At 66.3% G+C, this 112,281-nt stretch carries 107 protein-coding genes (1 of these 107 only partly in view); 64 read left to right on the forward strand and 43 right to left on the reverse strand.

Features of this window, described 5'->3' with window-relative positions; translation table 11 throughout:
- Positions 1-165: 165 nt before the first annotated feature.
- A protein-coding gene (locus AC3A6R_RS21085) for an IS3 family transposase (RefSeq protein WP_487865463.1) occupies positions 166-1,514 on the reverse strand; the annotation gives its coding sequence in 2 pieces (ribosomal slippage) (positions 166-1,014 and positions 1,017-1,514; 1,347 coding nt in all).
- Between the two features lie 94 nt (positions 1,515-1,608).
- On the opposite strand from AC3A6R_RS21085, the gene AC3A6R_RS21090 reads away from it, so the two are divergent.
- The gene (locus AC3A6R_RS21090; protein ID WP_487865464.1) at positions 1,609-2,274 is read left to right on the forward strand and encodes a hypothetical protein; all 666 of its coding nucleotides are present in this window, start codon (positions 1,609-1,611) and stop codon (positions 2,272-2,274) included.
- Between the two features lie 147 nt (positions 2,275-2,421).
- On the opposite strand, the gene AC3A6R_RS21095 is transcribed toward AC3A6R_RS21090, so the two are convergent.
- Complete coding sequence (locus tag AC3A6R_RS21095) at positions 2,422-3,420, reverse strand: BRCT domain-containing protein (RefSeq protein WP_487865465.1); 999 nt, start codon at positions 3,418-3,420, stop codon at positions 2,422-2,424.
- A gap of 103 nt (positions 3,421-3,523) precedes the next feature.
- Positions 3,524-3,964 carry a helix-turn-helix domain-containing protein gene (locus AC3A6R_RS21100; RefSeq protein ID WP_487865466.1) on the reverse strand — a complete coding sequence of 147 codons (441 nt, stop codon included), beginning with the start codon at positions 3,962-3,964 and terminating at the stop codon, positions 3,524-3,526.
- Positions 3,965-4,984: 1,020 nt separating this feature from the next.
- On the opposite strand from AC3A6R_RS21100, the gene AC3A6R_RS21105 reads away from it, so the two are divergent.
- The 6 genes from AC3A6R_RS21105 (at position 4,985) to AC3A6R_RS21130 (ending at position 10,151) form a co-directional block, all read left to right on the forward strand.
- Positions 4,985-5,902, forward strand: a complete 918-nt coding sequence (locus tag AC3A6R_RS21105) for an MBL fold metallo-hydrolase (protein ID WP_487865467.1) — start codon at positions 4,985-4,987, stop codon at positions 5,900-5,902.
- A 125-nt stretch (positions 5,903-6,027) separates the two neighbouring features.
- Complete coding sequence (locus AC3A6R_RS21110; protein WP_487865468.1) at positions 6,028-6,507, forward strand: carboxymuconolactone decarboxylase family protein; 480 nt, start codon at positions 6,028-6,030, stop codon at positions 6,505-6,507.
- A gap of 435 nt (positions 6,508-6,942) precedes the next feature.
- Complete coding sequence (locus AC3A6R_RS21115) at positions 6,943-7,176, forward strand: hypothetical protein (protein WP_487865469.1); 234 nt, start codon at positions 6,943-6,945, stop codon at positions 7,174-7,176.
- A gap of 74 nt (positions 7,177-7,250) precedes the next feature.
- Positions 7,251-8,000, forward strand: a complete 750-nt coding sequence (locus tag AC3A6R_RS21120) for a gluconate 2-dehydrogenase subunit 3 family protein (RefSeq protein WP_487865470.1) — start codon at positions 7,251-7,253, stop codon at positions 7,998-8,000.
- Positions 8,001-8,013: 13 nt separating this feature from the next.
- A complete protein-coding gene (locus AC3A6R_RS21125; RefSeq protein WP_487865471.1) occupies positions 8,014-9,774 on the forward strand; it encodes a GMC family oxidoreductase in 1,761 nt (586 codons plus the stop codon).
- 11 nt (positions 9,775-9,785) lie between these two features.
- On the forward strand, positions 9,786-10,151 hold the full coding sequence (locus AC3A6R_RS21130) for a c-type cytochrome (RefSeq protein ID WP_487865472.1): 366 nt from the start codon (positions 9,786-9,788) through the stop codon (positions 10,149-10,151).
- Positions 10,152-10,947: 796 nt separating this feature from the next.
- Here AC3A6R_RS21130 and AC3A6R_RS21135 read toward each other — a convergent pair.
- Positions 10,948-11,766 carry an alpha/beta fold hydrolase gene (locus AC3A6R_RS21135; RefSeq protein WP_487865473.1) on the reverse strand — a complete coding sequence of 273 codons (819 nt, stop codon included), beginning with the start codon at positions 11,764-11,766 and terminating at the stop codon, positions 10,948-10,950.
- A 119-nt stretch (positions 11,767-11,885) separates the two neighbouring features.
- Entirely contained in the window at positions 11,886-12,098 is a 213-nt protein-coding gene (locus AC3A6R_RS21140) for a hypothetical protein (RefSeq protein WP_487865474.1), read from the reverse strand.
- 420 nt (positions 12,099-12,518) lie between these two features.
- On the opposite strand from AC3A6R_RS21140, the gene AC3A6R_RS21145 reads away from it, so the two are divergent.
- Positions 12,519-13,346, forward strand: a complete 828-nt coding sequence (locus AC3A6R_RS21145) for an alpha/beta fold hydrolase (RefSeq protein ID WP_487865475.1) — start codon at positions 12,519-12,521, stop codon at positions 13,344-13,346.
- A 54-nt stretch (positions 13,347-13,400) separates the two neighbouring features.
- On the opposite strand, the gene AC3A6R_RS21150 is transcribed toward AC3A6R_RS21145, so the two are convergent.
- A complete protein-coding gene (locus AC3A6R_RS21150) occupies positions 13,401-14,333 on the reverse strand; it encodes an RNA polymerase sigma-70 factor (RefSeq protein WP_487865476.1) in 933 nt (310 codons plus the stop codon).
- A gap of 321 nt (positions 14,334-14,654) precedes the next feature.
- Here AC3A6R_RS21150 and AC3A6R_RS21155 point away from each other — a divergent pair, with 321 nt between their 5' ends.
- The 8 genes from AC3A6R_RS21155 (at position 14,655) to AC3A6R_RS21190 (ending at position 22,356) form a co-directional block, all read left to right on the forward strand.
- Complete coding sequence (locus tag AC3A6R_RS21155; protein ID WP_487865477.1) at positions 14,655-15,290, forward strand: glutathione binding-like protein; 636 nt, start codon at positions 14,655-14,657, stop codon at positions 15,288-15,290.
- Positions 15,291-15,297: 7 nt separating this feature from the next.
- On the forward strand, positions 15,298-15,657 hold the full coding sequence (locus tag AC3A6R_RS21160) for a hypothetical protein (RefSeq protein WP_487865478.1): 360 nt from the start codon (positions 15,298-15,300) through the stop codon (positions 15,655-15,657).
- A gap of 83 nt (positions 15,658-15,740) precedes the next feature.
- The gene (gene wrbA, locus AC3A6R_RS21165) at positions 15,741-16,343 is read left to right on the forward strand and encodes an NAD(P)H:quinone oxidoreductase (protein ID WP_487865479.1); all 603 of its coding nucleotides are present in this window, start codon (positions 15,741-15,743) and stop codon (positions 16,341-16,343) included.
- Between the two features lie 36 nt (positions 16,344-16,379).
- Positions 16,380-17,573 carry a bifunctional alpha/beta hydrolase/OsmC family protein gene (locus AC3A6R_RS21170; RefSeq protein ID WP_487865480.1) on the forward strand — a complete coding sequence of 398 codons (1,194 nt, stop codon included), beginning with the start codon at positions 16,380-16,382 and terminating at the stop codon, positions 17,571-17,573.
- Positions 17,574-17,732: 159 nt separating this feature from the next.
- Positions 17,733-19,001, forward strand: coding sequence for an NADH:flavin oxidoreductase/NADH oxidase family protein (locus tag AC3A6R_RS21175; RefSeq protein WP_487865481.1), 1,269 nt, complete (start codon positions 17,733-17,735; stop codon positions 18,999-19,001).
- A gap of 148 nt (positions 19,002-19,149) precedes the next feature.
- Positions 19,150-19,569 (forward strand): cupin domain-containing protein, encoded by a 420-nt coding sequence (locus AC3A6R_RS21180; RefSeq protein WP_487865482.1) that lies wholly within the window; start codon positions 19,150-19,152, stop codon positions 19,567-19,569.
- A 202-nt stretch (positions 19,570-19,771) separates the two neighbouring features.
- Positions 19,772-20,671: a glutathione S-transferase N-terminal domain-containing protein gene (locus AC3A6R_RS21185; RefSeq protein ID WP_487865483.1), complete on the forward strand. Its 900-nt coding sequence runs from the start codon at positions 19,772-19,774 to the stop codon at positions 20,669-20,671.
- Positions 20,672-20,682: 11 nt separating this feature from the next.
- Complete coding sequence (locus AC3A6R_RS21190; protein ID WP_487865484.1) at positions 20,683-22,356, forward strand: electron transfer flavoprotein-ubiquinone oxidoreductase; 1,674 nt, start codon at positions 20,683-20,685, stop codon at positions 22,354-22,356.
- 193 nt (positions 22,357-22,549) lie between these two features.
- Here AC3A6R_RS21190 and AC3A6R_RS21195 read toward each other — a convergent pair whose 3' ends face one another.
- The 6 genes from AC3A6R_RS21195 to AC3A6R_RS21220 form a co-directional block, all read right to left on the reverse strand.
- Complete coding sequence (locus tag AC3A6R_RS21195; RefSeq protein ID WP_487865485.1) at positions 22,550-22,807, reverse strand: ubiquitin carboxyl-terminal hydrolase 14; 258 nt, start codon at positions 22,805-22,807, stop codon at positions 22,550-22,552.
- Between the two features lie 99 nt (positions 22,808-22,906).
- Positions 22,907-23,344, reverse strand: coding sequence for a cupin domain-containing protein (locus tag AC3A6R_RS21200; RefSeq protein ID WP_487865486.1), 438 nt, complete (start codon positions 23,342-23,344; stop codon positions 22,907-22,909).
- A 13-nt stretch (positions 23,345-23,357) separates the two neighbouring features.
- Positions 23,358-23,684 carry an NIPSNAP family protein gene (locus tag AC3A6R_RS21205; protein WP_487865487.1) on the reverse strand — a complete coding sequence of 109 codons (327 nt, stop codon included), beginning with the start codon at positions 23,682-23,684 and terminating at the stop codon, positions 23,358-23,360.
- A gap of 19 nt (positions 23,685-23,703) precedes the next feature.
- Positions 23,704-24,687 (reverse strand): quinone oxidoreductase family protein, encoded by a 984-nt coding sequence (locus AC3A6R_RS21210; protein WP_487865488.1) that lies wholly within the window; start codon positions 24,685-24,687, stop codon positions 23,704-23,706.
- Between the two features lie 40 nt (positions 24,688-24,727).
- The gene (locus AC3A6R_RS21215) at positions 24,728-25,483 is read right to left on the reverse strand and encodes an SDR family oxidoreductase (protein WP_487865489.1); all 756 of its coding nucleotides are present in this window, start codon (positions 25,481-25,483) and stop codon (positions 24,728-24,730) included.
- Between the two features lie 28 nt (positions 25,484-25,511).
- Complete coding sequence (locus AC3A6R_RS21220) at positions 25,512-26,456, reverse strand: catalase family peroxidase (protein ID WP_487865490.1); 945 nt, start codon at positions 26,454-26,456, stop codon at positions 25,512-25,514.
- A 101-nt stretch (positions 26,457-26,557) separates the two neighbouring features.
- On the opposite strand from AC3A6R_RS21220, the gene AC3A6R_RS21225 reads away from it, so the two are divergent.
- Complete coding sequence (locus AC3A6R_RS21225; protein WP_487865491.1) at positions 26,558-27,373, forward strand: DsbA family oxidoreductase; 816 nt, start codon at positions 26,558-26,560, stop codon at positions 27,371-27,373.
- A 42-nt stretch (positions 27,374-27,415) separates the two neighbouring features.
- Here the strand turns inward: AC3A6R_RS21225 and AC3A6R_RS21230 are convergent, their stop codons facing one another.
- The gene (locus AC3A6R_RS21230) at positions 27,416-28,114 is read right to left on the reverse strand and encodes a response regulator transcription factor (RefSeq protein WP_487865492.1); all 699 of its coding nucleotides are present in this window, start codon (positions 28,112-28,114) and stop codon (positions 27,416-27,418) included.
- A gap of 263 nt (positions 28,115-28,377) precedes the next feature.
- Here AC3A6R_RS21230 and AC3A6R_RS21235 point away from each other — a divergent pair, with 263 nt between their 5' ends.
- Both AC3A6R_RS21235 and AC3A6R_RS21240 read left to right on the forward strand, forming a co-directional pair.
- Positions 28,378-28,824 (forward strand): nuclear transport factor 2 family protein, encoded by a 447-nt coding sequence (locus tag AC3A6R_RS21235; protein ID WP_487865493.1) that lies wholly within the window; start codon positions 28,378-28,380, stop codon positions 28,822-28,824.
- Positions 28,825-28,925: 101 nt separating this feature from the next.
- Positions 28,926-31,718 carry an ATP-binding protein gene (locus AC3A6R_RS21240; RefSeq protein ID WP_487865494.1) on the forward strand — a complete coding sequence of 931 codons (2,793 nt, stop codon included), beginning with the start codon at positions 28,926-28,928 and terminating at the stop codon, positions 31,716-31,718.
- A gap of 14 nt (positions 31,719-31,732) precedes the next feature.
- Here the strand turns inward: AC3A6R_RS21240 and AC3A6R_RS21245 are convergent, their stop codons facing one another.
- Positions 31,733-32,713 carry a LysR family transcriptional regulator gene (locus tag AC3A6R_RS21245; RefSeq protein ID WP_487865495.1) on the reverse strand — a complete coding sequence of 327 codons (981 nt, stop codon included), beginning with the start codon at positions 32,711-32,713 and terminating at the stop codon, positions 31,733-31,735.
- 269 nt (positions 32,714-32,982) lie between these two features.
- Here AC3A6R_RS21245 and AC3A6R_RS21250 point away from each other — a divergent pair, with 269 nt between their 5' ends.
- Complete coding sequence (locus tag AC3A6R_RS21250; protein ID WP_487865496.1) at positions 32,983-33,606, forward strand: peroxiredoxin-like family protein; 624 nt, start codon at positions 32,983-32,985, stop codon at positions 33,604-33,606.
- Between the two features lie 222 nt (positions 33,607-33,828).
- Entirely contained in the window at positions 33,829-34,842 is a 1,014-nt protein-coding gene (locus tag AC3A6R_RS21255) for a LysR family transcriptional regulator (protein WP_487865561.1), read from the forward strand.
- Between the two features lie 584 nt (positions 34,843-35,426).
- On the opposite strand, the gene AC3A6R_RS21260 is transcribed toward AC3A6R_RS21255, so the two are convergent.
- Positions 35,427-35,720 (reverse strand): hypothetical protein, encoded by a 294-nt coding sequence (locus AC3A6R_RS21260; protein WP_487865497.1) that lies wholly within the window; start codon positions 35,718-35,720, stop codon positions 35,427-35,429.
- A 288-nt stretch (positions 35,721-36,008) separates the two neighbouring features.
- Between AC3A6R_RS21260 and AC3A6R_RS21265 the strand changes: the two genes are divergently transcribed.
- From AC3A6R_RS21265 to AC3A6R_RS21285, 5 genes are all read left to right on the forward strand, one after another.
- On the forward strand, positions 36,009-36,488 hold the full coding sequence (locus AC3A6R_RS21265) for a carboxymuconolactone decarboxylase family protein (RefSeq protein WP_487865498.1): 480 nt from the start codon (positions 36,009-36,011) through the stop codon (positions 36,486-36,488).
- Between the two features lie 49 nt (positions 36,489-36,537).
- Positions 36,538-37,293 carry an SDR family oxidoreductase gene (locus AC3A6R_RS21270; protein ID WP_487865499.1) on the forward strand — a complete coding sequence of 252 codons (756 nt, stop codon included), beginning with the start codon at positions 36,538-36,540 and terminating at the stop codon, positions 37,291-37,293.
- Between the two features lie 142 nt (positions 37,294-37,435).
- On the forward strand, positions 37,436-38,011 hold the full coding sequence (locus tag AC3A6R_RS21275) for a YceI family protein (protein ID WP_487865500.1): 576 nt from the start codon (positions 37,436-37,438) through the stop codon (positions 38,009-38,011).
- A gap of 43 nt (positions 38,012-38,054) precedes the next feature.
- Positions 38,055-39,575: an amidase gene (locus AC3A6R_RS21280; protein ID WP_487865501.1), complete on the forward strand. Its 1,521-nt coding sequence runs from the start codon at positions 38,055-38,057 to the stop codon at positions 39,573-39,575.
- Between the two features lie 93 nt (positions 39,576-39,668).
- Positions 39,669-40,163 (forward strand): Ohr family peroxiredoxin, encoded by a 495-nt coding sequence (locus AC3A6R_RS21285; protein WP_487865502.1) that lies wholly within the window; start codon positions 39,669-39,671, stop codon positions 40,161-40,163.
- 257 nt (positions 40,164-40,420) lie between these two features.
- On the opposite strand, the gene AC3A6R_RS21290 is transcribed toward AC3A6R_RS21285, so the two are convergent.
- Positions 40,421-41,401 (reverse strand): oxidoreductase, encoded by a 981-nt coding sequence (locus tag AC3A6R_RS21290; RefSeq protein ID WP_487865503.1) that lies wholly within the window; start codon positions 41,399-41,401, stop codon positions 40,421-40,423.
- 119 nt (positions 41,402-41,520) lie between these two features.
- Here AC3A6R_RS21290 and AC3A6R_RS21295 point away from each other — a divergent pair, with 119 nt between their 5' ends.
- Positions 41,521-42,441 (forward strand): AraC family transcriptional regulator, encoded by a 921-nt coding sequence (locus AC3A6R_RS21295; protein WP_487865504.1) that lies wholly within the window; start codon positions 41,521-41,523, stop codon positions 42,439-42,441.
- 1 nt (position 42,442) lies between these two features.
- Here the strand turns inward: AC3A6R_RS21295 and AC3A6R_RS21300 are convergent, their stop codons facing one another.
- On the reverse strand, positions 42,443-43,432 hold the full coding sequence (locus AC3A6R_RS21300; protein ID WP_487865505.1) for a LysR family transcriptional regulator: 990 nt from the start codon (positions 43,430-43,432) through the stop codon (positions 42,443-42,445).
- A gap of 350 nt (positions 43,433-43,782) precedes the next feature.
- Between AC3A6R_RS21300 and AC3A6R_RS21305 the strand changes: the two genes are divergently transcribed.
- Positions 43,783-44,160, forward strand: coding sequence for a response regulator transcription factor (locus AC3A6R_RS21305; protein WP_487865506.1), 378 nt, complete (start codon positions 43,783-43,785; stop codon positions 44,158-44,160).
- Between the two features lie 50 nt (positions 44,161-44,210).
- On the forward strand, positions 44,211-44,909 hold the full coding sequence (locus tag AC3A6R_RS21310; RefSeq protein ID WP_487865507.1) for a response regulator transcription factor: 699 nt from the start codon (positions 44,211-44,213) through the stop codon (positions 44,907-44,909).
- Here AC3A6R_RS21310 and AC3A6R_RS21315 read toward each other — a convergent pair.
- Positions 44,875-50,286: an AAA family ATPase gene (locus AC3A6R_RS21315; protein WP_487865508.1), complete on the reverse strand. Its 5,412-nt coding sequence runs from the start codon at positions 50,284-50,286 to the stop codon at positions 44,875-44,877. The two genes, AC3A6R_RS21310 and AC3A6R_RS21315, sit on opposite strands and share 35 nt — an antisense overlap.
- A gap of 505 nt (positions 50,287-50,791) precedes the next feature.
- Complete coding sequence (locus AC3A6R_RS21320; RefSeq protein WP_487865509.1) at positions 50,792-51,604, reverse strand: helix-turn-helix transcriptional regulator; 813 nt, start codon at positions 51,602-51,604, stop codon at positions 50,792-50,794.
- 194 nt (positions 51,605-51,798) lie between these two features.
- On the opposite strand from AC3A6R_RS21320, the gene AC3A6R_RS21325 reads away from it, so the two are divergent.
- The gene (locus AC3A6R_RS21325) at positions 51,799-53,262 is read left to right on the forward strand and encodes an MFS transporter (RefSeq protein ID WP_487865510.1); all 1,464 of its coding nucleotides are present in this window, start codon (positions 51,799-51,801) and stop codon (positions 53,260-53,262) included.
- A 68-nt stretch (positions 53,263-53,330) separates the two neighbouring features.
- Here the strand turns inward: AC3A6R_RS21325 and AC3A6R_RS21330 are convergent, their stop codons facing one another.
- Positions 53,331-54,704, reverse strand: a complete 1,374-nt coding sequence (locus AC3A6R_RS21330; protein WP_487865511.1) for a RepB family plasmid replication initiator protein — start codon at positions 54,702-54,704, stop codon at positions 53,331-53,333.
- A gap of 640 nt (positions 54,705-55,344) precedes the next feature.
- On the opposite strand from AC3A6R_RS21330, the gene AC3A6R_RS21335 reads away from it, so the two are divergent.
- From AC3A6R_RS21335 to AC3A6R_RS21355, 5 genes are all read left to right on the forward strand, one after another.
- Positions 55,345-56,499 (forward strand): AAA family ATPase, encoded by a 1,155-nt coding sequence (locus AC3A6R_RS21335; protein ID WP_487860158.1) that lies wholly within the window; start codon positions 55,345-55,347, stop codon positions 56,497-56,499.
- Positions 56,500-56,697: 198 nt separating this feature from the next.
- On the forward strand, positions 56,698-57,780 hold the full coding sequence (locus tag AC3A6R_RS21340; RefSeq protein ID WP_487865512.1) for a ParB/RepB/Spo0J family partition protein: 1,083 nt from the start codon (positions 56,698-56,700) through the stop codon (positions 57,778-57,780).
- 593 nt (positions 57,781-58,373) lie between these two features.
- Entirely contained in the window at positions 58,374-58,634 is a 261-nt protein-coding gene (locus AC3A6R_RS21345) for a hypothetical protein (RefSeq protein ID WP_487860156.1), read from the forward strand.
- The gene (locus AC3A6R_RS21350; RefSeq protein ID WP_487860155.1) at positions 58,631-60,505 is read left to right on the forward strand and encodes a site-specific integrase; all 1,875 of its coding nucleotides are present in this window, start codon (positions 58,631-58,633) and stop codon (positions 60,503-60,505) included. The genes AC3A6R_RS21345 and AC3A6R_RS21350 overlap by 4 nt, the downstream gene beginning before the upstream one ends.
- A 195-nt stretch (positions 60,506-60,700) precedes the next feature.
- Positions 60,701-66,436 (forward strand): autotransporter-associated beta strand repeat-containing protein, encoded by a 5,736-nt coding sequence (locus AC3A6R_RS21355; protein ID WP_487865513.1) that lies wholly within the window; start codon positions 60,701-60,703, stop codon positions 66,434-66,436.
- 30 nt (positions 66,437-66,466) lie between these two features.
- Here AC3A6R_RS21355 and AC3A6R_RS21360 read toward each other — a convergent pair whose 3' ends face one another.
- The 4 genes from AC3A6R_RS21360 to AC3A6R_RS21375 are packed head-to-tail and all read right to left on the reverse strand — an operon-like array spanning position 66,467 to position 71,245.
- Positions 66,467-67,609: an ABC transporter permease gene (locus tag AC3A6R_RS21360; protein ID WP_487865514.1), complete on the reverse strand. Its 1,143-nt coding sequence runs from the start codon at positions 67,607-67,609 to the stop codon at positions 66,467-66,469.
- Complete coding sequence (locus tag AC3A6R_RS21365; RefSeq protein WP_487865515.1) at positions 67,609-68,787, reverse strand: ABC transporter permease; 1,179 nt, start codon at positions 68,785-68,787, stop codon at positions 67,609-67,611. Before AC3A6R_RS21365 ends, AC3A6R_RS21360 begins: the two co-directional genes overlap by 1 nt.
- A gap of 14 nt (positions 68,788-68,801) precedes the next feature.
- On the reverse strand, positions 68,802-69,791 hold the full coding sequence (locus tag AC3A6R_RS21370; protein WP_487865516.1) for an HlyD family secretion protein: 990 nt from the start codon (positions 69,789-69,791) through the stop codon (positions 68,802-68,804).
- Positions 69,788-71,245: a TolC family protein gene (locus AC3A6R_RS21375; protein ID WP_487860150.1), complete on the reverse strand. Its 1,458-nt coding sequence runs from the start codon at positions 71,243-71,245 to the stop codon at positions 69,788-69,790. Before AC3A6R_RS21375 ends, AC3A6R_RS21370 begins: the two co-directional genes overlap by 4 nt.
- Positions 71,246-71,295: 50 nt before the next feature.
- Between AC3A6R_RS21375 and AC3A6R_RS21380 the strand changes: the two genes are divergently transcribed.
- From AC3A6R_RS21380 to AC3A6R_RS21400, 5 genes are all read left to right on the forward strand, one after another.
- A complete protein-coding gene (locus AC3A6R_RS21380; RefSeq protein WP_487860149.1) occupies positions 71,296-71,649 on the forward strand; it encodes a hypothetical protein in 354 nt (117 codons plus the stop codon).
- 103 nt (positions 71,650-71,752) lie between these two features.
- Positions 71,753-72,802 (forward strand): acyl-CoA dehydrogenase, encoded by a 1,050-nt coding sequence (locus tag AC3A6R_RS21385; protein ID WP_487860148.1) that lies wholly within the window; start codon positions 71,753-71,755, stop codon positions 72,800-72,802.
- Positions 72,790-73,551 (forward strand): PIG-L deacetylase family protein, encoded by a 762-nt coding sequence (locus AC3A6R_RS21390; protein WP_487860147.1) that lies wholly within the window; start codon positions 72,790-72,792, stop codon positions 73,549-73,551. The genes AC3A6R_RS21385 and AC3A6R_RS21390 overlap by 13 nt, the downstream gene beginning before the upstream one ends.
- Positions 73,548-74,159 carry a methyltransferase gene (locus tag AC3A6R_RS21395; protein WP_487860146.1) on the forward strand — a complete coding sequence of 204 codons (612 nt, stop codon included), beginning with the start codon at positions 73,548-73,550 and terminating at the stop codon, positions 74,157-74,159. Before AC3A6R_RS21390 ends, AC3A6R_RS21395 begins: the two co-directional genes overlap by 4 nt.
- A complete protein-coding gene (locus AC3A6R_RS21400; RefSeq protein ID WP_487860145.1) occupies positions 74,156-74,848 on the forward strand; it encodes a glycosyltransferase family 2 protein in 693 nt (230 codons plus the stop codon). Before AC3A6R_RS21395 ends, AC3A6R_RS21400 begins: the two co-directional genes overlap by 4 nt.
- Here AC3A6R_RS21400 and AC3A6R_RS21405 read toward each other — a convergent pair.
- The 5 genes from AC3A6R_RS21405 to AC3A6R_RS21425 form a co-directional block, all read right to left on the reverse strand.
- Positions 74,845-75,816, reverse strand: a complete 972-nt coding sequence (locus AC3A6R_RS21405; RefSeq protein WP_487865517.1) for a Bug family tripartite tricarboxylate transporter substrate binding protein — start codon at positions 75,814-75,816, stop codon at positions 74,845-74,847. The genes AC3A6R_RS21400 and AC3A6R_RS21405 overlap by 4 nt on opposite strands.
- A 76-nt stretch (positions 75,817-75,892) precedes the next feature.
- Positions 75,893-76,864, reverse strand: coding sequence for a Bug family tripartite tricarboxylate transporter substrate binding protein (locus AC3A6R_RS21410; RefSeq protein ID WP_487860143.1), 972 nt, complete (start codon positions 76,862-76,864; stop codon positions 75,893-75,895).
- Complete coding sequence (locus AC3A6R_RS21415; protein WP_487865518.1) at positions 76,861-77,667, reverse strand: citryl-CoA lyase; 807 nt, start codon at positions 77,665-77,667, stop codon at positions 76,861-76,863. The genes AC3A6R_RS21410 and AC3A6R_RS21415 overlap by 4 nt, the downstream gene beginning before the upstream one ends.
- An 11-nt stretch (positions 77,668-77,678) precedes the next feature.
- Positions 77,679-78,584: a dioxygenase family protein gene (locus tag AC3A6R_RS21420; RefSeq protein WP_487865519.1), complete on the reverse strand. Its 906-nt coding sequence runs from the start codon at positions 78,582-78,584 to the stop codon at positions 77,679-77,681.
- 29 nt (positions 78,585-78,613) lie between these two features.
- A complete protein-coding gene (locus tag AC3A6R_RS21425; RefSeq protein ID WP_487865520.1) occupies positions 78,614-79,777 on the reverse strand; it encodes a CaiB/BaiF CoA transferase family protein in 1,164 nt (387 codons plus the stop codon).
- 121 nt (positions 79,778-79,898) lie between these two features.
- Here AC3A6R_RS21425 and AC3A6R_RS21430 point away from each other — a divergent pair, with 121 nt between their 5' ends.
- The gene (locus tag AC3A6R_RS21430) at positions 79,899-80,810 is read left to right on the forward strand and encodes a LysR substrate-binding domain-containing protein (RefSeq protein WP_487860139.1); all 912 of its coding nucleotides are present in this window, start codon (positions 79,899-79,901) and stop codon (positions 80,808-80,810) included.
- A gap of 13 nt (positions 80,811-80,823) precedes the next feature.
- Here AC3A6R_RS21430 and AC3A6R_RS21435 read toward each other — a convergent pair whose 3' ends face one another.
- Entirely contained in the window at positions 80,824-81,678 is an 855-nt protein-coding gene (locus tag AC3A6R_RS21435) for an AraC family transcriptional regulator (RefSeq protein WP_487860138.1), read from the reverse strand.
- A 106-nt stretch (positions 81,679-81,784) separates the two neighbouring features.
- On the opposite strand from AC3A6R_RS21435, the gene AC3A6R_RS21440 reads away from it, so the two are divergent.
- The 5 genes from AC3A6R_RS21440 (at position 81,785) to AC3A6R_RS21460 (ending at position 84,252) form a co-directional block, all read left to right on the forward strand.
- Entirely contained in the window at positions 81,785-82,333 is a 549-nt protein-coding gene (locus tag AC3A6R_RS21440; RefSeq protein WP_487860137.1) for a carboxymuconolactone decarboxylase family protein, read from the forward strand.
- Between the two features lie 28 nt (positions 82,334-82,361).
- Positions 82,362-82,898 carry a redoxin domain-containing protein gene (locus AC3A6R_RS21445; protein WP_487860136.1) on the forward strand — a complete coding sequence of 179 codons (537 nt, stop codon included), beginning with the start codon at positions 82,362-82,364 and terminating at the stop codon, positions 82,896-82,898.
- Entirely contained in the window at positions 82,895-83,587 is a 693-nt protein-coding gene (locus tag AC3A6R_RS21450) for an MOSC domain-containing protein (RefSeq protein WP_487860135.1), read from the forward strand. The genes AC3A6R_RS21445 and AC3A6R_RS21450 overlap by 4 nt, the downstream gene beginning before the upstream one ends.
- Before the next feature lie 74 nt (positions 83,588-83,661).
- The gene (locus tag AC3A6R_RS21455) at positions 83,662-83,994 is read left to right on the forward strand and encodes a hypothetical protein (RefSeq protein WP_487865521.1); all 333 of its coding nucleotides are present in this window, start codon (positions 83,662-83,664) and stop codon (positions 83,992-83,994) included.
- Between the two features lie 3 nt (positions 83,995-83,997).
- Positions 83,998-84,252, forward strand: coding sequence for a hypothetical protein (locus AC3A6R_RS21460; RefSeq protein WP_487860133.1), 255 nt, complete (start codon positions 83,998-84,000; stop codon positions 84,250-84,252).
- Positions 84,253-84,259: 7 nt separating this feature from the next.
- Here AC3A6R_RS21460 and AC3A6R_RS21465 read toward each other — a convergent pair whose 3' ends face one another.
- From AC3A6R_RS21465 to AC3A6R_RS21510, 10 genes are all read right to left on the reverse strand, one after another.
- On the reverse strand, positions 84,260-85,156 hold the full coding sequence (locus AC3A6R_RS21465; RefSeq protein ID WP_487865522.1) for a beta-1,6-N-acetylglucosaminyltransferase: 897 nt from the start codon (positions 85,154-85,156) through the stop codon (positions 84,260-84,262).
- A gap of 223 nt (positions 85,157-85,379) precedes the next feature.
- Positions 85,380-86,090 (reverse strand): NADPH-dependent F420 reductase, encoded by a 711-nt coding sequence (locus AC3A6R_RS21470; RefSeq protein ID WP_487860600.1) that lies wholly within the window; start codon positions 86,088-86,090, stop codon positions 85,380-85,382.
- 194 nt (positions 86,091-86,284) lie between these two features.
- Positions 86,285-87,448, reverse strand: coding sequence for a serine hydrolase domain-containing protein (locus tag AC3A6R_RS21475; RefSeq protein WP_487865523.1), 1,164 nt, complete (start codon positions 87,446-87,448; stop codon positions 86,285-86,287).
- Between the two features lie 344 nt (positions 87,449-87,792).
- Positions 87,793-88,716 carry a non-homologous end joining protein Ku gene (gene ku, locus AC3A6R_RS21480; protein ID WP_487860129.1) on the reverse strand — a complete coding sequence of 308 codons (924 nt, stop codon included), beginning with the start codon at positions 88,714-88,716 and terminating at the stop codon, positions 87,793-87,795.
- Between the two features lie 84 nt (positions 88,717-88,800).
- Entirely contained in the window at positions 88,801-89,649 is an 849-nt protein-coding gene (locus AC3A6R_RS21485; RefSeq protein ID WP_487860128.1) for a tetratricopeptide repeat protein, read from the reverse strand.
- On the reverse strand, positions 89,646-90,542 hold the full coding sequence (gene ku / locus AC3A6R_RS21490; protein ID WP_487860127.1) for a non-homologous end joining protein Ku: 897 nt from the start codon (positions 90,540-90,542) through the stop codon (positions 89,646-89,648). The genes AC3A6R_RS21485 and ku (AC3A6R_RS21490) overlap by 4 nt, the downstream gene beginning before the upstream one ends.
- 45 nt (positions 90,543-90,587) lie before the next feature.
- Positions 90,588-90,920 carry a hypothetical protein gene (locus AC3A6R_RS21495; RefSeq protein ID WP_487860126.1) on the reverse strand — a complete coding sequence of 111 codons (333 nt, stop codon included), beginning with the start codon at positions 90,918-90,920 and terminating at the stop codon, positions 90,588-90,590.
- 114 nt (positions 90,921-91,034) lie between these two features.
- Positions 91,035-91,481 (reverse strand): SRPBCC family protein, encoded by a 447-nt coding sequence (locus AC3A6R_RS21500; RefSeq protein WP_487860125.1) that lies wholly within the window; start codon positions 91,479-91,481, stop codon positions 91,035-91,037.
- 85 nt (positions 91,482-91,566) lie between these two features.
- A complete protein-coding gene (locus tag AC3A6R_RS21505; protein WP_487860124.1) occupies positions 91,567-91,842 on the reverse strand; it encodes a hypothetical protein in 276 nt (91 codons plus the stop codon).
- 191 nt (positions 91,843-92,033) lie between these two features.
- Positions 92,034-92,453: a GreA/GreB family elongation factor gene (locus AC3A6R_RS21510; RefSeq protein WP_487860123.1), complete on the reverse strand. Its 420-nt coding sequence runs from the start codon at positions 92,451-92,453 to the stop codon at positions 92,034-92,036.
- 348 nt (positions 92,454-92,801) lie between these two features.
- On the opposite strand from AC3A6R_RS21510, the gene AC3A6R_RS21515 reads away from it, so the two are divergent.
- Together AC3A6R_RS21515 and AC3A6R_RS21520 are read left to right on the forward strand one after the other, a co-directional pair.
- The gene (locus tag AC3A6R_RS21515) at positions 92,802-93,617 is read left to right on the forward strand and encodes an AraC family transcriptional regulator (protein WP_487860122.1); all 816 of its coding nucleotides are present in this window, start codon (positions 92,802-92,804) and stop codon (positions 93,615-93,617) included.
- 80 nt (positions 93,618-93,697) lie between these two features.
- Entirely contained in the window at positions 93,698-94,105 is a 408-nt protein-coding gene (locus tag AC3A6R_RS21520) for a DUF2000 family protein (RefSeq protein WP_487860599.1), read from the forward strand.
- On the opposite strand, the gene AC3A6R_RS21525 is transcribed toward AC3A6R_RS21520, so the two are convergent.
- Positions 94,102-94,923 (reverse strand): class I SAM-dependent methyltransferase, encoded by an 822-nt coding sequence (locus tag AC3A6R_RS21525; protein WP_487860121.1) that lies wholly within the window; start codon positions 94,921-94,923, stop codon positions 94,102-94,104. The genes AC3A6R_RS21520 and AC3A6R_RS21525 overlap by 4 nt on opposite strands.
- Before the next feature lie 233 nt (positions 94,924-95,156).
- On the opposite strand from AC3A6R_RS21525, the gene AC3A6R_RS21530 reads away from it, so the two are divergent.
- Both AC3A6R_RS21530 and AC3A6R_RS21535 read left to right on the forward strand, forming a co-directional pair.
- Positions 95,157-95,696: an OsmC family protein gene (locus tag AC3A6R_RS21530; protein WP_487865524.1), complete on the forward strand. Its 540-nt coding sequence runs from the start codon at positions 95,157-95,159 to the stop codon at positions 95,694-95,696.
- Positions 95,696-96,691, forward strand: a complete 996-nt coding sequence (locus AC3A6R_RS21535; RefSeq protein ID WP_487865525.1) for an AraC family transcriptional regulator — start codon at positions 95,696-95,698, stop codon at positions 96,689-96,691. The genes AC3A6R_RS21530 and AC3A6R_RS21535 overlap by 1 nt, the downstream gene beginning before the upstream one ends.
- A gap of 29 nt (positions 96,692-96,720) precedes the next feature.
- Here the strand turns inward: AC3A6R_RS21535 and AC3A6R_RS21540 are convergent, their stop codons facing one another.
- Positions 96,721-98,286: a methyl-accepting chemotaxis protein gene (locus AC3A6R_RS21540; protein ID WP_487865526.1), complete on the reverse strand. Its 1,566-nt coding sequence runs from the start codon at positions 98,284-98,286 to the stop codon at positions 96,721-96,723.
- Between the two features lie 160 nt (positions 98,287-98,446).
- Between AC3A6R_RS21540 and AC3A6R_RS21545 the strand changes: the two genes are divergently transcribed.
- The 5 genes from AC3A6R_RS21545 to AC3A6R_RS21565 all read left to right on the forward strand — a co-directional run bounded on the left by AC3A6R_RS21545 (position 98,447) and on the right by AC3A6R_RS21565 (position 103,642).
- Positions 98,447-99,187: an NUDIX hydrolase gene (locus AC3A6R_RS21545; RefSeq protein WP_487865527.1), complete on the forward strand. Its 741-nt coding sequence runs from the start codon at positions 98,447-98,449 to the stop codon at positions 99,185-99,187.
- A 68-nt stretch (positions 99,188-99,255) separates the two neighbouring features.
- Positions 99,256-100,116, forward strand: coding sequence for a cysteine hydrolase family protein (locus AC3A6R_RS21550; protein WP_487865528.1), 861 nt, complete (start codon positions 99,256-99,258; stop codon positions 100,114-100,116).
- Between the two features lie 25 nt (positions 100,117-100,141).
- Complete coding sequence (gene pncB / locus AC3A6R_RS21555) at positions 100,142-101,329, forward strand: nicotinate phosphoribosyltransferase (RefSeq protein ID WP_487865529.1); 1,188 nt, start codon at positions 100,142-100,144, stop codon at positions 101,327-101,329.
- Positions 101,330-101,372: 43 nt separating this feature from the next.
- On the forward strand, positions 101,373-102,443 hold the full coding sequence (locus AC3A6R_RS21560; RefSeq protein WP_487865530.1) for a bifunctional nicotinamide-nucleotide adenylyltransferase/Nudix hydroxylase: 1,071 nt from the start codon (positions 101,373-101,375) through the stop codon (positions 102,441-102,443).
- Between the two features lie 62 nt (positions 102,444-102,505).
- Complete coding sequence (locus AC3A6R_RS21565; RefSeq protein WP_487865531.1) at positions 102,506-103,642, forward strand: AAA family ATPase; 1,137 nt, start codon at positions 102,506-102,508, stop codon at positions 103,640-103,642.
- Here AC3A6R_RS21565 and AC3A6R_RS21570 read toward each other — a convergent pair.
- Positions 103,639-104,541 (reverse strand): LysR substrate-binding domain-containing protein, encoded by a 903-nt coding sequence (locus tag AC3A6R_RS21570; protein WP_487865532.1) that lies wholly within the window; start codon positions 104,539-104,541, stop codon positions 103,639-103,641. The genes AC3A6R_RS21565 and AC3A6R_RS21570 overlap by 4 nt on opposite strands.
- Positions 104,542-104,644: 103 nt before the next feature.
- On the opposite strand from AC3A6R_RS21570, the gene AC3A6R_RS21575 reads away from it, so the two are divergent.
- The 9 genes from AC3A6R_RS21575 to AC3A6R_RS21615 all read left to right on the forward strand — a co-directional run.
- Complete coding sequence (locus AC3A6R_RS21575) at positions 104,645-105,562, forward strand: dihydrodipicolinate synthase family protein (RefSeq protein ID WP_487860111.1); 918 nt, start codon at positions 104,645-104,647, stop codon at positions 105,560-105,562.
- 77 nt (positions 105,563-105,639) lie between these two features.
- Positions 105,640-106,599 carry a Bug family tripartite tricarboxylate transporter substrate binding protein gene (locus tag AC3A6R_RS21580; RefSeq protein WP_487865533.1) on the forward strand — a complete coding sequence of 320 codons (960 nt, stop codon included), beginning with the start codon at positions 105,640-105,642 and terminating at the stop codon, positions 106,597-106,599.
- Positions 106,600-106,780: 181 nt separating this feature from the next.
- Positions 106,781-107,824 (forward strand): LacI family DNA-binding transcriptional regulator, encoded by a 1,044-nt coding sequence (locus AC3A6R_RS21585; RefSeq protein ID WP_487865534.1) that lies wholly within the window; start codon positions 106,781-106,783, stop codon positions 107,822-107,824.
- Positions 107,825-107,845: 21 nt separating this feature from the next.
- Positions 107,846-108,709 (forward strand): transketolase, encoded by an 864-nt coding sequence (locus tag AC3A6R_RS21590; protein WP_487860108.1) that lies wholly within the window; start codon positions 107,846-107,848, stop codon positions 108,707-108,709.
- Complete coding sequence (locus AC3A6R_RS21595; RefSeq protein ID WP_487865535.1) at positions 108,706-109,698, forward strand: transketolase family protein; 993 nt, start codon at positions 108,706-108,708, stop codon at positions 109,696-109,698. The genes AC3A6R_RS21590 and AC3A6R_RS21595 overlap by 4 nt, the downstream gene beginning before the upstream one ends.
- Positions 109,698-110,615 (forward strand): NAD(P)-dependent oxidoreductase, encoded by a 918-nt coding sequence (locus AC3A6R_RS21600; RefSeq protein WP_487865536.1) that lies wholly within the window; start codon positions 109,698-109,700, stop codon positions 110,613-110,615. The genes AC3A6R_RS21595 and AC3A6R_RS21600 overlap by 1 nt, the downstream gene beginning before the upstream one ends.
- Positions 110,616-110,640: 25 nt before the next feature.
- Positions 110,641-111,660 carry a TRAP transporter substrate-binding protein gene (locus tag AC3A6R_RS21605; protein ID WP_487865537.1) on the forward strand — a complete coding sequence of 340 codons (1,020 nt, stop codon included), beginning with the start codon at positions 110,641-110,643 and terminating at the stop codon, positions 111,658-111,660.
- Position 111,661: 1 nt separating this feature from the next.
- On the forward strand, positions 111,662-112,222 hold the full coding sequence (locus tag AC3A6R_RS21610; protein WP_487860104.1) for a TRAP transporter small permease: 561 nt from the start codon (positions 111,662-111,664) through the stop codon (positions 112,220-112,222).
- Positions 112,223-112,247: 25 nt separating this feature from the next.
- Positions 112,248-112,281, forward strand: partial view of a TRAP transporter large permease gene (locus AC3A6R_RS21615; protein WP_487860103.1) — the 5' end (the start) only. Its footprint extends 1,265 nt past the window's final position; only the first 34 of its 1,299 coding nucleotides appear in the window; it begins with the start codon at positions 112,248-112,250; the stop codon falls past the right edge of the window.

A 112,281-nucleotide genomic window follows, 5' to 3' on the forward strand; every position in this document is an offset into this window, starting at 1 on the left:
TCGTCGAGCCGTAGACCTCTGCGCGCGCATCGATTCCGGCGCCGCGGGCAAGGGCGTGGTTTATTGACCGCTTACGAAGCCTTCGCAAGCTGCGTTATCAGGTGAGCATGAAGCGCCCCGGCTTTGAACTGACCCCCAGAAGTTGGACGGTCACGATCCCGCCGATCAGGCGGTGCTTCTCAGCCGGTAATCGACCCCCTGCAGTCCAAGCTTTATGCGCTTGTGGTTGTAGTAGTGGATGTAATCATGCACGCCCGCTTCGAGCGCATCGATGCTATCGGGCGCTGCAAGATGGAAATACTCGGCCTTCAACGTGCCGAAGAAGCTTTCAATCGCCGCGTTGTCGAAGCAATTGCCCTTACGGCTCATGCTTTGCTTGACCCCCCGCCTCGCGAGCATCGATCGGTAGGGCTTCATCTTGTAGTGCCAGCCCTGGTCCGAGTGAACTATAAGTTCGGCGGTGCACCTGATCCGCGATAGTGCTGTCTGAAGTGTGCTGCAAACCAGATCGAAGACGGGGCGTCTTGCCATGCGGTGCGCGATGATCTCGCCGTTGTAGAGGTCCATACAGGCCGACAGATAGAGCTTCTGGCCATTCACACTGAACTCGGTGACGTCCGTCGCCCATTTCCGGTTCGGAGCGGTTGCGCAAAAGTCGCGTTGCAGAACGTTGGGCACGTGCTCATCGCTTATGCCCAGGACTTGTCGGAAGCGCTTCTTCGCCCGGATCAGCGCGCGCAGTCCCATCTTCTGCATCAGACGCTGCGCGCACTTGTGGTTGACCGGTTTTTCGAGCGAATTGCACAGCGCAGCCGTGATCCGTCTGTAGCCGTAGCGGCCCTTGTGCTCGTCGTAGACAGCGCGTATCTTGGTCTTCAGAATGCTTTGCTGGTCGGCGCGCTGGATCGCCTGACACTGGTAGTAGAACGTGCTGCGTGCCATGCCTGCAGCTTGCAGCAGATCCGCCAATTTGTGGTGATGCCTCAACCCGGTAATCAGACGCGCCTTGTCGGCGCAGCTGATCTCTTCGACCGGATCAAGGCTTGTAATTTTTTTATGTACGCGACCTCCGCGCGCAGTCGCTCATTCTCTTCACGCAGAGCCTGCGTCGAATCGGTGGAAGCCGGGTTTGCCGGCGGTGGACAGCGTCGTTCCGGCTTCATGCTGGGACGCCCTTGTTTTCTGCCATCGAGGGCCTGCACGCCACCTTGGTCAAGATTGCGTCGCCAGACCACCACTTGATTGGGATTGCGGATGTCATAGACCGCCGCCACTTGGCGGCTCGAAAGCTGTTCACGATCCTGATGAGCCAGCACCTGCAACTTGAACTGCGCACTGTACGCGCTGCGCTTGGGGCGCAACCCGTCAATGCCGTGGAGGCGATAGTGGCTCACCCAGGTGCGGATCTTTTCCTCGGACAGCGACCAACGCCGGGCCAGCAACTTCGCTCCGCCCTCGCCAGCCAAAAAGCTCTCAACGACCTTGAGCTTGAACTTCGCTTTGTACTTCTTCATGAACCCCTTGAAGTTTGCCCAACTTCTGGGGGTCAGTTCAAATCCGGGGCGCTTCACTGGCAGCGAACGAGGTCTCATATGAAAATAACCTCCTATGATGCCCATGCAGTACCTGCTTCTATCTCTGACGGATCACCAATCGGCGCCGCTGGAAGCTGCACGGCACGGCGGATCGCAAAGCCGCTATGTACGCTGCCTGAACATAGCCGGACGTTGGGCGGTTCATGGCACCACTCATTCACCACTACTCGTGTGGCGTCCCGAGCAGGCTAGCGAAGCTCGTGCGGCCGCTGACCGTTCGGCAGCGGCCCGCCGCCGGCCGGTTGAGCTGGTGTCGCGCGGCGATTCCGGATGGGTAGAAGGGCGCGAAATCCAGGTGTTCAGTGATGCCTTCGAGCCCGCGCTCCAAGGTCACGCGGCACCCAGCGAAGCCAAGGCTCGTCGCTTGCGTGTTGAAGCCGACAAGCTCGAGGCGTTCTGCCTGGTAATGCGGCAGGCTGCGGCCGCAACGACCCATGAGGAGTTCGTCGCGGTCAGCCGGGCGGCTGGAAAGGCGCTCCACGCGAAGTTCGGGGGTGGATCCATCCCAGCGGCATCTGCCTGGCTGGCAGGTCGCAAAGGCCGAGAGGCGCTACAGAGCGTGCTCGCAGGAGAGGCGGAACTAACGGGACCGCTCACGATACGGGAGATCGTCGAGACTGCGGCGCTCGCGGAAGAGACGGAACGCTTACAAGCTGAGACTCCGAGCGCAGGCAAGTGAGCGCCTTTGTAGCGACTATGCGAAGCTACCCGAAGCCGGCATATGACGTGGTGCAGGCGCACCCAGTGCCGCCGCCAGGCGCTCCCGGTTTGGGGCTGGACCGGCCCTGTCTCCCGCGACCGCGGGACTGACTTCTGAATAAAGCTGTCAGCCGCGCAGTGAAGCGGCCCAAGTGTCTTCATGCACGATGAACAGCGGCACGCCTGCTTCCTTGTGCTGAATGGCTTTCTCGATCTTGGTGCCGAAAGTACCGTGTTTCCATTCTGCGCTCCCAAGGCCACCGACCACTAGATAGTGCAGCTTCTTGCTGACCCCCGAGATAGTCCCCCCGCGCGTTTCGATCGCTTTCTCACAGGTCTTGCGAGGTCCGAAAACGAAGTCGCCGGTAAAGCAAAAAAGCCTGTTGGGAATCTCGATTTCTTCAAGGCGATCGATTGGCAGCTCGCTCACGAAACCTGCGTCGGCTATCTCGTCCAACCTGCCGCCGACGAGCTGACGCAAGGTTTCGGCGAGGTGGCTGCGCTCCTCCTCGGTGACAAGCCCATCCGCCAGAATGCTTTCGACCTGGGCTTTGATCACTGTGCCGGGCCACGTCAGGGCCACCGTTTCGGCGCCGGTAAGCCATGACCTGAGGAAGCCGATCTCGGCATCGTTGAGATGCCCATCAGACATGATGCCTTGGACGATGCCAACCAGCGCCGCACACGAGGTGCGCATCTCGTTTCGGAAAGCCGTCGCCTGGCGCTGGTAGATGTTGATCACGCGGCACCCCCCCTGTTCGCCTGCCGCTTTCCAGATGGCAGAGGTATCGCCCGTGAATGTGACCGCCATGCCGGTCAGGGTGCATGTGCGCGTGGCGCCAGCAACAATGTCGATGAACAGGTCCTCCCCGCGCAACCCTTGCCACATGGCCAGATAGTGCAGCGCTCCTACACGTTTTCCCGCTTTGATGGCTTTTCCTCCGCCGACCCATGGCAGGCTCGGCAATTCACCGCGCAAAGCCTGCGCGGCCAGTTCGGGGGATTCCTTCGCCTTCTCGATTCCCCTGAGCCAAGAGCAAACGAGGCCTTTATCGGGTCCGCCCCAACGTTCTACCCACGATTCGCCCTGAGGTGAGGCGGAGCTGAAACTGCATTCAACGATCACGGCGGCTCCATTCGAGGGACATGCAACAAGGATCCAGGCGCATCCTATCGCCCGGTTTATACGCAAGCTTGCGCGTGAACCCGCAGATCGTTGCGGCGCTGCGCTATAGCCTGGCTAGCCGCTCCGTAGCTTCGCGTGCACCGAGGTCCCTCACGGCCGCGAGGCTTTCAAGCTGTGCTGCCCGCGGACGTGCCTTACCTTGTTCCCAGTGGTAAACCGTCTGCCCGGAGACGCCGACCAGTTGGCCGTAGCTCGCCGCAGACAAACCGAGCTTTGCGCGATGTGCTGCCAACCTCATCGCGCTGAATCGCCGCTTCGTGCCTGATGCCGCGTCAGAGTCCGAGAGGCTTGCAGCGGTCGGACGAGCCGGTCCCTTTGCCACATAACGAAGCTCTCTTTCGATCGCATTCACCTGGCGACGCAGTTCTGCAGTCATGCCGCGGTGCGCGACTGATGCCTTCTTGAGTGATTCGATCTCGGCGCGCACTTCTTTGCGAGCAATGCGGGAGATCTCGGCTTTGAGAATCGATGCAATGTTTGGCATCTTCGCATTGTGCCGCTACGGCAATCTGGCCTCCCCAACGGTCCACAAATCGGTCGGAATGTCGTCTTCCATGCCGCATCCTGCTGATCGCGACCGAAGAACGTCGGGTCGAGCACCAGTTCGCGCATTGGCCTGAGCTTCGGTCGAGTCTCGTCAGCATGCCGCTTGAACCGTCTGCTGGCCCGCGATCATGTCGTCAAAAGCTGATCTGTCGAACTCACACGCCGTTCGCCGTTATTTCTTTGCATTTCCGGATGGTGCCCTCCGAAACTATTTCCGACGCTGCGCTGATCACGTGCAGTTGCTAACGGTTTTGATACCGATCTTTTCGCTGCCTTTGCCGGTTGCGAGCGGGATCATAGGACAGCCCCACCCCACCGCTTCGACTGCATGTAAGCAACGCCGATATACGGCGAGTGGACTGAGATGCGATTTAGCCGAAGTGCTTACGGAGTGCGCGGCTTCGATCCGGCCGTCTCCCTCCTCCCGAGGGTGTTGCGCTGGCGTGAGCTACCTTGACAGCGAGTTCGCGGCCGCGCACTGCTGCCGCCAGACGTGCCGACGCAGAAGAAGCCGTTCCTGCAGTGTCAGCCGCGCCTCAACTCAGCGCGGATCTTAGGTAGAACGCGCCACTTGAGGAGCCCACCCGATACCAAGGTGGTTGCCATGGGGACCGTTGTGGACTGCTCTCAGCGCCACGGGAGGAATAGCAGACATTGGGCTCATCTCGACAAGTGCTACTCGCGAACAGCTCTGAGCGTAGTGCCGCGCACTCAGTTGCACAACTCGCAGGTCGCTTCCGGGGACCCACTCTTGTCTACGCGTTTGGTGCGTACCAGGCACCAGTGTGCGTCCGTCCACGAGCCTACCGGCGCGATCCCGGTCTACCTACGATCAATAGCAGACGGCCCTGTGCCGTGATCCGTGCCCGACGACCCTTGGGAGTTGAACGGCAACTTGCTGCCAGTCGCCTGGCAAGTTTGGCCCGCGCAATCGGGCCGCCCTTTTGGAGATTCCGCCATGTCCCCCACAGATGACACCTTGCAACCCACAAGCGAGAAGCCTAAAGATCTGGTGCCCTCCCGTTACGCACTGCGCATCGGCGATATCGACGCCCTGGTAGTCAGCGACGGCGTGCTGCCGCTGCCCACGTCGACGATGGCCACCAACGTCGCCCCGGCGGAGCTGGCAAGCTGGCTGGACCAGATGTTCATGCCGCCCGACAAGTACGACTGGCCGCTGAACGTGATGGTGGCCCGCACCGGCGACCAGACGATCCTCATCGACGCTGGTCTGGGTGGCCAGTTCCCAGGCTTCCCCCGCGCCGGGCAATTCCCACAGCGCCTGGCTGCGGCCGGCATCGAGCTCGAGTCCGTCACCGACATCATCGTCACACACATGCACATGGACCATGTGGGCGGGCTACTCGTCCCGGGCATCAAGGAACGACTGCGCCCAGACGTGCGCATCCACATTGCCAAGGCCGAGGTCGACTTTTGGATGACGCCCAACTTCGCCCACACGGTGATGCCGAGGCCAGTACCGGACGTCCTGCGTTCGACCGCCAAGAGCTTCTACAACGAATACCGCGACCGGCTGCAGACGTTCGAGGAACGGCAAGAGGTAGCTCCGGGTGTGGTGGTGCGCCGCACCGGAGGCCACACCCCTGGGCACAGCGTGGTCGACCTGGTGTCGGGCGGAGAGCGCCTGATGTTCGCCGGCGACGCCATGTTCCCGGTCGCATTCGACCACCCTGATTGGCAAAACGGCTTCGAGCACGATCCCGAGGAAGCGACCCGCGTTCGCATCGGCCTTTTCCGCGAGTTGGCGCAGACCCGCGGACTGCTGGTGGCCGCTCACCTGCCGTTTCCCTCGCTCGGCCGGGTCGCGGTCGACGGCGACGTCTTTCGCTGGGTTCCGATCATCTGGGACTACTGATCGCAGGTTTTGCGGCGCACGAACAGGCCACGAGCTTGCAGCGCCGCAGCGTCAGTTGTCAGGACATTTTCTCTCTCGCGGTCTTCGCGAACGGGCACCTCAGCCGCACTGAGGCCGGAGTACACATGACCAATCGTCTCAACTACATCAAGCAATCGCCCGAGCTTTTCAAGAAGCTGATCGAGTTCAGCACGCTCGTGGACAGCGGCGCCATCGAGCAAACGATTCGGGACCTCGTCGCGATCCGCGCGTCACAGCTCAATGGCTGTGCGTTCTGCCTCGACATGCACATCAAAGAGGCCAAGATCCATGGTGAGCGCGAACTGCGTATTCACCATCTTGCCGCATGGCGTGAATCGACGCTGTTCGTTCCGCGCGAGCGCGCGGCTCTTGCCTGGACCGAGGTGCTGACCAAGCTGCCCGAACACGGCGTCCCCGACGACGTCTACGAGCGCGTACGCACGCAGCTGTCGGAAAAGGAACTCTCCGACCTCACCTTCAGCGTCATGGCCATCAATGCATGGAACCGCGTGAACGTCGCGTTCCAGACCGTGCCCGGATCGTCCGACAAGGCCTTCGGCCTAGACAAGGCGAACCTCTCCTGAGTCGCCCGAGCAAGCGCCGCCTCCTCTGGCGGTGGCGCTTGCTGGTGTATTGATGCGTGGCGACGTTCTTCTCGCCCACGTTCGATGGCGATCTGTGAGCGCAGCCTCCCTCGCCACCGGTTCCTGCGCCTCGCAGACCAGCGCTATTTCCTCCCGTGTTTCAAGTACTTTCTCGCGATGCCGCGGCACCGTTTCCGAAGGCACAACCTTGCGCCTCAGGTCGAAACGAAGCGAGATCACGTCCTCATTGATTCCTTTGGCTCACTGCGCCGTTTCGCTCGAACGACCTACCGCATCGACGTGTCCAAACCTAGAGTGGAGCGCGGCAGATGCATAACGAGCGAGGCAGCTTTCCTCGTCGCATGCATTGACTTTTCATCCGCCTCCGACGGACTTTCCGCTCGAGGAATCACTCAACTTATTCAGGAGTATTCGATGACGAAACGGACCTTCTTTGCGGCACTGCTGGTCAGTCTAACGACCTCGATCTTGATCTACGCGCTTCAGCCGGGCAGTGCTGTCGCCGTTCCCCTCGCAACAGTCGATGGCTCGATCTCAAGCCAGCTCCCCTCGATCGAAGTTTCTTATCCGGCGCCTCAGGAGCCGTTGGACCTTACGCCGATTACGCCGACCGAAACGGTGGGCGCCGCGAAGTTCGAGCCCTTCTGATCAATGCCCTGAAGCGCAAGCTTCCGTCGCCGAAACCACCTTGCGTGATTCCTGCCCTTTAAAGAAGGATCCCCATGTCACTCAATGACCGAGAGCTGCCCGCGCGGCGCCTCTTCCTGCGCCAGATCGGCGGCGCTTCCGGTGCTGCAGCGCTTGCAGCCCCGACACTGCTAGGCGGCCTCGCCAGCCCGCTCGCTTCGGCGCAGGAGGCCGCAGCGCGCCCCGCCGACCCTGCCGGCCCGCCGGGCTACTTGTCGCTGAGCCCGCAGGAGGCAGCCTGCATCGAGGCGCTCGTCAACATGATGTGCCCGGCCGATGCGCTGACACCGAACGGCGTCGCATGCGGCTTGCACCTGTACATCGATCGTCAGCTAGCCGGCGCCTGGGGGCGTGGTGATCAACTCTATCGACAGGGCCCTTGGCGTCCTGGCAAACCGCAACACGGCTACCAGTCGCCCCTTGCACCCGAGCAGCATTTCAAGGCTGGCCTCGCAAAGCTGCGCCGCGAGGCTCAGCAACGCACCGGCAAGGCCATCGAGCAGCTCGAGGCCGATCCGCTCGACGCCCTGCTACAGGAGGCCGCTGCCGGCCGGATGGACGACGAGCGCTATGCGCTCGGCGCGTGGTTCAACGACTTTTTCTATCCGCTGTTCGTTCAGGCCTGCTTCGCCGATCCGATGTACGGCGGCAACCGGAACAAGACGTTCTGGCGCGCAGTGGGCTTCCCTGGCCTGCCCGCGTTCCACGGACGCAATGTCGTCCTGTTCCGCGGCCGCCCCTTTCCGGGTGCGTCGAAACCCCAGTCGATCGAAGACTTCAGCTGAAAGCTCACTCCCCATGACTCACAAGCTTCCCAAACGATCCGTCGTATTTGTCGGCGGAGGGCTCACAGCAGGCCTGGCCGCGCGGCAAATGATGAACTCAGGTATCGACGTGTTGGTGCTCGAGCGCGGCGGCGATCTTGCAGGCAGCGCCGCTGCGACGTTGCCCAACCAGCGTGACGAGTTGCGATGGGGCGTCCGCAACGGCCTGGTTCAGAACTGGGCGAACGAGACCTACACCTTGCGTCATGCCATGCACGAAAGCGCCCTTCCCGTCCGTCGCATGGAGGCGTTCCTTCCCGGCGAAGGCATGGGCGGTGCGGCTAACCACTGGAACGGCCAGACTTGGCGTTGGGCCGAGTACGACCCTGCCCTGCGCACGCGCCTCGAGTCTCGCTATGGCAAAGCCGCAATCCCGCCCGAGATGACCGTGCAGGATTGGGGCATCAGCTACGCCGAGATGGAGCCCTACCATGATCTGTTTGAACAGCTCTTCGGAATCGCGGGGCAGGCGGGCAACATCGGCGGAAAGCTGGTAGATGGCGGAAACCCATTTGAGGCACCCCGGGAGCGCGACTTCCCACAGCGCCCGCTAGAGATCCTGGAGTCTGGCCAGATATTCAAGACAGCGGCGCAAAGCCTTGGCTACAAGCCATTCCCCATGCCTGCCGCCAACTCCCCCCGGGCCTACACCAACCCCGATGGAGCGAGCCTTGCGCCCTGCCAGTACTGCGGCCACTGCGAGCGATTCTTTTGCGAAGCGAACGCCAAGGCCAGCCCCGCCCTGTTGCTGTACCCGATGCTGCTGAGACAGAGCAACTTCGAGATCCGACTGCACTCGCAGGTGACGGGCCTCGTCTACGACCGGCGCGCAAGGCGGGTGACCGCCGTGAAGTTCATCGACCTGCAGACCGCGCAGGAATACGAGCAGCCGGCCGATGTGGTCGTCCTGTCCGGCTTTACCATGACGAACACCAAGCTGCTGCTCACCAGCGGCATCGGACGCCCCTACGACCCGAAGACTGGCAAGGGCACGGTTGGCAAGAACTTCTGCTATCAGGTGATGTCCTCGGTGCCAGTGTTCTTCAAGGACCGCTTCATCAACCCCTTCATGGCTTCAGGCGCCTCGCAGATGGTGGTCGACGAGTTCAACGGCGACAACTTCGACCACGCAGGGCTCGGCTTCTTCGGGGGCGGCTACATCTATTCGAACGTGACGAACGGTCGCCCGATCTACGGCCGGCTCCATCCGGCTGGAACACCTCGATGGGGGTCGGCCTGGAAGCAGGCCAATGCCGACTGGTACTCGCACGCCTTTAACGTCTCCGTGCACGGCAGCAACTACCCGCATCGGGAGAACTACCTCGATCTCGATCCGACATACCGCGACGCCTACGGGTCCCCCCTACTGCGCATGACCTTCAACTTCCGCGACAACGATCACCAGATGAGCGAGTACGTCACGAACAAGGCGGCAGCAATTGCGCGCGCCATGGGCGCCACGACCGTCGGCGCGCCGCAACCGCGGCGTGGTGACTTCGATGCACGCCAATACCAAACCACGCATACGACGGGCGGAACGATCATGGGCTCCGATCCTTTCACCAGCGTGGTTTCACCGCGGCTTCAGCATTGGGATGCGCAGAACCTCTTCGTGGTTGGTGCGTCGGTCTATGCGCACAACGCGGGGTACAACCCCACCGGCCCCCTCGCGGCCATGGCGCTGCGTCTGGGCGACGATCTCGTGCGCTATGCCAGACAGCCACGCATGCTTTGAAGAGGCCCAAGATGCGAACCCTCCTTTTTGCGGTCTCTGCCGCATTTTCCGCGGCCTTCGTGAGCTTGGCGCACGGTCAACAGACCGTGCAGCCGCCCAAGTCTTGGACGACGTGCGCAGCGTGTCACTCGGCGCGGGGCGGCGCCGCTATCGGGCCGCCGCTGGGCGGCGTGCTCGGCCGTAGAGCCGGGTCGGCTCCGGGCTTTAGCTACAGCCGCGCGATGAAAAGCGCGGGCATCACCTGGGACGACAAATCGCTGACAGCCTTCATAGCCGACCCACAAGAAGCGGTGCCGGGCAATCGAATGCCGTTTGCCGGAATTCCCGATCCGGGCGAAGTGGCCGAACTAGTCGAGTACCTGAAGACCCTGCAGTAACTGCCTGGCGAATACGCCGCTAGAAGCAAGCCTCCTCGGCGAAGCGACTGAGCGGCTCCTCGTCGGGTCCTCAGGCTTTTCCCGAGTCACTTTCACGTGGGCTCTGGGGACGTTCGTAAACTGCCCACGTGAATGCCGACGTGCTTGGTGGTGAGGCCCTGGGCAATGGGCCGCACCGTTGGGGTCGCGCGACGTCGGCGCGGCGGCCAGCAAGCTGTCCAGAAGACGGTCGGCAGCCGAACAGGCCAGACAGCTGCGCCTTCGGCAATGCAGTGCGCGCACCTGGCAACTCGACGGCCGAACAATCATGCGGAAGGTACCCACGAATGGCCTGCGTCCACGGTTTGACATGTCTGCCATCCGCTGTCCGGGACTATCAACAAAACAAACCAGGCCGCCGTCCCTTGGGGAACGCGGCGTGAGAGTCTTCGACTCGTAGATCATGGCGGCATGATCCGTGCCGACTGCGTCGGCGCCGGCATCCGCCTAAGAGGAGATCCTGATGGCACGACAAAGTCCGGCGGGGAGCGCGGCAACGATACGATCCCTGCAGACACGTGCAGGACGCGGTGCGCGACCGCCACATGAATCTGCCAGAGTCACCGGTGAATGGCGGCGCAACATCAGAACTTACCTCAGAGCACCGCATTGGCGCTCCAGGCCTGCCCTGCAGCGCTTCGGATTTCCGCAAGCACAGAGGCTGCGTTGAGCGACGCCATCCCGAAACTCAGGCCGAGAGATATTGAGCCAGTGCAGCAAGATGCCGAGTTCCACGTCGAGCAAGCGCGACACTCCGTCAGGGCTGCGTCGTCTTTGCGCTTGCAGCTTCCATGATGAGCCGCATCACGACCTTCGGCCTGGAAATCATGACCACATGCGATGCACCCCTGACCAAGACCGTCTTCATCGATTTCGCGCGTCCGGCCATGAATGCCTGCGCGGCAGGTGGGATGTTCATGTCAGCGTCTCCATAGATGAACCAAGACGGCAAGGTCGTCCAGGCTGCGGCCGCCGCAGCTTCACCCAACGCGCCTTCGGTGACAGGACGCTGCGAGACCGCCATCAACCGAGCTACCGCCGGCGGCAGGTCGGCTGCGAATTGCTTGGGGAACTTGTCCTGGAGGATGTAGAGGTCCTTCGCGCCGCCCGGCAACAACACCGGAGCCGATAATGCAGGTCCAAGCGTGCTACCGGGAAATTTGCCCGACAGACCGAGGGCCGACTCGCCCACGTCGGGCGCGAATGCCGCAACGAAGACCAGCGCCTTGACATTGGACCTTCCCACGGCGGCCTGGGAGATTACAGCACCGCCGTATGAATGCCCGACGAGCACGACCGGCCCTGGGATGCCGGCTACGATTGCCCCCACATAGTTCGCATCGTGCGTCAGCCCTCGCAACGGATTGGCGGCCGCGATGACCGGGAAGCTCCGTGCGCGCAGCCCGCTCGCCACCTCATTCCAGCTTGCCGATTCTGCGAACGCACCATGGACCAACACTACGGTGGGGCGCGCCGTCGGTGCCGACGGCACAGCGGCGACGGCCGGGGTCGCAAATTGCAGCGTCATGAGGCCGGCGGCACCGAACGCAAATGCGAGACTGGAGAATTTCTTCATATCGAGTTCCTTGAAGCGACTGGTCTGACTTGAAAAATCCTGCGCATCACGCAGGGAGCCGGAAGCAGAGGCGCAGACACATCCCTCCGCTTTGCTGTGAGTCGATGCGCCCGAGGTCCTCAGCACGCAACGAAGTTTTCGTTCCCGGATCCACCGGGATTCGCGCACGCCTGTTTCAACACACCGGCTTGCGGCTCGAGGTTCGTCGAGCAGATGTCTTGCGGCACCGATGCCCCACCCGCGAAGGCAGTGGACAAGCGGAGCTCGGCGCTGCCGGTCTCGCCGCTTGCGATTGCGGCGGCGGCCGCGATCGCAAGGAGCGAGACGGCCATGTACCCGAGGCGCCAGACGCGGTCGACCGATGGCGGATTGGCAGTGGCAGCCTGTACCGCCAAGCCATCAGTCCTGAGCGTGCGACGTGGTGCGCGCGGTGGCGCTGAAGATTGGATGCTCTGCCTCATGATGGTCCCCAACAGGCCTATAGGCCCTGCCCCAGGACGGCTGGGGCTCCGTCCCACAGGTATCGCGAGACGGATCGGATGCTAGGTTCCGCATCTTGGCTGCGGTAGCCCTGCAGGAGGTACCGCCGTGTTGCACGCGGGGCATCAATTTAGACGCAAAGACCTGACACCCAGTATTGGTGCGCGCTCTGAAACAGCGTGATCCCCTCGGCGTACCTACCCTCGCGATGGTGCTGACCCTAGGATTCGAGTTGCCCATCAATGATCGACCGAACTTCATCGGAGCCCTGAATGACCAGTGACACCATCACCACCAAAGACGGCACCCGCATCTACTACAAGGACTGGGGCGACGGCCCAGTGGTCACCTTTTCCCACGGCTGGCCTCTCAACGCCGATGCGTGGGATGGCCAGATGCACTTTCTGGCCCGCAACGGCTTCCGGGTTATCGCGCACGACCGGCGCGGGCATGGTCGATCGACCCAGTCGTCGTCGGGCAACCACATGAACGGGTACGCCGACGATCTCGCGGCGCTCTTCGAAGCGCTCGACCTGAACAAGATCACGATGGTCGGCCACTCGACCGGTGGCGGCGAGGTGGCGCGCTACATCGGGCGTCACGGCACCATGCGCGTGGCCAAGGCGGTGCTCATCGGCGCAGTGCCGCCTGTCATGCTGAAGTCAGCGGCCAACCCCGATGGCCTCCCGATTGAAGTGTTCGATGGAATTCGCGCTGGGGTTGCCGGCGACCGCTCGCAGTTCTACAAAGATCTAGCCCTCCCTTTCTATGGCGCCAACCGCCCGGACGCTAAAGTGTCGCAGGGCGTACTGGACCAGTTCTGGCTCTGGAGCATGCAGAGCGGCCAGAAGAATGCCTACGAATGCGTCGAGGCCTTCTCCGAAACCGACTTCACCGAGGACTTGAAGAAATTCGATGTGCCGACATTGATCATGCACGGCGAGGACGACCAGATCGTTCCCGTGCACGATTCCGCCAAAAAGTCGGCGATGCTGATCGAAGGAGCAAAGGCGATCTACTATCCCGGCGCACCGCACGGACTCACCACCACGATGCAGGACCGGGTCAACGCAGACCTGCTGGCGTTTCTGCAAAGCTGAAGCACGGCGGGCTTAGTCAACACCGCGTGTCTTCCATAGCCTTGCCTTGAGGAGTCAGCCGCCCGCGGCGGGCGTATCGGACCAGAAGTTCGCTGGCTCCCGCCAAGGGCTCGTCTGCAGCGCCGAGTTCAACCGCGAGAGCTTATCGGGATTTCGCTGCACGTGGATCCGGCTGATCTGCACTCCATCGGTCTCGAACGACTGCGCAGACTCCAGCTCGCCGTGCACGAAACGAACCAGGCCCCACTGACCGTTGAACATCAGGGGTTCGACCCGGATGGCACGCCCGAAGCGACGGTACGTCGCGTAGAACAGTTGCGCGATCCGCTGCGCGCCGATCAAGGGCTTGCCAAGACTCGGCACATGGCCGCCACCGTCGCCCATGAACTCCGCATCGTCGGTGAGCATCGCCACCAACAACGCAAAATTACCGAGCGCCAGTGCTTCGGCAAATCTGCGCAGAAGCTGCAGGTGCAGTTCGGAGGAGACCACACGTCGCTGGCGCCCTTCGCTCATCTGCACCTTGGCCCGATGCACGATCTGGCGGCAGGCGCCTTCGCTCTTGCCGAGTGTCTCCGCAACCAGCTCGTAGTCCGCGTCGAACACCTCCCTCAACAGAAACGCCGCTCGCGCCTCGGGGTCCAACCGCTCAAGCAAGATGAGGAAGGCAGTCGAAAGGTCATTTGCTCTCTCGAGCAGTTGCTCAGGCGTTGGAGGCGATTGGTCCTGTGCTGGCTCCGGGAGCCAGAGGCCGACGTAGCTCTCACGTTGAAACCGAGCCGCGCGAAGCCTGTCGATCGATAGGCGTGTCGTCACGGTGACCAGCCACGCCTCCGTGCTCTTGAACGCTTCCGTCGATTCGCTCAAGCGCAGCCAGACGTCCTGCACCACGTCCTCGGCGTCGGCCAATGAACCCAACATGCGATAGGCAATGCCCTGCAGCCGCGCGCGCTGCTCGTTGAATACGCCCGCACGTTCGTCTTCCATAAAACCCATGAGGATGCCCCAACCGCTCGTAGCGTAAGCAGGCATTATTTTTTAACTGGCACGGTGGGTGGGCCCACTCTGTGCCTGTGCCGGATTCCCTGGACGCTGTCCAGCGTACCAGTAAAGCGAACGGCTAGGACCAAATCCCATCCCGCGACAACTCGATTGGTGCGCTCATGGCAACACGATGCTCCGCGGCAGGTGCCTACCGCTTGGGATCGATGCTCCCTAGCATCGATTCGTTCGCAAGCTACATCTCACAACGCGAAGCCATCGGTCCTGGCGAACCTGGATTGATTTGCTTCAGAAACCGGATTTCATATGAAGCTCTACTACATGCCCGGCGCGTGCTCTCTCGCCGACCTGATCGTTCTCCAGTGGATCGGCGCGGACCATGAGCCGGTACGCATGAGCCTGGAAAGCATCAAGTCGCCGGACTATCTTGCCATCAACGCCGGGGGCACGGTGCCGCTGCTGGCGCACGGCGACCTGTCGCTCACCGAAAACGTCGCCATCCTCGGCTACCTCGCGGACCTGCATCCCGAGGCGCGGCTGCTGGGCGATGGATCGCCGCGCGATCGAGCCGAGGTGATGCGCTGGCTCGGCTTTCTAAATTCGGACGTCCACAAGGCGTTCAAGCCGATATTCACGCCGCAGCGCTTCCTGGCGGACGCGTCCCAGGCGCCCGCACTCGCGGAGACCGCCCGGCGCCGTGTACGCGAGTACCTGGAGCGGCTGGATGAAAGACTCGAGGGACGCGACTGGCTCACCGGCGAGCGTTCGGTCGCCGACCCCTACCTCTTCGTCCTCTCGAGATGGTCCGCGGCCAAGAAGGTCGACATGCAAGGCTTGGACAACATCGCGCGCTTCGTCCGGCATATGGATGCCGATATCGGTGTGCGCGCTGCACTTTCCGCAGAGACGGGAGCGCATCCGCGAGCGGCGGCCGCCCGGTGAGCATCTCATGAGAATCTCTCTGGACCTTTCCCTTGATGCGCGCGAGCACGCCTGCGCCACTTCGAGCACCCTCGCCCAGTGGTACGACGAGCACGCCGCCGTTCGGCGCCTTTGGGCCATACGGCCGGACGACGACACCGCGCTACGTGTCATCGTGATGCTGGAGCCCTCGCTGGACGGCAACGAGATCAGCCCCGCCTGGATGGCGCACGGCAGCCGGTGGGCGCGCGATCTGCGCAAGCGGCTGGATGCGGCCGTGCAGCTCGAACGCATTGACGGGCCACTACCCGACGAGTTCGAGATCGATGGCGAGGGCGTCGTTCTTTCGGCGCTGTGCTGGCGCGACTCGACCTCGCTCGCCTCCTGAGCAATCGAACGACTCATCCGCTTTGCTTTCGTCGCCTCATCTTTCCCAGTCTCTATTCTTTTTCTCCACCTAGGACCACCATCATGAGCAAAGTTCTCGTTCTCTACTACAGTATGTACGGCCACCTCGAAGCGATGGCCAACGCGGTTGCCGAAGGCGCGCGATCAGTCGCGGGATGCGAAGTCGCGCTCAAGCGCGTGGCCGAAACCATGCCGCCCGACGCGCTCCGCCAAGCAGGTGGCAAGGCCGACCAGGCCGCGCCGCTCGCCACGGTGGCCGAACTGGCGGAATACGACGCCATCATCTTTGGCACGCCCACGCGCTTCGGAAACATGGCCGGGCAGATGCGCACGTTCCTCGACCAAACCGGGGGCCTCTGGGCGAACGGCGCGCTAGTCGACAAGATCGGCAGCGTCTTCACTTCGACGGCCACGCAGCACGGCGGGCAAGAGACCACCATTACCTCATTCCACACCACGCTCCTGCACCACGGCATGCTGATCGCAGGCGTGCCGTACACGTGTGCAGGCCTCACGAACATGGGGGAGATCACCGGGGGCTCTCCCTATGGCGCCGGCACGCTCGCCGGCTCGGACGGCAAGCGCGCGCCGACGGACAACGAGCTGTCAATCGCTCGCTTCCAGGGCGCACACGTCGCACGGCTCGCGACTCGGCTGACGCGCTGAAACTGATTTTCGTCGGCGATTCAGCGAAAGCATACCGTGCCCACCCGCTCTTTCGAATTCGTCAATCAGGAAGGGCATCGCCTGTCGGGCAGCCTCGAGATGCCCGAAGGCATCGAGCGGGGCTGGGCGCTTTTTGCGCACTGCTTCACCTGCGGCAAGAGCAACCTTGCGGCCGTTCGCATCGCGCGAAGCTTGGCGGGCGTGGGCATCGGCGTGCTGCGCTTCGACTTCACAGGACTGGGTGAGAGCGAGGGCAGCTTTGCCGACTCGAGCTTTACATTGAACGTGAACGACCTGGTGCTGGCCGCGAACTCAATGGAGGCTGCCGGAATGGCGCCGCACCTGCTGATCGGGCACAGCTTGGGCGGCGCGGCCATGCTCGCCGCCGGCAGTCGGATCGCTTGCGCGCGCGCGGTTGCGACTATTGCCGCACCTTTTGACGTTGCGCATGTCCTGCACCTGCTCGACCCCGCGGGCCTTGCGTGCCTTGCGTCGCAAGATCAGTCGACGGTCCAAGTGGTCGGCCGGCCGCTGGCGGTCGGCAAGGCGTTTGTTGAGAACCTCGCCGCCCATGACCAGGGATCTCGCATCGCTGCCCTGCAGCGACCCCTGCTACTGCTTCACGCACCGCACGACAGCACAGTCAATATCGAGAACGCTACGCAGATCTTCGTCGCCGCGCGACATCCCAAGAGCTTCGTTTCGCTCGATGAAGCCGACCACCTGCTGTCGAACCGAAAGGATGCAGAGTACGTCGCGCAGTTGATTGCGGTATGGGCGTCGCGCTACCTGCCCGAGCGATCAGCCGCCCGGCCGGCCACTGCGGACGCCGAGGCCGAGGAAACAGGCCTAGGCAAGTTCCAGCTGGCGCTACGCTCGGGCGGCTCGCGCTGGCTCGCGGACGAGCCGACGACTGCAGGTGGGTTGGGCTCCGGGCCATCTCCTTACGACCTCTTGTCGGCGGCCCTGGCTGCATGCACGACGATGACGCTGCGTCAGTACGCCGACAGCAAGGGATGGCCAGTCAGGCGCATACGCACCGCCGTAAATCACCGCAAAGACAAGGCGTTGTCACCCTCCGACATCTTCAGCCGGCGGGTAGCGATCGACGGCGCGATCGATCCGACGCAACGCGCGCAGCTGGCCGAGATCGCACAGAGATGCCCGGTTCATCGGACGCTAGAGCAAGGCGCGCGCATCGATTCCGCGCGAGACGAGCCAACACCTTGAGCGCCCTCTCGCGCCTTCGGCGCGCCACCTATTGACGCCCAACGTTTCCAGGCGCACTCGAAAGCGCACTCAGACGGACGCCCATGCCCTGAAACTTCGAGTGTTGGCGCTTGTTCATCACCGCACTTCCGATCATTCGCATTGTTTTAGGACCTTCACATGACTACCGCACTCGCACGCCCCATCGAACTTCCCTGTGGCGCATTTCTGAGGAACCGTATTGCAAAGGCAGCAATGAGCGAGGGCATGGCAGATCCCGCGAACCACGCCACCTTACGACTGGACACCTTGTATGCGCGATGGGCGCGATCGGGTGCAGGCCTCCTCCTCAGCGGCAACATTCAGGTCGATCGCCTGCATTTGGAGCGCCCGCTGAACATCGTCATCGACGACGACAGCGGCCGTCAACAACTGGCAAGGCTCGCGTCGGCCGGCACCTCCGGAGGCGCGCATTTCTGGGCTCAGCTGTCCCACCCCGGCCGGCAGGTCGAGATCGCCTTCAACGCCGCACCTCTCGCGCCGTCGGCCGTCGCACTCGACGTGCTCCGCGGCCTTGGCGAATTCGCCATGCCGCGCGCCATGACCGAAGCGCAGATCGCGCAAGCCATCGGGCAGTTCGCATTCGCGGCGCTGGAGGCACGTGATGCCGGCTTCACCGGGGTCTCCCTGCATGCGGCCCATGGGTATCTGATTTCGCAGTTCCTAAGCAAGCTTTCGAACAAACGCGACGATCGCTGGGGTGGAAGCCTGGCCAACCGCGCCCGCTTTCTGCTTTCCGTGCTACAGGCGGTGCGCGACGCCGTTGGGCCAATTTTTCCGGTCGCGATCAAGTTGAATTCGTCTGACTTCCAACGGGGCGGGTTCAACCACGAGGAATGCATCGCGCTCGTGAAGATGCTCAACGGCACCACCCTCGATCTGCTGGAGCTCTCCGGCGGCTCGCTCGAACAGCCGAAGGTCATGGGCATCTCGCTCAAGGACGAAGGTGAAGACGGGCCGCGCCAGAGCACGGTGCAACGAGAAGCCTACTTTCTCAACTTCGCCAAGGATGTGCGCGACGTCGCGCGCATGCCGGTTATGGTCGTCGGCGGCTTCAGGTCTGCCGGCGTGATGGCCGGCGCCATCGACAACGGCGAACTCGACGTGGTGGGACTTGGACGCCCCATGATTTCCGACCCTGACCTGCCCACGCGCCTGCTGTTCGATACAGCCGCCGTCGCGCCGCGCACCGAGGACGGGCTCGAAATCTTCCACGTGATGCCGTGGCACATCATGCAGCTTGAGCGCATGGCGGACGGCTTGGAACCGGACTTGACCATGAGCGGCTCGCAGGCCGCAGAGATGTTCGGCGCGCTTGAGGCGCGCAACGCATCGGCGCTGCTGCGTCATCGTCATTCGGCATCCGATTCGCCGGCACGCCATTGGTGATTGCCGGACAACATCGTGATCCATCTCACGTGGCTACCGCGGTACTGCAACTGATCCTACGATTCATCCATAGCGAATTTCTTTTGCGAACGGAACCACAGCCGCACTGTGGTGCGCTCGAGATCTCGAGCATCGACGAAGGCAACTCATGACCAAGTTTGCAGCGAGCATCGGGCTCGCACTGCTGTTCACCACAGGCTGCGCGATGGCGCAGCATACCGCGTCGCACGGCTCAGTACCCGAGCCAAAAGTGACGCCGCTCCTGCTCAAGGAACTGGCGGACATCCCTGGCAAGGAGGTGCTAATGATCACGGTGGACTATCCCCCCGGCGGCGCAGACCCCGTGCATCGCCATGATGCGCACGGCTTCATCTACGTCTTGCAGGGCTCGATCGTGATGGGCGTCAAAGGCGGCAAAGAAGTGACGCTCAAACCTGGCGAAACCTTCTATGAAGGCCCCACCGACATCCACACCGTGGGACGCAACGCGAGCAAGACGAAGCCCGCACGATTCGTAGTGATGCTCGTGAAGAACAAGGGCGCGGAAGCCGTGCTTCCGGTTAACTAGCCCGCTGTCTGCCTTCCACCCGTCGCAACGAAGATGACGGATGCCAGATCGCCGAGGCGGCTGTAATGAGGCGTGCACTTTCCATCCGTTCGTGCACGGGACGAACTCACGTCGGCGCGGCATTCCCGCGTAAATCCGACCAGCAACACGGCGACGCGACGGGTGGAAGGCAACCCTCATTCCCCCCACAAGAAGCAATGCGATGAAACTCTTCTATATGCGCGGCGCCAGCTCGCTGGCCGACCACATCGTGCTCGAATGGTCAGGCCAAACCTATGAGGCGATCCGCATGGATCATCGGGGCATCAAGACCCCGGAGTACCTGGCGCTCAACCCCGCTGGCGTCGTGCCCCTGCTGGTGCACGGCGACTTCGCTCTGACCGAAAACGTGGCCATCCTTGGCTACCTTGCGGACCTTCATCCGCATCTGTTGCTGGGGGGCGATGGGTCGCCGCGTTCACGGGCGGAAGTGATGCGCTGGCTCGGTTACCTGAACTCCGATGTCCACAAGGCGTTCAGGCCGATCTTCTACCCCGGGCGGTACTTGCCTGACGACACCCTCGCAACTCAGCTCGCCGCCACAGCGCGGGGCCACGTGGGGGAGCACCTCCGGCGGCTCGATGCGCAGCTCAAAGGCCACGAATGGCTCACAGGCACGCGCTCGATCGCTGATGCCTACTTGTTCGTGATGCTGCGCTGGGCCATCGGCACAAAGGTCGGCCTACACGGTTTCGGCAATCTTGCGGACTTCGTGCACCGCATGCACGCCGACGAAGGCGTGCATGCCGCGCTCGTGGCTGAAGAAGGGCTCGCTCCCCGCGGGGGCCGTGCGCGCGGCGCGCAGGACCAGCTGATGCGCCTGAACGAACGCATCCGCGACAACCTGGCCACTACGCTGCAGGCCGAAGTAGTCGGAACGGTCGAATACCGCGAGGGCGATGGCGCCGCGCATGAGGTGCGGCGCGGCCGCGTCGAGATCGAAGTCTCGCGTCTGGACACCGTCTTCAGCTGGCATGACGAAAACTACAGCGCACAGGCTGCCATTCCTTTTCAGAATTTCGCCCGCTATGTCAGCGATGGCGCGGTTTGGCTCGACCTTTAGGCACCGGGGCGATGACCGACCCGCTCTCCCCGCGTGCGCCCGGATCGCGTGACTCGATGAACTTCGACGTCGTCGTCGTGGGCGGTGGTCCTGCAGGACTGGCGACCGCTATCCGTATCAAGCAGATCAATGCCAGCATCTCGGTCGCGGTACTCGAAAAGGGCAGCGAACTCGGCGCGCACACGCTTTCAGGCGCGGTAATGGACCCACGGGCCCTGGACGAACTGCTGCCTGACTGGAAAACCTTGGGCGCGCCGGTCGCCCAGCGTGTCACGCGGGACGAGTTCCTGTTCCTCGGCAAGCACCGCTCTCTTCGCACGCCGGCCTTTCTAATACCCCGGTGCTTCCGCAATGAGGGCAACTACGTCGTCCGGCTGGGAGAACTTGTCAAGTGGCTGGGCGTGCATGCGGAGAGCATGGGCGTCGAGATCTTTGCGGGCTTCGCTGCTAGCGAGGTTCTTCATGACGCACAAAGGCGTGTTGTGGGCGTAGCGACGGGCGACATGGGTGTTGGCCGCGATGGCAAGCGCACCGCGGCCTTTCAGCCCGGTGTCGAGCTGCGCAGCCACTACACGATCTTTGCGGAGGGCGCACGCGGACAGCTAGGGCGGCAACTGATCGAACGCTTCGGCCTAGCCGAAGGCCGCGATGCGACGAGCTACGCCATCGGGCTGAAGGAACTCTGGGAGGTCAATCCCGCCCAGTCCAAGCCGGGGCTGGTCGTTCACACCGCCGGCTGGCCGATGGACAACCGGACGTTCGGCGGCGGGTTTCTCTATCACCTCGACAATAGCCAAGTCGCTCTCGGCTATGTCATCGGGCTCGACTACAGCAATCCCTGGTTGAGCCCGTTTGATGAATTCCAACGCTGGAAGACCCACCCCGCGATTCGACGGCACATCGAGGGCGGCAAGCGCCTCGGCTACGGTGCACGGGCCATCAACAACGGCTTCCCGCAGAGCTTGCCGCGCACCGTGTTTCCCGGCGGGGCACTGGTCGGTTGCGACGCGGGCTACCTGAATGCCGCCCGCATCAAGGGCAGCCACGCCGCGATCAAGACCGGCATGCTGGCGGCGGAGGCGGCATGCGCAGCGCTGCACGAAGGCCGCTCGGGAGACGAACTAGCGGCGTACCCGCACGCGTTCGAGGGCAGTTGGCTGCGAGAAGAACTGAACCAGTCGCGCAACTTCAAGCTGTGGTTCAAAAAAGGCGCGCTCGTCGGCACGCTGATGACCGGCATCGAGCAATGGCTCCTGCCTAGGCTTGGCATTGCGGCGCCGCCTTGGACGCTGCACGGCAGCCAGCCCGATCACCAGAGCCTGCGCCCGGCCGATGAGTGCCCACGCATCGCCTATCCGAAGCCTGACGGGGTGCTGACCTTCGATCGGCCGAGTTCTGTGCACCTGAGCAACACCCACCACTCTGGGGACCAGCCGGTTCACCTGACGCTGCGCGATGCAGCAGTTCCGGTCGACGTCAACCTGCACGTGTACGCCGGCCCGGAGAGCCGCTACTGCCCCGCCGGCGTCTATGAGTTCCTCAAGGACGATTTAGGCCGCGACAGGCTCCAGATCAACGCTGAGAACTGCATCCATTGCAAGACTTGCGACATCAAGGACCCGACCCAGAACATCGTGTGGGTGGCCCCCGAAGGGGGCGGTGGCCCGACCTACACGTCGATGTAGGCCGGAGTGCACACCTCTTGCGCGGAATGAACAACTCCGGAACAGTGAGCGAGCCGTAAGCTTCCTCACGCCAGACCGCCGCAAACGCGTGTGGGCCTGTATCCGGCAGAGCTTCGAATCCCGCTTACCGACATCGAACGCGCGGCGGGGATGCCCGTCGAAGACGGCGCCTTGTTGCTGAGCCGCACGCGGCTCAGATCATCTTCTGGTCCACATAGCACCAACGCCATGATTCGCCTGGCTCGGCCGACTGCATGACCGGATGGCCAGTTTCGTGGAAGTGAATGGTTGCGTGCTTGCCGTCGGACGAGTCGCAGCATCCGACGTGCCCGCAGACCAGACAGATACGCAGATGAACCCAGCGCCCTCCAAGGCGCAGGCATTCTTCGCAGCCGTCGGTGTTCGGAACGACTGGACGAATCTGATCCCGATGCGTGCAGAGGGTGTTCATGTTTTTCCTTGAGGTCGGGCAGAGACCGGGAGGGTGCGGATTCCACAGCACGCATGTGGAAGGCGCGCGAGCGCCTCTTCCACAACGATCCTGGCGGCGCTAGCGTGGATCCGCCGTGGTCAGCGTCTTCTCGCCGGTGTCGACGACGAACACGGCGAGCACACGCGCGGGCTTTGTCGCACTGGCATTGGCGCTCACGCCATGGTGGTCGCCGGGCATTTCGTAGAAGTTCTCGCCGGCCTTGAGTACCTGCTCGGGCTGGCTGTTGATCTGGCTCCGCACCTCTCCTTCGAGAACGGTCGCGTAGATGAACGCGGAAGGCGGGTGAGTGTGCGACGGCGAGCTCGCGCCCGGCGCGTAGTCGACCAGCACGCCCCGCATGCTTTTACCAGGCACGTTGGGAATGGGCCTGTCGAAGACAAGCGACACCTTCGCCGCGGACTCGGCCAGAGCGCTCGTCATCGACAGCGCCGCCAAGGCGGCGCAAAACACCAGTGGTTTAATCATTCGGTTTCTCCGGAAAAGGTCAAGGGTCATGAAGGAAATGGATTCAGCGCAGATTTGAATATGCAGTGGGTGAGAGCAGACGGTTCTCCCAATGTGAGAGCAGCGGACCGTCCACCTCGCTCCTGGTCAAGCCCTCGAGCCACTCGGGATCGCTTGTCATGGCGTTCCAGCACCGCTCGCGCTGCTGGACATCGGCGAACCTGACAAGCCAGGTAACTGTGTGGTTGCTAGGACCGATCTCGTCGGTCCAGAAGCCCAATGCATCAATTCCATGCCTGGCGAGCAGCCCGACCACCAAGTCGGAGAAGCGGCGATGCAACGCCACCATCTTTCCTGGCATTGCGTGATAAGTGCGAAGTTCGTAGATCATGATCTGCGGCCTGCAAGCCTCAAAGCTTCAACACTGCCGAGCCCACGGTGCGCCGCTCTTCGAGCTCGCGATGGGCCTGGACCAGTTGCTCAAAGGGGTAAACGCGAGCGGGTGTTGCATCCACGACGCCGGAAGCGACCGCATCGAACAGGTCCGCCGCAGCGGTGACCAGTTGCTCGCGCGTGGCGACGTAGTGCGGCAGGACCGGCCAAGCCAATTGAAGCGCCCTCGGCGCAAGTTCGAAAGGGTTGATGTCCGGCAGATCACCCGAAGCCTTGCCAAAGACGACAAGCATTCCGCGAGTCGCCAACACCTGCAGCGAGCCTTTGAAAGTGTCTTTGCCGACAGAGTCGAACACAGCACGAACGCCGCGGCCTGCAGTGATTTCCATGACGCGATCGACGAAATTTTCCGTGCGGTAGTTGATGACTTCGCTGCAGCCGGACGCCCGCGCTACCGCGGCCTTGGCATCGTTCGATACCGTCCCGATGACCTTCAACCCCATGGCCTTGCCCCACCGCGCCACGATCTGGCCGACGCCGCCCGCAGCCGCGTGATACAGAACGGTGTCACCTGCTTTCAACGGCAACATTTCCTTGAGCAGGTACCGCGCCGTCAGGCCCTTGAGCAACACGGATGCGGCCTGCTCGTCGGTCACATCAACCGGTATGGCGACCAGCCGGTCGGCGGCATAGAGACGCGCCGTCGCATAGGAGCCGTTGATGTCGTCGGAATAGGCTACGCGATCGCCAACGGCGACCGAGGTTACTCCGGGGCCAATGGCCTCCACGACGCCCGCGCCTTCGTTGCCGAGGATGGCAGGAAGTGCCGCGACGGGGAAGCTGCCCCTTCGGTAGTACACATCCACGAAATTCAGGCCGAGCACCTTGTTCCTGACCACAACCTGCCCGGGGCCGGGTTCACCTAGTTCGACGTCTTCGAACTTCAGGACGTCCGGACCGCCGTATTCGTGGATGCGGGCCGCTTTAACTTTTTGATTCATGTCGATGATCTTTCGCGTTGTGGTTGTTTGTTCTGAGGGCTCAGCCGGCTGCGACGGAGTTGCGCAGCCAGTCGGAAAACGTCGTCTCGGCTACTCGTGCGTTTTTGCCCGCCACCAGGGACTCCGCGGCCAGCACGGCACCGAAGTACGGGGCCTGTGGATCGCGCACCACCTCGCGCGGATCGCCTTGAGCCACGAGCCACTGAGCGACGGCATCGGCCATGGGGATGTGCTGCGGGCCGCCGATTTCGATCAATGCGTTGCGAGCCTTCCCGACGACGGTGTCGGCGAGCAGGGCGACCACTTCGTCCGCGGCTACAGGTTGCATGAGCGCGGGTGTCAGCCGAAGGCTGCCGTCCTTTGCGTCCGTCTGCGCAAGCCCGCCGATGAATTCGAAGAACTGCGTCGCCCGCACGATGGTGAAGGGCACGGCCGAAGCGCGCACCAGAGCTTCCTGCGCCACCTTGGCGCGGAAGTAGCCGTTGTCCGGCAGGCCTTCAATGCCGACGATGGAGAGCACCACGTGATGCTTAACGCGTGCCGCCACCTCTGCTTCGAGCAGATGGCGCGTAGAAGTCTCAAAGAACTTCAGGACGGCCGCTGGTTCGAACGACGGAGCATTCAGCACGTCAACAACCGCATCCACGCCCTGCAGGGCTGCGTTGAGCCCCGCACCGGTGATCACATCGACCCCGCTTGCCAGCGACGCGGCCACCACCTCGTGCCCTCGCTCCCGAAGCACGCTCACCAGCTTGCCGCCGATAAAGCCTGTGCCTCCCATAACTGAAATCTTCATAGTTTCTCCTTGGGTTGATGTCGGCGCGTCAGCTAAGCCGCTTCGACAGTGAAATGGCGTAGGCCGTGTGCCGCGCCACAAAAATCGGATCCTGCGGATGACCAATGCCGACGGCCAGTTCCGCAGGGTTGAACGCGGCTCGGTCGCAAGACGCGTTGTCGTCCAACGCGGTGATCGTGAGGGTTCCGAGGCGAACGAATTCGCGCTGATCCTCGTCCGGCCAACGGCGTGTCACGTCCATGGTTGGGTCATCGGGGTGGCCCAGCAGCGCAAGCAGATCGAAGCGCACTGCGTGCGCAGCGATGCGCGCTTCCAAATCCTGGATCAGGAAGTCCGCGGGCGCGGCGTGGGCCTCGTCCTCGGTCAATGTGGTTTCGCCGTCGACCGGGACGAGCTTGAACTTGACGAATCGGACCTGCCCCTTCGCGTCAGTCGCCGGGAACGAATGCACACCCCAGTAGGTCACGCCCGCAAAGCTCGCCGGCAAGGGCTTTGAGGCCACAAAGCGGGCCTGGTTGAGAGTTTCCGGGTTCGCGTCGGAGAAAGCCTTCAACCGCTCTGGATCTGGTTTGCCGTCGGGGCCCGGTGCACGAACTTTCAGGAATGTCAGCATCTGGTCCAGGCTCCTGGCAAAGTGCACCGGCGCGCTCTCCATCACCAGCGTGGACCTCTCGCCTTCGTTGCCGAGCCTGAACGCAAATCCCCGCAGCACCGCTCGATTGTTGTCGGCGACCTTGGGATTGCCACTACCTACCGAGAAACGGGCAACGACGGCGGACGCCCGGTTGAAGCTCGGGGAGCTGGTAATTTGCACGGCATCTTCCGATGGCATGTAAGTGCCACGAACGCATTGGCCTTTGGCGAACGTGGCACGCACTTTCGGAGGCTCGCCAGCGACTGCCTTCAGCGCACTAACGATCTCAGCCGGCGTGGCGCTACCGAAGATGCTCGCGTCAGCGTGTAGGGTGTTCATCTGCTCTCCTCATCGGAATCGCGGGCCATGCGGACTCGTTCGTAGCCACACAGCGCGGCGTCCGGAAATCGTAGGCAAGGGGTGTCGGCCGCGGAAGCCACGTGCAGCTCGCCACCGTGTTGAACGTTGCGCACCAATCCACGGGTGCGTTTTTCCATTGGTGTTTGTTGCGCAACATCCCGGTTCGCCAAGCGGGGCTACTAAGCGTTTACGCCGCTGCCTACGATGTCCGGCAGCCCTCTTCTTTCACCGACGCAACAGGTAAGCACATGAGCCAGACCATGAAGATCGACTTTATTTCCGATGTTTCCTGCCCCTGGTGCGCCATCGGCCTGCACAGCCTAGAAACAGCGCTCGGACGCACTCGCGATGTCGTGGACGCCACGATCGATTTCCACCCCTACGAGCTGAATCCCACGATGCCGCCGCAGGGCCAAAACATCGTTGAACACGTCGCCCAGAAGTACGGGTCTACCCGCTCGCAGTCCGAGGCGAACCGCGACATTCTTCGGGCACGTGCCGCGGAGGTAGGCTTCACCATGCTGGTGTCCGAGCACAGCCGCATCTACAACACGCGCGATGCCCATCGGCTGCTTCACTGGGCCGCCGGCAAGGGCCGACAGTCCGAGTTCAAGCACCGTCTGTTCGACGCAAATTTCACTGAGAACCTCAATGTGTCGGACCCAGTGGTGCTGACGGATGCAGCGGAGAGGGCGGGTTTGGACCGCGCGGAGGCCCAGGCGGTGCTGGCGTCCGATCGCTATGGCGAGGAGGTACGCGATGCAGAACGCATGTGGCGCTCGCGTGGGATCCATTCCGTCCCAGCCATACTGATCGACGGTAAGCACCTGATTTCGGGAGGCCAGACCCCCGCGATTTTCGAGCAGGCGATCCGGGAAATAGCCGCACAGGCTTGAGATGGGCTAGTGGTCCTGGCCCGCATTTGGCGGCCTCCGGTTTCACCCATAGGCGGCACGCGAGGCGCCACCGTCACGGCGGCGCACCGTCTCCTGAGCGTGTCGTCGCGTTGCACGACTTCCGAGCAGGCCCCTGCGATCGGCTAGGCTGATCGCTTCAGTGCGGCTCGTGGCGGACAGCTTCCGCAGGATCGCCTGCACGTGCGACTTGACAGTGCTGCTCGAAATCTCGAGCTCACGCGCGATGGTCTTGTTGCACTGCCCCACCGCCAGCAGCCTGAGCACGTCCGTCTCACGGGTGGTGAGCGGTTGTCGAGTCAGGCTTTCGGCCATGCACTGCGCGACCGACTGCGTCATGTAGCGGCCGCCCTGCGCCATTGTTCTTACACAGCGCACCAGCTCCTCCAGCGCGCAGCCCTGCAGCAGGTAGCCTTCCACATCCTGTTCGAGCGCCAAGCGGATCTCGTGCTCGCGGTCGAAATCGGTCACGATCAGCAGCTTGGCCTGTTTAAAGATCCAGCCGCCGTCCGCCTCGGCCGTAGCTGCACGCAATGCCATGGCATTCCTGAAGTCGGTCACCAGAATGTCCGCGGCATAGATCAGATCCTGGCCTTGCTCCACCGAATCGCGGGTCACCTTTATGCCGGGATGTCCTTCTAGCGCAGTCACCAGCCCTGCGGCAATTAGCGGCTCCGGGTGCGTTACGACAACGGCAACTGCAGGTGGTTCGAAAGCGTTCATGGTGTGTATTCCTCGTCGTTCTGGATCGATACGGTGCGAGAGCCTCTGCTCCTGCTCCCACTGCGGTCATCGTGGCCGGATCAGCGCAGGGAAGCGAGTTATCGGTTGCAAGTCGTTGCTAGCGCCCCTCGCCAACACATTTCGAACACCTGCCCGATGTGCAGCTCGCCTGCAAGCGCCGTGCAGGGCCATCTGTGCCACCCGCTAACAACGCCTAACAACAGCTGCCATCCGGGCCGCGCGGCATGGCTGATGATGGCGTCATGTCACCTGCCGTCCCTTCACAAGCGCTCGTCGCACGGGCCGCACTTCAAGAGTGCGATTTTCCGCCGCCTGTGGCTGCCTTCGTTCGCGCCGTCAACGCCATGGACCATCCCGCCTTGGTCGCGCTGTTCGCAAAGGAGGCGCTGGTTAACGACCAACTGCGCGATTTCTGGGGACTGGCGGCCATTTCTGCATGGCTCGATACGGAGGTCGTCGGCGCCAGGCTGCAGCTGACGTTACGGGCCGTGGTTCGGCACTTCGAGGACACCGTGGTGACGGCCGAAATTACCGGCGACTTCGACAAGACCGGCCTTCCAACTCCGTTGATCCTGGACTTTCACTTCTCCATTGACAACGGGCTGATCTGCCGCCTGATCATCTTGAGCAAGCTCCAGGCCGACGCCGCTCCGGAAATCCGGGTCTGGCCGCCAGATCCAAGGCCGTGACCTCGACCCACGCGCTACCTGCAGCAAAAGGACTTGCTACACGCAGGATTTGAGAGCTCAAGTAGTATCCGCTGCGTGTTGTATCCACCTGTCAAGACATTGTGAGCGCAGGCCCTCCTGCCCTTGCGCGGACGATCACGTCCGCGACGGAGCGACTTTCGTTCGGCCCCTTCAATCTTTTTCCTGCCGAGCGTCGCCTGGAGCGCGATGGTGCGCCGGTGCGACTCGGCGGCCGCGCACTGGACCTGCTGGTCGTGCTGGCTGAAGCCGCGGGTGAAGTGGTCAGCAAGAAGACGCTGCTCGCCCGGGTGTGGCCAGACACCGTCGTCGAAGAGGGAAGCCTGCGTTTTCACCTTGTCGCTCTCAGGAAAGCCCTGACCGACGGCGGCTCGGGCAGCACCTACATCACCAACATTGCAGGTCGAGGCTACTCCTTCGTGTTTCCTGTGGTCCGCAGCAAGGGTGGCTCCCCTCCCACGAGCGGCCGCGGCGCGGCGCTAGCGTCTTTTTCGCGCACCCTGCCGGCCAGCGCCGCTTCGGTTGTCGGTCGCAGCGATGCCATTTCGGTGGTGGTGGAACAATTGCGTCAGCGCCGGTTCGTCACCATCGTCGGACCCGGCGGGATCGGCAAGACGACCGTTGCCATCGCCGCGGCCAATGCGCTGGTCGACTCTTTCGGCGGCGACGTCGTGTTCGCGGACCTGTCGCTGATCAACGAACCCGCGCTGGTATCCCCCACCCTCGCTGCCGCAATGGGACTGACGCTGCACGCTAACGACAGTGCCGCAGGCATCGCTGATCATCTCGCGCACCGCACGACGCTGATCGTGCTCGATTGCTGCGAACACGTGATCGACAGCGTCGCCGCGCTGACTGAGCGGCTAGTGCGCGATGCGCCACTGGTGCACGTGCTCGTCACCAGCCGCGAGGCCCTCCGGGTGGATGGCGAGTACGTACATCGTCTAGCGCCACTGGACTACCCCGCGGCCACCGGCGAGCTTAGCGCGACACAGGCGCTTTCCTTCTCCGCTGTCCGCCTGTTCGTGGATCGCGCTGCCTCGAGTGGATCGGATTTCGTCCTGAGCGACGCCGACGCACCTCTGGTCGCCAAGTTGTGCCGAGAGCTCGACGGGATCGCACTGGCCATTGAATTGGCCGCCGGCCGGCTCGAAGCCTATGGCCTGCGCGGCATCGTGGACCTGCTGGACCGCCGCATCAAGCTCATGTGGCATGGCCGGCGCACCGCTGTGCCGCGGCAGCAGACGCTAGGCGCCACTCTCGACTGGAGCCACAACTTGCTGACGGACACCGAACGCGCGGCGCTGCGACGAGTTTCAGTGTTCGTCGGCGGTTTTTCCCTCGAAGCCGCTGCGTTCGTTGTGGCGGGCAAGGACATCGCCATTGCCGACGCCTCCGAGGCGATCGGAAACCTCGTGAGTAAATCACTGCTGAACGTGGATGCGGGCGGCACCACATTGCGCTACGTACTGCTGGACACCACCCGCGAGTACGCCTCCGGTAAGCTGCTCGACAGCGGCGAGACAGGTGAAACCACGCTGCGCCATGCCGCGTATTTTGCACAGTGGCTCCGGGAGCGCAACGCGGTTGGCGGCTCCGACCGCGAGACCGAGGCCGTTGAAGTGGGCAACCTGCGCGTCGCGCTCAGCACCTGCCTGACCGCCGGCAGAGATCCTGCGCTGGGTTGCGAATTGGTCACTGAGTCGGCTCGCATCTTCCTTGCGCTCTCGCTTCTGGTGGAATGCGCGGCCTGGGTGTCGTTGGCTCTGCGCAACCTTCCCGACGATTCGCGCGGAACGCTGCGCGAACTCGACCTGGAGACTGTGCTCGGCCAAGCCCTGACGTTCACGGGTGGCGATCGGCACGAGATCGAGCGCGCCTTCGCGCGCGCACTGGAGATCTCCCAGGCTTTGCATGACACCGACAGCCAGTTCCGCATCTTGAACAGCTTGGCGATGGCCCGGCACCGCGCCGGTGACTTCCGAGGTGCCCTTGAAACGGCGCGCGAAGCGGAGATCGTTGTGGCAGCCACGCACGACGTCGACACAGTGGCGATCTCCGACTCGATGCTTGGCGTTGCGCTGCACATGGTCGGGGAGCTTGCGGAGGCAGACCACCGGTGGCAACGCGTAATCGCATCCGGCGCCAGCACTGATCGATTTTCAACGGCCACCCATTTCGGGTTCGACCATCATGTGCGCGCGCTCTGCGGACGAGCGCGCACTTTTTGGCTGCAGGGTAAAACCGCGCAAGCAATGGCCGAGGCATCTCGGGCGATCGACGAAGCTGTGCGCCTGGACCATCCTGCCACACTGTGCATTGCATTGATCTGGGCCGGTGCAGTGTTCGTATGGCAAGGAGACTCGGTGCGCATGGCCGAGGTACTCGAAAAGCTGTCGACTCAGGCAAAACTGCACTCGCTCGGCCCATACCTCGCGGTTGCGCAGGGCCTCCAAGGTCAGATGCTGATTCGAGCTGGCCGACCCGATGCGGCCGTTCCGCTGTTGAGGGAATGCCTGCGCGAGCTCAAGTCCAACCATTACGAAATGCTCTCGACTACGTTCGTGATCGCCTTGGCAGAAGCATTGTCGGGTGCTGGCCTGGACGAAGAAGCCCTTGCAGCGAGCAACGAGGCAATTCGTCGCATCGATAGCGGCGGCGACCACCTCCACCGTCCAGAGGCGCTGCGGACGAACGGCAGTGTCTTGGCCAAGCGCGGCGAATGGAATCAAGCAGCTACCCTGCTCGCTCAGGCTGCCGCGCTGGCCGCATCGCAAGGCGCCAAGGCCTGGGAGCTTCGCGCACTTGCCACGCTGGCGGAGGTTCGCAGCCGACAGGACGGCCTCGACGAACTCAGCCCATCCGGGACCGGCTGAGCTGGCGGCCAGCCTCAACAGTCTCCGCCGCACTGCAGGTCGAGCGTGCGCGTGCTCACCGTCATATAGTCTACAAAAGCGCGAATGCGTTGCGGTAAGTGCTGGCGACTCTGGTAGCAAAGATAGTGGCCGCGATCATCGGGTGCGTGCTGCGCGAGACAGGAGACTAGCTCGCCCGAGCGCAGAGAATCGCACACCTGGTAAGCGGCCATCTGCGCGATGCCCTGGCCGTCGAGCACGGCCTGCAGGACCAGGTCTGCGTCGTTGAAGCTGTGCGAGGCACGCGGCAGCAGTTTTTGCGTCTTTCCGGCCACCTTGAACTCCCATTCGAAGATTCGTCCTGAGGCCAACCGGAAGTTAATGCACCGGTGCTGCGCGATGTCGTCGACGCTTGCCGGCAGGCCGTGCGCCTGAACATAGGCCGGCGAGGCGCAGAGCAGCATCTGCATCGGGATCAATTGCTTGGCAATGATCTGGCTGTCCTCCAGCCGACCGCTGCGAAAGGAGAGGTCCACGCCTTCGGCTGCGAAGTCGCTCAAACTGTCGTCGAGCAGCAGGTCCAGGGTAACGTCCGGGTGCGCGGCACGGAAGCCCTTGAGCAGGGGCGCCACCACCTTGCGGCCGAAGCCGACGGTGGAGCTGATGCGCAGGTGCCCGCGCGGCGGACCCTCGCGCAGTTCGCGCATTTCGCTGAGTGCCTGCACAAGGTGCTCCACGCCGGGACGACAGTTTGCATAGAACAGCTCACCCTCACGCGTGAGCGTCGTGGACCGTGTCGTCCGGTGGAAAAGACGTGTGCCCAGGTTCGCCTCCAGCTTCTGCACGCTCCGACTGACTGCCGAGCGGCCGACGCCCAGGCGGTCGCTCGCTCGCGCGAAGCTTCCCTCGGCCGCGACCATGATGAATGTGACTACACCTGCGTAGCTTGTGGCAAAGCTCGAGGCGAGCGTGTCGCCGCCGCTGTTCGGAGAAAGACCGTGGGAAACGGAAAGCATGGTGACTCCTTCGATTGGAAAAAGGGCGCCTTGGCGCGCTCTCATGCATTGCAGTTTGAACGGGGCGACCGCCATGTGAAATCCGCCACATGGCGGAGACGCCGTGCACTGCGCAGCGTGGATTGGTGCGCTGAGCGCAACACAGCAGACACCCCGGCCGCCCTACCGCCAAGGCGCGCCCCCGCCTACGCTCCACTTCGCGGTATTGGCCCGAGCAGGCCGCGTCACTCACTGCCCTATTCCGTCACGGAGTTCCCATGAGCCCAAACTTGTTGACTTTCGAACACAATGACATCGCTGATGCCGTCTTCGACGCCACGGGCGTCGCTGCCCGGGCCAAGCGCGCTGGCGATCTAGCGCCCGACGTGACCTTGCCCGACGCAGGGGGGCATCGTGTGCGACTTTCCGACGTGTGGCAAAAGGGGCCACTCGTTCTGGTCTTCTTCCGCGGCGGCTGGTGCGCCTATTGCGATCTCCAACTCCGCGCCTGGCAACGGCAAGCAGGCGAACTCGCGCGGCTGGGCGCCACACTCCTGGCCATCTCTCCACAGACACCGGACCACTCCCTGGAGACAGCGCAGGACAACAATCTCACGTTCACCGTGCTCAGCGATTCGGACCTAGAGGCCGCCAACGGCTTCGACCTCGCATTCACACTGCCTCCCGAACTCGTCAGTTTCTATGGGTCGGTCGGCACCGACATTCCGGTGCTGAACGGAAACGGCCTTTGGGTACTGCCGGTTCCCGCGACCTACGTGATCGACGAGCAAGGCCGCATTCGGTTCGCACACATCGAGGAAGACATCCGGCAGAGGGCCGAGCCGGGCGACGTGATCGGTGTCATCGCTCAATTGGTGGGGGACCGCGAGCGCGCACCGGACATCGGCACCTAGCGCGGCCGCCGCGAGGACCTAAAAGCCAGCGGCTTGTCACAGGAAGGACCGGTCAAACGTCTTAAGAACATGGACAACACCAGCCAGAACTGTATGAATGGCGCCTTACCCGCCATTCCGGGCGCGAACGACCCTGCTGTCAAACCGACGCCCTCTCTATGGGACGCCCTGAAAGCCGATGCCCCCAGAGGGTCCGCAATACGCACCGACGTGGTGCGCCGCATGAGCGACGGTGCTGACCCCGCATCAGCGGCGACGAGGGGCGATTCTCTTGCAACGAGTTTCACGACAAGCTACGCCGGGGTAGTCGCATTCATGGCCGTGGTGGCGGAAGGCAGTTTCGCGAAGGCCGCAGACCGGCTCGGCGTCGGCCGATCTGCAATCAGCCGAAGCGTGCAGAAGCTGGAAGAACAGTTGGACGCGCGGCTCTTCAGCCGTACCACTCGAAGCACCACATTGACCATCGAGGGCGAGCGCTTCTATGCCAACTGTCACCCGGGTGTGGAGCACATCGTCAACGCGTTGGAGGACATGCGCGAAATGCGTCAAGGACCGCCAAGTGGGCAGCTGAGAATTTGCTCTACCGTGGGCTTCGGCCGCAAGGTCGTGGCGCCGCTGCTCAAGGGCTTTCATGCAGCCTATCCGAACATTGCGCTGGAGCTGGTGCTCAACGACACATTCGCCGACTTCACTTCGGACCGCGTCGACGTGTCGTTTTGCGCTGGGCGCATGGAAGACAGCCAGGTCGTCGCCAAGCAACTGATTCCGATGCAGATGCTGTTGTGCGCCTCGCCGGCCTATGCGAAGGCGCACGGCCTGCCGGCAAGCGTCGAGGAAATTGCGAGCCATTCGTGCATCAATTTCCGGCTCGCTTCGGGGCGGGTCTGCGAATGGGAATTCAAGGTCGCGGGCATCACGCAGAAGATGCTGCCGCGCGCAACGAGTAGTTTCAACGACGAAGAGCTTGTGCTCGACGCCGTACTGCAGGGCCGAGGTCTTGCTCAGATGGCAGCTTACCAAGTGTGCGAGCTTGTACGGCAGGGCCACCTGGTTACCTGCCTTGCGCAGTATGCACCGGACGACCGCGGCCATTACATCTGCTACCTGAGCCGCCAGCAGCTGCCGTCACGCATCCGCGTGTTCATCGACCACATGACGGCAGCGACGCGGGCACTCAACTTCGACTGCTCGTCAGAGGCCTCGGAGTTGGGCGCCGTGGAAGGTCTGAGGGCCTAGCGGTAATGTTCCAAGCGGTTGTTTCGAGGAATCGAGAGAAGCGCGACTGGTGTCGCCAGGCTGATGCCATGGTGCCGTCGATGCCAGCTTGGATGTAGGTTCACAGCTGCGAGGCTTGGCGTCGCTGGTCTGGTTTCGCGTCAGTGCGGTCGCACTCCCACTCGCGCAGCGCAGGCCGTATGAAAACGCTCGAGCTCGCCCGCGCTTGCGGTCGATAGGCCCTGATGAACATCGGCCGGTGCCAGGTTCGAGGCATGCCTTACCGAACACCCGCAGCGGAACGACATGCCGTCCTCGGCCAACACCCGCTAGAGGACTGTCCGGCAGGCCTGCCCCGCCATTGGCCAATTAGAAGCCCACCAATCTCGGGTGGACCGCACTGACACCATGCGTCTCGGCGGCTTCTGATGCATCGGCACCAAGTTAAGTAATGTCGACAAGCATCGAAGAGGGCGTAGGTACCTCAGTTTGGGTTCTCATCGATTTGGAGTTTGAATCGATTGAGCATTTGGCGAACTCTAGTCTTTCGAAACTTCTCCGAGCAAACACCCTGAATAACCGCTTGTGCCTTCACGGGTGGCGAATCACTCAGGCGTTCCGCCGGGCACAGGCTTACGGCGGTTGGGCTTGCGAGTGTCGCGCGACGCATGACGTTTCTCCCCGGCAACGGCAGCCGTGTCGGTACCGATAGCGCCTCCCTCCGGTGTCTTTGCGATATCCCCCGCGGGTGCTGCCACCTTGCCTGCCGGCTTGGCCGCTACTTTGGCCTGAGCGCGCATCTGTGGCTTGCTGTCGGTGATTGGCTGACGTTCTGAAGACTGAGCGAAGGCGCTGGTCACCAACATGGCGGCGGTCATGACTGCGAGGTACTTAAACATTTGAAATCCTTGAAGTTAAGGGAATGCACCTCGCGACAGCAGAGGGCCAAAAAATTCTATGCTGCCCTGTCGTGCAACTGGACGCGTGATTGATGCCTTTGCGGAAACACTCCGCGCCCGCGTTAGCACTCGCGATTGGTGCGCACCGGACAACACTGTGAGGCCTCGTGCATGGCTACCGCTCGCTCGGCCTCAAACCTACGCTAGCTCCTGTTTCCGCGGTTCCCGCAAACGGGTAGCTCAGCCGCTCTGAGCCTCACGGCATCCGCCCTCTCCAAGGAGTCGTTCATGACCCAACGCGTCAACTACATCCAGCAGTCTCCGGAGCCTTTTAAGAGGTTCGTCGAATTCCTCAACGCCATCAAGGAAGGGGACATCGAAGAGCCAATACGCAACCTTGTGTCGATCCGCACGGCGCAGCTCAACGGCTGCACCTTTTGCCTGGACATGCACGTCAAGCAGGCCAAGATCCAGGGCGAGCGCGAGTTGCGTCTGATGCATCTGGCGACCTGGCGCGATTCCACGCTGTTCATTCCGCGGGAGCGCGCTGCATTGGCCTGGACCGAAGTCCTGACAAAGCTGCCTGAGCAAGGTGTTTCCGACGACATCTTTGACCGCGTGCGCACGCAATTGTCGGAAAAGGAAATCTCCGACCTCACGTTCCTGGTGATGTCTACCAATGCATGGAGTCGACTGAACATCGCCTTCCGGACCGTGCCAGGCTCCTCCGACGAGGTCTTCGGCCTCGGCAAGGCAAACCTCGGCTGATTCCCCATCGTCATTCATCCGGCCCATGCGAGGCCAAAAGGAACCCATCATGAAGATCGTTGTCATCGGCGGCTCAGGCCTCATCGGCTCCAAGGTCGTCAACAGGCTACGTGAAGGCGGCCACGAGGTCGTCGCCGCGTCGCCTGCATCGGGCGTCAACACCATCACCGGTGAAGGCTTGGCCGAAGTGCTCGAAGGCACACAGGTCGTCCTGGACGTGGCGAATTCGCCATCGTTCGAGGACAAAGCCGTGCTCGAGTTCTTCGAGACCTCGGGGCGCAACCTGCTTGCGGCCGAAGCCGCAGCCGGTGTCGAGCACCACGTCGCGCTGTCGGTCGTCGGAACCGACCGACTCTCCGAAAGCGGCTACTTTCGCGGCAAGATCGCGCAGGAAAAACTTATCCGCGCATCGAAGATCCCGTACACGATCGTCCACTCGACGCAATTTCTAGAGTTCCTCGGCGGCATAGCGCAATCGGGCACAGACGGCAACACGGTGCGCCTCTCGCCCGCCTTCGTGCAGCCAATCGCTTCGGACGACGTGGCAATCGCGGTGGCGGACTACACCATTGGCACACCGGTCAACAACGTGGTCGAGATTGCAGGTCCCGAGCGCGCTCGCCTGTCTGACCTCGTGCAACGCTATCTCATCGCCATCGAGGATCCTCGATCGGTTGTCCAGGACGTGCATGCACGCTACTTCGGTGCCGAACTGGACGACGACACGCTGTTACCCAGCGCCAATGCGCGCATCGGCACATTGAGTTTCGAATCTTGGTTCGCGCTGCCCAAGGCGGCGCACTGAGAAACTCGCCTCCACCAGTTCCGACTGTGCGCACCTGCTGACCCCCGGGCGTCCCCTGGGCAGGCGCGTGCCGTGCGGCGGAGGCGGAGGCGGCCGTTTTTCACGAGCGGTCCGTTCCACACAACTTTTTTCCGGTGACCACATGGCCCCAAACTCCGAACCTCAAGCCCTTGTCGAAACGAGCCTGGCGGCTATACGCGGCGGGCAATACGTCGTCGATCCCGCGCACACTCGGGTGTTGTTCAGCGTTTCGCACTTTGGCTTCTCCACCTACTTCGGCGAATTCACCGGGCCGCAGGGCACGCTGGACATTCCGCGGTCGGCGAACAACGCTATCGCGCGGCTCGCGGTGTCGGTACCGGTGGCCAATGTGTCGACCTCCAACCGTACGCTCGATGACGAATTGCGCAGTGGCGACTGGCTGGATGCAAAGCGCTTTCCGCTGATTGCCTTCGAGGCGATATCTCCTGTCTCTCTGGCGGTCAACACGCTACAGGTGATCGGTACGCTCTCATTGCATGGCGTCAAGCGCGAAGTCGCCTTCGATGCGAATTTCGTTGGGGCCGGCATCAATCCGAAGAAGCAGGTCTACACGATCGGCTTCGACATCCGTGGACGCATCCGCCGCAGCGATTACGGCGTGACCGCCGCGCTCCCGGTGATCGGCGACGAACTGAACCTGATCATCAGTGCGGCCTTCGAGCTCAAAACCGAATAGGTTCGCTGCTGCCCTCCTTTCCTCATCAAACAGGGACCCCCGGATGACCTCTTACAACGACATCAACGCGCTCTCGGCGGCGGAAACCGCTCGGCTGGTCCGAGCTCGACGGCTCACCCCGTCGGAAGCGCTCGAAGCGGCCGTCCATCGCATCGAGGAGCGCAACCCGGCGCTCAACGCATTCGTACACCTCGGGCTGGACGATGCGCGCAAAAGCGCGCGTCGGCTGGAGAAGCGCCTGTTCGACGGCGAAGACGTGGGTGTGCTCGCTGGCGTGCCAACGGCCTTTAAGGACCTGTTCGGCCAATACCCCGGGTGGCCCGCAACGATCGGTGGCATCCCCGCGCTCAAAAACAGCCGAGCAGTCGCACCAAGCCTCTTCCCAGACAGGATGCAGCGCGCAGGAGCCATCATCGTGGGTGCCACGAATAGCCCGGTCCTGGGCTTTCGCGGCACCTGCGACAACGAACTCTTCGGGCCCACGCGCAACCCATACGATCTCTCGCGTAACAGTGGCGGATCTTCGGGCGGCAGCGCGGCCGCGGTTGCCGACGGCATGCTGGCGCTGGCCGGTGCCAACGATGGCGGTGGTTCGATCCGCATTCCCGCCTCCTGGTGCGGCGTATTCGGCTTCCAGCCCTCGCAAGGCGTCGTTCCGCAGGCGCCTCGTCCCAACGGCTTCGACCACTTGGCGCCCTACGTCTACGACGGCCCGGTCGCGCGCACCGTGGAGGACGCAGCCCTTGCACTTTCGGCGCTGGCGACCTACGACTCCTTCGACCCGACAAGCGTCGCGACGCCGATCGACTGGATGGAACCGCTTCGCCGCTCCGTCGCCGGAATGCGCATAGGCCTGTCGCTCGACTTGGGCGGATTCGCGGTGGAGCCACGAGTTGCGGATGCCATCGGGCGCGCGGCGCTCGTGTTCGAGCGGCTCGGGGCCAAAGTGTCGCTGATCGATTTTCCTTTGCGCCATTCGCAGCAGTCGCTCAGTGCTCTTTGGTGCCGCCTGGTCGGCACACGCATGCTCGCCAGTCTCGAGGCCGTCAAGGGAGGTGGTTTGGACCTGATGACGACGGCCCAGGTGCCGCAGGAGGTACTGGACTGCATCGAAGATGCACGCGGCATGACCCTCACGCAGATCCATGCTGCACAGGAGACGCGCACTTCGGTATACGACAGCTTCGAGGCGACATTCAAGAAGGTCGACCTGCTGTTGACGCCGACCGTGGGCTGTCTCGCCGTAAAGAACATGGCGCGCGGCCAGACCATCGGGCCGAGCCGCATAGGAGACGTTGCCGTTGATCCGCTGATCGGTTGGGCTCTGACCTACCTGACGAACTTCACGGGCCATCCTGCCGCATCCGTTCCCGCGGGCCTCGTGGACGGGTTGCCGGTCGGCCTGCAGATAATCGGCCGGCGCCGAGCGGACGCAGACGTGCTGGCCGCGAGCGCGGAATTCGAGCGCGCCCAACCTTGGGTGCACAGTTACCCTTTCGCACTGGAACGGGCGAAGGATGCAGGTGGCGTACACAATCCCGCGCTCGCTGCGGGAACTGTCTGAGCGCTTCACGGCGTTTGGCGGATTCGTGTGGATACTGCAAACACGCTCGCGCTCCGTCCGCGCTCCAACAGCAGAACAAACAACATCTTCACCATGCCCCCGTTGCAACCCCCTCCCGTCACGCTGCTCGACAAATATCGCGGGCAGTGCTTCGAATCGATCTACAAGACGACCGTCACAGTCAGCGGCGGAGAAGCCAAGCATGGGCGAGCCTCTGGTGTCGCGCGTTCCGACGACGGTGCCCTGGACGTGGTGCTGCGGCTGCCGACGGAGTCGGGCGGGGACGGCGCTGGAACCAATCCGGAGCAGCTGTTCGCGGCAGCCTATGCGGCGTGCTTCCATGGCGCCTTGAATCTTCTGGCGGTGAAGAAGAAGATCGCGATACAGGAAGCGAGCGTCCAGGTGTCTGTGGCCTTTGGCCGTGATCCGGTAGACGGGCTTTTTATGCTCACGGCCGACGTCAGGGTTCATCTTCCCGGCATCCAGAAGAACGTGGCAGAAGAGCTGGTGCGCAACACCGAAAGAATCTGCCCCTACGCGAAGATGGCCAGAAACGGCATTTCCAGCATCGTGGCCTTGGCGGCATAGGATGACCGTCACACCGCCAGCATGACATCCGAAAAAGTTCGCCAGCTGCGGCCCGGTAACCTGCTTGCCGAGCACTGGTCCGATATCCGGGCCAGTCGCCCCATGACAGCAGCGGAGATTCTGGTAGCAGCGAAGAGCCTGAACCAGCTGACACAGTCGAGCGGGTGACCCATCACAAGAAGCCGCGCGGATCCGCGATGCGGCGCCGCCATCACCGAAGGCACATCGCCTCGCTGCGGGGGTGTCGCGGCGCGGCTTCACGGCGCTTCGTTCAGGCGTGCGCCCGTAAGTGCTTCGCTCAACCGCCACAGCTGATCGGCCAGTTCTGGAGCCGCGGCCCAGGGCCTGACACCGCCGCGTTCGCCGTTGCCGGCGACATTGATGCGCGCGATGTCGCAGTTTTCGCAATAGACCCCACCTCGGCCGTCGAGCTGCGCGCTGGTGGCGCACCAGATCGCAGTTGCCGCCCCTTGCTGCGGATTTTTCAGATCCCGCTCCGGTGCCACGATCACGTCCCCCTGGTCGTCGTGAACGCCGAAGGCTGCGATTTCTTCCGGAGTCAGATGACGTGCGAGAGGCCCGAGCACCGATCCGGGATGCACCGAGAACGCACGTATGCCTTCGGATGCGCCGAGGGCATCAAGGCCGACGGCAAACAGCGCGTTGGCCGTCTTGGACTGGCCATATGCCACCCATTTGTCGTATGCGCGGCGTTCGAAGTTGACGTCGCGGAAGCAAATGCCGGCGATCTGATGACCTCCCGACGACATCGACACAACGCGCGCGCCATCTGCTTTCAGCAACGCCGTCCAGAGTCTAGTGGTTAGCTGAAAGTGACCCAGGTGGTTCGTCGAGAACTGAGATTCGTAGCCGCGCCCATCTCGCGCCAGCGGGGTCGCCATGATGCCGGCGCTGTTGATGAGGATGTCCAGCGCGCGGCCGGATGCGAGGAATCGCCCGGCGAACGCATCGATGGACCCCGGCTGCGAAAGTTCGAGCGCTTCCTGCTCAACGTTTTTCATGCCCGCCAGCGCAGCCCTGGCGCGCTCGGGCGAACGGGCCGGAACAATCACCTGGGCGCCAGCGCGTGCGAGAACGCGAACCATCTCCAGACCCAAGCCGGAATAGCCACCAGTGACGATGGCGGTCCTGCCACGGAGGTCGGTCATGCCGATGACTTGTTCGGCGGTGGTACTCGCGTCGAAGCCGGTACCGATGGGCACTTGATTGGATTCCATGGCGTAGCGCTCTCTTTCATCAAAAAAGTTTGGTCCTTGCAGTGCTCGACTGTGCCCCGTGCTGCCGCGCATATCTATGCTGCATATGCCCTCCTTCTGTTGCGAAAGTCCAGACCTCTATGCCCGATCCGCTCACTGACGTGCTGACGCTGCTCGATGGACGCAGCGTGATTTCCACAGGCTTGCGCGCAGGCGGACAGTGGTCGATTCACGTTGCGGCGTACGAGGGTTTGAAGTTCAATGCGGTGATCGAGGGCAAGGCCTGGCTGCAAATCGAGAACGGCTCGCCTCCCGTCCTGCTGCACGCCGGGGACTGCTTCATGCTTGCAAGAGGCAGGCCATTCGTCCTGGCGACAGACCTTGCGCTCATTCCTATAGACGCAGCTGAAATCTTCGCCAATGCCTCGAACGGCATTGCAACCTACGGCTTGCGCGATGACTTCTTCGTTGTGGGCGGAATGATGATGCTCGACCCAGCGATGGCACCGCTGTTGACCGACGCACTGCCAGACGTCATTCATCTGCGCGCGAACTCTGGGCGTGCAGGAACCGTGCGGTGGCTGCTTTCTCATCTGATGAAAGAAGCCGGCGGAACCGAGCCCGGCAGAGATGCACAGGCAAGGCTTGCGATGCAGATGCTTTTCATCGAACTGATCCGCGCCTACCTGGACGCCATGGAGCAGCCGCACCCAGGCTGGCTCGGCGCCCTGGGCGATCGACGTCTCGGGCAGGCCTTGCAGGCCATGCACGACGAACCTGTTCATCCGTGGCGCCTCTCGGAACTTGCGCAACGGGCAAGCATGTCGCGATCCAGTTTTGCGGCAAAGTTCAAGCTGGCGGTGGGCGTCTCTGCACTCGACTATCTGATCCGATGGCGCATGCACCTGGCGTGTCGTGCGTTGCGAAAGCCTGGGGCAACCGTGGCTCACGTCGCCGGTTCCTTTGGGTACTCGTCGGAAAGTGCCTTCGGAACCGCGTTCAAGCGAGTGTTCGGACAGGCACCACGGAGATATCTCGCGAGCGATCGGACGGCCCATTAGATCATCTGCGTGAAGCGAAGCAATCTGCTGCGCAGGACAAGTCGCGGGCGCGAATGCCGGCTGCAATGTAGTCGATGAAGACGCGCATTCTTTCGGGCAGGTGCTGTCGGCTCTGATAGCAGAGAAAATGCGTACGATCGTCGGGCGCGTATTGCTTGAGACAAGCGACCAGTTCTCCGCTGCGCAGCAGGTCGCATACTTGGTAGGCCGCCATCTGGGCGATGCCTCGCCCGTCAAGCACTGCCTGCAGCACCAGGTCCGCATCGTTGAAGGTGTACAGCGCGCCGGGCCGCAGTTTGTGCGGCAGACCACCGACCTTGAACTCCCATTCGTACATGCGCCCGGATGCGAGCCGAAAGTTGATACATCGATGGTCCACGACTTCCTCGACACTTTCGGGCAAGCCGTGCGCCAGAGCATAGACAGGCGACGCACACACCAGCATTTGCATCGGGATCAACTGCTTGGCAACTATCTGGCTGTCCTCCAGGCGCCCGGCGCGAAAGAACAAGTCAATACCATCCTGCATAAAATCGATCGGACTGTCGTCCAGAACGAGATCGATATTTATATCGGGATAGCTTTCCCTGAAGCCCATGAGCAAAGGCGCGACCACCTTACGCCCAAAGCCGATCGTCGAACCGATTCGAAGTCGGCCGCGCGGCGGGCCTTCTCTCAGTTCGCGCATGTTGTCCAAGGCCTGGGACAGCTGCTCGACCCCAGGACGGCAGCTGGCATAGAACAGTTCGCCTTCGGCGGTGAGCGAGGTCGCGCGCGTGGTGCGATGAAACAGCCGCGTGCCAAGGCTGGTCTCCAGTTTCTGCACGCTGCGGCTGACGGCCGAGCGGCCGACACCCAGACGATCGCTCGCCCGCGCGAAACTGCCCTCGGTGGCCACCGCAATGAACGTGACGACGCCCGCATAGCTCGAAGTGAAGTTCGATGCCGACGAATCGCTGCCGACCGAGAGGCTTGCTTGAAGTGGGGGCATGGTGGCTCTCTGAAGAGGGTTCGGTTTGGAAGCCGCCCCGAATCGACGTCTTCCGCACTACCCCGATCAGAAAGCCGGACGCGCGCCACCGCCATTGCACGTTGGTGTCGGCGACACCAAGGTACTACCTGCCTCCGCCGATAGCCGATCTCCCGAAGGGCCAACATCGCAAAACCAACACCAAGGTGTGATGGACGTCCGCAGCCGCCTGGCGCATCCTCCTTGCTTGGCGACTGTGATGAAAGGGCCTGAATGGACAAAGACCACAGGCAAGCGGAGGCAGGATTTACGGCGGGCATGCTAAGGCGAAAGCACCGAGCCGGTGTCTCGGCCCATGCGATGAGGCGTTCATGATGGCGGTGGTTCGCTCACTCATTTCCGTCGTCGACGACGATCAGTCGGTGCGCGAGTCGTTGCCGGACCTGCTCAAGGAATTTGGCTTTGCTGTCGAAACCTTTGAGTCGGCTGAAGAGTTCCTGGCGTCCGGTCTCGTCAGCAAGACCGACTGCTTGGTCCTGGACGTGACGATGCCGGGCATCTCGGGCCTCGAATTGCAGCGCGAGTTGCGGGTGCGGGGCCATGCGGTGCCCATCGTCTTTATCACCGCACACGCCGACGAATCCATCCGCCCGCTGGTGATCGAGCTAGGCGCGGTGGACTGCCTGTTCAAGCCTTTCAGCGAAAGCGCACTGCTGCACGTTCTCAACACCGCCCTTGGGAGGGACTAGGCGGTTTGCCTGACCGGATCTATGCGACCATGACCCAAAGCGCACAAGCCATGATCAGCACCACGCCCCTTGTATTTATCGTGGACGACGATGTCTCCGTTCGCGAGTCGCTGGAGTCGCTAGTTGAGTGCGCAGGTTGGGCGCCGGAGAGCTTCTCGTCGGCCCGCGAATTCCTTGCCCGCGAACGCGCTTGCACGCCGTGCTGCCTGGTGCTAGACGTGGGCCTTCCCGACCTCAACGGACTCGATCTGCAAGCGCAAATCGGCGTCGACCGCTCGGACATGCCGATCATTTTCATTACCGGTTACGGCAGCGTGCCGATGACAGTGAAGGCGATGAAGGCCGGAGCGGTCGAGTTCCTCACCAAACCGTTCGACGATGAAGTCCTCATCACCGCCATCGCGCATGCAATCGAAGCCAGCCGGATCGCGCTTGCACGAGAAGAGGGTATGCGAACGCTGCGCGAATCCTATGCTTCGCTGAGCCGTCGCGAGCGAGAGGTCATGGCGCTGGTCGTCTCAGGGCTACTGAACAAGCAGGTCGGCAGCGAACTGAACATCAGCGAGATAACAGTGAAGGCGCACCGCGGCAGGGCCATGCAGAAGATGAACGCAGGTTCGCTGGCCGATCTTGTAAACATGGCAGCGCGACTGGGGGTGGCTGCCCGCCTCAACGAGCCGCTAAGGGGTGACCCGCCGCGTCTGGGGCTTTCCGTCAGAGGCCAAGTACCGCGGTTTCCTCGGGCATAGACCCACCCCGTGGAACGGAAAATGCAAAGGTGGCGCCCGGGCCGTCGTTTGACGACGCCCACAGGTGCCCGTGATGGCTCTCGATAATCGAGCGGCTGACGGAAAGACCCATTCCCATGCCGCCAGCTTTGGTCGTGTAGAACGCTTCAAACAGGCGATCCATGGCCTCGGCCGCCAGGCCAATTCCGGTGTCGCGCACGGTCAGACGTACTTGGTCGTGTTCGTCGAGTCCAGTGGTGATTGCCAGCTGGCGCGTGCGGTCATGCACGTCGATCATGGCATCCGATGCATTCAGCAACAGGTTCAGCATGACCTGCTGGAGCTGCACCCGGTCTCCTCGCACCGGCGGCAGGTCGGCCGCCAAGTCAATCTGCAGCGCGACCCTGCTGCGCTGGAGCTCAATGGACGAAAGCGAAAGTACCTCGCGCGCGGCCTCATTCAGATCGACCATCTCGGTGATAGTGCCCTTCTGCCCAAAAAGTGCCCGCAATCGCTTGATCACATCCGCAGCGCGATGCCCGTCCCGTATCGAGCGCTGCGCTGTCTTGCGCGCGCCCTCGATGTTCGGCGGATCGGCGGCCAGCATGCGCAGACACGTGCTTGCATTGGTGACGATGCCCAGCAAAGGCTGGTTAACCTCGTGCGCAATCGACGCGGTCAGGACGCCCAGCGTCGTGATCCGCGCTACGTGAGCGAGCTCGGACCGAGCCCTGCCGAGCGCCTCTTCGGCCAGGTAGCGCTGCGTAACGTCCTGAACCGCCCCGATGTATTCGACTTCACCGTCCTTGCTTCGCGTGGCGTGCGCCACCAAGTGGAAATGCTTGACTGACTGGTCCGGCATCAGCATGCGCAACCTGTAGTCGAGATCGGTCGCGGGGCCGCGCGCGATGGCGATCATCTCTTCCAGCAGCGGAAGGTCCTCGGGGTGATAGCGGGCGGCAATCAAGGCCGGTGTGATCGGCTCGGTCGGGTCAAGTTCGTACAGCCTGTAGGTCTGTGCCGAGAAAGCGATTGCATCGGTGCCCACGTTCCAGTAGAAACTCCCTGTCGCGCTGAGATATTGCGCCTCCCGAAGCCAGGTTTCGCTGCGCTGCAGCTCGGAATAGAGGCGTGCATTCTCCAGCCAGATCGCGGCTTGGGAAGCGAGAAAGTCCAGCACGGCCACCCGATCCGAGGTAAAGGCACGCGTGGTGAGGTTGTTCTCGAGATAGAGCACGCCAATGACGTCGTCCTCCCTAAAGATCGGTAGACACAGCACCGACCTAGGCCGGTTGCTGCGAACGTATTCGTCCTGCGAATGCATGCCCGCGACCGAGGCATCGTCTAGCACGATGCGCTCGCCCGTACGCAGCACGTAGTAGAGCATCGAGTGCGGCAGGTCCGAAGGCATCACACGCGCACTCTGGACCACTACCTCGACGCTCCCATACCCGGTTAGCGCCTTCGCCTCGACATGCGGCTCCCCGGCGTGGACCAGTATCAGCAGGCCGCGCTCGGCGCCCGCATGTTCGACGGCAAGCCGCATGAGCTTTTCGAGAAGGCTTGGCAGAATCATCACGCTCGACAGCGTCTTGGAAGCCTTGCCGACGGTCTCGACGTCCAGTTGCGCAACGGCCTTATCAATGGTCGCGACGCCAGAGGCGGATGTCACGCGCTCGCACAAGTGCGGGTACTGCGCATCGAGCTGCTTCAACTTGGCGTCCGCGCCCCATTCCTCATAGCAGACCCGTGCGTTGCGCAAGTAAGCGTCGGCAGCCGTATCCAAAGCGCAAGCGGCATGGAAGCGGCCCGCGAGTTCGCTGGCAATGCCTTCGTTCTGCAAGAAGCCGTGGCGACGCGCGAGTTGCACCGCTTGCTCGTAGAGTACTTGCGCTTGGAAACGGCGGCCCTCGAGCCGGGCAATCTCTGCGCCTATCAGTGCCTTTCGATTCGCGAAGTTCTCGGGGCAGTTCTCCGACCAACCGGCGATTCGGTCGTAGTGCACACGAAGGGCATGCAGGCGCTGTTCTCGCTGTTCCCGGGGACCGTTGTCGGCAGCGGCCGCGCAAGAAAGCGCGGCGTAGAAGTCGTACTCGGCCTCTTCGATGGAAGAGCGCATCGCCCAGCGGATGCCCTCCACGTGCTCGGCAGCAGCCAGCGCCGCGTCAAAGTCTTCTGCGAAGAAGCGCTCCTGCAGCCGGAACACCCAGTAATAGCAGACCATCATGGCCAGTCCGGGATGCGGCTCCACGTCCTGGCAGGCCCAGGCTTCGTCGTCGGGGCGAGGGTCAGCCGGGATGCCGCGAAGCTTTTTTACGAGATCAAGCTGCCCTATGAAGCGATCGGTGGGTAGGCCTAACTCGACGCCGCTAGCGAAAGCGATGACCTGTTCAGTTTCGTGCTGCACCTGAAGCAGCGGAACGCCTGACACTAACAGGTGTGTGATCAGGTTCCTCGAATTGTAGGCGGCGAAAGCCTTGTCGCCCATCGCACTTCCGACATTGAAGGCGTGCGTCATGAGCGGCTCGCATAGCGGCAGGTGCTTGATCCAAGGCATCGCAAAGGCTGCGAAGCACGAGTACACGCGCGCTTTGTAACGATCCATGCCTCGGTGGTCCACCAGGTCGCAAGCAAGCTGTCCGAGCGTGTATGCCGTGGTGTAGTCGCCGAACTGTGGGCCCAGCACCATGTTCAGCGCTGAATAGGCGACGCTCGAGCTCTCGCAGTTGCCGTTCTGCAGGCTCAGGTTCGTCATGCGCAGCAGCACGAGCCCCAATAGGTGCCGGTCGACGGCGTAGGCCGCGGGAAACAGCTCCGTCAGGATAGCCATTGTGGCGATGCAGATCGGATCGTCCATGACAGGCATGTCGATCAGTGCCTGCCCACGTCGGCCCGCCAAGCGCTCGTGCATCTCGACGTATTCGCGGCGAACCTCCGCTTCGGTGGGACGCGACGTCCACGTGATGCCGATCCGCGGAAGGATCGCCAGAGCCGCTTCGACTGCGCGCTCGTTCCTGCCCGTCGTGAAATACAGCAGAACGGAAAGACATGCGACCTCGATCTGCGGGATCGTGCCTCGCGCCCGAAGGGCGAGCTCGGCTAGCCGGCCTTCGGCCCCAGCCATGTCGCCACACACGATCTCGCATTCGGCGCAATGGCGCTGCAGTTCGAACGCAAGCGCGTGCTGATTCGTCCAACCGCCGTCCCCCAGCAAGACTAGACCGGATGCGAAGTAGGCTCTTGCAGAGGCATACGCACTCGACGCCTTCGCGCGCTTGCCGGCGGTTAGATACAACGCCGCGGTCGATTCGCGCTCTGCCAGCGATTTGATGGCCGACGCGCCATGCTCGAATTGGTTGACCACTTCGAAGATTCTCTCTTCGAGCTCGGCTGCGGTCGTCAGCGACAACAGCACCTTCCCGATCCGCAGATGCTCTTCGGCGCGAGTGGTCGGCGGGATCAATGCATAGCCCGCCTCCTGTACGCGGTCGTGCGCGAAGTTGAATGCGCCACCGCCATAAGAGACCAAGCCTGCGTCGACCGCATCTTGCAGTGCTGTCTGCACTTGGGCCTCGGTGCTTTCGCGGACGAGGGCCAACGTGCGGATCGTAGCTCCATTGCCCAGGCAGGCGAGCTGCCCCAATGCCTCCTGCGTGCCGAAAGGCAGACGCCCGAGCTTGGCCGACATAAGGTCAGCCACGTTCTCCGTGATGCCTAGTGTGCGCATCCCTGCGATGTCCCACTGCCAAGCGGCATTGCCGGCATCGAAGACGAGCAAGCCTTCGTCCGCCAGCGCGGTGATGAACTGCACAGCAAAAAACGGGTTGCCCGCAGTTTTCTCGCATACCAATTCCGCAAGCGGGCGGGCGCGCACGATGTCCGTGCCGAGGGCATCCGCGCAGAGCTGCGCCAGGTGGTCGACCTGCATGGGACCGAGCGCGATTTCGCATACCGCGCCGCCGTCGCTGCGGATCGCTGCCAACGTGCGGGCCAGCGGGTGATTGTCGCCAACTTCGTCGCTGCGGTACGCGCCAATGAAGACGAGATAGCGTGCCTCCTTGCGCGTCACCAAGCGCTCGAGCAGCTCCAGCGTTGCCGCGTCCAGCCATTGCAGGTCGTCGATGAACAGGACCAACGGGTGCTCCGGCTTAGCGAAGACACCGAGTAGGCTGCAAAACACCCGGTAAAAGCGCGCCTGCGCCGACGGGGCGTCTAACTGCACCACCGGCAGCTGTTCGCCGATGACCAGCGCCAGCTCCGGAACCAGGTTCACCATGAGCTGCCCATCCGATCCCAACGCCGCGATCAGTTCGTGGCGCCAGTGCGCGAGATCGACGTCGCTTTTGTTGAGCAGCTCGCGCACCAGAGCCTGAAATGCTTGAGCCAGCGTCGCGTAGGGAATATCGCGCTTGTACTGGTCGAACTTGCCGGACGCGAAAAGGCCAGAGCGAGGAACCAGGGCCTTGTGCAGTTCGTTGATGAGAGACGACTTTCCAATGCCGGAGTAGCCAGACAACAGCACGATCTCGCTGCTGCCCTCGACGATCACCCGGTCGAAGGCCGCGAGCAAGGCATCAATCTCCGCATCACGGCCATAGAGCTTTTCGGGAACGAGCACCGAATCGCCGAGGTCATGCTCACCCATCACGAATGCCTGGCCAGCGCCATGCGAGGACCCAATGGCGAGGCATTTGCGAAGGTCGGCCTCTAAGCCCTTTGCGGTGCGATAGCGGTCTTCGGGATTCTTGGCCAGGAGCTTCAGGAGGATGCCGTCGATCGCCGGCGGGAAACCGTCGGTGTGCGCGCTCGGCGGCAAGGGCTGCCTGGCGATGTGGCAGTGAATCCACTCCATCGGATCGGTGGCATTGAACGGCATGGCGCCCGTGAACAGTTCGTACAAGGTGATGCCCAGCGAATACAGGTCGCTGCGGGCGTCCATTGACCGGTTCATGCGACCTGTTTGTTCCGGGGCCATGTAGGCGAAGGTGCCTGTTATGACGGCGGGCGGCGGCGCCTGGCGCTCAGTGCGTTGGCGAGACGCGATGCCGAAGCCTGTCAGGCGAACTCGCCCCGCTCCGTCAACCAACACGTTCGCCGGCTTGATGTCCTTGTGAATCAGCCCCTGCCTGTGGATGTGCCCAATCGCCTGGGTTATCTCTATTGCCAGTTGCAGTTGTTGCACCGGGTCGATTCGTTCGTTGCGCGACTCGGCTAGGATCACATCCAGTGGCAGGCCGCCGGCGTCCTCGAGCAGGAGCATCTGCCGACCTTCGTGCCGCGTCAGGGCGAGCGGACGTGCGGCCCAGGATGCATCCAGTTCATCCGCCAAGGAGTTCTCGTGCACCAGTCGCCCGATACTGCGTGAGGACGAAGGCGGCGTGGCGGCGAGCGCAAGCACCGACGGCTTGCCTGGCGCCCTGCGCCTGTACAGGGTGAACTCTGCTCCGGGCCTGAGAACTTCGAATGAATATCCGCTCTCTGGCATCGGGTCCCTAGGACATAGTTGTTTCCCGATCATGAGGGGTACAGCGTGCAACGTCCAGCCCTACTTTGGTATCGACCCTATCGAAGGAGACACCGTGTCCTGCGTCCATCAGACCGACGCACTGCCCGGGCGGGGCACGCACAGCGGTAGCTATCAGAATAGGTAACCTCCAGGAGAGTCGACCTTCGCGCGTGCTTGGCGCACAAGAGGCGAACGTCAGCTAAAGATCCTGCGCCTTACAGCCTCAATGATCTCTTCTAATCCAAGTATCCGCGAGTATGCCGGCGGAATTGACGCCAAGTCGATGGCGCGCGTCCATCGCCTGTTGATCGGGGTGCGGATAAAAACTTGGACTGGTTTTACGCCGCAAGCCCAAGGCTCACCCGGTATTCGATAGGGCTGAGAGAGCCAAGAGAACTCATGGCCGCCCGTGTTCCGCCGGCTCGGCGAAGTGCACCACCATCCGGAGGTGGCGGTGCTCATCCACCACCAAGGTCTCGTGCTGGAAATCCTCGCGCTCTCCGCAGCTCGCGATGACCGAACCGATGCCCCGGCACGCTGGCGCGCTCTCCGGCGTCTCCCACCAGCGCCGGAAGTCCGCCGACAACGCCTTCAGGTCCTCGACCAGCGCCACCATGGATGGGTCGTCCGGTGCCACGGCAAGGTCGTAGCGGAACTGCGCGAGCAGCCTGGGCGCATCGTCGTGCCAAGCAGGCAGGCGCCGGCGCATGTCGGGATCGGCAAACACCAGGCGCAGGATGTTGCGCAGCCCATGCGTGCGGGCGCCGAAGCCGAACAGATCGTCGGCCGCCGTGTTCCAGGCAATGACATCCCAGCGCAAATTGGCGACATAGGCAGGCCTTGTCGCCAGTTCGTCCATCAGTGCCTGGATGTGCGGCGTGACGCAGGCACCCTGGTGCGCCTCGGGCGGTGGCGGGCGGTTGTGGGCCAGAAGAAAGAGATGGCTGCATTCGGCGTCGTCGAGCCTGAGCGCGTGGGCCACGCCGAGCAGGAATTTCTCGGACACGCGGATGTCCCGGCCCTGCTCGAACCAGGTGTACCAGGTCAGGCCCACGCCGGCGAGCGCCGCGACTTCTTCCCGTCGCAGGCCCGGCGTGCGGCGGCGGCCCCGCGAGGGCAGCGCGACATCGGCCGGGGTCAGCTTCAGGCGATGCCGGGTGAGAAACGCCGACAACTCGTTCCTGATGCGGCTGAGGCTTCGCTCGCCCATGGCTGTCACTCTTGGCAATAGGATAAATACTTAAATTGTAATAGTGCCACGGGCCGCTGAAGATGCGCTGGCTGACTCAACCCAACGCGAATCGGAGGCGATTTTTGACCGCAATTTGTGATTTGTCTCTTGTGTCCGGACGCCGCGCGGGAGGCCGGGAGTGGACGGGGCTGGCCCTGCTTTCGCTGCCCACCATGTTGCTCGGGCTCGACTTGACGCTGCTGCACCTTGCACTGCCCGCGCTCGCGATGGACCTGCGCCCGACGAGCGCGCAGGCACTCTGGATCGTCGACGCCTATGGCTTCATGATCGCTGGCTTTCTCATCACGATGGGAACGCTGGGTGACCGCATCGGGCGGCGCAAGCTCCTGATGTTCGGCGCGGCCGCTTTCGGGCTTGCCTCCGCCTTGGCGGCCTGTTCGACCAGCGCCGCCATGCTGATCGCGGCGCGCGCCCTGCTCGGCGTGGCGGGCGCGACGCTGATGCCTTCGACGCTGGCGCTGATCAGCAACATGTTCGTCCACCCCCACCAGCGCGCGCTGGCGATCGGGGTGTGGGCGACCATGTTTGCGCTCGGCATGGCGGCCGGGCCGGTGGTCGGCGGCCTGCTGCTGGAGCGCTACGGATGGGGCGCCGCATTCCTCGTGGCGCTCCCGGTCGTCGCGCTCCTGCTCATGGCCGCCCCGCTTCTTCTGCCGGAGTACCGTGCGCCGCAGCAAGGGCGGTTGGATCTGCCCAGCGTCGCGCTCTCGCTGCTGGCCTTGCTGCCGGTCGTCTACGGCGTGAAGCAGATGGCCAACGAAGGGATCGTGGCCGGTGCCATGCTGGCCATCGCGGCAGGCGCGGCCTTCATGCTGGTGTTCGTGCGGCGGCAACGTCGGCTGCGCAGTCCGCTGGTCGACATCGAGCTGTTCTCCAACCGGGCATTCAGCGTCGCCCTGGGGGTGCTGCTGGTGGGCCTGGTCGGTGTCGGCGGGACGATGCTGCTGGTGACCCAGTACCTCCAGCTGGTGGTGGGGCTGTCGCCGCTGGCGGCGGGACGCTGGATGGGGCCGCCTGCCCTCGCGATGCTGATGGCGGGCATCACGGCGCCCCTGCTTGCCAGGCGGATCCGGCCGGGCCACGTGATCGCGGCCGCGCTGGCGCTGTCCGCACTGGGTTATCTGATGTTGAGCCAGCTCGACCGCGGACCGGATGGCCTGGCCCAGGTGACGGCATCGTTCTCCCTGGTGTATCTCGGCCTGGGCACGATCGCGGCGCTCGGGACGGATCTGGTGGTGGGCGCGGCACCGCCCGAGAAGGCGGGGTCGGCGTCGGCCATGTCGGAGACGGTGCAGGAGCTTGGCCTGGCGCTCGGCATTGCAACGCTGGGCAGCCTGACCACTGCGGTCTACCGGACCCGGATGGCCGATCGCGAGGGTGCGCCGCTGGCGCAGGACATCGAACGGGCCGTCTCGGACAGCCTTGCCGGCGCCAGGTCGGTCGCGCAGCTCCTGCCGGACGGCTTGCTGGAACAGGCACAGGCCGCCTTCGTCGCGGGCCTCAACTTGGCGGCTGCGGTCAGCGGCATCGGGATCGCCGTCTTGGCGGGGCTGGCGGCGATCACGCTGCGGCATATCGGCGTCAGCGGCGACACCGGCGAGGGAACGGCTCGATAACGTGGAGCATCAGTCGAAGGTGAGCACACACTCAACACACCGATTGAGAGATCAACTCGCCTCCGTGCTCACATTCCCGCCACGCCCTGCGCCAGCGCAAAGTCCAGCAGCACCCGGTCGGAGGGTTCCTCGGGCCAGGTGGCCTGCGCGAGCCAGCGGTGGAAGGTCGTGGCCGCGATGCGGCTGGCCGGTCCGTCGCGGCGCCAGGCGCGCGCGATCGGTGCGGCGATGGCTGGCAGGCGCTCGGCCTCGAAGCGCGTGCGCATCTCGGCCTGCATGGCCTCGGGCATCTCCTGGTAGAGCCCCCTCGCCTTCTGCATGCGGTCGTTGTCCCAGAGTTCGCGGATCCGGTGCATGCGGTCCTGGCTGTCGAGCACGGGCGCGGGAGGCGCCGCGGCCGGGCCGCCTGGACCGCCTGACGCGGCGGGCTCGGGCTCGCCCTTGACGCCGGCATAGCCCTTCTTGAGGGCGTCCTTGAAATAGGCCGCGGGCGACTTGAGCGTCGGCAGCGCCTGGCTGCGCAGCCGCTGTTCCACATGCTCGAGCGTGGCGCGCAACTGGCCTTCGTCGGTGGTCGCGTAGAGGTCCTGCGCCTCCTCCTGCTTCAGGCCGAGCGCGATGAGCTTGCCGACCAGTTCAAGGTCGAAGACGTTTCGGCTCGGGTCGTCGGCCGTGCCGAGGCGCTGCTGCAGCTTCGGCACGACCCTGAACTGGATCTCCTCGATGCGCCGGCCGCGCTTGTGCTCGATCAGCTCGAGGCTGAAATCTTCGCAGAGCGCCTCGATCTCGGCCAGCGCCTTGCTGATCACGTCGCGCTTGAGGAAGCGGTAGTCGACCTCGGTGATGTCGCTGCGGCCGGTGAGCACGGCGGCCCACCAGAGCACGTCCTCGCGCATCGACAGGCGGCTCGGCGAGGTGAGATAGCGCGCGCCGATCTCGTACAGCACGGCCGCGGGGTAGCTGCGCATCTGGGCGCTGATCTCGAGCAGTACGCGGGTGTACTGGTGCGGCTTGACAAGGCGTTCGCGGATCTCCTCGGGATAACGCCAGGTGATGGTGCAGGGCCGGCCCCTGCCCTGCTCTTCGATCGACACGGTGCCGAGCAGCTGCGAGGAAACCCAGCGCTTCAGGCCTGCGCCGCTGGTCGACCATTCGATGGTCGTGGCCTGCATGTCGCGCAGGTGCGACTTCAGGAGTTCGGTGTTGTTGGAGTTGAAGCGGGCATCGCCGATCAGCTCGCTGAGCGCCAGCTTGTAGACGGGCTCGTCGACGCCCTGTTTCTGCGAGTGGTACAGCAGCGCGTTGTAGATGCGCCGCGACAGCAGCGTGAGCCGGCCCCGCTTCGGGCGGATGGCGATGGCCTCGTTGGCCTTGGCCACGCTCTGCTCGTCGGTGACGGCAGGCGGTTTCGGCGGCGGCCGTGGCGCTTCGCCCTCTTCCATGGGTTTTTCCGGGAGATCGTTTATTTCACATCATGCCGCGGATTTGTGAATGGGTCAATTCACAGGTTCATGCAGCGGTGCCTTGAGACTTTGAAGAAGAACACTTGGGATATTGAAGAGTTGACGGTCCTGTTTCTTCAATGGCGACAGCCACTTGCAAGCGGAACTGTGAGTAGCGCTGGGAATGAGTGTGAGAACGGATGGGATTGAATGTGAGAACGAAAGGGATTTGGCGCCCGCTGATGTGGGAACGGATGGGATTTGATGTGAGTGGACAAGGGGCGCGGCAGGCCCGCAGGGCGCTTGCACACGCGTTGCAGGCGCTGGCGCACCCGCTGGCGTCGCTGGGCGGGTCCCGGGGCACCTCGATCGGGGTTCCGGGGTGCCCTGCGGCAACCGCCCGAGGTCGGAATCCCAATCCTCCTCACCTTGGTCCCCAATCGCTCTCACACTTGGATCGGCGATATGCACGATGTTTATCGCAGATCTTGTTCATTCGACGGATTCTCATAGAATGGCCGGATTCCGTCTAATAAGGCTATTCTCTATGGCGTCGCCCACACCGGCTGCTGGTGGAAACCAGGTTTCCACGGCCCCCCTTCCCGTCGCGCTTGCCTCTCCGCCGCGCGCGCGCATCGACATGGCGCGCATCGCAGCCCTGGCCGCGCGAGCCGGCTCGATGGTCGAGCAGATTCGCGGCCGGCTCCTCGCGCCCGAGGCGCGCAAGATCCCGCCCGTCTACTCTACCGCGCAGCTGGCGGCATTGTGCGGCGTTGACAAGGCGCATGTGGCCTACCGCATCACCAAGGACGATCTGCCGAGCGGGCGCCTCACGCCGGCTGGCGGTAAGCGCAACTTCGAGCTCAGCGAACTGCGCACCTGGACCCGCACCTACCGTGCCGACAAGATGCGTCCCGCGGGCAAGAAGGCCTTCACCATCGCGGTCGGCAACTTCAAGGGCGGCGTCGCCAAGACGACCACCGCGATGGTGCTGGCACAGGGCCTGAGCCTGCGCGGCCACCGCGTGCTGGCCATCGACACCGATCCCCAGGGATCGCTGACCACCCTGCACGGCCTGCTGCCCGAGGCGGAGATCAGCGAGGACATGACGATCGCGCCGCTGTGCGACGGCAGCCAGTCCGACATCCGCTATGCGATCCGCTCCACCTACTGGGACGGCCTCGATCTGGTGGCCGCCGCACCGTTCCTGTTCTCGGCCGAGTTCGCGCTCCCAGCGCGCCAGATGCAGGAGCCGGGTGCGCGGTTCTGGGACGTGCTCAATGCCGGACTCGAGAGCGTGCGCGATCTCTACGACGTGATCGTCATCGATACGCCGCCGTCGCTGTCTTATGTGACCATCAACGGCCTCTGGGCCGCCAACGGGATCATCGTACCGGTGCCGCCGTCGGGCCTCGACTTCGCATCGTCGGCCCAGTTCTGGTCGCTGCTCGCCGACCTGGGCGGCAACCTCGATGCGCAGAGCGGCGAGCGCGCGGGCAAGGCCTTCGACTTCCTGCACGTGCTGCTCAGCCGGGTCGACCCGAGCGACCCGGCCACGCCGGCGGTCCGGCAGTGGATCCAGGCGACCTATGGCGAGTACACGCTGCCCGTCGAGATTCCCAAGACAAGCGTGACGAGCAACAAGGCGGCCGAGTTCGCGACCGTCTACGACGTACAGAAATACGAGGGTGCCGCCAAGACCTACAAGCGCGCGGCCGATGCCTACGACTCTTTCGTCGACCTGGTCGAGCAGTCTGTGGTGAGCAGCTGGGCCGACAAGGGGGAGATGCAATGAGTGCGTCGGCCGATCTCGTGAGCGGCCGGTGTGCCGCCGCACGCGGCGCGTGGAAACCTGGTTTCCACCTGATTCGGGGCGCGGCCGTGGAAACCTGGTTTCCACGCCGGCCCGGAGCGGACGCGGGTCCGCATGCATCGTTCAGTCGCACCACGCGCTCGGCGTGGAAACCAGGTTTCCACTGCAATGGAGGTCCCAATGGCCAGCACGCGTAAACGTCTCGAAGCGCTCACAGCGGGACTCTCGCTTCCGGAGCCCGCTCCGGCCCCCAGCCCGGCTGCAGCGTTTCCGGCTGCCGCGCCGATCCCGCCGGCCATGCCCGGTGCCGCCGTGGAAACCAGGTTTCCACCGGCACAGCCGGGCCAGTTCGCGCCGCGCACCGGTCCGGGCCAGATGCTCGCGTTCCGCGGCCAGATGCAGGCGGTGGAGGGCGAGCTGGCGACCCTTCGGGAGCGGCTTCGGCACTACGACGACTCGACGCCCACGCGCAAGCTCGACCCGTCGAGCATCCGCGCCTCGCGCTGGGCCAACCGGCATCCGGCCTCGTTCGAGAACGCCGAGTTCGCAGGGCTCAAGGCCGACATCGAGCAGGCCGGCGGCAATGTGCAGCCGATCCTCGTGCGGGCGCTGCCGGACCAGCCCGACCGCTACGAGCTGGTCTTCGGCCATCGCCGGCACCGGGCCTGCCTGGAGCTTGGCATTCCGGTGCTGGCGGCGATCTGGGTCGACGAGCTCGGCGACGCCGAACTGTTCGCGGCCATGGACCGCGAGAACCGCGAGCGCGCCGATCTCTCGCCGTACGAACAGGGCGTGATGTACCAGCGTGCGCTCGAGGAGCAGCTGTTCCCGACACAGCGCCAGATGGCCGAGAAGCTCGGCGTCAGCCACACCTGGGTGCGCAAGGCGTTGATCGTGGCGCAGCTACCGTCGGCCGTCGTCGAATGCTTCCGCAGCCCGCTCGAGATCCAGTACCGCCATGCGGAACAACTCAACGCGGCGCTCGACAAGGACCGCCGCAGCGTGCTCAAGCGGGCAGAGAAGGTGCGCGGACAGAAGCTGTTGCCGGCCGTCGTCGTGGCGCGGCTGCTGGGCAACGAGCCCGGCGCGAAGCCGCAGAAGATCGCAATCCAGAGCGAGGGCAAGACCGTGGGCTCATGCGTGCGGGGCACCGATGGTGCGGTGACGCTCACGCTGCTGCCGAGCGTGGCGGCCCAGCCGCCGACGGAGGCGCTCATCAAGGCGATCTCGGAGGTGCTGCAGAAGGTGCAGATGCTTGGCTGAACAAGGGTAGGACCTCGTAATGTGAGTGCCGTTGGGAATTGCCGGCAGTTGCTCGCAGCCCGCAGGTGCGCCGGAGCGGAGGAGGGCAGAGGAGGCGCGATCCGCGGCATGGCGGGGGCTGGGCCTGTCAACCGCGGGCTTTCATGCGCGCGTCGACAAGCCGTCATGGGAATCGAGACGAGCGGCATATGAATGTGTGCGCTAACATCCTTCATTCGCCTTGCCTCCATCCTCCGATCTCCTGCCGTGCCGCGCACTTGGCGCCGGCAATGCAACCAGTCTCTCCGAAACCGGATGCAAGCGGCGCCTCCAGCGCCGGGCCGAAGCAAAAAGAGCCATGCAGATCAACGACTTAGCGCATTTCCCGACATTCGATTCTCGAATCTAGGCCGCAAAGCACCTAGAATAGAGATTGATGATTATGCGATTGCACAATGTCGCCAAAAAGGCGCGGCGCATGCGCCGTGCCCTCCTTTGGCACCGATAGCATTCCCACCCAATGGCTACACCCAACGACAATTTCAGATGACCTTGACGCGGACCTACGATCTGCGCCCGATGCCGGCCCCGGCCGGCGCCCGCCGGGAGCGCCCATGAACCAACCGGCCATGCCCACCCAGGAAGAGCTGCAAAGCCTCGATGACGCCGAACTCGAGCAGCTGGCCGTGGAGTGGCGAGCGCGTGCGTCGCGCGGCGAGCGCGATGCGTACGGCGTGGCTCACGCCCTCGAAGTCGAGCTGCGCCAGCGTGTGCGCGCCAGCAACCTCCAGCAATTGCCACCCGAAGCACCGGTTCCGCCGCGGCCCTGGTGGAAGTTCTGGCAGGCACCGGCCGATTCCAACACCCCCACGTGAAGAAGACCGCGCCGCGCAAACTCCATCGCGGCCATTTCGCGTTCATGCGGGCGCTGGCCCAGGGGGTCGACGAGCGCGCGAGCTGGGAGCGCTACTTGCGCCTCGAGGGCGAGCATGTCGACCTGCGCACGGTGCGGCGCACCATCGCCTGGATCCGAGACGCCTTCGCGGCCGCGGCGCGGCGCGAGCACAAGCCGGGCACCGCGCGGCTGATCCTGCTCGATCCCGAGCGATTCACCGCGTCGCCCGCGCTGCCGAGCCTCGCCGAGTTCGCCGAAGCCCAGGGCCTTGCCGATTTCTCCGAAGCCGAGCAGGTCGAGGCCTACGAGGCCGCCTTTCCGCAGGCGCGGGGCGGCGCAGGGCAGGGCAGTGCGCAGCCCTCGCGCCGCGCGCGCGTCATCGCGCGCCAGCTCGAGGCGCTGCGCTGGCTCGAAGACCTGGTCGCGCAGGACCCGCGGCCCGGCGACAGCGCGGCGGCGTGGCTGCATCCGGCACTCGCCGCACGGCTCGAGCGCGCCGGCCTGCCGACGCTCGAGGCGCTGGTGGCGCGCATCAACCTCGCGGGCGCGCGCTGGTGGGTGCAGGTGCCCGGCGTGGGCGAATCCAAGGCCGCGCGCATCCTCGAGTGGCTGCATGCCCACGAGCAGGTGCTCGGCCTGCGGGTCGGCCCGCATGCGGTGCAGCCGCGCTCGCAGCTGAGCCCTGGCGCGCTGGCGGCCGTGGTGCCGCCCGCGACGGCGCTGGTGCCGTACGAGAAGTTCGTGCTGCCGGCCGGGCTCGACGGGCGCACCGGGCGCTTTCGCGCGCCGCCCGAAGACTGCCTGCTGCAGGCGGCCGACGACCATGAAGCGATCGGCGCCTGGCTCGCCGCAAAGGGCGCAAGGTGCGAAGCCGCCGGCGCGCTGTCGTCCACGCAGCGCTCGTACCGCAAGGAAGCCGAGCGGCTGCTGCTCTGGGCCGTGCTGGAGCGCGGAACGGCGCTGTCGTCGCTCGCGCGCGAGGACGTCGACGCCTACCGGGCGTTTCTGGCCGACCCGCCGCCGGCCTGGTGCGGGCCCCGGCATCACCAGCGCTGGTCGGCGTCATGGCGGCCGCTCGAGGGCGCGCTCACGCCGGTGGCGCTGCGGCAGTCGCTGATCATCCTGCGCAGCCTGTTCGCGTTTCTCGTGGGCCAACGCTACCTGGTCGCCAATCCCTTCGACGACGTGGCACTGCCGCCCGAGCGGCCACTGCCGCTCGGCGCAAGCCGCACGCTGAGCTTCGAACAGTGGGACCACGTCGATGCGCTGCTGCGCGGCCATGCGGACACGCAGGCCGGCCGCCGCCTGCGTCGCGCGATGCGCTGGCTCTATGCCACCGGGCTTCGCCTGGGCGAGGTGACGGCGCTGCGTTGCGGCGACCTGAAGCCGCCCGACACCGGCACGGGGACGGCCTGGACGCTGTCGGTGGCAGGCCGGGGCGCGCGCCGCCGGCAGGTGCCGGTACCGGCCGAGCTGGTGCATGAACTGAGCGAAGAGCTCGCGCGGCACGGCCTCGACCTGCAGGTGGATGCGCCCGGCAACCAGGGCGTGCCGGTGCTCGCGCGCTTCGATGCGCAACTGCGGCCAGTCGCCTGGTCGGCCTCCGGGCTGTACCAGGCGATCAAGGCCTTTCTCGCGCAGGCCGCCGAACGCCTCGAGGGCCAGCAAGCGCAGCAGCAGTTGCGCAAGGCCAGCACGCACTGGCTGCGCCACACGCACGGCGCGCACGCGCTGCGCGGCAGGGAAGGGCAGGCGCCGCTGCCGGTGCAGGTGGTGCAAAAGAACCTCGGCCACGCATCGGCCGGCACCACCGCGATGTACCTGTCCGCGGCGAGGGTCCCGCGGCCTTGAGCAACTCCTGTCTTATAGTCAAAAAGTTACACGTTGCGATATTTCGCTACACACGTAACAATTAACAGCAGTTCGCCGGTCGAGTTCCAGGAGAGAGCGCCCGCAATGGCTTGCTTCTCGTTCTGCAGACCGCCTCTCTTTCTTGCGGCCCTGCCTTCAGCCCATCCGGTGCGGCGCTGCTCATCGACTCCTCCCATGAACCGTACCCACCGCATCGTCATCAATCGCCGCACCGGCGCACGCCAAGCTGTTTCGGAAACCGCGAAATCCTCGAGTGGCGGGCCGCCGGCGCTTCGTGCCGCGCTGCTCCTGGGCGCCACGCTGCTCGGCGCGCTCATGTCGCCGGCCGGCCATGCGCAGACGTGGCTGGCGCCAGTGCCCGGAGACTGGTTCGATGCGGCCAACTGGAGCACCGGCGCCGTGCCGACCCGCAGCGATGACGTGGAGATCTCCACGCCGGGCACCGCGCAGATTACCGGCGGCTTGTTCAGCGCCGAGACCAACTATCTGTCGCTCGGCCGAAGCGCAGCGGGCGGGCTTTCCGTCACCAACGGCGGCATCCTCAATTCGGCCAGGATCTTTATAGATGGCGACGGTGGCCCAACCACGATGCTGGTTGAGGGCGCAGGCTCGCGCGTCGACGTAAGCGGCGGGTTGTTGGTCGGCTTTGCCGGTACCGGGACGTTGACCATCCGCAGCGGCGGCACCGTACGCGCCAGCACCATCGAGGTCGGTCTGCAGCCTGGCGCCCAAGGCACACTCAATCTGGACGTCGGCGGCACGCTGGAGACGGGCGGCCTGTACGCGCTGGTTCCGGCCAACGCGGGCGCCAGCGGCGCCTTCAACTGGTCCGGCGGCACGCTGCGGGTCGTCAACAGCAGTCTCGTGTCCGCGATGGACGCCACGCTCACGGGCAAGGGTTCCACGCTCGATACCAATGGCTTCAATGCGACGATGTCGGGTGCGCTGTCTGGCGGCGGCTCGCTCGTCAAGGTCGGTGCGGGAACGCTCTCGCTCTCGGGCGCCAACACCCACACGGGCGGCACGCGCGTCGAACAGGGCGTGCTCGCCATCGCCAGCGGGTCGTCGCTGGGTGCGGGTGATCTTTCGATTTCAAACGCCGAGGTCCGGGGCGCTGCCTCGACCACCGTGAGCAACACCGTCCGCCTGGCCGGCCCGGCCACGGTATCGGCGGCCGCCGGCACGACGCTGCGATTCGATGGCTACATCGACTACGGCTCGGCGCTGAACATCGGCTCGCTCGGCAACACCGGCATCGTCGAAATCGCAAGCGCAACGGGCTTGTTCTCGCAGCATGACCTGCGCGTCGATTTCGGCACTTTGCGCGCTGCGAGCGCCGCTGCGGTTCCCGCCATGACGAGCAAGGCCCCGACGACCTTCGTGGCAAGCGGCGCGACGCTGGACTTCAACGACCACGCCACGGCCGTACTGCCGGTGCGCAACCTGCAGGGCGCGGGCACGGTCAACACGGGCAGCCAGGCCGCGACGACCCTGGCCGTCGCGGCCGGCGATTTTTCGGGCGCGATCGAGGGTGCGGGCAGCCTGCAGAAGAGCCTTGCCGGCACCCTCACGCTGCGCGGCGCGTCCAGCTACGCGGGCGCGACGCGCATCGGTGCCGGCACGCTGGCCCTCGCTGACAACGGTGCGCTGCCTGCGGGCAGCCTGCTCGACGTGAGCACCGGCGCCACCTTCGATGTGTCGGCCATCACGGGTACTGGCACGGCCGTGAACGCGCTGGCCGGCGGCGGCGCGGTGGTGCTGGGCGCCAAGTCGCTCACGCTGTCGGGCGGCACCAGCTCTTTCTTCAACGGCGAAATCAGTGGCAGCGGCACGCTGCACAAGAGCGGCACGGGCGTCCAGGTGCTCGCCGGCGCGGCCACCCACCTGGGCGGCACGGTGATCTCGGGCGGCACGCTGGCGGTGGAGGGCGATGGCGCGCTGGCGCCTACCGGTTCCGTGCACGTGGAAGACAGCGCCCGCTTCCGCATCCGGCAGGTCGACAGCGGTGCCCTCACGATCGGCGCGCTCAGCGGCAGCGGGCGCGTGGACATGGGCGCGACGACGCTCACGGCGGGCAACGCATCGAGCAGCGTCTTCAGCGGGGAGATCTCCGGCAGCGGCGGCCTCGAAAAGCAGGGCAGCGGCACCTTGTTCCTCAACGGTGTCAACAGCTACACGGGCGCGACCCAGGTGCGCAGCGGGCGCCTGGCGGTGGGCGGCACTGCGGCCGACAGCGGCGCAAGCGTTGCGGGCGCGGTGAACGTCGACGACGGCGCGACGCTCAGCGGCTTCGGCCGCATCGGCGGCAGCGTCACCGTGGCGAGCGGTGGCCACCTGGCCGCGGGCGACCCCGCGGCCGGCAACGGCATCGGTGCGCTGCGCATCGACGGCGACCTGTCGCTCGCGAGCGGCAGCCAGCTCGACTTCGACCTGGGCGCGCCGAGCGGGCTGGCGGCGGTGCCGGGGCAGGGTGACAACGTGGCGGTGGGCGGCAACCTGTCGCTCGGCGATGCCACGCTGAACGTGCGCGATGCGGGCGGCATCGGGCCGGGCCTGTACAACCTGTTCCGCTGGGGCGGCAAATTGTCGATGTCGGGCAGCGGCTTTGCGCCGCCCGCCGGCAGCACGGTGCAGATCCTCACGGGCAGCAAGCAGATCAACCTGATCACCGCCGCCGGCTATACGCTCAACTTCTGGAACGGCAACGGCCTGGCCAGCCCGACCCAGATGGGTGGAGGCAGCGGCACGTGGTCGGCCACCGCGCCCAACTGGGCCGACGAGGGCGGCATCGCCAGCGGCCCGCTCCAGCAGCCGGGCTTCGCGATCTTCGGCGGCGCGGCCGGCAACGTCGTGGTCGACACCACCGATGGCCCGGTCATCGCCAGCGGCATGCAGTTCGCGAGCGATGGCTATCGGGTCTCGGGCGGCACGCTCGCGCTGGTGGCCGACAAGGCGTCGCCGGGCCCGGTCGAAGTGCGCGTGGGCGACGGCAGCGGCGCAAGCGCCGGCTGGACGGCGACGATCGACAGCGTCGTCGCGGGCACCGACGGCCTCGCCAAGACCGGCAGTGGCACGCTCGCGCTCACCGGCACCAACACCTATGGCGGCGGCACCGCGGTGCGCGCCGGCACGCTGCAGATCTCGTCCGACAGCAATCTGGGTGCGGCCACGGGCGGTCTCACGCTCGACGGCGGCACGCTGCGCGCGAGCGGCACGATCACGTCGGCGCGGACGGTCTCTCTCGGCGCCGGCGCCGGCGCCGGCGCAGGTGCAGGTGGCTTCGAGGTCGACCCGACCCGCACGCTCACGCTCGACGGCGAGGTCTCGGGTGCGGGTGCGCTCGTCAAGACGGGGCTCGGCACGCTCGCACTGGGCGCGGCCAATAGCTATGCGGGCGGCACGAACGTCGCTGCCGGGAGCCTGCAGGCGCAAGTGACCGGGGCGCTGGGCAACGGCCCCGTTTCAGTGGCCGGCAATGCGTCGCTCCTGTTCGGCGGCACGGCCGATGCGGGCAAGCTGGCCATCGACGTGGCCGCGCGCGGCGCGCTGCCCACCGACAACGCAGGCTTCGTTCAATTCGGCGACAAGAGTTCCGCGGGCCACGCCCACATCGTCACGCACACCGATGCGTCGGCCGATTTCCGCGACGGCGCGAGCGCCGGCAATGCCGTGATCGAGAACCGCGGCGGGAACACCACGCTCTGGTTCAACGCCACCGCCGGCAAGGCGCACATCACCAATTTCGCCGGCGGCGCGATCAACCTGCTCGACGATGCGAGCGCGGGCGGGGCCACCTTCGTCAACGAAGGCGGCGGCCTGATCGACATCTTCGACCGCGCCACCGCCGACCAGGCCACCGTGGTCAACCAGGCCGGCGGCCGCCTGCGCATCCGCTCGCTCACCAACGACGGCATCGCCATCGGCGCGCTGTCGGGCGCGGGCGACGTGATCCTCGGTGCCAAGGCGCTGACGACGGGCGGGCTGAACACGAGCACCGAGGTGTCGGGCACGATCTCGGGCGTGGGCGGCGCGATCGTCAAGATCGGCAGCGGCACGCTCACGCTGTCGGGCGCCAACACCTACACCGGCGGCACAGCGCTCAAGCAAGGCCGCCTCGATGTGGGCCACGGCCAGGCGCTCGGCACCGGCACGCTCGCGATGGACGACGGCACCACGCTAGGCTTCGCGGCCGATGGCCTGGAGATCGCGAACGCGCTCGCGCTCACGGGCCGGAACGATCCGGTCATCGACACCGGCGCGTTCGGTGGCACGCTTTCCGGCGCCATCAGCGGCGGCGGCTTCATCACCAAGGAAGGCACAGGCACGCTCACGCTCTCGGGCGCGAACACCTACACGGGCGCGACGAACGTGGCAAACGGCACGCTGCGCGCCGGCGCGGCCAACACCTTCAGCGCCGGCTCGGCGCACAGCGTGGCGGCGGGGGCCACACTCGACCTCGCGGGCTTCAGCCAGACGGTGGCGTCGCTCGCCAACAGCGGCACCGTGTCGCTGGCCGGCAGCGCGCCGGGCACGACGCTCACGGTCCGCGGCAACTACGTCGGAAGCAACGGCGTGCTCAGGCTCGGCACAGCGCTCGGCGCGACGGGCCCGTCGGACCGCCTCGTGATCGACGGCGGCGCGGCGACCGGCACCACGCGTGTGCAGTTCGCGCAGCTCGCCGGCCTGGGCGCGCTCACGAGCGGCAACGGCATCGAGGTGATCACGGCGCAGAACGGCGCCACGACCACCGCGCAGACCACCCGGGATGCGTTCGCGCTCGAAGGCGGCCATGTCGATGCGGGCGCCTACGAGTACCGGCTGCACGCGGCCGACGCTGCCGGCGCGGGCGAGAACTGGTACCTGCGCTCGACGCTCCCCGGCGCCACGCCGGAGGTGCCCGGCGAGCCCGGTGTGCCGAGCGCGCCGAGCATCGTCCCCATCGTCACCTACCGCGCCGAAGCCTCGCTCTACGCCGCGCTGCCGAACCAGCTGCGCCAGAGCAACCTCGCGATGCTCGGCGATCTGCGCAGGCGCGTGGGCGACGACGACGTGAAGGGCACGGCCGCGCTGACGACCGGCACCGGGCGCCGCGCGTGGGGGCGCGTGCTCTCCGCCGACCTCGACATTCGCCAGGGCGGCACGGTCTCGCCGACCAGCAAGGGCGATCTCACGGGCTTCCAGGCCGGCACCGACCTGCTGGCGACGCCGAACTGGCGCGCCGGTCTCTACGTGGGCCAGCTCGATGGCGACGCGACGGTGAACGGCTTCGCGAGCGGCGTGGCCGGCCTGTACGCGGGCCGCAACGACCTGCGCAGCCAGTACTTCGGCGTGTACGGCACCTTCACCGGCGACAACGGCTTCCACGCCGATGCGGTGGTGCAGTCCGGCCGCCACAGGTACACGGTGCGGCCGGGCTTCGGCAGCGGAGTGGAAGGCAGGGGCAACAGCCTGCTCGGTTCGATGGAAGTCGGCCAGGCCTTCGCGCTCGGCGCGGGCGGCTGGCAGATCGAGCCGCAGCTGCAGCTGATTCACCAGCACCTCGACCTGGACGACGCGGCGATCGCCGGCGCGGTGGTGCAGCCGCGCGCAGACAGCGGCTGGATCGCGCGCGCGGGTCTGCGGGTCAAGGGCCACGTCGACACGGGTATGGGCACGCTTCAGCCGTACGGCCGCGTCAACGTCTACAGGACGTCGAGCGGCACCGACCTTGCGCAGTTCGTGAACGGCGTCACGCGCACCGGCATCGCGGCGCCGAGCGGCGGCACGAGCACCGAGCTCGCAGGCGGCTTCACGCTGGCGCTCGGCCAGCGCACCAGCATCTACGGCGAGCTGGGCAAGCTGTGGTCCTCGGGCGGCGCCAAGGTGAAGAGCGCGGTCAACGGCACGCTCGGCGTTCGGGTCAAGTGGTGAGGCCGTGGCGCCGCACGGAGGCGCCGCGGGTCACGGCCTTGCCTGTGCCTCGGCCCGGCGGCGGCCACCGACGGGCCGCGCAACCCACAGCAGCGCAGCCAGTCCGGCCAGTGCCAGGCCCGCCAGCACCGCCAGATGCGGCAGCACGTCGTGCAGCGGTGCGCCCATCTGGTTGAGCCGCAGCGACGCCTGGATGCCGGCCGTGCTCGGGAAGATCCAGCGCAGCACCTGCAGTGGACCGGGCAGGGCCTCGACCGGCCAGGAGAAGCCCGACAGGAACGCCATCGGCAGGGCGGTGAACAACAGCACCTGCAGCGCGCGCTCGCGGTCGCGCAACCAGCAGCTCAGCAGCAGGCCGAGCGTGCAGATCGCGGGCACGTAGAAAGCCAGCAGCACCAGCGCGCCGAGCGGATTGCCGCCGCGCGGGTAGTCCTGCAGCCAGAACACCCAGCCAAAATAGAAGAGCCCGCTCAGCAGGCCGAAGCCTGTGAGCGCAGCGAGCCGGCCGAGCCAGGCGCCCGCGGTGGCGCGCAGCCGGCCGGCCTCGGCCCAGGTGCCCGCGAGCATCGCGCAGCCCATCAGCAGCGTCTGCTGCAGGATCAGCAGCGCGACCGCCGGCACCACGTAGCTGCCGTAGCCTTCGGTCGGGTTGAACAGCGCCACCAGCTCGGTGTCGAGCGGGCTGCGGCTCGCCGCCGCCTGCAGCGCGCCCTGGCCGCCGGCCTGCAGCTTGCGGATCTCGACGCCGGCCGAAACCGTGCCGACCGCTTCCGAGAAGCCGTAGAGCACTGCCTTGTTGAGCAGCGCATAGGCGCCGTTGCCTTCGATGGTGACCACCGCGCCGGCACCGCGCAGCACGTCGCGCTTGAGGTCGGCGGGCAGCAGCGCGTAGCCCTCGATCTCGCCGCGCCAGAGCGCCTGCTGCGCCGCGTGCAGGTCGCCGGTGAGCATGCGCACGTCGAGCCGCGGGTTGGCCTGCGCGAAACGCGTGACCTGGCGCGACAGCGCACTGTGGTCCTGGTCGACCACGGCCACCGGCACGCGCGTCACCGCCTGGTCGCCATAAGGCCACGGATAGAAGAAGCCGTAGATCAGCGGCGCGAGCAGCATGATCAGCAGCACGCCCTTGTCGCGCAGCACGGTCCGTGCGGTGTCGCGGAAGGCCTCGCGCATCAGCGGCCTCCCCATGTTTCCGGCGCACGCGCGGCACGTGCCAGTGCCACGGCGGAGGCGGCCAGCAGCAGCGCGGTGGCGAGCGCCATCCAGAGCGGCGCCGCCAGCGAGTACATGAGCGGCGCCCCCATCTGGAGCTGCTCCATCTGCACCCGGATGTAGTGCGTGTACGGCAGCAGCAGCGCCCAGGCCTGCGCAAAGAACGGCATCGCGACGAGCGGGAACCCCACGCCGCCGAAAGCGAAGGCCGGCGCCGTGATGAAGCCGGTGGCCGACAGCGCGGTGCGCAGCGAGCGCGTGATGCCGGCGGCGAAGGCGCCGAGCGCGATCGACAGCGCCAGGAACACCGCCAGCGCGAACAGCGTCCATCCGAGCGAGCCGGCCGGATGCCAGCCGCGCCCGCCAGTGACCCACAACATGCCGGCGATGCCCACGGCCGCAAGGCTCGCGAACGGCAGTGCGAGCTTGCCCGCCAGCGCGGCCAGCGCTTCGCGCCAGCGCGGCGCGGCACCGAGCCATGCACCGAGGCTGCGGTCGCGCAGCTCGCGGCCCACGGTCCAGGCGCCCGCGGTCATCGCCAGGATGTGCAGCAGCGCCGGGATCAGCGCGGCGCCGAGAAACTGCTCGTAGTCGAGCGAGGTGTTGAACAGCGCCACGGTGCTGGCGCGGATCGGCTCCATGCTGCGGCGCGCGCCGGCCATCGATTCGCCGCGCTTGTTGCGCACGGCCAGCTCCACGCCCACCGACACGGTGGCCACGGCGGTGCGCACGTCGCGCTGGATCAGGCTCGAGTGCGTGCCCAGCTGCGCGTTGTGCAGCAGCACCACGTGTCCGGTGCGCCCCTGCTTCACGTCGCGGCTGAGTTCACGCGGCAGCTGCACCGCGGCATCGACCGCGCCGCTGGTGAGCGCACGCGCCATGGCGGCCTCGTCGGCGTACTGCTGCGTGACGCGCAGGCCGGGGGTCGCCTCGAGAAAGCGCACCAGCTGGCGCGAGAGCGCGGAATGGTCCTGGTCGAGCACGCCGATCGGCAGGCGGTTCGGCAGGCCGGCAGAAAAAATCCACCAGATGAGCGTCACCGCTAGCAGCGGCACCCAGCTGACCATGGCCAGGTCCCAGGGCCGCGTGCGCAGCAGCGCGAACTCGCGCCGGGCACTGGCTGCAGCGAACCCGCGCATGGTGTTGACCGGCCCTAGTCGACCAGCACGCTCATGCCCGGCCGCGCACCGGCGATCGGCTGCAGCGGCCGTGCGCGGACTTCGAAGGTGCGCACGTCGAAGCCCGCGCCGCCGCGCGTGGCGCGCCAGGTGGCGAAGTCGGGCAGGGCGGCGCTGTAGTGCACCTTGAAGCGGGCGCTGCGTGCGGCCTCGGGCAGCGCAGGCAGCACCGCATCGAACTCGCTGCCGACGGCAAAGCGCGCGAGCCGGTCCTCGCGCACGTTGAGCACCACCCACTGGTCGTTGAGGTCGACCACCGTGACCACGGCCACGCCCTGCGGCGACAGCTCGCCGACCCGGGCCAGCACCTTCGCGACCTCGCCCGCCACGGGGCTGCGCAGTTCGGTCTCGGCCTGGGCCGCCTCGGCCTCGGCGAGCACGCCGGTGACCTGGCGCACCTGCGCGTCGGCGGCGGCCTTGTCCTCGGGTCGGGCGCCGATGCGTGCCATGTCGTACTGGGCCTTGGCCGCAAGGGCCGCGTCGCGCGAGGCTTTCCAGTTGGCCTCGGCCTCGTCGCGCTTCTGCTCGGCCACCAGGCCTTCGCGCGCCAGCCCGTCGACGCGGCGCAACGAGGTTTGCGCGAGCTGCGCGGCGGTTTCGGCGCGCTGCCACTGCATGCGCGCCATCTCCACTTCTTGCGGCCGCGCGCCGTTCTGCGCCTTGCGTGCCACGGCCTCGGCGGCCTGCTGCGCCGCGGTGGCCTGCGCGATCTTGGCCGCGACCTCGGGGCTGTCTATGCGGATGAGCAGCGCACCGGCCTGGATGCGATCGCCTTCCTTCACCAGCACCTCGGCGATGCGGCCGGTCACCTTGCCGGCGATGTCGGTCTCGCGCGCTTCCATCTGGCCCTGGAACACCTCGGGCGGCGGCTGCGCCGCGCGCCAGAAGCCCCACACCAGCAGCACGAGCAGGCCCAGCGCCAGGCCGATGGCGATCAGTCGGCGGGTCTTGGCACTTGTTGTCATTGGTCGTTCACCCTCAGGTCGGCGCGTGCGATGTAGTCGGAAAATTTCTCGGACAGGCCCGCGCTCTCGAGCAACTGCGCGAGCGCCTGCACGTAGTCGTTCGCGGCCTGCGCGCGTTCGGTCAGCACCTTCGCATGGTTGGTCTCGGCGTCGATCAGGTCGAGCGTGGTGCTGGTGCCCTCGCGCAGCCCGGCCACGCGCAGCCTGCGCACTTCCTCGGCCAGGTCGATGGCGGCCTGCATGCCCAGGTATTGCCGGCGCGCGTTCTCCAGCGCGCGCCAGTTGCGCTCGACCAAGAGCGAGATGTCGCTGCGGGCCTGTGCGCCGGTGCGCTCGGCCTGCTCGACCTGCTTCTGCGAAGACGCCGCGAGCGCGTCGCGGTCGACCGCGTCGTAGAGCGTCCAGCGCACGCCCAGGCCGGCCACCCAGTCGGCATTGCCGCTCTTGAGCTGGCGCGTGCCGAAGGCGATGACCTGCGGCCGGCGCAGCGCCTCCTCGCCTTCGTGCAGCTGCTCGGCCTGCATCTTCTTGGCCGCCACCTTGCCGAGGCCCGGATGGCGCAGCAGCGCCGCGTCGATGAAGTACGACAGCGGCTCGACCGGCTGGCTCGACACGAAGAGCGGCGTCTGTGGCGCGATCATGCCCTCGGCGCGCACCGTGCGCGCAAGCGCCACGGCGGCCAGTGCGGCATCGTCCTCGGCCTTGCGCGCATTGCGCCGTGCCTCTTCGTAGGCGGCGCTGGCCTGCAGCCTTTCGACGCGCGAGATCACGCCGGCCGCGAGCATCTTCTGCGCCGCCGCGTCGTGCTGCGCGATGGTGCGCTCGGCCTGCGCCCGCAACATGGCGGCGCGCTGCGCGAGCTGGGCGCCGAAGTAGCGCTGCACCAGCACCGTCTCGACCTCGTGGCTGGCTTGGTCGGCGTCGGCTTCGGCCTCGCGCGTCTGGGCCGACACGAAGCCGCGCACCGCCTCGGTCGCGCCGCCCAGGTAGATCGGCCAGACGGCCGACACCGACGCGTTGGCGCCGGTGTCGTGCCGGTTGAGCGTGTAGCTGTTGGGCAGCTGCGGGATCGGCACGCGCGCGACCAGGCCCTGCAGCGATGAAGGCAGCGCCTGGCCGATCTGGCCGATGCGCTGGTTGAGCGGATCGAGGTCGAGGTTCAGGTTGGCGTTGTATGCATAGGCCAGGCCCGAAACGCTCAGCACCGGACCGCCAAGGCCCTTGAGGCCTTCGCCCTGCAGTTGCTTCGACTCGACGCCGGCGCGCGCGGCCGCGAGCTTGTCGGAACGGTCGCGCATGCGCGCACGCGCGGCGTCGAAGCTCATCGAAAGGGTTTCCTCCTGGGCCTGCGCATGCGCGGCGCCGGCGGGCGCCAGCGCCGCCACGGGCAGCATGGCCGAGACGAGAAGAAGAAGGGCGCGCGGCGACATGGCCGCCATCGTATCGCGGCGCACGGGGCGCTCGTTTGTGCGGTGCGCGGCCGGTTTGGCGCCAGAATGCGGGCATGACCCGAACGAACGATCCGCAGGAGACCGCCGAATACATCCCCTTCGAGGAGTTCCGCCAGGGACTTCCGCAGGGGCGCTTCCGGGTCATCGTCAATCCCAAGCTGGCGGCGCCCTTCGTCTCGCATCGCACGTACGCCACGGTGCTCGCGATGGCGCTCGTCGGCCCCGGCATCGCCGCGGCGCTTGCGGGCCATCCATGGCTCGGCGGCGCACTGGTGGCGGCCGGCATTCTGCTGCGCTGGTCGGTCCGCACCCAGGCGCCGCGCATCCTGCTGCACCTGGCCACGCGCGTGCCTGCCGTCTACGAACAGGCCGCCGAGCATGGGGTGATGGAAGTGCGACGGACCTAGCAGGCACCGCCGCGGCAGCGCGGCTGCGCCACGGCTGAGCGCCTACAACGTGCGAGGCTCCCCGCCGACGGGCCCGCTCATTTCCGTTTCCTACGCTCGGCTCATGCTCGACATCGGCCCGACTTGGGACCTCTTTTCATCGCTCGCATCGCGCCATGGCCGGAGCCTGAGGCTCGCGCACCTCGTCGAAGCGGGCGCCGACAAGCTGCCGCGCCCCGGCGCAGGCCACACGCTGGCGCGCTGGCGCGCGCTCGCCGCCGTGGCTGCGCACGATCTCTCGCTGGTCAAGCTCTTTGAAGGGCACACCGATGCGCTGGCCATCCTGGCGGAGTTGGGCGGCGCGCCGGCCACGCTGCCGGGCGCCCGCTGGGGCACATGGTGTGCCGAGCCGCCCGACGCGCGGCTCGCCTTCGAAGCCGATGCCCGAGGCGAGGGACCCGTCGTCCGCCTGCACGGAACCAAGGCCTGGTGTTCTGGCGCGAGCCAGGTGACGCACGCACTCGTGAGTGGCTGGAACGCCGCTGGCGAGCCCTGCCTCGCCGCCGTGGGCATGACCGAGCCGGGCGTTCGCGTCACGGACGAAGGCTGGCACGCGGTGGGCATGGCCGCGTGCGCGAGTGTCGATGTCCGCTTCGACGGCGCGCGCGCCACGCTGATCGGACGGCCCGGCGACTACGTGCGCCGGCCAGGTTTCTGGCAAGGCGGGGCGGGTATCGCCGCATGCTGGTTCGGTGGCGCATCGGGCATCGCACGGCAGGTGCGCCAAGCCACCGGCGCCAAGGCCGACGCGCACCGGCTCGCGCACCTCGGCGCCATCGAGGTGGCCATGTGCAGTGCGGCTGCGCTGCTGCGCGAAACCGCGGCGTGGATCGACCGCCATCCGCAAGGCGACGCCGAGCGTCCGGCGCGGCGCGTTCGCCTGGCCGTGGAACAGGCGGCGCTGGAGGTGATCCATCACGCCGGCCGCGCGGTCGGCGCCGGCCCGCTGTGCCGCGACGCGAAGTTCGCGCACGCCATGGCCGACCTGCCCGTCTTTCTGCGCCAGAGCCATGCCGAGCGCGACCTGGCCGCGCTCGGACACCTGTCGGTGGATGCGGACGGCGAGGCGGGCACCGCTGGTACCCCCGAGGAGGTATCGGCATGGCGCCTGTAGCGCGCAGGGTAATCGGGGGCGAAGGCACCAGCGAGGCCGAATGGCATCGCTGGGCCGGCCTGGCCGATTTGCCCGCCGTCGACCTGGACACCCTGGTCCCGGAGCACGGGTCGCGTGCCGTGGTTGTGGCGCCGCACCCCGACGACGAAGTGCTTGCGGTGGGCGGCCTGCTCGCGCAACTGGCGGATCGCGGCACGCCGGTGCAACTGATCGCCGTGACCGACGGCACGGCGAGCCATGCCGGCTCGGCGGAATGGTCCGCCGACCGGCTGGCGCAGGTCCGCCCGCGCGAAACAATGCGTGCATTGCGGCGGCTCGGCCTGGCGATCGAACCCTTGCGCCTAGCACTGCCCGACGGCGGGCTCCAGGCCCTGCGCGCGCTGCTGGCCGCGCGGCTCGTGCCGCTGCTGCGTCCGCGCGACGTGGTCTTCACCACCTGGCGCGGGGACGGGCACCCGGACCATGAAGCGACCGGCGAAGCCTGTGCGCTGGCCTCGGCCGCCGCGGGTGCCCGGCTCGTCGAAGTGCCGGTCTGGGGCTGGCATTGGTCGCAGCCCGGCGACGCGCGCATGCCTTGGAAGAACGCGGTCCGCCTTCCCCTCAGCGGCGAAGCGGTGCGGCGCAAGCGCGCGGCCGTTCGCGCCTTCACGAGCCAGCTGCGGTTCGACGCTTCAACCGGCGCGGGGCCCGTGCTGCGCGCCAGCACCGTGGCGCGCGCCGCGCGCCCCTACGAGGTCATGTTCCTGTGAGCGCGGTGCAGGATCGGCTTCCTTATTTCGATGCGCTCTATGCCGAGAGCGACGACCCCTACGCGGTGCGCGAGCGCTGGTACGAGGCCCGCAAGCGCGCAGTGCTGCTGGCCGCGTTGCCGCAGGCACGCTTTCGGCGTGCCTATGAACCGGGCTGCGGCATCGGCGAACTGACGTTCGCGCTCGCGCCGCGCTGCGACGAGCTCGTGGCCAGCGACTTCTCGGACCAGGCGGTCACGATCGCGCGCAAGCGCACCGAATCATTCCCGCAGGTGCGCGTCGACCGCCACGCCATTCCCGAGGGCTGGCCACACGATGCGGGCGGCTTCGACCTCATCGTGCTCAGCGAAGTGGGTTACTTCCTGCAGCGCGCCGAGATGCAGCGCGTCGCCGAATGCTGCGCGACCTCTCTGCTCGCCGAGGGTACGCTGGTCGCATGCGACTGGCGGCCGGGCTTCGCGCAGCGCGCTTTGGCAACGGCCGATGCGCACAGCATCCTTGCCGATCTTGGCCTTGCGCGGCTCGTGCTCCACGAGGAAGACGACTTCGTGCTACAAGTGTGGTCTCGCGACCCGCGCTCGGTGGCGCAGCGGGACGGCATCCGTTGATCGGCGTCATCGTCCCCGCGCACAACGAATGCGAGCGCATCGGCGCCGCGCTGGACGCGCTGCGCTCGGCCGCGGCGCACCCGGGCCTGCATGGCGAAGCCGTCGAAGTGGTGGTCGTGCTCGACAGCTGCAGCGACGGCACTGAAGACGTGGTCGATGCGCACGGCGTCGCGTGCCTGAAGCTGGCCGCGCGCAACGTGGGCGTGGCCCGCGCGCGGGGCGCCGAGCTATGCATCTCGGCCGGCGCGCGCTGGCTCGCCTTCACCGATGCCGACACCATGGTTTCGCGCGACTGGCTGGTGATGCAGCTCGCGGAAGGCGCCGATGCCGTGTGCGGCTGCGTGGAGGTGAACGACTGGACTGCCCACGGCGCCAACGATGAAGCCGTGCGCGCGTTCTTCGAAGGGCGTTACAACCGCGCCGATGGCCATCGGCACGTGCACGGCGCCAACTTGGGCGTCTCGACCGCGGCCTACCTTCGCGCCGGTGGCTTCTCGCCGCTGGCGTGCAGCGAAGACGTGGCGCTGGTGGAGGCGCTCGAGGCCGCGGGCGCCAGCATCGCCTGGAGCGCGGGCCCGCGCGTCGTGACGAGCGCGCGCACCGACCCGCGTGCGCGGGGCGGGTTCGGCGAGACGCTGCTGGCGATGGCGGCCATGCAAGCGCCCGGCCTCTCGCCGATTCCGCCCTAATCGACGCGGATGTTGCGCGCCTTCACCACGCGGCTGTAGATCTCGGCATCGCGGCGCACCATCGCCGTCATTTCCGCGCGCGTCACGCCGAGCGGCTCGCTGTTGAGCTCGCGGATGCGGCGGGCCAGGTCGGGGTCCTTGCTCGCCTCCACGAACACCGCGTTGAAGCGCTCGAGCACCGCCGCAGGCGTGGCCGCGGGCGCCCAGATGCCGTGCCACGACATCATCGAGTAGCCGGGCATCGCCTCGGACAGCGTAGGCACGTCGGGCAGCGCGGGGTGACGCTCCGGTCCCGAGTAGGCCAGTGCCTTCACGCGGCCGGCGCTGATCAGCGGGTAGCCGGTGGCGATCGGCTCCATCAGCGTGTCGACCTGGCCGCCGACCAGGTCGGCGATCGGGCTCGCGCGGTAGGGCACATGGAGCATGTCGATGCCGACCTCGTCCTTGAGCGACTCCACGATGAGCTGCGACGGGCTGCCCGCGCCGTAGGAGGCGTGCGAATAGGTGCCCGGCTTCTCCTTCGCCGCGGCCACGAGTTCCTTGAGCGTCTTGGCAGGGAACTTGGTGGTGGCGATCAGCACGAGACCCTGGCGCATCGTGGTGGCGACCGGGGTCAGGTCCTTCTCGGGGTCGAACGGCAGCTTGCTGTAGATGTAGGGATTGATCGTGAACGCCGTCGAGAGGTTGTACAGAAAGGTGTAGCCGTCGGCGGGCGCCTTCGCGACGGTGTCGGAGGCGAGGGTGCCGGCGGTGCCGGGCCGGTTGTCGATCATCACGGGCACGCCGAGCTTGCGGCCCGCGTACTCGCCATACATGCGCGCGAAGATGTCGGGCGGCGTGCCGGGCGCGAAGCCCACCACGATGCGGATCGGCTTGCTCGGCCATCCGCCGGCGGGGGTTTGGGCGGATGCGGGGGCCGCGGCCACGAGGCTTGCGAGGCCCAGTGCCAGGCCGAGCATCTTCCGCATGAGGCTTGTTGTGGTTGTCGTCGTTGTCGAACGCATGCTTGTCTCCTGTGGTTTTTTGATCTCGGTGCCGTACGCGTCAATCGACCTGCGCACCCGAGCGGCGCACGGCCTCGCCCCATTTCGCGATCTCGGCCGTCGCGAAGGCGCTCATCTCCACGCTGTCCATGGCGGCGGGCTCGATGCCCTGGGCCGCGAGCCGGCGCTGCACCTCGGGCTGGGCCAGCACCGCCTGCGCCGCCTCGCGCAGCCGCTCGCGCTGCGCGGCGGGCATCGCGGCGGGCGCATACAACATGAACCACGCGACCAGGTCGAAGTCGGCGATGCCCTGCTCGGCGAGCGTGGGCACCTCGGGCGCGGCCGCGCTGCGTTTCGCGCTCGATGCACCGAGCGCGCGCAGCGTGCCCGCGCGCACCTGCGGCAGCACGGCGGCCGGGTGATAGAACATGAACTGCACGTTGCCCGCGATCACTTCGTTGAGCGCCTGGTTGCCGTCGCGGTAGGGCACGTGCACGAAGTCCTTGCCGAGGCGCAGGTTGAGCAGCTCGCCCGCGAGGTGGCCCGAGGTTCCGTTTCCGGCCGAGGCGAAGCTCACCGACTTGCCGCTCGCCTGGCGCAGGTCCGCCACGCTCTTCCACGGCGCCGCGGCCGCGACCACCAGCAGCGTCGGCGTGGCACCGACGAAGCCGAGCGGCACGAAGTCGCGCTGCGGGCTGTAGCCGAGCCGCTTGTAGAGCGATGCGTTGATTGCGTGCGTGCCGACCGTGCCGAGCAGCAGCGTGTGGCCATCGGCGCCCGAGCGCACCGCCAGCTCGCTGCCGATGGCACCGCCGGCGCCGGGCCGGTTGTCCACGACCACGGCCTGCGAGAGTTGGCGCCCGAGCGCATCGGCCAGCACGCGGCCCACGATGTCGGTCGAGGTGCCGGCCGCGAACGGCACGATGAGCTTGATCGGCCGCGCATCGCCGCCCGCCTGGGCCCAGGCCATGCCGTGCGGCACCGGGAGCGTGGCGGCCAGCGCCGCCGCCGCCACGAGCGCGCGGCGCTTCATGCCGCCTCCCCGAAGCCGGCGGGCAGCGTGCCGTCGTACTGCAGCTCGCGCGTGGCCTGGTAGGAAAGCGCAAAGCCGCTCGGCGTCTCGGCTTCTTCCGCGAGGTGGGCGATCAGGCCCGCGGTGCGCGCAAGGATCGGCACGCCGCGCAGCGACGCGACCGGAAAACCCACGCCGAGCAGCACCGCGGGAATCGCGGCCGAGACGTTCATGCGCAGGTCCTTGCCGACGATGCCCGGGATCGCGTCTTCGAGCGCCTGCGCGATGCGCACGTAGCGCAGGTCGGCGCCGGCTTCGGTGGCCACCTCGATCAGCCGGTCGACGCGCGGGTCGCGCGCCTTGTGCAGCGGATGGCCGTAGCCCGGTATCGCGGCGCGCGCCGCCTTGAGCCGGCCGATCGCTTCGGCGGCGGCGTCCTCGAGCGTCGCGCCCTCGTCGGTGCGCGCCGCCACGTCGACGAACAGGCGCCCGGCGGTCTCGGAGGCGCCGAGGATCACCGAGCCGCAGCCGAGGATGCCTGCCGCCACCGCACCCTGCAGCGCGTCGGGCGCCGCCGCGAAGGTCATGCGGCTGGCCTGCACGCTCGGCACCAGGCCGTGTTCGGCGATCGCGACCAGCGTGGCATTGAGCACCGCGCTGCACGCGGCGTCGGGACGGCGGCCGGTCAGCAGCAGGAAGAAGTAGTCGGCGAACGACAGCTGGCCGATGAGGTCGCGGCACAGGTCCTGGCCGCGCACGACGATGGTGTGTTCGTCCGAGGTGCAGATGGCGCTGCGCGGGACGGTGGATTTTCCGATCTTCATGGCGGGTTCCTTCAGGCGTGGCGAGGTTCGAGGCGGAAGTCGTAATGCGCCGACCAGTAGGGCGTCTCCAGCAGCCGGCCGTCGGGCGCGCGGCCCGCGGGGTGGGCCTCGAAATCGACGATGAGCCGCGGGCGCACGCCGAACACCGCGTCGGACTCGATGTAGGGGCTGCCCGCGACGAACAGGTGCGTGGTCACGGGCACATGGTTGGGCGCCGAGACCATCATGTGGATGTGGCCCGGGCGGTTGGGATGCCGGCCCATCGCATCGAGCATGCGTCCCACTGGGCCATCGACCGGGATCGGATAGAAGGTCGGCCGGATCGACCAGAACCAGTAGCGGCCCTCGTGGTCGGTGCGGATGCGGCCGCGCGCGGACATGGTCGCGCCCTCGACCTGCATGTCGTAGACGCCTTCGCCGTCGCCCGACCAGATGTCGAGCAGCGCGCCCTCGATCGGGCGGCCTTGGGTGTCGGTGACGCGGCCGCTGTAGAAGGTGGGCTCCCCGCGCGCGCCCTGCGCCACGTCGGCGCCGAGCGGCAAGTCGGGCGCGCCCTCCCAGTAGAACGGACCCTGCACGGTGGCGTGCGTGGCCTCGCTGATCTCGGTGGCTTCGGTGGCACGGCTGCGCTTGCCGGCCGCGGCGCGCAGCTGGTCGAGGATCACCACCATCATCGAGGCGCCCAGCGTGTCCGACAGCAGGATGAACTCCTGGCGGCGGTCGGTGCAGGCCTGCCCGGTCGCGGTCAGGAATTCAATGCCCTGCATCCATTCTTCGGGCTGCAGGTCCACCTCGCGGATGAAGGCATGCAGGTGCGTGATGAGCGAGCGCATCACCTGCGCGAAGCGCGCGTCGCTCGCGCCCTCGAGCCGCTGCAGCACGGCCTGCGTCAGCTCGTCTTCGTTCGATGGGGTCATGGGGCTTGTCTCCTGGTTCTCTTGCAATGTCAGCCGGCGGCGCTGCCGGCTTGGCCGAGCCGCTGGCGGATGGGATCGACGATCGCTGCGTTGTCGGCCCCGAGCACCGGCGGGGCGGTGACCTCGAGCGCGCGTTCGCCGTCGAAGCTCACGGGCGAGCGGATGGTGTGCCACTCGCCGCCCTCGGGATGCGGCGCGCTCACCTGAAGCTGCAGGTGCAGCGCCTGCGGGTCTTCCATCGCCTCGCGTGTGTCGTACATCGGCGCATGCGGCACGTCCTCGGCCTCGAGCCGTGCGCACCAGCTCGCGCGCGGGCGCTGGCGAAACAGCTCGCCGAGCAGCGCGATCAGGTCCTCCTGGTGCGCAATGCGGGCCTCGCGTGACGCGAAGCGCGCATCGGCGAACAGGCGCGGGCGCTCGATCGCATTGGCCAGCCCCTGCCAGAACTTCTCCGGCGAGGACATGTGCAGCGCGATCCAGAGCCCGTCGGCGCACTCGAGCACATACGACTGCGAAACGCTGGGCCGGCTGAACGGGCCCATGACCTCGCTCTCCGAGAAGTAGTGCGTGAACGCGTCGAGGTTGAAGTGGCACATCGCCTCGAGCATCGATACCTCGACCGAGCGCCCCTGGCCGGTGCGGCCGCGCTCGACCAGTGCGCCGAGCACGCCATAGGCGGCATAGAAGCCCGTCATGGCGTCGGCGAGCGCGGGCCCCACCACGCGCGGGTTGGCCGGGTTCACCAGCAGCTTCAGGAAGCCGCTCGCGGCCTGGGCCACGGTGTCGTAGGCCGGGCGGCCAGCGGCGGGGCCGGTCTGCCCGAAGCCGCTGATCGCGCAATACACGAGCCGCGGGTTGAGCGCGCGCAGCCGCGACTCGCCCGCGCCCAATCGATCGGCCGCGCCGGGGCGGAAGTTCTGGATGTAGACGTCGGCGTCCTTCACCAGCTCGTCGAACACGGCCGCGTCGGCAGGCAGCTTGGGGTTGAGCGTGATGCTGCGCTTGTTGCGGTTGTAGGTCTGGAAGTGCGGGCTGTAGAGGCCGCCGCGAAATGCGCGAAACGGATCGCCCGCGCCAGGCTGCTCGATCTTGACCACCTCGGCGCCCAGGTCGGCGAGGAACATGCCCGCGGCCGGCCCCGTGATGAACGTGCCTTGCTCCAGCACCTTGATGCCGCTGAGGACTTGATGCACCGGGTCGTCTCCTGTCGTTGTTGTGGGGTGCGCGAACTCTAGGCGGCGGCCGCGGGTTCGGAAAATGATTGTTTTCCATCGTTACCATCGATGCCATCGATCAACGCACCCGGGCAAGGCCATGGAACTGAGGCACCTGCGCTACTTCATCGCCCTTGCGGGCTCGCTCAACTTCACGCGCGCGGCCGAGCGCCTGCACGTGACGCAGTCGACGCTGTCGCACCAGATCAAGCAGCTCGAGGAAGAGCTCGGCACGCCGCTCTTCGACCGCGCGGGCAAGCGCGTGGCGCTGACCGACGCGGGCGACGAGTTCCTGCACTACTGCACCAAGGCCCTGCACGAGATCGACCTCGGGCTCGGCGCGCTGCGCCAGGACCGCTCTGAAGTGGCGGGCGAACTGCGCGTGGGCTCGACGCACACCTTCAACCTCGGCTTCATCCCCGACTGCATCGCCAGCTTCCATGCGCGCCATCCGCAGGTGAAGGTGGTGGTCGAGGAACTGTCGGCCGACCAGATCGCCGCGCGCCTCGCCGAGCGCACGCTCGACCTCGGCATCGCCTACCGGCCGGCCGTGCCGGGGCCGCTGCAGTTCGAGCCGCTCTACAACGAGGAGATGGTGCTGGTGGTGGCGAAGAAGCATCCGCTCGCGCGGCGCAAGCGCGTGCGCATGGTGGAGCTGCACCGCCTGCCGATGGCGCTGTTGCCGGCCAGCTTCGCCACGCGCCAGATGCTCGACGAGTGCTTTCGCTCGTGCGGCGCAGCGCCGCACGTGGTGGCCGAGATCAACACGCTGGCGCCGATGATGGACCTCGTCGCCAAGACGCAGCTCGCCTCGATCGTGGCCGCCAACGTGGTGAACCCGCTCTCGGGGCTCGTCGTGGTCCGGCTCGAGAGCCCCACGCCCGTGCGCACGCCGGGCATGCTGTGGTCGCCGGCCGCGCGCGATGCGGCAGCGACGCGCGCGTTCTCGGCCGTCGTGCGCAAGCTCGCGCTGCGCAGCAGCCTGCAGGACAGCGTGGCGCGGGTTCGCTAGCTGCCGGCCGTTTTCAGTCGCGGGTGGCGAGCCACTCGCGCGGCGACATGCCGATCTTCTGCGCGAACACTCGCGACAACGCCGACGCATTGGCATAGCCGAGCGTGTCGGCGATGGTCTTGATCGAGGCGCCGCGGCGCAGCTCGGCCTGCGCGATCGACAGGCGCCAGTGGGCCAGGTAGTCCGCGGGCGTGGCGCCCACCACGGCCTTGAAGCGCTCGGCGAACGCGCTGCGTGACAGGCCGGCCTCGCGCGCCATGCGCTCGAGCGTCCAGGCGTCACCGGGGCGCTCGTGCAGGGCCACCAGCACGCGCGCGAGCGCCGGATCGCCGAGGCCGGTGAGCAGGCCCGGCGGCATGTCGCTTTCGTGCGGATGGTCGAGCAGCCAGCGCATCAGCTGGATCAGCACTACCTCGAACAGCCGGTCGGCGAGCAGGCGATGGCCGCACAGCACGCGGCCGGTCTCGGCGAACAGCAGTGCCAGAGACTGCTCGAGCCCCTCCACCGAGCGCAGCGGAAGCCGTACCAGCGGCGGCAGTGCGCGCGCGAGCGGATGCATGTCGCCGCCATCGAAGGCGAGCGTGGCGCAGACGAAGTCGGAGCCTTCCGAAGGCGCGTTGTGGAAGTCGTGCGCGAGCGGGCGCGGATAGAAGAGCAGCGTCGGCTCCTTCACCATCACGCGGCGCGGCACGCCGGCACGCGACGAATGCGTCACCACCATTTCGCCGCGGCGCAGCACATGCAGAAAGCCGCGGCCCGGCTCGGCCACGAATTTCGTGGTGCCGCATAGCGGGCCGGCATGGAACAGGTGAGCCCGCACATGGAAGCGCTCGAGCAGGGCGGAGAGCCGGTCGATGGGTGGGAGCATGGTGCGTACGTGGACGAAAAGGTATGTTGTTCCGACGAAACGAGCCATATCATACGGCGAACGCGAAGACACTGGCTTCTCCGATCCACTCTTCAAAGGAAATCCCATGTCCCGCATTCCCCTCGTGAACCCCGCCGAAGCCTCCGGTGCCGCCAAGGACCTGCTGGCGCAGATCCACGGCGCATTCGGCGCCACGCCCAACATGTTCCGCGCGGTCGCCAATTCGCCGGCGGCGCTGCAGAGCATGTGGGGTGCGTTCGGCGCACTCGGCGGTGGTGCGATCCCGCCGCAGCTCGGCGAACAGATCGCGGTGGCCGTCGCCGACCGCAACGCCTGCCACTACTGCCTGGCCGCCCATACCGCGCTCGGGCGCAAGGCCGGCGTGTCGGCGGCGGAGATGGCGGCGGCCCAGGCCGGCGAATCGTCGGACCCGCGCACCGCGGCCGCGCTGCGCTTCGCGCTGCAGCTCGTCGAGGCGCGCGGCCAGGTCTCGGCGGCCGACGTGCAGACGCTGCGCGACGTGGGCTTCGACGACGGCCAGATCGTGGAGATCCTCGCGCACGTGGCCTTGAACCTCTTCACCAACTATGTGAATGTCGCGTTCGACGTGCCGCTTGATTTCCCGTCGGTCAAGCTGCGCACCGGCGTTGCCTGACCTTTTCTTCTCACCTGGAGCATCCGACATGCCGAACCACAGCTTTGCCCCGGCGCCCGAATGGGAAGTCGCCCAATGGCTCAACACCGACGCACCTCTCACGCTGGCGTCGCTGCGCGGCCGGGTGGTGGTGCTGCATGCGTTCCAGATGCTCTGCCCGGCCTGCGCGACGCATGGCCTGCCGCAGGCAAAGAAGACGCGGCAGCTGTTCGACGCCGATCAGGTGGCCGTCATCGGCCTGCACACGGTGTTCGAGCACCACGAGGTGATGACCCCTGCGGCGCTCGCCGCCTTCGTGCGCGAGTACCGCTACATCTTCCCGATCGGCATCGACACGCCCGCGCGCGGCAGCATCCCCGCGACCATGCGCGAGTACCAGTTGCAGGGCACGCCGAGCAGCGTGCTGATCGATCGGCAAGGCCGCATCCGGATGAGCCACTTCGGCGTGCTCGACGACATGGCGCTCGGCGCGGCCATCGGCCAGCTCGTGGCCGAGACGGCGCCAGCGGCGCTGGCCGCGCGGCCGGCGGATGGCGCGGGCTGCCCTGCGGAGGACGCCCGATGACGGCTCTCGGCCCCACGGTGATCGATGCGCTGCTGGCCGGCCCGGTGGCGCCGCTGCCGGACGGCCGGCCCAGCGGCATCGTCAAGTCGCCGGTGCAGGAGCGGGCGTGGCTGTCGGCCACGGGCCTGCAGGGCGACGCGCAGGCCGACCTGCGCGTCCATGGCGGCCCCGAGAAGGCGCTGCACCACTACCCGCGCGAGCACTACGCGCAGTGGGCGTCGTGGAGCCGGCGCGCCGATCTGCTGGCGCATGCGGGCGCTTTCGGCGAGAACGTCTCGACGCGCGGCTGGGACGAATCGAGCGTCTGCATCGGCGACGTGGTGCGCCTCGGCGAGGCGCTGGTGCAGGTGTCCCAGGGACGGCAGCCCTGCTGGAAGCTCGACGTGCGCTTCGGCGAGCCGGGCATGGCGCGCGAGATGCAGTCGCGCGGCCGCACCGGTTGGTACTACCGCACGCTCGAACCCGGCTGGCTGCACGCGGGCGCGCAGGCCGAACTGGTCGCCCGGCCGCATCCCGACTGGCCCCTGTCGCGGCTGATCGCGCTGCTGTTCTCGCGGGATGCGCGCTTCGCGGCCGAATGGTCGCGCGCTGCCGAACTGGCGGTACTGGCCGAACGGTGGCGCGCCACGTTCCGGCGGCGGGTCGTTTCGGGCGGCGTCGAGGACTGGATGCCGCGCCTGGAGGGCTAAATACTGGCAATCGAGCAGAAGAAAGTTCGCGCGGAGAGTAGGATATATGGGAATAAATCACATCCAAAGCGCCCATGACCCATCGCCTCCGTCCCTTGTCCTGCATTGCGCTGCTGCTTGCCGCCGTGATGTCTCCCGCGCTCGCCGATCCCCACAAGGACGAGAGCGGCCACGGCCGCAAGGGCCGGCATGGCGGCCCCCCGCACAAGGAGTCGTACTGGGACGGGCACTGCAAGGTCGAGCGCAAGTACGAAAAGAACGGCGGCTTCAAGGAGAAGCGCAAATGCAGGGAGCCTGCGCCGCAGCCCGTCTATGAAGCGCCGTCCTATGGCCACCCGCCGCCCGGCGTCGTGGTCCATCCGCCGGCCATCGTGATCCAGCCTCCGACGGTGATCATCCGGCCGTAAGCCATGGCTGCGGTCGCTGCCGAGGTGATGCGTGTGAAGCGGGAGCCGGTCGAGGAATACCAGGGATGCACGCTGCACTTCCAGGTCGCGGCACTCTCCGAGTCCGCGGTTCTCGCCACGGTCGAGATCCGCAGGCAGGCGAGCGTGTTGTGTCGTCTTTCAATGTTCGGTGTTCATCCCTCTTTCGAGGATGCGCAGGCGGCACTGCGGCAAAGCGCCCACGAATGGATCGCGCACCGCGCGCAGCGGCGGCCCTGAGGCGCCGCTACGCGCGCTGCTCGCCGGTTGCCGTGGCCAGATTGCTGTCCAGGCGGTCGCAGAGGTCGCGCGAGATGTCGCTGCCGACCTTGCGCACGAACCACCGCCCCGACGCGACGACCTCCTCGTAGTCGCAGGCCTGGAACCAGCGCGACAGCGACGGGTCGATCAGGTGCAGGTTCGCCGCGTCCCAGACGCCGCTGCCGCTGACAGGCTCCACGGTGTGCTGCAGCGGCGAGTTCGCGAGCAGCGTGTGGAAGTAGATCTCGTCGGGTGCCTTGGAGAACCGCAGGAAGCGCTTCACGGCCTCTTGCTGCGGATGGCCCACGAGGTAGCCCGCGGCCTCGGGCGTCAGCGCCCACCATTGCGAGCCGAAGTACCACGCGGGAATGAGCGGGAACGAACGGCGCCCGAGCTTGCCCGCAAACTGCAGCACGCCGCGCAGCAGCCGCACGCCGGTTAACTTGCGCCCGTCGACCGGAAGGTCCTCGTAGAACCAGAAGTGACGCACGCGCTCATGCAGCTTGCGCGTGCTCGCCAATGGCATCAGCTTGATGAAGTTGGTGCCCGCATGCTGCTGCAAATAGGTGCGGAACTCGTCCATCGGACGCAGTGGATAGCAGCTTCCGGAGAGCAGCACGAAATGGCTCACCTGCGACAGATCGCATGTGGCCAGCGCCGTGCGCATGAGCCGCAAGGTGGCCTCCACCTGAGAGATGGCGCCCCAGCGCACATCGATGCGCTGGTTCACGAACGCCACATGGGGGTCTGCGACCTGGAACGCTGAGAGATCGGCCTTGGCATCGACATGGACGAAGCAGCGCCCCACCGGCGCGAGGTGCCGCAGCAGGCGCTTGGCCTGCTGCGGATCTGCATGGACGAGCAACAGGAATACCGGGCTCATGTTGCGGTTGCATCACACCTTGTTGGTACGCCAGAGCACCAGGGCGCTTGATTGCCGGCAGGGGAACGCTCGGCCGTGCCTGACTGTAGCGGCTCGGGCTGCTGCGGCGACCGGTCTGTTGCTGTCGGTTTCGTTTGACAACCGTCGACGGGCTACCCATTTGTCGGGATGCACGGAAGAAGATCGGCCAGAGCGGCATCGCGAATGGCCGTCACGCCTCTCGTCAGCCCTTGAAAGGCGTCAGGTATGGTGCTGCGGCGCGATCAGCGTCTTTTCTGTAGCTCGGTATCTCCGTCTTGCTCGCGCTTGCCAATGCTTCTTTGAGTTGTGCGGCGTTCAGGTCTTTGCAGTACGCGGGGGTTCCGGGTTGCTGCCTCCACGATTCAGCGAGTGTTCCGCCATCAATGGCATCGAACCCCAACTCGCGGACGACGCCTTGTACAAGGTGCTTGGCTTCAGTGTTGTCGCCGGCAACTGAAAGTGCAATGCGTCCAGCGCTTCCACCCGAGTGGCCGCGTGTCGCCAAGCTCTCAGCCAGGATGTTGTTGAAGGCCTTGACGACGGGCCTGCCCAGCACCGAAGAAATCCATTCGCTGTCCGTGGCCCCTTCCTCAACCTGCGCCACGACACCATCGCGGGTGGGGTAGTAGTTGCCTGCATCGACGACCACAGCAGGGTTCTTGCGCAGCACTTCATGGGGAAGGTCGGCGACCGCCAATTGCGGGATGGCGATGATGACCAAGTCCGCAGCGCCTGATGCTTGCTCGACCGTCGCAGCGACCACCCCAGTCTCGGCTGCGAAAGCCGCGAGCGTTGCCGGACCCCGTGAGTTCGCAATCAGCACTTCGTGGCCCAATGCCTTGAGGTTGCGGGCGAGCGTGCTGCCAATGTTGCCCGACCCAATGATTCCAATGTGCATCTTGAGATCTCTTATCCAGAAGGGCGATTATTCGAACGACGGCGTCCCCCGGGGGCGACAGGGTCAAAACGGCCGACCATGCTTGCATAGCCGGGAGGATTGCAAAACTGATGCGTAGCGCGATGTCCGCTATGGGCAGCGGACCTACGCATCTCTCGATGCGCTTTCCTGCGCGAGGCTATCGACCAGAGTAGCCTGGTTGCCACCCGTCAAGACACAGCCCCATAGACCAGATTCTTGTACAACATCCGTGTGTGAATCCGGTTGGAGGGGCATTGCGCCATCAGCACGCCGACCAGCTGCTCGCGCGGGTCGATCCAGAAGCTCGTTCCCCAGGCGCCGGCCCACATTGCGTCGCCCACGCTGCCAGGCGTCCAGCCCACGCCGTCGTAGAGGCGAACGCCCCATCCCAACCCGAAACCGTATCCCGGGCCGGTGGTCGCACTGGGCACCCCGGCTTTGCCGATCAGATGGTCGGACAGCATGAATTCCACGGTCTTGCGCGACAGGTATCGGGTCTGGCCGTCGGTTCCACCGTTCAGCACCATCTGCGCGAACTTCAGGTAGTCCGCGCCCGTGCCAACCAATCCGGCGCCGCCTTTGAGGTAGGTGCGTGGCGCTGGGTCGGTGTCGTGGCGGTAGGCACGCAGCATCGACGCCTTCTGCGCGTCACTTTCCAGCGCCTCTGCCAGACGACTGCGTTTGGCCGGGGGCACCCACCAGGCGGTGTCGGTCATGCCCAACGGGCCGATCAGCATCTCCTGCATCAGCACGTCCAGACGTTTCTTGGTCGCGCGCTCCAGCAGCAAGCCCAGCACGTCGGTAGCAATCGAATAGAACCAAGTCGTGCCTGGCTGGTACGCCAGTGGGATGGTGCCCAGGCGTTTGAGCATCTCGTCGCCGGTGATGTCGGTTTCCAGCGATTCGATACCCAGGTCCGCGTACATCTTGCCGATGCGCGGCGACGGGCTGGCTGGACCGTAGACGAAGCCTGCCGTATGCATGAGCAGGTCTTGCACGGTGATCGGACGGGCCAGCGGCACGTCGCCCGCCGGCGTCTCGACCTTGAGATCCTTGAGTTCGGGCAACCAGTTCGTGACCGGGTCGTTGAGCTTCAGCACACCTTGCTCCGTCAGCATCATTGTGGCGACGGAGGTCAACGGCTTGGTCATGGAGGCGAGCCGGAAAATCGCGTCGCGCGGCATGGGCTTGGTCTTGGCAGCGTCGAGAAAGCCAACCGCCTCATGGTGCACAAGCTTTCCCTCGTGCGAGACAAGGGACACGGCGCCTGGAAAAGTGCCGACGCCGACCTGCGCGTTCAGTGCTGGCGCGATGCGCCTCAGCCGGGCTGAAGACACTGCAGGAGGTGGCATGGTCGGAACGCTTGTACATCCGGCAAGGAAGGCGGTCCCAAAGGCGGACAAGGCAAGCTGGCGCCGAGTAACGGTCATTTCGTCTCCATCTGATTTTTCAGAAAACAAATCCTTCCCATGTACGCGCGCCGCGTAAACGGGTGAAACCCGCTTACGACGAAGGGCTTACTCGGACACGCAGAGCTCGAGAGTCAGGCACAGCGGCACAGCGGCACAGCGGCACAGCGGCACAGCGGCACAGCGGCACAGCGGCACAGCGGCACAGCGGCACATCGTGGGAACGGCTCACCAACCGTGCACAAGCCGCAGCAACTGTGTGACTCCCCACACCAACCGGCGGAAACCTACGCCGCCTTGCGGCGCGAGGCCGGCGCCTTCTTGCCCGCGGCCTTCTTCGCGGCGGCACCGGTCTTCTTCGCGGCCGCTGTCTTCTTCGCCGGCGCGGCCTCCGATTTCCGGGCGGCCTTGCCGCCGCGCAGGCTGCGGGTCAGGAGCTCGGTCAGGTCGATGACCTCGGCGCCTTGCGACGGTGCCTCTTCTTCGGGCTCGATCACCGTTTCGGTGTCGCCCGCCTTGACCTTCTTCTCGACGACCTTCATGACCGCGTGCTTGAACTCGTCCTTGAATTCCTCGGGCTTCCACGTGCCGCTCATGTCCTTCACGAGCTGCTCGGCCATCTTCATTTCGGCGGGCGTGATCCTGGCGGCTTTGACGCCGGCGGGCGGCAGGTCGAGGCCCTCGACGGGCTTGACCTCGTCGCCCCAGCGCAGCAGGTTCAGCACGAGCACCTCGCCCGCGGGCACCAGCGCGGCCAGGTGCTGCTTGGTGGCGATCACCACCTTGGCGAGACCGATCTTGCCGGTCTTGACCATGACCTCGCGCAGCAGCGCGTAGACCTTGTGCCCTTTGTTGACCGGTGCGACGTAGTAGGGCCGCTCGAGGTAGAGGAACGGAATCTCGTTGGCGTCGATGAAGCGCTGGATCTCGATGGTCTGCGTGGTGCGCGGGTAGGCCGCCTCGATCTCCTCGCGCGAGACGACGACGTATTTGCCGTCCTCGTACTCGACGCCCTTGACGATGTTCTCGGCGGCAATCTCCTTGCCGGTGCGCTTGTTGATGCGCTTGTAGCCGACGCGGTCCATGCTGCGCTTGTCGAGCCAGTCGAAGTCGACGCCCTGCTCGGTGCTCGCGGTGTGCAGGCCCACGGGGATGTGCACCAGCCCGAAACTGATCGCGCCCTTCCAGAGGGTTCTGCCGCCAGTGGCCAAGATTCAACTCCTTGCAGTGGATCGATGTGGCCGAACCTAGCGCGAAGCGGCTGCCCCGGGCGTAGGAAGAAGCGACGCCCGCATCTACGCCTTGCCCTGAAGACGCCGGAACGCGCTGAAGTGCCGGATCGCGAGCTGCTTGTGCCCGAGCTCGGCGTAGAGCAGCGCCGCGTTCTGGTGCGCATCCGCCAGGTCGGGCTGCAGCTGCAGCGCTTTTTCGTAGCTGGCCAGCGCATCGCCGACCCGGCCCGCGCCCTCAAGCGCGACCGCGTGGTTGTAGTGCATCAGCGGATCGTCGCCGCAGTGCCGCACACCCGCCTCGTAGAGGTCGGCGGCTTCGGCGCAGCGGCCTGCCTCGCACAGCATGAAGCCGAGGTTCAGGTAGGCATGGGCATGGGCCGGGTCCTGCACGAGGATCTGCCGGTACAGCGATTCGGCCTCCGCCGGTGCCGTGGCCTCGAGCGCCTCCGCGCGCGCGAAGAGCGCATCGAGATCGATGGTGGCACTGCTGGCGCTGCGGTCCTGCGGCGCGAACAGGAAGCTCACCGAACCGGCACCGGGCTCGATGCGCAGGTCCAGCACCAGCTGGCCGGTGTCGGGCTCCCAGTGCGCATCGGACGAGCGCACCGTGACGCGGGCGCCCTCGGCCTTGATGCGCAGGCCCGCGAGCGGCATCTCCGCGGGAAGCCCGGCCTTGAGCTGCCGCAGCGACCGCAGGATCTGCCGCGTCGGGATGCGCGCCGCGCGCAGTTCGTGCGCCGAGCGCAGCAGCACCACGTCCTGGAACGAGAACTGCCAGGTTCCCCCGGGCGTCTTCACCGGCGCGACGAAGCCGAGCTCGATCAGCTTGCTCACGGCATGCCGCGACAGGCCCAGCAGCTGGACCACGCCGCGCAGCGTGTAGGGCGTCGACGGCCCGGACGAGGCGTTCACTTCTTCATGCGCACGCGTGCCGGGGCCGCAGCGGCCTTCTCGGGCGCCTTGGGCGCGCGCTTGGCCTTGCTCGGAACGCTGCGCAGCGGCGCGGCCTTGGCATCGGCGCCCGGGCGGCGCGCGAGGCTGGCCTTGAGCATTTCGGCGAGGTCGATCACCTGGCCCGTGCCCGCATCCTCAGGATGGTCGGCGGCGACGATCTCCTCGCCGGCGATCTTCGCGTCGATGGCGGCGAGGATGCGCTTCTTCTCCTCGTCTTCGAACAGCGTCGGGTCGTAGCTGTCCTGCGATATCTGGTCGATCAGCTGCAGCGCGAGTTTGAGCTCGGACGCGCTGGGTTCCAGCTGCTCGATGTCGAGGTTGGCCAGCGAGCGCACCTCGTCCGCGTACAGTAGCTGCTGGAGCACCAGCCCCTCGTCGAGCGCGCGCACCTGCACCACGTACTGCTTCGACTTCCAGGCCCACTTGGCGAGCGCACAGCGCCCGCTCTCGCGCATCGCCTTTTTGAGCAGGTTGTACGGCTTGCCGCCGCGCTTGTCGGGTGCGAGGTAGTAGGGCTTGTCGTAGTAGATCGGGTCCACCGCATCGGCGGGGATGAAGGCCACGATGTCGATCAGGTGACTTCCGCCTTCCTCGAGCGCCTTGAGCTCCTCGGGCCTGAAGATCACGTACCGGTCCTTCTCGAATTCGTAGCCCTTCACCATCTCCGAGCGCGGGACGATCTTCTGCGGGTCGCCGGCGGACACGTACTGCTGCTTGACGCGCTCGCCTTCCTTCGACAGCAGGTTGAAGTGCACGGTCGCGGCACTTTCGGTGGCCGAGTAGAGGCGGACCGGGATCGACACCAGGCCGAAGCCCAGCGTCAGCGATGCGATCGAACGGGCAGTGGCCATCTGATGCTCCTCAGGACGAGGAGACAACATGCCACTTTTCGGGGCTCAGGGAAAGAGGCGCGTTTCGCTGGAACGGCGTCGGGCGCTTCGCTGGTGCATGCGCCGCGGCTGCACCGGCTCGGCCACGGGCGCCACCGGGATCGCCGGCATCACGGCGGCGACGGCTGCGTCGGGCGCCGGCGTGCCGAGCTGGCACCACAGGCTCGCGAAGCGGACGTCGGCCTCCTTGCGCAGCTTGGCGATCTGCTCGATGCGGCTTGCGGGCAGCTCGAGACGCCCGCCCTGCGAGCGCTGGTGAAGCGCATGAACGGCGGCATAGGCGGCGGTCTCGGCGGCCATCCAGGCAGCGAAATCGGCAGAGGCGGGTTCTCCGGGCATGGTGTCGTTCCAAGTGACGTGGCGGAAGGGCTGCAATCTACGGACCGCCTCCCACCTGCCCTTGTAGGCCGCCGCCGCCTGGTGGCGCCGGATAACGTGCGTCTCGCAGCCGGCTCAGCCCGGGATCTCGGGCTCGACCAGCTGCGCCAGCGCGACCAGCGACTCCTGCCACCCGAGGTAGCACATCTCCGCGGGAATCACGTCGGGAATGCCTTCCTGCACGATCGCCATGTCGGTGCCGCAGGACACGGCGGTGAGCGTCACCGTCGTCTTCATCGTGCCCGGCAGGTTCGGATCGTCGAAGCGTGCGTCGTAGGCAACGCGCTGGCCCGGAACCAGCTCGAGGTACTTGCCGCCGAACGAATGGCCCTGGCCGCTGCCGAAGCTGGTGAACGACATGCGCCAGCTCCCGCCGACCACCGGGTCCATCTGGTGGACCTTGCCGGTGAAGCCGAATGGCGGCAGCCAGCGCTCGAAGGCGCCGGGTTCGACGAAGGCACGGTAGATCCGCTCGGGCGGGGCGCGCAGGATGCGGTGAAGACGGATGGTGCTGGTTGCCATGGTGGCGTGCTCCTGTGAAGTGCAGAGGAAGACCCTCTGCCTGTACGACGAACGAGCCCGGGCGGAATCGACATCGTCGTGCGAGTCACATCAAACGGAACCCGCGCGCGAACTGCATCGAGGTCTTCACGAAACCGGGCACCTCGCCCATCTTCGCGATCTCGGCCATCCCCGCCTCCGTGATCCTGACCACCGTGGCCACGCGCGACGCAGCATAGCGTGCGGTCGACCGAAGGGCCGCGACTTCCGCTTCGATCAGGCCCGTGGCGACGAGCACCGAGACGTGCCGGAGCTCCTCTGGGTGGGCGACCCGGACGGGAAGCTGCACATGCTGCAGCCGCATCAAGAACAAGAGTGGCATTCGACGCTCCAATGCCGGCGCTTGCAGATGAAACCAGAGTGCCGGCTGCTCTGGCTTACAAATATTAATGCCGTGGTACGCCTTGTTTCAATCGGGTTTCAGCTGGAGTGGTTATGGAATACAACCATTTTCGTGAAATGAATCACGCTTCGGCACCACGAGGGAACCGGTTTCGCCGTGGGTGGGACCTGCTAGCCCGCGTGGCTGCCGGCTGCCCCGGCGTCGGCTTCGGCTTCGGGCTGAAAGAGGATGGCCACGATCTCCGCAGCACAGGTCTCGCCCGTCGGCGTCTGCCAGCGGGCCGTATCGCCGACACGCAGGCCGAGCAGGCTGCCCCCGACCGGCGAGAGCACCGAGATCAGGCCGGCCGAGGGGCTCGCATCCTCGGGATAGCAAACGGTGAGCGTCTGGCGCCGCCGCGTGTGGACGTCGACGATCTCGACCCGCGCGTTCATCGTCACGAGGTCGGGCGGCACGGCGTGCGCGTCAGTCAGTTCGGCACTGTCGAGCAGATCCGCCAGCGCGGTCTGCAGATGGACGCCCGGCAGTTTGCCGAGGCGGGCGAAGTCGTGTTGGGTGAGCGTGCGCTCGCCGTGGATCGTTGCATGCATGGACGCACTCCATTCGTGCGGACCTGCCGGTGGGCAGCGGCCGCGAACGCGCGGGACTTGTGCCCGGCGGTGAATGGTTGCGCAGAAAGGGGAGAGGGAAGCGGGCCGCCGGGCCTAGGGATGTGCGGGGAGTTTCCTGCGGCCCGCCTTCGACCCGGCGCGCGCATGCACGCTGGCCGCGGCATGGGCATGGGTCAAGGCGAGAAGGGCGGACGACATGGCAAGGAGTCTAGGCAACCCACCGGGGTCCGGCAAGCAATGCCCTCAGGGTCCTTGCCAGATTGAGCTTGAAAATGGCGGCTTCCGCGGCGAACAGGCACCGTAGCGGTCGACGACGAAGGGCAGTGGATGCAATCGAACCAGGTGAGCCTCGTGCGCGATCCCGACAGCGGGGTCGAGGCGATCCGTGCGCGCTTTCTCGGCCATGCCTACGACCCGCATCGGCATGACGAGTGGCTCGTCGGCGTGACCGACAGCGGGCACCAGGACTTCTTCTGCCGCGGCGCGCGGCGCGTGAGCACGGCCGGCCGCGTCATCCTGATCGAGCCTGGGGAGCTGCACGACGGGCGCGCGGCCGGCGGCGGCGGTTTCAGCTATTCGATGCTGTACCTGCCGGTGGTCTGGCTGCGCGATGGACTCGGCGGCGTGCCGGACGACGGCATCGGCTTTCGCGCGACGTTGGGCGACGACCCGCGGCTCGGCGCGGCGATCCGCCATGCCGGCGCCGTGCTGGCGCGCCCGCGCGAACGGCTCGCGCGCGATGCGGCGCTCGACGCCGTGGTCGCGGCGCTGCGGCCGCACCTGGGGCGGCCTGCACCCGACGAAGACGCTGGCGCCGCGCCCGGCCCGGCGAGCCCGATCGCGCGGCGCGCGCGGGACCTGCTGCATTCGGCCCTCGCCGACGACCCGGGCGCCGACGCGCTTGCCCAAGCGGCCGGCGCATGCGACCGCTTCGCGCTCGCGCGCGTGTTTCGCGCCGCCTACGGCACCTCGCCGCATGCCTACCTGGTGCAGCTTCGCCTGACCGAGGCGCGCCGGCGCCTGCGCACGGGCCAGGCGCCGGCGCTGGTGGCCGCGGACTGCGGCTTCGCGGACCAGAGTCATCTGGGCCGCTGGTTCCGCCGCGCCTACGGCCTCGCGCCCGCCGCCTACCGGGCGTGCTGAATTTGCACGAACGTTCCAGACCCGGCGCACTGAACTTGCGACAGTCGCTGCCACTGAACAAGACAGGAGCAGCGCAGATGGTGTTCGAGACGAAGGTGGCGATTCTCGTGCGCGAGGACCTCGCCGTTTGGCAGAAGCTCAACGTGACGGCCTTCGTGGCGACCGGCATCGCGTCGGCCGCGCCCGATGCGATGGGCGAGCCGTATGTCGATGCGGCCGGCCGCAGCCATGCGCGCCTGCTCGGCGAGCCGGTGCTCGTCTTCGCCGCATCGGCCGAGACGCTGCTGCGCGCCTACCGGCAGGCGATCCAGCGCGACCTCGTGCGCGCCGTGTACGTCGGCGCGATGTTCGGCACCGGCCACGACGCGGCCAACCGCGCCGCCTTCCTGGCCGAGTCCGCCGACGCGCCCGACCTCGTCGGGCTGGCGCTGCGCGGGCCGAAGAAGGAGGTCGACAAGGCGCTCAAAGGGGCGGTGCTCCACGCCTAGCGCGATGCCTTTCGCGTGACGACCACCTCGACGTAGTCGCTGGGCACGATCAACGAGGCCGGACCCGCGCGGTTGCAGCCGTTCAGCAGTTCGGCCAGGTCCTGCTCCAGCGCGGCGGCGCCCTCGGCCGGCAGCGCCGCAAAGGCCTTGTGCACCGGGCCGTACCAGGTGCGGAACACCTCGATGAAATGCGCCGCCGAGCGGTAGCGGAAGTTGAACTGGCGCGGCGTGATCGCGATCGACTCGGCGCGCTCGCCGAAGAGTTTCTGCAGGTGCGCCTCCACGCCCCAGAGCGACGGCGGCTGCACGCCGGCCGGCGGCGGCACATGGCGCCCCAGCACCTTGAACAGCTGGCCTATGAATCCGGTGGGCGTCCAGTTCGCCAGGCCGATGCGCCCGCCCGGACGGCAGACGCGCGCCAGCTCGGCCGCGGCCGTGGCGTGGTCGGGCGTGAACATCACGCCGAAGGTCGACAGCACGACGTCGAAGCTCGCGTCCTCGAAGGGCAGCGCCTCCGCGTCTGCAGGCTGGAACTGCACCTCCAGGCGCTCGGCGCGCGCGCGCTCGGCGCCGCGGTCGAGCAGCGCGGCCACGTAGTCGGTCGAGGTGACGCGGCAGCCGCGCCGCGCCGCCGCGAGCGTGGCATTGCCGTTGCCGGCGGCGACGTCGAGCACGCGCTCGTCGAAGCGCAGGTCGCAGGCTTCGGCGAGCTGCTCGCCGACAAGCTGCAGCGTGGTGCCGATCACGGCGTAGTCGCCGCTCGACCATGCGGTCATCTGGCGGCCCTTGATGGCACTGAAATCGATGGGTGCGTTCATGGTGCGTGTTCCTGGTGGTGGTGATGGGGAGCGGGAATCGCAATGTCGCGCGGCGCGCGCGCGGCGTCCTGCCTGCGCGTCGGCGCGGCCTGACCGATCGTCCGCATGTGCGCCGGCCTGCACCGCGCCGGCCAATCGTCATAGAACGCAACGGAGATGGACACCGCGCGGCGGCGCGCCCAGAATGATTTCTCGACGACCACCCCTCACCGATGCCGGTGCGAAGGAAGCCCATGGCAGCACAGCAAGACGTTGCGGCCGCGCTGCGGCGCATGGAAGCGGTGCTGCGGCGGCGCCCCGAGGCGGGCCATCACGCCGACTCGCAGGCCGTGGCGCGCTGGGCCGGGGGGTTGAAGGTGGTCACGGCGCATGCCAACGGTACCGCCGCCGCGACCGATATGCCCGAAGAGCTGGGCGGCGGCGGCGACACAGTCACCCCGGGCTGGCTGCTGCGTGCCGGCGTGGCATCGTGCGTCGCCACGCGCATCGCCATGGGTGCGGCGCAGCAGCAGATCGCGTTGCAGACGCTCGAGGTGTCGGTCGACAGCCATTCGGATGCGCGCGGCATGCTCGACGTGGCCGATGCCGACGGCCACGCGGTGAACGCCGGCCCGCTCGACATGGCGCTGCGCGTTCGGATCTCTGCCGCTGGCAACGTGCCACCCGAGCGGCTGCGCACGCTGGTCGAACAAAGCCATCGCTGCTCGCCGATGTCGGCCGCGCTGCAGCTCGCGGTGCCGTTGACGCTCCAGGTCGAGGTCGGGCAGGGCTGATGGACGCGCTCTCGGAAACCCTGCGCGTCGTCCGCCTGGTCGGCGCGATCTTCATCCATGCCCGGTTCACGGCGCCGTGGTGCTACCAGTCGCCGCGGGCCGATTCTGTGGCGCCGATCCTCGAGCCGGGCGCCGAGCGCGTGGTGATCTTCCATCTCATCACCGAGGGTGACTGTTGGGTCGAGCTGGCGGGCGAAGCGCCGGTGCACCTGATCGCGGGTGACGCGATCCTCTTTCCGCAGGGCGACGCGCACCGCATGGCCTCGCAGCCGGGGCTGCCGCCGGCCACGGGCGGGCGGCTCGAGGAGGTGTTGTCGCGCCGCCCGCGCCAGCTCTGCTACGGCGGCGGCGGGGCCACCACGCGCCTCGTGTGCGGCTTCCTGGCCTGCGATGCGCGGCTTGCGCGCCTGCTGCTGGCGGGGCTTCCTTCGCTGGTCCGCGTCAATGTGCGCGGCTCCCACGCCGGCACCTGGCTCGAGGCGTCGGTGCGCTATGCGCTCGGCGAGGCGCGCTCGCCGCGCCCGGGCGGTGCGGCCGTGCTGGCGAAGCTGTCCGAAGTTCTGTTCATCGAAGTGTTGCGGCTCTACATGAACGAGCGGGCCGAAGGAAGCACCGGCTGGCTCGCGGGCGTGGGCGACCGCATCGTCGGCGCCGCGCTCCAGGCGCTGCACACGAACCCCGCCCATGCGTGGACGCTCGACGAACTGGCCCGCACCGCCGGCAGTTCGCGCTCGGTGCTGGCCGAGCGCTTCCAGCATCTGGTGGGCAGTTCGCCGATGCAGTACCTCACACAGTGGCGCATGCTGCTGGCCGCGAACCTGTTGTCGCGCAGCAATGCGCCGCTCGCGAACATCGCCGAGAACGTCGGCTACCAGACCGACACCGCCTTCAGCCGCGCGTTCCGGCGCGAATATGGCGCGCCGCCGGCCGCCTGGCGCCGCAGCCGCTCGGGCGCGGTCGCACCGGAGGCTGCGGGCCTCGCGCACAGCCCCTGACGAAACGGGACTGCGTCGAGGTCGGCGCCTCAGGCGAGCGCGCGCTGCGACCCGCCGAGCTGGAACACGCCGACCACTTGCGACAGGCTGCTCGCCTGCTCCTGCAGCGAGGCCGCGGCAGCGGCGGCCTCTTCGACCAAAGCCGCGTTCTGCTGCGTCACCTGGTCCATCTGCGTGATGGCCTGGTTGATCTGCTCGATGCCCGTGGTCTGCTCCTGGCTTGCGGCGGTGATCTCGCCCATGATGTCGGTCACGCGCTGCACGCTGGTCACGATCTCTTCCATCGTGCGGCCCGCCTCGGCCACCTGCTGGCTTCCGGCCTCGACCTTTCTCACCGAGTCGTCGATCAGGCCCTTGATCTCCTTCGCCGCCGCGGCCGAGCGCTGCGCCAGGCTGCGCACCTCCGAGGCCACCACCGCGAAGCCGCGGCCCTGCTCGCCCGCGCGGGCTGCCTCCACGGCCGCGTTCAAGGCGAGGATGTTGGTCTGGAACGCGATGCCGTCGATCACGCCGATGATGTCGACGATCTTGCGCGACGAAGTGTTGATCGAATCCATGGTGCCGACCACCTTGCCCACCACGCCGCCGCCGCGCACGGCCACTTCGGAGGCCGAGACGGCAAGCTGGTTGGCTTGGCGCGCGTTGTCGGCGTTCTGCTTGACGGTGCTCGTGAGCTCTTCCATCGAGGCCGCCGTCTGCTCGAGCGAGCTGGCCTGCTGCTCGGTGCGCGACGACAGGTCCTGGTTGCCCGAGGCGATCTGGTTCGACGCCGTCGCAATCGTGTCGGTGCCGTTGCGTACCTCGCCCACCACCTTGAAGAGGCTGTCGTTCATGGCCTTCAGCGCCGAGAGCAACTGACCGACCTCGTCGCGCGAGCCGACGCTCACCTGCGTGCTCAGGTCGCCCGCAGCCACCTTCTGCGCCAGTTCGACCGCGCCTTGCATCGGCCGCACGATGCCGACGGTCAGCCGCCATGCGAAGAGCGCACCCAGCAGCACCGCCATGGCCGACAGGACGACCAGCATCAGCCGGGCGCTGCGGTGGTTGTCCTGGATCTCTTGGGCCATCACGTCGATGCGCGTGCGCTGCGCCTCGGCGATCTGGTTTACCGCCTGCTTGTAGACGTCCAGCGCCGCCTGGTATTGCGTGTCGGCCAGCTGGTTGGCGGCGCCCGGGTCGCCCGCGGCCTTGAGCTTGTTGATGGTTCCCAGGTGCTCGAGCACGCGCTTGCGCGCATCGGCCACGGCCTCGAAGAGCTTGCGCTCGTCGGGCGTGGTGAGCAGCTTGTCCATCTGCTGCTGCACCGGGTTGATCGAGGCCACGCCCTCGCCGAGATGCTTCTTGAAATAGGCCTCGTTCTCGGGGTCGGTGGCCTTCGCCAGGCCGAAGGAATGCACGATGCTGGGGCCAAGCAGGTTGGCCCACCGGTTCGCCAGCCGCTCCTTGACCAGCGCCTCCTCGACCATCGCCGAGGTGGAGTGCGCCACGGCATTGAGCCGCAGGATGCCGATGCCCGAGATGAGCACCATCAGCAGCAGCATGGCCGCGAAGCCGCCCCCGAGGCGGACACCGATCTTGAGATTGCGCAGGTTCATTGCTTTCTTTCACGAAGGAGGGCGCGCGCGACAGCCGCCGCCATGACCGGTTATCGGCAGCCGGCGCGAAATCTGAAGGGGGAGGCGGAAAAAAACGCCCTTGCTATATTTGCGCGCCCGGAGAGTTGTGCTGTACAACAAACAAAAAGGAGCACCTGCCTTGAAACCATTCGCCACGCCACCGGGCCTGGATTTCCCCCGGCCGCTGGTCACTGTCGACCTCGTCATCTTCACCGTGCGCGACGATGCGCTGAAGGTCCTGCTGGCCCGCCGTCCCGACGCGCCGGGCGAGCCTTTTCCGGGCCGCTGGGCGCTGCCTGGCGGCTTTGTCGACGTCGCCCGCGATGCCAGCCTGATCGACTGCGCCAGGCGCAAGCTGCACGCAAAGACCGGCGTTGCCGCCCCTTACCTCGAGCAGCTCGGGAGCTGGGGCGGCGCGCAGCGCGATCCGCGCGGATGGTCGGCCACGCATGCGTTCTTTGCGCTGATTCCGGGCGACGACCCGGCGCCGCGGCAGGGTGCCCATGCCGCCCCGGCCGAATGGACCGATGCCGCGGCCGCGAGCCGCAAGCGCCTGGCCTTCGACCACGGCGAGATCCTCGCGGCCGCCATCGCCCGCCTGCGGGGCAAGGTCGAATACACCTCGCTGCCGGCCTTCCTGCTGCCGGAGCCGTTCACGCTGCCGCAGCTGCAGCACACCTACGAGGTCGTGCTCGGCCGCGCGGTCGACAAGAGCGCGTTTCGCAAGCGGATGCTCGACGCGGGCTTCATGGCCGAAGCGGGCCCGGTGGAAAGCGCTTCCGGCCGCCCGGCCATGGGCTACCGCCTGCGCGACCGGGCGCAGCCCGCCGTGTTCCCGCGGACCTTCAGCCCGCGCGAGGCCGAAGCACCCGACGCTTGACACCGCACGTGATGGTTGTACAGTACAACCAAACTAAGTTGCACAGTACAACCAAAAGGAAAGACGCCATGAAGCAGAACATCCATCTTCTCGTGATCGATCCGCAGAACGACTTCTGCGACCTGCCGGCGGCCTGGCTTCCGACCGACCCGGCCACCGGCGCGCCGCTGCAGCCCGCGTTGCCGGTGGCGGGCGCGCACGCCGACATGCTGCGGCTCGCCGCGCTCATCGGCGAGGGCGCGGACGGCATCGACGCCATCACCGTGACGCTGGATTCGCACCACCGCTTCGACATCGCGCACCCCACCTTCTGGGAGTCGCGCGAGGGCAGGGTGGCGCCTTTCACCGCCATCACCGCGGCGCAGGTGCGCAGCGGCGACCACCTGCCGCGCGACCGCGAGGCGCTGCCCCGCGCGCTGGCTTACCTCGACGAACTCGAGCGCCGCGGTCGCTACACGCTGATGGTCTGGCCGGTGCACTGCGAGATCGGCAGCTGGGGCCACAACGTGCATGCGGCCGTCAAGGCCGCCTACAACGCCTGGGAAGACCGGCGCGCCGCCATGGTGGAGAAGGTCGCCAAGGGCAGCAATCCATGGACCGAGCACTACAGTGCCGTCCAGGCCGAGGTGCCCGACGAAGGCGATGCCGTCACGTCGCTCAACATGGGGCTCGTCGCGTCGCTCGACCGTGCCGATCTGATCGTCGTCGCGGGCGAGGCCAGCAGCCACTGCGTGCGCGCCACGACCGAGCACATCGTCGCCCACCTGCCGTCGGCCAATCCCGCCAAGCTGGTGCTCGTGACCGACTGCATGAGCCCGGTGGCCGGCTTCGAGTCCCAACACCAGGCCTTCCTCGACGACATGGCAGCGCGCGGCGCGCAGCTTCGTTCCAGCGCCGACGTGCTTGCGCTGCTGCGCGCGAATGCCTGACGCCACTTGCAGAAAGGACCCTGCCATGCAACCGATCATCCAGAGCCTGCTCGACACCGACCTCTACAAGTTCACGATGTGGCAGGCGATGCTGCACAGCCATCCGCAGACGCAGGCCGAGTACAGCTTCGTGTGCCGCAACGCGCCGGCCTATCCGCTGGCCGACCTGCTGGCCGACGTGAACGAGCAACTCGAACACCTGTGTTCACTGCGCTTCGCGCCGGACGAGCTTGCGTACCTGCGCGGCCTGCGCTACATCAAGAGCGACTTCGTCGACTTCCTGCGCATCTTCAGCTTCCAGCGCGAGTTCATCACCGCCGAGGCCGACGGCGACACGCTGCGCATCCGCGCGGTCGGACCGCAGGTCCACACGATGGCGTTCGAGATTTTCGTGCTCGCCATCGTCAACGAGCTGTACTTCCGCCGCTTCGACGCCGAGGCCGCGCTCGCGCAGGGCCGCGAGCGGCTGCAATCCAAGATCGCGCTGCTGCGCGACTTTGCGAACGAGCCGGCGCGGCAGCATCCGTTCGAGTTCTTCGACTTCGGCGTGCGGCGCCGCTTCTCGCGCACCTGGCAGCGCGAGGTGGTCGAGACGCTCCAGCGCGAAGTGCCGATGTTCTTCAAGGGCACCTCCAACGTGCTGCTCGCGAAGGAGCTTGGCCTGGTGCCCATCGGCACCATGGCGCACGAGTACCTGCAGACCTACCAGGCACTCGGCGTGCGGCTGCGCGACTTCCAGCGCGCCGCGCTCGAAGGCTGGGTGCAGGAATACCGCGGCGACCTCGGCGTGGCGCTGACCGACGTGGTGGGCATGGATGCCTTCCTGGCCGACTTCGATCTTTACTTCGCGAAGCTCTTCGACGGCTTGCGCCACGACTCGGGCGACCCCGTCGCCTGGGGCGAGAAGGCGCTGGCGCACTACGCCAAGCTGCGCATCGATGCGCACACCAAGCGGCTGGTGTTCTCCGACGGGCTCGACCTGCAGGCGGCCATCGGCCTGTACCGAACCTTCGCCGACCGCACCCAGACCGGCTTCGGCATCGGCACCAACCTGAGCAACGACGTCGGCCTCACGCCGCTCAACATCGTGATGAAGCTCACCGGCTGCAACGGCCAGCCCGTCGCCAAGCTGTCGGACAGCCCGGGCAAGACGCTCTGCAATGACGAAACCTTCCTGGCCTACCTGCGCCAGGTGTTCGGCATCGCGGCATGATGATGTGCAACACCGAACCGCGAGAACAGACAGGATGACGAACATGTCCAGCAGCAACAGCAAGGCCGTCGATGTGGCCGTCTACATCGGCCGCTTCCAGGTCTTCCACAACGCCCAGCTCGCGTTGCTGCGCCGCGCGCTCGCCGCCGCCCCCGCGTGCGTGGTGGTGCTCGGCTCGGCCTTCCAGGCGCGCTCGCCGCGCAACCCGTTCAGCTGGGAAGAGCGCGCGGAAATGATCCGCGCCGCACTGCCCGAGGCCGACCGCGAGCGGATCGCCTTCCTGCCGGTGCGCGACCACTACGACCAGGCCCGCTGGGCGCAGGCCGTGAAGCAGGGCGTGGCGCGGCTGCACCCCGGCGTGTCGTCGGTGTTGCTGGTGGGGCACCTGAAGGACGAGACCAGCAGCTACCTTCGTGACTTCCCCGAGTGGGCGCACGATGAAGCCGGGCGCCAGGGCGACATCAGCGCCAGCGCCCTGCGCGACACATATTTCGAAGCAGCCGCCGACGCCTCGATCGAGCCGGCACTTGCGGCCATCGCCCACAAGGTGCCCGCGAGCACGCTGGCGTTCCTGCGCGCCTGGGCCAGCCAGCCGGACTACGCCAGGATCGCGGAGGAATGGGCCTGCCTGCGGCACGAGAACGCCCTGTGGGACGGCTCGCCGTATCCGCCGGTTTTCGTGACGGTCGACACGGTGATCCAGTGCGACGGGCAGGTGCTGCTGATCCAGCGCGGCCGTGCACCGGGCAAGGGCCTGTTCGCGTTGCCGGGCGGCTTCCTCGAACCGCGCGAGACCGTCTGGCAATCGGCCCTGCGCGAACTGGCCGAGGAGACCGATTTGCGGTTGCCCGACAGCGAGGTCCATGCCGCCTTCAAGGCCGTGAAGGTGTTCGACCATCCCGACCGCAGCCAGCGCGGCCGCGTCATCACCCATGCGCACTGGTTCGACCTCGGCCAGCGCCCGCTGCCCGCGGTGCAGGCCGGCGACGACGCCGCGGCCACGCGGTGGGTGCCGATCGGCGAGCTGGCGGCGATGGAGGGCCAGCTGCACGACGACCATTTCCACATTCTTGATTCTTTCCTGCCGCTGACGGCAAGAGAGCAATCGCCCTGAAAGCGGTTGTGAAAAATTAAACAGCACTTTACTAATTATGAGTGCCGCTTATAATTTTTCGTATGGAATTGAACCAGCTCTGGCACTGTCCCCGGCCGGCGCTCGCGAAACGCTATCTGGCTCTGTTGCAAGCCGGGCCGGTTGTGAGCACGACCATTTTCGCGCCCCGGCGCACCGGGAAGACGGTGTTTCTGCGCAAAGACCTGACGCCAGCAGCCGATGCTGCCGGCTTCGCAGTCGCGTACGTGGACCTCTGGCAGACGAGGTTGAACCCCGGCATTGCGATCGTTCGAGGCCTGGAGGAGGCGCTCACGCCGAAGACGTTGGCACAAAAGGCGCTTCACAAGCTGCATGAGCCGGTCAGGAAGGTCAAGGCGTCCGGCAGCGCGGGCGAGTTGAGGGGCGCCATCGAACTTGAGTTGGGCGACGCGAAAAAGGAAGCCACCGAACTCGCCCTGCGCATCGAAGAGCTCGTTGTCAAGCTTGTTTCCAAGAAGAAGCTTCTGCTCCTTGTCGATGAAGCGCAGGAACTTGCACGGAACAAGGAGAACGAGCTGATGGCAATGGCGCTGCGCACCGCCATCACCAAAAACAGCGACAAGCTGCGCGTCGTGTTCACCGGCTCATCGCGCACGCAGCTCGCCAATGTCTTCTCCAACAGCACCGCGCCACTCTTCTCCGTGGGCGCTGCCGTTCAAGAGTTCCCGCTGCTTGGCAGGGAACTGGTCGAATTCGTCGCAGAGAAATTCCAGGCCGCGAGCGGACGAACCCTGGACGTCGCCGCAGGGTGGACGGCCTTCCAGGAATTCCGCCAGCAGCCCGAGCCATTCCTTTCGGTGGTCGTGGCCATGCTCATGGACCCATCGCTCACGCTCGATCGTGCTGTGGCCACCGAAAAGGCAGAGCAGGACAAGGAGGAAAACCACGAAGGAACCTGGGCGTCGCTCGATGCGATGCAGCGCCAGCTCCTTTTGCTCTTCGTTGACGACCCGCATGCCAAGCCATTCGGAAAGGCAGCGCTTGCGAAACTTGCCAAAGCCCTCGGCGTCCCTTCGCTAGCGCCGTCCGACGTGCAGTATTCGCTCAACAACCTGAAGTCCAAGGCGATCATCTCGAAGGCGCCAGGCGGTGTGCACACTTTCGAAAGCGCGGCGTTCGAGCGCTGGGTCAGAACGTTGGCGCCCGTCAGCCCGCGCTAACCCCTTTGCGGTGCCGGAAAGGCCTCCTGGATCACCTGACGCAAGGTGGCGGCGACGCCGTGGCGGCCCCCGCGGCGCCATGCCAGGTGCACCTCCACGTCCAGGCCCGGGGCATCCTGCAGCGGCCTGAAGACCACGCCTGCATAGCGCAGCCTGGTGGCGGAACGCGGCAGCAGCGCCATGCCGACGCCCGCATCCACCAGCGAGAGGATCGAGTGGGTGTGGCTCAAGGTCTGCACCGTTTCCGGAGCAACCCCTTCGGCGCGCAGCCGCCCGGCCACGAGCTCGTAGAGATAGCGCGACTCGGAGGGGCAGAATTCGATGAAGGGCTGCCCTTCGAGGGCCGCGAGCGGAATCGTCTCGTCTTGCGCCAGCGGATGTTCTGCGGGCAGCGCGAGCACGAAGGGTTCGCGGAACACGGCGACCGATTCGGTGAAGCTGCGCGGCGCGAACGGCCGCACGATGCCCAGCTCGATGCGGTCGGTGCCGATGGCCTCGATCTGCTCGACCGTCTGCATTTCGCGCAGCACCACCTGCACGTCGGGCAGCTGCGCGCGCACGGCCGCCAGCAGCTGCGGCAGCAACGTGAAGCTCGCGGCCGGAATGAAGCCGACCGTCACGCTGCCGGCGTCGGCACGCACGGCGCGGCGCGCGGCCAGCGTGGCCGCCTGGCTGCGCCGCAGGATGTCCTCCGCCTCGCGCAGGAAGACGGCACCGGCCGGCGTCAGCCGTACGCTGCCGCCCGAACGCTCGAGCAGGCGCACGCCGACCTCATGCTCCAGCAGCTGGATCTGTCGCGTGAGTGGCGGCTGGGTCATGCTCAGTGACGTGGCGGCGCGGCCGAAGTGCAGCTCGGTGGCCACGGCCACGAAGCATCGAAGTTGGGTGAGCTGGAACACGATTCAATTCTTGAATGGCGGCATCCCGTGAATGGATTGGACGCTCTTGCCGGTGCCTCCTAGAGTAGCCGCTCCGGGTTCGCCCCTTCACACAGAAAGCAAGATGAGTTCTTTTCAAGGCCCTGCGCTGCGCGCGGCGCTCGATGGCATCTCGGGCATCCTGGTCACGCCGTTTGACGCGAACGACGCAGTGTGCGTGGCGCCGCTCAAGCCCCTGGTCGACCGCGCGGTCGCAGCCGGCGTGCATGTGCTGGTCGCCAACGGCAACACCAGCGAGTTCTACGGCCTGCAGGCGCACGAAGCGCAGCAGATGGTGCATGCGGCCGCCGAATGCGTGGCCGGACGCGTGCCGCTCTTGGCCGGCGTGGGCCGCAGCATCCACGAGGCCTGCGAACTGGCGGCCGTGTCGCGCCGCGCCGGTGCCGATGCCCTGATGGTGCACCAGCCGCCCGATCCGTTCGTGGCGCCGCGCGGTGTGGTGGCCTATGTGCAGAAGATCGCGGAGGCGTCCGACGGTCTGCCGCTTGTGCTGTACCTGCGCAACGACAACATCGGCCTGGCCGCCGTCGAGGCGTTGTGCCGCATCCCCCAGGTGGTCGGCGTCAAGTGGGCCTCGCCCACGCCGCTCGTGCTGGCCGAGGCGATCCGCCGCACCGCTGATCGCGGGCTGGCCTGGGTCGGCGGCCTGGCCGAGGTGTGGGCGCCCCCGTTCTACGCCGTTGGCGCGCGCGGCTTCACCTCGGGCCTCATCAACGTGCTGCCCGAACGCTCGGTGGCCATCTACAACGCGCTCGAGGCGGCCGACCACGCGCTGGCCATGCGCTTGATCGGCGAGATGCTGCCGTTCGAGGAACTGCGCGCCCAGGAAAACAACGGCACCAACGTCACCGTCGTCAAGACCGCGCTCCAGATGATGGGCAACGACTGCGGCGCCACCCGAGCGCCCTCGGCCTGGCCGCTGACGGACACGCAGCACACGCAGCTGCATGCGCTCATGGCGGGCTGGAGGCTGCTGCGCTGATTTTTCTCGTCTCTCTTTTCTCTTGCGCCTTCTGGTTCGAAGGCGCGATCGCTCCATAACTATCAAGGACAAAACCCATGAACCATCGCCGATCGCTGCTCGCACTGAGCCTTCTCGTTCCGCTCTGCGGCACCGCCGCCGCACAGGAGTTTCCTGCGCGGCCCGTCACCATCGTCGTGGGCTCCAGCGCCGGCAGCGCCACCGACGGGCTCGCGCGCGCCATCGGGCAGGAGCTGACCAAGGCGACCGGCCAGGCCGTGGTGGTCGACAACCGGGCCGGTGCCTTCGGCGGCATTGCGGCGCAGTTCGTGGCGCGGGCCCAGCCCGACGGCTACACGCTGTTCATGACCACGAACACGACGCAGTCGGCCAATCCGCATCTGCAGAAGAAGCTCTCCTACGATCCCATCAAGGACTTCGCGCCCGTCTCGCTGCTGACCAAGGGCTACCAGCTCCTGGTGGTGAACCCCCAGGTGAAGGCCAACAACGTGGCGGAGCTGATCGCGCTCGCGAAGGCGTCACCCGGCAAGCTCAACTACGGCTCGGGCAGCTCGTCGGCCCAGGTGGCGACCGAACTGTTCGAGCAGATGACCGGGACCAAGATCAACTACGTACCGTACAAGGCCAATCCGCCCGCGGTGCTCGATCTCGTGTCCGGCACGACCGACCTGATGATTGCCGACCTGGCCACCACCTTGCCCCAGGTCAAGGCCGGCAAGTTGCGCGCGCTCGGCGTGAGCAGCCCCCAGCGGCTTGCGCTGGTGCAGGGCACGCCGGCCATCGCGGAATCGCTGCCGGGCTACGAGTTCGGCTACTGGAATGCGCTCTACGCGCCCGCAGGCACGCCGGCGCCGGTCGTGCAGCGGCTGAATGCGCTCATGCACCGCGCGCTCGGCACCCCAGCGGTGCAGAAGCTGGTCGAGCAGGCCGGCATGGAGGCCGCACTGTCCACGCCCGAGGAGCTGGCGCGGTTCCAGCTTTCGGAGCTGAATCGCTGGGGCCAGATCATCAAGGCGGCGGGTATCGCCGCCGAGTAGGGCTGCACGCTCGGGATCACGAAGCGCCCGCGGCCGTCGGGCCGCGGCTCGGTCTTTGACGAAGCAACGGCTGAGCAGCGTGCGGTGGCGCAAACAGCGGCTAAGGGACAACCCCGAGTGACGCTGCCGCCAAAGTGCCCGAAAGTTACGGGAACGTTCCCGGTCTTTCATTCAATACCTCATGCCCAAAGCCCGCACCGCAGCAAATCGCCAGGTGACCATCCTCGACATCGCCCGTGAAACCGGGCTGTCCAAGTCGACCGTGTCGCGCGCGCTGAATGCGCCCCGGGAGGTCGCGGCCGAAACCCTGCAGAAGATCCAGGCGGCCATCCAGACGCTGAACTACATCCCCGACAGCCACGCGCGCTCGCTGGTCACTCAGCGCTCCTTCGCGTTCGCGGCCGTGGTCCCCACACTCGACAACGCCATCTTCGCCGCACTGATGCACGGCTTCCAGGCGGTGATGGCCGAGCAGGGGCGCCATGTGCTCGTGGCCGCGAACGGCTACAGCATCAAGGAAGAGCTGGACCAGCTGCGCACGCTCGCGCAGCTCAGCATCGGCGGCGTCATGCTGGTGGGCACCTCGCGCGATCCGGCCGCCTACCAGCTGCTCGACAGCCGTCGCATTCCCTACGTGATCACGTCGGCCTTTGATGGGAACGTTCCCAGTATCGGCTGGGACAACGAGACCGAAGCGCGCCGCCTGGCGGACCATCTGCTGGACCTGGGGCATCGGCGCCTGGCCGTGATCGGCGGTGTGACGCGCGACAACGACCGGGCGCTCGCCCGCGTGGTCGGCTATCACGCTGCCATGCGCGCGCGCGGCATCGAGCCCGACCCGGCGCTGACGCTCGAATGCGCCTACGACATTCCGTCGAGCCGCGCCGCGATGCGCCGCCTGCTCGATCTGCCGGAACGCCCGACCGCGGTGCTCTGCGGCAACGACGTGCAGGCCTTCGGCGCCATCCTCGAATGCCATGCGCGGCAAGTCCGCATTCCGCAGGACGTGTCGATCACCGGCTTCGACGACCTGGAGATGGCGGCGCACTTCCAGCCGCCGCTCACCACCATGCGCTCGCCGGCGGCGCAGATGGGCCGGCGCGCGGCCGACATGCTGCTGGCAGCCAACGCCGGCTTGCCGATGCCCGCGAGCACGCGGCTCGAGCTCGAACTCATCCTGCGCCGCACCACCGGGCCCGTGCCCGAACGTCCCGCGCATCCCTGACCCGACCAGAAAGGACATCCCGTGAGCGATTCTTCCGGCGAGCGAACCCCGCCCTCGATTCCCGCCCTGCAAAGTATGGCCCATGCGTTGCGTTGCGATGTGGTGCGCATGGTCGCTGCCACCGGCCAAGGCTACGTGCAGCAAGGGTTGGGTGCGGCCGACCTGTTCGCGGCGCTGTATGGCAACGAGCTTCGCTTGCGCGTGGGCGATCCGCGCTGGCCCGCGCGCGACCGCTTCCTGCTGTCGACCGCGCACAACTCGGCCGTCTTCGGCGCGGCGCTTGCGCACGCCGGGCTGATCGGTCGCGAGCTGCTCGACAGCTATTGCCATGACGGCTCGCCGTACGAGATCAATATGTCCGAGCGCCTCGGCCCGGTCGTCGAGGCCACCTGCGGCTCGCTGGGACAGGCGCTGTCGGTCGCCGTGGGCATGGCGCTTGCCGCCAAGCGGCAGGGCACGGGCGCGCGCGCCTACGTGATGCTCGGCGACGGCGAGCTGCAGGAGGGGCAGGTGTGGGAAGCGGCCATGGCCGCCGGCCACTACGGCCTGGGCAATCTCTGCATGCTCATCGACTGGAACGAGATGCAGGTCGAAGGGCACATCGACCAGGTCATGCGCATGCAGCCGGTGGCGGACAAGTTCCGCGCCTTCGGCTGGGCCGCGCTGGAGATCGATGGCCATGACATGCCCGCCATTGTCGAGGCATTGGCGCGTGCGCGCCAGACGGTCGAGCGTCCCACGGTGATCGTCGCGCGCACGCTGGTGGGCAAGGGCGCGCCGTGCCTCGAAGGCATCTTCGGCCACAACATGCGACTTCCCAGGGCAATGGCCGAGCAGGCCCTGGACGAACTCCGGGCACACGCCCCCGCGGAGGTATCGGCATGAGCGCTGCAGCCAATGAACTGAAGGTGGGCGATTTCATCTCCCGCGGCGCGGCGGCCGAGGAGATGCCGCGCGCCTACGGCGATGCCTTGCTCGAGGTTGCCGCACGCGATCCGCGCATCGTCGCGCTCTGCGCCGATCTCACGGCCTCGACCGAGACCGACCGCTTTCGCGATGCCTATCCCGAGCGCTTCGTGCACACCGGCATCGCCGAGGCCAACATGGTGGGCATGGCCGCGGGCATGGCGCGCAGCGGCCACATCGCGTTCACCCACACCTTCAGCGTGTTCGCCACGCGGCGCTCCTACGACCAGATCGCGATGCAGGTGGCCTACCCGCGCACCGACGTGAAGATGGTCGGCTTCCTGCCGGGGCTGACCACGCTGCTGGGCGTGTCGCACCAGGCCATCGACGACGTGGCGCTGATGCGTGCGTTGCCGAACATGGCCATTGCCGAGCCGGCCGGCCCGGAGCAGATGAAGGCCATCGTCGAGGCGGCCTGCGCCCGCCCGGGCCCGGTGTACCTGCGCATGCGCCGCGCCGCCTGGGCCAATCGGCCCGAGCTTCGCGACGCGCGCTTCGAATTCGGCAAGGGCACGTTGCTGCGCGAGGGCGACGATGGCGTCGTCTTCGCCGCGGGTCTTATGGTCGAGCATGCGCTGGCCGCCGCCGACCTGCTGGCGGCCGACGGCTTGCAGGTGGCTGTGGCCAACCTCGCGTCGATCAAGCCGCTGGACACCGCGCTGGTGCTCGCCGAAGCGCGGCGCAGCGGCATCGTGGTCACGGCGGAGAACCACTCGGTGATCGGCGGCGTCGGCAGCGCCGTGGCCGAGTGCCTGGCGGAGGCCGGGGTTCCGGCACGGCTCGCACGCATCGGCCTGCAGGACACCTTCGCCGAAGGCGGCACGCTGGCGTTCCTGCTGCAGAAGTACGGCATGGATGCCGCCGCCATTGCGGCCGCGGTGCGCCGGCTGCGTTCGGAGCGCGGCTGATGCGCATCGCCTTCCTCGGACTGGGCGCCATGGGCGCGCCGATGGCTGCGCGGCTCGCGGCGGGCGGCCACGATGTGCGCGGCTTCGACACCTCGGCTGCGGCGCGCGAGCGCCTGGCGCAGGGTGGCGGCACGCCTTGCGACAGCGCCGCGGCCGCGGCCGATGGCGCGGCCGCCGTGGTCACGATGCTGCCCGACGAGCGCATCGTCGAATCGGCGCTGTTCGGCCCCCAGGGCGCCGCGTCGACGATGAGCGGGCGCGCGTTGCTGCTGGAGATGAGCACGTCCGACGCAGAGTGGATCGGCGTCTGCGCCGAGCGCCTCGCGCCCGCTGGCGTGCGCGTGATGGACGTGCCGGTGGCGCGCGGCGTGCGCGAGGCGGCAAGCGGCGAGCTGCTGGTGATGGCTGGCGGCGACCCTGAAGACTTCGCGGCCGCGCGCCCGCTCCTGGACTGCTTCGCCAAGCCCGAGGACATCCTGCACGTGGGCCCGCGCGGCACGGCCATTCGACTGAAGCTGATCAACAACTACCTGTCGATGGTGAACATGGTGGTCGCGGCGGAGGGCCTGTGCTTTGCCGCCCTCGCGGGCATTCCGCGCGAAGTGGCCTTGCGCGTGTTCGGTGCCACGCCGGCCGGCAAGGGGCAGTTGACGACCAACTTTCCGCGCAAGGTGCTTCGCGGCGACATCGCACCCGACTTTCCCCTGCGCCTGGGCCTGAAAGACGTGGGGCTCGCGCTCAAGCTGGGCGCGCAACTGGGCGCGCCGCTGTATTTGGGCGCCGCGGCCCGGCAGAACTTCGCCATGGCCGAGCGCTGGGGCCGCGCCGAACAGGATTGCACGGCCATGCTGCTGCTGCTCGAGGACCTCGCCGGCACCCCACCCATCGACCCTTCCCAACCCGCCGGCACACGCTGACCGGCCCACGACTCAGGAGACAGGAATGAGAGCTTTGAAGAAGAACTGGATCTGCGCGCCGATGGCCGCACTGGTGGCGGGCGCGACGCTCGCCTCGGGCGCGTTCGCCGCCGACTACAAGAGCATGACGATCCGCGCCGCCACGTCCAGCCCCGCCGGCGGCGTGCACACCTTCGCGATCGACCGTTTCAAGGAGATCGTCGAGAAGGAGTCGGGCGGCAAGGTCAAGGTGCAGACCTTCTACGGCGGTGCCATGGGCGACGAGCAGGCCAACGTGCGCCAGCTGCGCAGCCAGGAAATCCAGCTGGCCGTGCTGGCGGTCGGCAACCTGACGCCGTTCGCGCCGCAGGCCAACATCTACTACCTGCCGTACATGTTCCCGAGCGTCGATGCCGCGCACAAGCTGTTCGGCAACGAAGCCTTCAACAGCAAGATCAACGACACCATCGCCACGCAGAGCGGGACGCGGCCGCTGGCCTGGTTGGCGGGGGGCTATCGGCACATCACCAATTCGAAGCGCCCGATCACCAAGATGGAAGACCTGCAGGGCTTGAAGATCCGCGTGCCCCCGGTGGAGGTGCAATTGGCCGCGTTCCGCAGCTGGGGCGTGGAGCCGCATCCGCTCGCATGGTCCGAAACCTTCAACGCCTTGCAGCAGGGCGTGGTCGACGGCCAGGAGAACCCCTACACGGTCAACCGCGACAACAAGTTCTGGGAGGTGCAGAAGTACGTGACCGAGCTGCCCTACATGCTGTGGGTCGGACCCATGCTGTTCAGCGAGCCCTGGTTCAAGAAGCTCGATGCGCCGACGCAGGCGCTGGTGCGCAAGGCCTCGCATGACGCCGCCAAGGCCGCCTGGAAGTATTCGCAGGAGCAGGAAGAGCAGGCCAAGAGGCAGTGCATCGAGCGCGGCATGGTCGTCAACACGCTCAGCGACGGCGGCGTCTGGCAGGAGAAGGCACGGTCGGTGTGGCCGAAGTTCCACGACAAGGTCGGCGGCAAGGCGGTGCTCGACGAGGCCATCGCGATCATGGGTTCGAAGTAACGTGACGCCCGCGACACCTGACCTCGCCAGGGGCCCGGAGCCCACGCCGGGACCGCTGCGCTGGTGCTACGAGCACTTCGAGGAACTGGTGAGCGTGGCCTGCCTGGCGGCCATGGTGGCGTGCCTGATGCTGCAGGTCGGCACGCGCTGGATCACGGGCGACGGCCTGGCGTGGAGCGAGGAGATGAGCCGCTACACCTTCGTATGGGCGACCTTCGCGGCGGCACCCATGCTGGCCAAGCGGGCGGCGCACGTGCGCATCTCCGCGCAGTTCCTGCTGATGCCGCCGCGCATGCGGCTGGGCTTTCGCATGCTGTGCGATGCGATCTGGGTCGTGTGCAACCTCGCATTCGCCTGGTGGTCGTGGCAGGTGGTGCGCGACGCGCTCGAGTTTCCAGAGATTTCGCCCACGCTCGGCTTCGCACGGGCCTGGGTCGAACTGATCATCCCGCTCAGCTTCGTCGCCATGAGCTGGCGCATCGTCGAAGACTACGTGCGCCGCTGGCGCCGTGGCGACCTGCTCGCGCTGGTGCGTGCGGATCACGCCCCAGTGGCCGAGTGAGCCTTTTTCCCGCAGAAAGCCATTCATGACGACTTCCCTGTTGGTGCTGCTGGCGCTGG

The sequence above is a fragment of the Variovorax sp. Soil_C_19 genome, from assembly GCF_057657255.1.

Coding starts and splice junctions, on each gene's coding strand:
- AC3A6R_RS21090 (WP_487865464.1), top strand. CDS start 1,609: ATGATGCCCATGCAGTACCTGCTTCTATCTCTGACGGATCACCAATCG.
- AC3A6R_RS21100 (WP_487865466.1), bottom strand. CDS start 3,964: ATGCCAAACATTGCATCGATTCTCAAAGCCGAGATCTCCCGCATTGCT.
- AC3A6R_RS21105 (WP_487865467.1), top strand. CDS start 4,985: ATGTCCCCCACAGATGACACCTTGCAACCCACAAGCGAGAAGCCTAAA.
- AC3A6R_RS21110 (WP_487865468.1), top strand. CDS start 6,028: ATGACCAATCGTCTCAACTACATCAAGCAATCGCCCGAGCTTTTCAAG.
- AC3A6R_RS21115 (WP_487865469.1), top strand. CDS start 6,943: ATGACGAAACGGACCTTCTTTGCGGCACTGCTGGTCAGTCTAACGACC.
- AC3A6R_RS21120 (WP_487865470.1), top strand. CDS start 7,251: ATGTCACTCAATGACCGAGAGCTGCCCGCGCGGCGCCTCTTCCTGCGC.
- AC3A6R_RS21125 (WP_487865471.1), top strand. CDS start 8,014: ATGACTCACAAGCTTCCCAAACGATCCGTCGTATTTGTCGGCGGAGGG.
- AC3A6R_RS21130 (WP_487865472.1), top strand. CDS start 9,786: ATGCGAACCCTCCTTTTTGCGGTCTCTGCCGCATTTTCCGCGGCCTTC.
- AC3A6R_RS21135 (WP_487865473.1), bottom strand. CDS start 11,766: ATGAAGAAATTCTCCAGTCTCGCATTTGCGTTCGGTGCCGCCGGCCTC.
- AC3A6R_RS21140 (WP_487865474.1), bottom strand. CDS start 12,098: ATGGCCGTCTCGCTCCTTGCGATCGCGGCCGCCGCCGCAATCGCAAGC.
- AC3A6R_RS21145 (WP_487865475.1), top strand. CDS start 12,519: ATGACCAGTGACACCATCACCACCAAAGACGGCACCCGCATCTACTAC.
- AC3A6R_RS21150 (WP_487865476.1), bottom strand. CDS start 14,333: ATGGAAGACGAACGTGCGGGCGTATTCAACGAGCAGCGCGCGCGGCTG.
- AC3A6R_RS21155 (WP_487865477.1), top strand. CDS start 14,655: ATGAAGCTCTACTACATGCCCGGCGCGTGCTCTCTCGCCGACCTGATC.
- AC3A6R_RS21160 (WP_487865478.1), top strand. CDS start 15,298: ATGAGAATCTCTCTGGACCTTTCCCTTGATGCGCGCGAGCACGCCTGC.
- wrbA (WP_487865479.1), top strand. CDS start 15,741: ATGAGCAAAGTTCTCGTTCTCTACTACAGTATGTACGGCCACCTCGAA.
- AC3A6R_RS21175 (WP_487865481.1), top strand. CDS start 17,733: ATGACTACCGCACTCGCACGCCCCATCGAACTTCCCTGTGGCGCATTT.
- AC3A6R_RS21180 (WP_487865482.1), top strand. CDS start 19,150: ATGACCAAGTTTGCAGCGAGCATCGGGCTCGCACTGCTGTTCACCACA.
- AC3A6R_RS21185 (WP_487865483.1), top strand. CDS start 19,772: ATGAAACTCTTCTATATGCGCGGCGCCAGCTCGCTGGCCGACCACATC.
- AC3A6R_RS21190 (WP_487865484.1), top strand. CDS start 20,683: ATGACCGACCCGCTCTCCCCGCGTGCGCCCGGATCGCGTGACTCGATG.
- AC3A6R_RS21195 (WP_487865485.1), bottom strand. CDS start 22,807: ATGAACACCCTCTGCACGCATCGGGATCAGATTCGTCCAGTCGTTCCG.
- AC3A6R_RS21200 (WP_487865486.1), bottom strand. CDS start 23,344: ATGACCCTTGACCTTTTCCGGAGAAACCGAATGATTAAACCACTGGTG.
- AC3A6R_RS21205 (WP_487865487.1), bottom strand. CDS start 23,684: ATGATCTACGAACTTCGCACTTATCACGCAATGCCAGGAAAGATGGTG.
- AC3A6R_RS21210 (WP_487865488.1), bottom strand. CDS start 24,687: ATGAATCAAAAAGTTAAAGCGGCCCGCATCCACGAATACGGCGGTCCG.
- AC3A6R_RS21215 (WP_487865489.1), bottom strand. CDS start 25,483: ATGAAGATTTCAGTTATGGGAGGCACAGGCTTTATCGGCGGCAAGCTG.
- AC3A6R_RS21220 (WP_487865490.1), bottom strand. CDS start 26,456: ATGAACACCCTACACGCTGACGCGAGCATCTTCGGTAGCGCCACGCCG.
- AC3A6R_RS21230 (WP_487865492.1), bottom strand. CDS start 28,114: ATGAACGCTTTCGAACCACCTGCAGTTGCCGTTGTCGTAACGCACCCG.
- AC3A6R_RS21235 (WP_487865493.1), top strand. CDS start 28,378: ATGTCACCTGCCGTCCCTTCACAAGCGCTCGTCGCACGGGCCGCACTT.
- AC3A6R_RS21245 (WP_487865495.1), bottom strand. CDS start 32,713: ATGCTTTCCGTTTCCCACGGTCTTTCTCCGAACAGCGGCGGCGACACG.
- AC3A6R_RS21255 (WP_487865561.1), top strand. CDS start 33,829: ATGAGCGACGGTGCTGACCCCGCATCAGCGGCGACGAGGGGCGATTCT.
- AC3A6R_RS21260 (WP_487865497.1), bottom strand. CDS start 35,720: ATGTTTAAGTACCTCGCAGTCATGACCGCCGCCATGTTGGTGACCAGC.
- AC3A6R_RS21265 (WP_487865498.1), top strand. CDS start 36,009: ATGACCCAACGCGTCAACTACATCCAGCAGTCTCCGGAGCCTTTTAAG.
- AC3A6R_RS21270 (WP_487865499.1), top strand. CDS start 36,538: ATGAAGATCGTTGTCATCGGCGGCTCAGGCCTCATCGGCTCCAAGGTC.
- AC3A6R_RS21275 (WP_487865500.1), top strand. CDS start 37,436: ATGGCCCCAAACTCCGAACCTCAAGCCCTTGTCGAAACGAGCCTGGCG.
- AC3A6R_RS21280 (WP_487865501.1), top strand. CDS start 38,055: ATGACCTCTTACAACGACATCAACGCGCTCTCGGCGGCGGAAACCGCT.
- AC3A6R_RS21285 (WP_487865502.1), top strand. CDS start 39,669: ATGCCCCCGTTGCAACCCCCTCCCGTCACGCTGCTCGACAAATATCGC.
- AC3A6R_RS21290 (WP_487865503.1), bottom strand. CDS start 41,401: ATGGAATCCAATCAAGTGCCCATCGGTACCGGCTTCGACGCGAGTACC.
- AC3A6R_RS21295 (WP_487865504.1), top strand. CDS start 41,521: ATGCCCGATCCGCTCACTGACGTGCTGACGCTGCTCGATGGACGCAGC.
- AC3A6R_RS21300 (WP_487865505.1), bottom strand. CDS start 43,432: ATGCCCCCACTTCAAGCAAGCCTCTCGGTCGGCAGCGATTCGTCGGCA.
- AC3A6R_RS21305 (WP_487865506.1), top strand. CDS start 43,783: ATGATGGCGGTGGTTCGCTCACTCATTTCCGTCGTCGACGACGATCAG.
- AC3A6R_RS21310 (WP_487865507.1), top strand. CDS start 44,211: ATGATCAGCACCACGCCCCTTGTATTTATCGTGGACGACGATGTCTCC.
- AC3A6R_RS21320 (WP_487865509.1), bottom strand. CDS start 51,604: ATGGGCGAGCGAAGCCTCAGCCGCATCAGGAACGAGTTGTCGGCGTTT.
- AC3A6R_RS21325 (WP_487865510.1), top strand. CDS start 51,799: ATGTTGCTCGGGCTCGACTTGACGCTGCTGCACCTTGCACTGCCCGCG.
- AC3A6R_RS21330 (WP_487865511.1), bottom strand. CDS start 54,704: ATGGAAGAGGGCGAAGCGCCACGGCCGCCGCCGAAACCGCCTGCCGTC.
- AC3A6R_RS21335 (WP_487860158.1), top strand. CDS start 55,345: ATGGCGCGCATCGCAGCCCTGGCCGCGCGAGCCGGCTCGATGGTCGAG.
- AC3A6R_RS21340 (WP_487865512.1), top strand. CDS start 56,698: ATGGCCAGCACGCGTAAACGTCTCGAAGCGCTCACAGCGGGACTCTCG.
- AC3A6R_RS21345 (WP_487860156.1), top strand. CDS start 58,374: ATGAACCAACCGGCCATGCCCACCCAGGAAGAGCTGCAAAGCCTCGAT.
- AC3A6R_RS21355 (WP_487865513.1), top strand. CDS start 60,701: ATGAACCGTACCCACCGCATCGTCATCAATCGCCGCACCGGCGCACGC.
- AC3A6R_RS21360 (WP_487865514.1), bottom strand. CDS start 67,609: ATGCGCGAGGCCTTCCGCGACACCGCACGGACCGTGCTGCGCGACAAG.
- AC3A6R_RS21365 (WP_487865515.1), bottom strand. CDS start 68,787: ATGCGCGGGTTCGCTGCAGCCAGTGCCCGGCGCGAGTTCGCGCTGCTG.
- AC3A6R_RS21370 (WP_487865516.1), bottom strand. CDS start 69,791: ATGACAACAAGTGCCAAGACCCGCCGACTGATCGCCATCGGCCTGGCG.
- AC3A6R_RS21380 (WP_487860149.1), top strand. CDS start 71,296: ATGACCCGAACGAACGATCCGCAGGAGACCGCCGAATACATCCCCTTC.
- AC3A6R_RS21385 (WP_487860148.1), top strand. CDS start 71,753: ATGCTCGACATCGGCCCGACTTGGGACCTCTTTTCATCGCTCGCATCG.
- AC3A6R_RS21390 (WP_487860147.1), top strand. CDS start 72,790: ATGGCGCCTGTAGCGCGCAGGGTAATCGGGGGCGAAGGCACCAGCGAG.
- AC3A6R_RS21405 (WP_487865517.1), bottom strand. CDS start 75,816: ATGCGGAAGATGCTCGGCCTGGCACTGGGCCTCGCAAGCCTCGTGGCC.
- AC3A6R_RS21410 (WP_487860143.1), bottom strand. CDS start 76,864: ATGAAGCGCCGCGCGCTCGTGGCGGCGGCGGCGCTGGCCGCCACGCTC.
- AC3A6R_RS21415 (WP_487865518.1), bottom strand. CDS start 77,667: ATGAAGATCGGAAAATCCACCGTCCCGCGCAGCGCCATCTGCACCTCG.
- AC3A6R_RS21420 (WP_487865519.1), bottom strand. CDS start 78,584: ATGACCCCATCGAACGAAGACGAGCTGACGCAGGCCGTGCTGCAGCGG.
- AC3A6R_RS21430 (WP_487860139.1), top strand. CDS start 79,899: ATGGAACTGAGGCACCTGCGCTACTTCATCGCCCTTGCGGGCTCGCTC.
- AC3A6R_RS21435 (WP_487860138.1), bottom strand. CDS start 81,678: ATGCTCCCACCCATCGACCGGCTCTCCGCCCTGCTCGAGCGCTTCCAT.
- AC3A6R_RS21440 (WP_487860137.1), top strand. CDS start 81,785: ATGTCCCGCATTCCCCTCGTGAACCCCGCCGAAGCCTCCGGTGCCGCC.
- AC3A6R_RS21445 (WP_487860136.1), top strand. CDS start 82,362: ATGCCGAACCACAGCTTTGCCCCGGCGCCCGAATGGGAAGTCGCCCAA.
- AC3A6R_RS21450 (WP_487860135.1), top strand. CDS start 82,895: ATGACGGCTCTCGGCCCCACGGTGATCGATGCGCTGCTGGCCGGCCCG.
- AC3A6R_RS21455 (WP_487865521.1), top strand. CDS start 83,662: ATGACCCATCGCCTCCGTCCCTTGTCCTGCATTGCGCTGCTGCTTGCC.
- AC3A6R_RS21460 (WP_487860133.1), top strand. CDS start 83,998: ATGGCTGCGGTCGCTGCCGAGGTGATGCGTGTGAAGCGGGAGCCGGTC.
- AC3A6R_RS21465 (WP_487865522.1), bottom strand. CDS start 85,156: ATGAGCCCGGTATTCCTGTTGCTCGTCCATGCAGATCCGCAGCAGGCC.
- AC3A6R_RS21475 (WP_487865523.1), bottom strand. CDS start 87,448: ATGCCACCTCCTGCAGTGTCTTCAGCCCGGCTGAGGCGCATCGCGCCA.
- ku (WP_487860127.1), bottom strand. CDS start 90,542: ATGGCCACTGCCCGTTCGATCGCATCGCTGACGCTGGGCTTCGGCCTG.
- AC3A6R_RS21495 (WP_487860126.1), bottom strand. CDS start 90,920: ATGCCCGGAGAACCCGCCTCTGCCGATTTCGCTGCCTGGATGGCCGCC.
- AC3A6R_RS21500 (WP_487860125.1), bottom strand. CDS start 91,481: ATGGCAACCAGCACCATCCGTCTTCACCGCATCCTGCGCGCCCCGCCC.
- AC3A6R_RS21505 (WP_487860124.1), bottom strand. CDS start 91,842: ATGCCACTCTTGTTCTTGATGCGGCTGCAGCATGTGCAGCTTCCCGTC.
- AC3A6R_RS21510 (WP_487860123.1), bottom strand. CDS start 92,453: ATGCATGCAACGATCCACGGCGAGCGCACGCTCACCCAACACGACTTC.
- AC3A6R_RS21515 (WP_487860122.1), top strand. CDS start 92,802: ATGCAATCGAACCAGGTGAGCCTCGTGCGCGATCCCGACAGCGGGGTC.
- AC3A6R_RS21525 (WP_487860121.1), bottom strand. CDS start 94,923: ATGAACGCACCCATCGATTTCAGTGCCATCAAGGGCCGCCAGATGACC.
- AC3A6R_RS21530 (WP_487865524.1), top strand. CDS start 95,157: ATGGCAGCACAGCAAGACGTTGCGGCCGCGCTGCGGCGCATGGAAGCG.
- AC3A6R_RS21535 (WP_487865525.1), top strand. CDS start 95,696: ATGGACGCGCTCTCGGAAACCCTGCGCGTCGTCCGCCTGGTCGGCGCG.
- AC3A6R_RS21540 (WP_487865526.1), bottom strand. CDS start 98,286: ATGAACCTGCGCAATCTCAAGATCGGTGTCCGCCTCGGGGGCGGCTTC.
- AC3A6R_RS21550 (WP_487865528.1), top strand. CDS start 99,256: ATGAAGCAGAACATCCATCTTCTCGTGATCGATCCGCAGAACGACTTC.
- pncB (WP_487865529.1), top strand. CDS start 100,142: ATGCAACCGATCATCCAGAGCCTGCTCGACACCGACCTCTACAAGTTC.
- AC3A6R_RS21560 (WP_487865530.1), top strand. CDS start 101,373: ATGTCCAGCAGCAACAGCAAGGCCGTCGATGTGGCCGTCTACATCGGC.
- AC3A6R_RS21565 (WP_487865531.1), top strand. CDS start 102,506: ATGGAATTGAACCAGCTCTGGCACTGTCCCCGGCCGGCGCTCGCGAAA.
- AC3A6R_RS21575 (WP_487860111.1), top strand. CDS start 104,645: ATGAGTTCTTTTCAAGGCCCTGCGCTGCGCGCGGCGCTCGATGGCATC.
- AC3A6R_RS21580 (WP_487865533.1), top strand. CDS start 105,640: ATGAACCATCGCCGATCGCTGCTCGCACTGAGCCTTCTCGTTCCGCTC.
- AC3A6R_RS21585 (WP_487865534.1), top strand. CDS start 106,781: ATGCCCAAAGCCCGCACCGCAGCAAATCGCCAGGTGACCATCCTCGAC.
- AC3A6R_RS21595 (WP_487865535.1), top strand. CDS start 108,706: ATGAGCGCTGCAGCCAATGAACTGAAGGTGGGCGATTTCATCTCCCGC.
- AC3A6R_RS21600 (WP_487865536.1), top strand. CDS start 109,698: ATGCGCATCGCCTTCCTCGGACTGGGCGCCATGGGCGCGCCGATGGCT.
- AC3A6R_RS21605 (WP_487865537.1), top strand. CDS start 110,641: ATGAGAGCTTTGAAGAAGAACTGGATCTGCGCGCCGATGGCCGCACTG.